General features: G+C 64.2%; 91 protein-coding genes and 3 pseudogenes. 37 read left to right on the forward strand and 57 right to left on the reverse strand.

Features of this window, described 5'->3' with window-relative positions; all coding sequences use genetic code 11:
• Positions 1 to 99: 99 nt before the first annotated feature.
• Positions 100 to 1,209, reverse strand: coding sequence for a beta-mannosidase (locus ACODSO_RS18415; RefSeq protein ID WP_068372684.1), 1,110 nt, complete (start codon positions 1,207 to 1,209; stop codon positions 100 to 102).
• A gap of 307 nt (positions 1,210 to 1,516) precedes the next feature.
• Between ACODSO_RS18415 and ACODSO_RS18420 the strand changes: the two genes are divergently transcribed.
• Genes ACODSO_RS18420 through ACODSO_RS18435 form a run of 4 tightly spaced genes read left to right on the forward strand, consistent with a single transcriptional unit; the run spans position 1,517 to position 8,059 of the window.
• Positions 1,517 to 3,457 carry a hypothetical protein gene (locus ACODSO_RS18420; RefSeq protein ID WP_156520300.1) on the forward strand — a complete coding sequence of 647 codons (1,941 nt, stop codon included), beginning with the start codon at positions 1,517 to 1,519 and terminating at the stop codon, positions 3,455 to 3,457.
• A complete protein-coding gene (locus ACODSO_RS18425; RefSeq protein ID WP_082897733.1) occupies positions 3,454 to 4,971 on the forward strand; it encodes a hypothetical protein in 1,518 nt (505 codons plus the stop codon). Before ACODSO_RS18420 ends, ACODSO_RS18425 begins: the two co-directional genes overlap by 4 nt.
• Positions 4,956 to 6,434, forward strand: a complete 1,479-nt coding sequence (locus ACODSO_RS18430) for a glycosyltransferase (protein WP_068372690.1) — start codon at positions 4,956 to 4,958, stop codon at positions 6,432 to 6,434. The genes ACODSO_RS18425 and ACODSO_RS18430 overlap by 16 nt, the downstream gene beginning before the upstream one ends.
• Positions 6,431 to 8,059 (forward strand): ArnT family glycosyltransferase, encoded by a 1,629-nt coding sequence (locus ACODSO_RS18435; RefSeq protein WP_489038223.1) that lies wholly within the window; start codon positions 6,431 to 6,433, stop codon positions 8,057 to 8,059. The genes ACODSO_RS18430 and ACODSO_RS18435 overlap by 4 nt, the downstream gene beginning before the upstream one ends.
• 13 nt (positions 8,060 to 8,072) lie before the next feature.
• Here ACODSO_RS18435 and ACODSO_RS18440 read toward each other — a convergent pair whose 3' ends face one another.
• Genes ACODSO_RS18440 through ACODSO_RS18450 form a run of 3 tightly spaced genes read right to left on the reverse strand, consistent with a single transcriptional unit; the run spans position 8,073 to position 13,045 of the window.
• Positions 8,073 to 8,411 (reverse strand): hypothetical protein, encoded by a 339-nt coding sequence (locus ACODSO_RS18440; RefSeq protein ID WP_489038225.1) that lies wholly within the window; start codon positions 8,409 to 8,411, stop codon positions 8,073 to 8,075.
• Between the two features lie 22 nt (positions 8,412 to 8,433).
• Positions 8,434 to 9,531: a Glu/Leu/Phe/Val family dehydrogenase gene (locus ACODSO_RS18445; protein ID WP_068372699.1), complete on the reverse strand. Its 1,098-nt coding sequence runs from the start codon at positions 9,529 to 9,531 to the stop codon at positions 8,434 to 8,436.
• A gap of 37 nt (positions 9,532 to 9,568) precedes the next feature.
• Positions 9,569 to 13,045, reverse strand: coding sequence for an indolepyruvate ferredoxin oxidoreductase family protein (locus ACODSO_RS18450; protein WP_489038227.1), 3,477 nt, complete (start codon positions 13,043 to 13,045; stop codon positions 9,569 to 9,571).
• Between the two features lie 152 nt (positions 13,046 to 13,197).
• Here ACODSO_RS18450 and ACODSO_RS18455 point away from each other — a divergent pair, with 152 nt between their 5' ends.
• The 6 genes from ACODSO_RS18455 (at position 13,198) to ACODSO_RS18480 (ending at position 19,122) form a co-directional block, all read left to right on the forward strand.
• Positions 13,198 to 13,701, forward strand: a complete 504-nt coding sequence (locus tag ACODSO_RS18455; RefSeq protein ID WP_068372704.1) for an Lrp/AsnC family transcriptional regulator — start codon at positions 13,198 to 13,200, stop codon at positions 13,699 to 13,701.
• 40 nt (positions 13,702 to 13,741) lie between these two features.
• On the forward strand, positions 13,742 to 15,268 hold the full coding sequence (locus tag ACODSO_RS18460) for a hypothetical protein (RefSeq protein WP_489038228.1): 1,527 nt from the start codon (positions 13,742 to 13,744) through the stop codon (positions 15,266 to 15,268).
• A 22-nt stretch (positions 15,269 to 15,290) separates the two neighbouring features.
• Entirely contained in the window at positions 15,291 to 16,643 is a 1,353-nt protein-coding gene (locus ACODSO_RS18465) for a hypothetical protein (RefSeq protein ID WP_489038229.1), read from the forward strand.
• Entirely contained in the window at positions 16,640 to 16,909 is a 270-nt protein-coding gene (locus tag ACODSO_RS18470; protein ID WP_489038230.1) for a hypothetical protein, read from the forward strand. The genes ACODSO_RS18465 and ACODSO_RS18470 overlap by 4 nt, the downstream gene beginning before the upstream one ends.
• Before the next feature lie 38 nt (positions 16,910 to 16,947).
• Positions 16,948 to 17,964, forward strand: a complete 1,017-nt coding sequence (locus ACODSO_RS18475; RefSeq protein ID WP_489038231.1) for a PQQ-binding-like beta-propeller repeat protein — start codon at positions 16,948 to 16,950, stop codon at positions 17,962 to 17,964.
• Positions 17,965 to 18,060: 96 nt separating this feature from the next.
• The gene (locus tag ACODSO_RS18480) at positions 18,061 to 19,122 is read left to right on the forward strand and encodes an ABC transporter substrate-binding protein (RefSeq protein WP_489038232.1); all 1,062 of its coding nucleotides are present in this window, start codon (positions 18,061 to 18,063) and stop codon (positions 19,120 to 19,122) included.
• Here the strand turns inward: ACODSO_RS18480 and ACODSO_RS18485 are convergent, their stop codons facing one another.
• Positions 19,123 to 20,331 carry an MFS transporter gene (locus ACODSO_RS18485; RefSeq protein ID WP_489038233.1) on the reverse strand — a complete coding sequence of 403 codons (1,209 nt, stop codon included), beginning with the start codon at positions 20,329 to 20,331 and terminating at the stop codon, positions 19,123 to 19,125.
• The gene (locus tag ACODSO_RS18490; RefSeq protein WP_489038303.1) at positions 20,324 to 21,667 is read right to left on the reverse strand and encodes an NAD(P)-binding domain-containing protein; all 1,344 of its coding nucleotides are present in this window, start codon (positions 21,665 to 21,667) and stop codon (positions 20,324 to 20,326) included. Before ACODSO_RS18490 ends, ACODSO_RS18485 begins: the two co-directional genes overlap by 8 nt.
• Positions 21,668 to 21,769: 102 nt before the next feature.
• Between ACODSO_RS18490 and ACODSO_RS18495 the strand changes: the two genes are divergently transcribed.
• Complete coding sequence (locus tag ACODSO_RS18495; protein WP_489038234.1) at positions 21,770 to 22,612, forward strand: helix-turn-helix domain-containing GNAT family N-acetyltransferase; 843 nt, start codon at positions 21,770 to 21,772, stop codon at positions 22,610 to 22,612.
• 17 nt (positions 22,613 to 22,629) lie between these two features.
• Here ACODSO_RS18495 and ACODSO_RS18500 read toward each other — a convergent pair whose 3' ends face one another.
• The 6 genes from ACODSO_RS18500 to ACODSO_RS18525 form a co-directional block, all read right to left on the reverse strand.
• Positions 22,630 to 23,673, reverse strand: a complete 1,044-nt coding sequence (locus ACODSO_RS18500; protein ID WP_489038235.1) for an ArsO family NAD(P)H-dependent flavin-containing monooxygenase — start codon at positions 23,671 to 23,673, stop codon at positions 22,630 to 22,632.
• Between the two features lie 105 nt (positions 23,674 to 23,778).
• Positions 23,779 to 24,186 carry an arsenate-mycothiol transferase ArsC gene (locus ACODSO_RS18505; RefSeq protein ID WP_489038236.1) on the reverse strand — a complete coding sequence of 136 codons (408 nt, stop codon included), beginning with the start codon at positions 24,184 to 24,186 and terminating at the stop codon, positions 23,779 to 23,781.
• Positions 24,183 to 24,599 carry an arsenate reductase ArsC gene (locus ACODSO_RS18510; RefSeq protein ID WP_489038237.1) on the reverse strand — a complete coding sequence of 139 codons (417 nt, stop codon included), beginning with the start codon at positions 24,597 to 24,599 and terminating at the stop codon, positions 24,183 to 24,185. The genes ACODSO_RS18505 and ACODSO_RS18510 overlap by 4 nt, the downstream gene beginning before the upstream one ends.
• A 24-nt stretch (positions 24,600 to 24,623) precedes the next feature.
• Positions 24,624 to 25,277, reverse strand: coding sequence for an arsenate reductase ArsC (locus ACODSO_RS18515; protein ID WP_489038238.1), 654 nt, complete (start codon positions 25,275 to 25,277; stop codon positions 24,624 to 24,626).
• Positions 25,277 to 26,377: an ACR3 family arsenite efflux transporter gene (arsB, locus tag ACODSO_RS18520; RefSeq protein ID WP_489038239.1), complete on the reverse strand. Its 1,101-nt coding sequence runs from the start codon at positions 26,375 to 26,377 to the stop codon at positions 25,277 to 25,279. Before arsB ends, ACODSO_RS18515 begins: the two co-directional genes overlap by 1 nt.
• Positions 26,374 to 26,763, reverse strand: a complete 390-nt coding sequence (locus tag ACODSO_RS18525; protein WP_489038240.1) for an ArsR/SmtB family transcription factor — start codon at positions 26,761 to 26,763, stop codon at positions 26,374 to 26,376. The genes arsB and ACODSO_RS18525 overlap by 4 nt, the downstream gene beginning before the upstream one ends.
• A 135-nt stretch (positions 26,764 to 26,898) precedes the next feature.
• Here ACODSO_RS18525 and ACODSO_RS18530 point away from each other — a divergent pair, with 135 nt between their 5' ends.
• Positions 26,899 to 27,390 (forward strand): DUF2231 domain-containing protein, encoded by a 492-nt coding sequence (locus tag ACODSO_RS18530; protein WP_489038241.1) that lies wholly within the window; start codon positions 26,899 to 26,901, stop codon positions 27,388 to 27,390.
• A gap of 30 nt (positions 27,391 to 27,420) precedes the next feature.
• Positions 27,421 to 28,140 carry a VIT1/CCC1 transporter family protein gene (locus tag ACODSO_RS18535; protein ID WP_489038242.1) on the forward strand — a complete coding sequence of 240 codons (720 nt, stop codon included), beginning with the start codon at positions 27,421 to 27,423 and terminating at the stop codon, positions 28,138 to 28,140.
• A 13-nt stretch (positions 28,141 to 28,153) separates the two neighbouring features.
• Here the strand turns inward: ACODSO_RS18535 and ACODSO_RS18540 are convergent, their stop codons facing one another.
• From ACODSO_RS18540 to ACODSO_RS18550, 3 genes are all read right to left on the reverse strand, one after another.
• A complete protein-coding gene (locus ACODSO_RS18540; RefSeq protein WP_489038243.1) occupies positions 28,154 to 29,035 on the reverse strand; it encodes a M56 family metallopeptidase in 882 nt (293 codons plus the stop codon).
• 2 nt (positions 29,036 to 29,037) lie between these two features.
• Positions 29,038 to 29,406 (reverse strand): BlaI/MecI/CopY family transcriptional regulator, encoded by a 369-nt coding sequence (locus ACODSO_RS18545; RefSeq protein ID WP_068372780.1) that lies wholly within the window; start codon positions 29,404 to 29,406, stop codon positions 29,038 to 29,040.
• Between the two features lie 79 nt (positions 29,407 to 29,485).
• Positions 29,486 to 30,292 (reverse strand): transglutaminase-like domain-containing protein, encoded by an 807-nt coding sequence (locus tag ACODSO_RS18550; RefSeq protein ID WP_489038245.1) that lies wholly within the window; start codon positions 30,290 to 30,292, stop codon positions 29,486 to 29,488.
• A gap of 287 nt (positions 30,293 to 30,579) precedes the next feature.
• On the opposite strand from ACODSO_RS18550, the gene ACODSO_RS18555 reads away from it, so the two are divergent.
• Positions 30,580 to 30,978, forward strand: coding sequence for a hypothetical protein (locus ACODSO_RS18555; protein ID WP_489038247.1), 399 nt, complete (start codon positions 30,580 to 30,582; stop codon positions 30,976 to 30,978).
• Between the two features lie 35 nt (positions 30,979 to 31,013).
• Here the strand turns inward: ACODSO_RS18555 and ACODSO_RS18560 are convergent, their stop codons facing one another.
• The 5 genes from ACODSO_RS18560 to ACODSO_RS18580 all read right to left on the reverse strand — a co-directional run bounded on the left by ACODSO_RS18560 (position 31,014) and on the right by ACODSO_RS18580 (position 33,545).
• Positions 31,014 to 31,220 (reverse strand): hypothetical protein, encoded by a 207-nt coding sequence (locus ACODSO_RS18560; protein WP_489038248.1) that lies wholly within the window; start codon positions 31,218 to 31,220, stop codon positions 31,014 to 31,016.
• A 16-nt stretch (positions 31,221 to 31,236) separates the two neighbouring features.
• Positions 31,237 to 31,500, reverse strand: coding sequence for a LapA family protein (locus tag ACODSO_RS18565; RefSeq protein ID WP_489038249.1), 264 nt, complete (start codon positions 31,498 to 31,500; stop codon positions 31,237 to 31,239).
• Between the two features lie 147 nt (positions 31,501 to 31,647).
• Positions 31,648 to 32,196: a GNAT family N-acetyltransferase gene (locus ACODSO_RS18570; RefSeq protein WP_489038250.1), complete on the reverse strand. Its 549-nt coding sequence runs from the start codon at positions 32,194 to 32,196 to the stop codon at positions 31,648 to 31,650.
• 163 nt (positions 32,197 to 32,359) lie between these two features.
• Complete coding sequence (locus ACODSO_RS18575; protein ID WP_489038251.1) at positions 32,360 to 32,740, reverse strand: STAS domain-containing protein; 381 nt, start codon at positions 32,738 to 32,740, stop codon at positions 32,360 to 32,362.
• 133 nt (positions 32,741 to 32,873) lie between these two features.
• The gene (locus ACODSO_RS18580) at positions 32,874 to 33,545 is read right to left on the reverse strand and encodes an SGNH/GDSL hydrolase family protein (protein WP_489038252.1); all 672 of its coding nucleotides are present in this window, start codon (positions 33,543 to 33,545) and stop codon (positions 32,874 to 32,876) included.
• 186 nt (positions 33,546 to 33,731) lie between these two features.
• Between ACODSO_RS18580 and ACODSO_RS18585 the strand changes: the two genes are divergently transcribed.
• Together ACODSO_RS18585 and ACODSO_RS18590 are read left to right on the forward strand one after the other, a co-directional pair.
• Positions 33,732 to 34,199: a hypothetical protein gene (locus tag ACODSO_RS18585; RefSeq protein WP_489038253.1), complete on the forward strand. Its 468-nt coding sequence runs from the start codon at positions 33,732 to 33,734 to the stop codon at positions 34,197 to 34,199.
• A gap of 220 nt (positions 34,200 to 34,419) precedes the next feature.
• Positions 34,420 to 34,674 (forward strand): hypothetical protein, encoded by a 255-nt coding sequence (locus tag ACODSO_RS18590; RefSeq protein ID WP_489038254.1) that lies wholly within the window; start codon positions 34,420 to 34,422, stop codon positions 34,672 to 34,674.
• On the opposite strand, the gene ACODSO_RS18595 is transcribed toward ACODSO_RS18590, so the two are convergent.
• Both ACODSO_RS18595 and ACODSO_RS18600 read right to left on the reverse strand, forming a co-directional pair.
• A complete protein-coding gene (locus ACODSO_RS18595) occupies positions 34,633 to 35,106 on the reverse strand; it encodes a hypothetical protein (protein WP_489038255.1) in 474 nt (157 codons plus the stop codon). The genes ACODSO_RS18590 and ACODSO_RS18595 overlap by 42 nt on opposite strands.
• Positions 35,103 to 35,576, reverse strand: a complete 474-nt coding sequence (locus tag ACODSO_RS18600; RefSeq protein WP_489038256.1) for a MarR family winged helix-turn-helix transcriptional regulator — start codon at positions 35,574 to 35,576, stop codon at positions 35,103 to 35,105. Before ACODSO_RS18600 ends, ACODSO_RS18595 begins: the two co-directional genes overlap by 4 nt.
• 63 nt (positions 35,577 to 35,639) lie before the next feature.
• Between ACODSO_RS18600 and ACODSO_RS18605 the strand changes: the two genes are divergently transcribed.
• Positions 35,640 to 36,554 (forward strand): NAD(P)/FAD-dependent oxidoreductase, encoded by a 915-nt coding sequence (locus ACODSO_RS18605; RefSeq protein ID WP_489038258.1) that lies wholly within the window; start codon positions 35,640 to 35,642, stop codon positions 36,552 to 36,554.
• On the opposite strand, the gene ACODSO_RS18610 is transcribed toward ACODSO_RS18605, so the two are convergent.
• Together ACODSO_RS18610 and ACODSO_RS18615 are read right to left on the reverse strand one after the other, a co-directional pair.
• Positions 36,548 to 37,276 (reverse strand): HD domain-containing protein, encoded by a 729-nt coding sequence (locus tag ACODSO_RS18610; RefSeq protein ID WP_489038259.1) that lies wholly within the window; start codon positions 37,274 to 37,276, stop codon positions 36,548 to 36,550. The genes ACODSO_RS18605 and ACODSO_RS18610 overlap by 7 nt on opposite strands.
• Positions 37,263 to 37,862: a TetR/AcrR family transcriptional regulator gene (locus ACODSO_RS18615; RefSeq protein ID WP_489038260.1), complete on the reverse strand. Its 600-nt coding sequence runs from the start codon at positions 37,860 to 37,862 to the stop codon at positions 37,263 to 37,265. Before ACODSO_RS18615 ends, ACODSO_RS18610 begins: the two co-directional genes overlap by 14 nt.
• A gap of 54 nt (positions 37,863 to 37,916) precedes the next feature.
• Between ACODSO_RS18615 and ACODSO_RS18620 the strand changes: the two genes are divergently transcribed.
• A complete protein-coding gene (locus ACODSO_RS18620; protein WP_489038261.1) occupies positions 37,917 to 38,333 on the forward strand; it encodes a PaaI family thioesterase in 417 nt (138 codons plus the stop codon).
• A gap of 25 nt (positions 38,334 to 38,358) precedes the next feature.
• Here ACODSO_RS18620 and ACODSO_RS18625 read toward each other — a convergent pair whose 3' ends face one another.
• Entirely contained in the window at positions 38,359 to 38,907 is a 549-nt protein-coding gene (locus ACODSO_RS18625) for a hypothetical protein (protein WP_489038262.1), read from the reverse strand.
• 118 nt (positions 38,908 to 39,025) lie between these two features.
• The gene (locus ACODSO_RS18630) at positions 39,026 to 39,640 is read right to left on the reverse strand and encodes a DUF5701 family protein (protein WP_489038263.1); all 615 of its coding nucleotides are present in this window, start codon (positions 39,638 to 39,640) and stop codon (positions 39,026 to 39,028) included.
• A 79-nt stretch (positions 39,641 to 39,719) separates the two neighbouring features.
• Between ACODSO_RS18630 and ACODSO_RS18635 the strand changes: the two genes are divergently transcribed.
• A complete protein-coding gene (locus ACODSO_RS18635; RefSeq protein WP_068372829.1) occupies positions 39,720 to 40,031 on the forward strand; it encodes a hypothetical protein in 312 nt (103 codons plus the stop codon).
• 3 nt (positions 40,032 to 40,034) lie between these two features.
• On the opposite strand, the gene ACODSO_RS18640 is transcribed toward ACODSO_RS18635, so the two are convergent.
• From ACODSO_RS18640 to ACODSO_RS18650, 3 genes are all read right to left on the reverse strand, one after another.
• Positions 40,035 to 40,304 carry a metal-sensitive transcriptional regulator gene (locus tag ACODSO_RS18640; protein ID WP_068372832.1) on the reverse strand — a complete coding sequence of 90 codons (270 nt, stop codon included), beginning with the start codon at positions 40,302 to 40,304 and terminating at the stop codon, positions 40,035 to 40,037.
• An 86-nt stretch (positions 40,305 to 40,390) separates the two neighbouring features.
• Entirely contained in the window at positions 40,391 to 40,801 is a 411-nt protein-coding gene (locus ACODSO_RS18645) for a DUF302 domain-containing protein (protein ID WP_489038264.1), read from the reverse strand.
• Positions 40,802 to 40,826: 25 nt separating this feature from the next.
• Positions 40,827 to 42,974 carry an MMPL family transporter gene (locus ACODSO_RS18650; protein ID WP_489038265.1) on the reverse strand — a complete coding sequence of 716 codons (2,148 nt, stop codon included), beginning with the start codon at positions 42,972 to 42,974 and terminating at the stop codon, positions 40,827 to 40,829.
• A gap of 228 nt (positions 42,975 to 43,202) precedes the next feature.
• Between ACODSO_RS18650 and ACODSO_RS18655 the strand changes: the two genes are divergently transcribed.
• On the forward strand, positions 43,203 to 43,706 hold the full coding sequence (locus ACODSO_RS18655; protein ID WP_489038266.1) for a CsbD family protein: 504 nt from the start codon (positions 43,203 to 43,205) through the stop codon (positions 43,704 to 43,706).
• A gap of 128 nt (positions 43,707 to 43,834) precedes the next feature.
• Positions 43,835 to 45,400, forward strand: coding sequence for an alanine/glycine:cation symporter family protein (locus ACODSO_RS18660; protein WP_489038267.1), 1,566 nt, complete (start codon positions 43,835 to 43,837; stop codon positions 45,398 to 45,400).
• Here ACODSO_RS18660 and nhaA read toward each other — a convergent pair.
• Positions 45,397 to 46,779 carry a Na+/H+ antiporter NhaA gene (gene nhaA / locus ACODSO_RS18665; protein WP_489038268.1) on the reverse strand — a complete coding sequence of 461 codons (1,383 nt, stop codon included), beginning with the start codon at positions 46,777 to 46,779 and terminating at the stop codon, positions 45,397 to 45,399. The two genes, ACODSO_RS18660 and nhaA, sit on opposite strands and share 4 nt — an antisense overlap.
• A 97-nt stretch (positions 46,780 to 46,876) precedes the next feature.
• Positions 46,877 to 47,374, reverse strand: coding sequence for an AMIN-like domain-containing (lipo)protein (locus ACODSO_RS18670; protein WP_489038269.1), 498 nt, complete (start codon positions 47,372 to 47,374; stop codon positions 46,877 to 46,879).
• 91 nt (positions 47,375 to 47,465) lie between these two features.
• Between ACODSO_RS18670 and ACODSO_RS18675 the strand changes: the two genes are divergently transcribed.
• From ACODSO_RS18675 to ACODSO_RS18685, 3 genes are all read left to right on the forward strand, one after another.
• Positions 47,466 to 48,842: an MFS transporter gene (locus ACODSO_RS18675; protein ID WP_068372850.1), complete on the forward strand. Its 1,377-nt coding sequence runs from the start codon at positions 47,466 to 47,468 to the stop codon at positions 48,840 to 48,842.
• A gap of 102 nt (positions 48,843 to 48,944) precedes the next feature.
• Positions 48,945 to 49,145 carry a hypothetical protein gene (locus tag ACODSO_RS18680; RefSeq protein ID WP_489038270.1) on the forward strand — a complete coding sequence of 67 codons (201 nt, stop codon included), beginning with the start codon at positions 48,945 to 48,947 and terminating at the stop codon, positions 49,143 to 49,145.
• A gap of 79 nt (positions 49,146 to 49,224) precedes the next feature.
• Positions 49,225 to 49,794, forward strand: coding sequence for a YdcF family protein (locus ACODSO_RS18685; protein ID WP_489038271.1), 570 nt, complete (start codon positions 49,225 to 49,227; stop codon positions 49,792 to 49,794).
• Here ACODSO_RS18685 and ACODSO_RS18690 read toward each other — a convergent pair.
• Together ACODSO_RS18690 and ACODSO_RS18695 are read right to left on the reverse strand one after the other, a co-directional pair.
• Positions 49,779 to 50,141, reverse strand: coding sequence for a CrcB family protein (locus ACODSO_RS18690; protein ID WP_489038272.1), 363 nt, complete (start codon positions 50,139 to 50,141; stop codon positions 49,779 to 49,781). The genes ACODSO_RS18685 and ACODSO_RS18690 overlap by 16 nt on opposite strands.
• A complete protein-coding gene (locus ACODSO_RS18695; protein ID WP_489038273.1) occupies positions 50,138 to 50,515 on the reverse strand; it encodes a CrcB family protein in 378 nt (125 codons plus the stop codon). The genes ACODSO_RS18690 and ACODSO_RS18695 overlap by 4 nt, the downstream gene beginning before the upstream one ends.
• A gap of 83 nt (positions 50,516 to 50,598) precedes the next feature.
• Between ACODSO_RS18695 and ACODSO_RS18700 the strand changes: the two genes are divergently transcribed.
• From ACODSO_RS18700 to ACODSO_RS18720, 5 genes and pseudogenes are all read left to right on the forward strand, one after another.
• The gene (locus ACODSO_RS18700; protein ID WP_489038274.1) at positions 50,599 to 50,979 is read left to right on the forward strand and encodes an STAS domain-containing protein; all 381 of its coding nucleotides are present in this window, start codon (positions 50,599 to 50,601) and stop codon (positions 50,977 to 50,979) included.
• 21 nt (positions 50,980 to 51,000) lie between these two features.
• Positions 51,001 to 51,471, forward strand: a complete 471-nt coding sequence (locus ACODSO_RS18705; protein ID WP_489038275.1) for an ATP-binding protein — start codon at positions 51,001 to 51,003, stop codon at positions 51,469 to 51,471.
• A gap of 98 nt (positions 51,472 to 51,569) precedes the next feature.
• Entirely contained in the window at positions 51,570 to 52,508 is a 939-nt protein-coding gene (locus tag ACODSO_RS18710; RefSeq protein ID WP_489038276.1) for a hypothetical protein, read from the forward strand.
• 201 nt (positions 52,509 to 52,709) lie between these two features.
• Positions 52,710 to 52,883, forward strand: a pseudogene (locus ACODSO_RS18715) (ABC transporter ATP-binding protein); the annotation flags it as partial.
• Between the two features lie 10 nt (positions 52,884 to 52,893).
• A complete protein-coding gene (locus ACODSO_RS18720; RefSeq protein WP_489038277.1) occupies positions 52,894 to 53,484 on the forward strand; it encodes an ATP-binding cassette domain-containing protein in 591 nt (196 codons plus the stop codon).
• 36 nt (positions 53,485 to 53,520) lie between these two features.
• Here the strand turns inward: ACODSO_RS18720 and ACODSO_RS18725 are convergent, their stop codons facing one another.
• The 5 genes from ACODSO_RS18725 to ACODSO_RS18745 all read right to left on the reverse strand — a co-directional run bounded on the left by ACODSO_RS18725 (position 53,521) and on the right by ACODSO_RS18745 (position 56,009).
• Positions 53,521 to 53,961, reverse strand: a complete 441-nt coding sequence (locus ACODSO_RS18725) for an SRPBCC family protein (RefSeq protein ID WP_068372866.1) — start codon at positions 53,959 to 53,961, stop codon at positions 53,521 to 53,523.
• A 51-nt stretch (positions 53,962 to 54,012) separates the two neighbouring features.
• Entirely contained in the window at positions 54,013 to 54,555 is a 543-nt protein-coding gene (locus ACODSO_RS18730; RefSeq protein WP_489038278.1) for a hypothetical protein, read from the reverse strand.
• Between the two features lie 114 nt (positions 54,556 to 54,669).
• Positions 54,670 to 55,071 (reverse strand): hypothetical protein, encoded by a 402-nt coding sequence (locus ACODSO_RS18735; RefSeq protein ID WP_489038279.1) that lies wholly within the window; start codon positions 55,069 to 55,071, stop codon positions 54,670 to 54,672.
• Between the two features lie 89 nt (positions 55,072 to 55,160).
• Positions 55,161 to 55,379 (reverse strand): hypothetical protein, encoded by a 219-nt coding sequence (locus tag ACODSO_RS18740; RefSeq protein ID WP_156520306.1) that lies wholly within the window; start codon positions 55,377 to 55,379, stop codon positions 55,161 to 55,163.
• Positions 55,380 to 55,505: 126 nt separating this feature from the next.
• A complete protein-coding gene (locus ACODSO_RS18745) occupies positions 55,506 to 56,009 on the reverse strand; it encodes an arsenate reductase/protein-tyrosine-phosphatase family protein (protein ID WP_489038280.1) in 504 nt (167 codons plus the stop codon).
• A 283-nt stretch (positions 56,010 to 56,292) separates the two neighbouring features.
• Here ACODSO_RS18745 and ACODSO_RS18750 point away from each other — a divergent pair, with 283 nt between their 5' ends.
• Entirely contained in the window at positions 56,293 to 57,654 is a 1,362-nt protein-coding gene (locus tag ACODSO_RS18750; RefSeq protein ID WP_489038281.1) for a DUF7159 family protein, read from the forward strand.
• 12 nt (positions 57,655 to 57,666) lie between these two features.
• Here ACODSO_RS18750 and ACODSO_RS18755 read toward each other — a convergent pair whose 3' ends face one another.
• The gene (locus ACODSO_RS18755) at positions 57,667 to 58,521 is read right to left on the reverse strand and encodes an endonuclease/exonuclease/phosphatase family protein (protein ID WP_489038282.1); all 855 of its coding nucleotides are present in this window, start codon (positions 58,519 to 58,521) and stop codon (positions 57,667 to 57,669) included.
• A gap of 455 nt (positions 58,522 to 58,976) precedes the next feature.
• Here ACODSO_RS18755 and ACODSO_RS18760 point away from each other — a divergent pair, with 455 nt between their 5' ends.
• Together ACODSO_RS18760 and ACODSO_RS18765 are read left to right on the forward strand one after the other, a co-directional pair.
• Positions 58,977 to 59,993, forward strand: a complete 1,017-nt coding sequence (locus ACODSO_RS18760; protein ID WP_489038304.1) for a DUF1839 family protein — start codon at positions 58,977 to 58,979, stop codon at positions 59,991 to 59,993.
• A 13-nt stretch (positions 59,994 to 60,006) separates the two neighbouring features.
• Positions 60,007 to 62,412, forward strand: a complete 2,406-nt coding sequence (locus tag ACODSO_RS18765) for a glycoside hydrolase family 2 protein (protein WP_489038283.1) — start codon at positions 60,007 to 60,009, stop codon at positions 62,410 to 62,412.
• Here the strand turns inward: ACODSO_RS18765 and ACODSO_RS18770 are convergent.
• The 12 genes from ACODSO_RS18770 to ACODSO_RS18825 all read right to left on the reverse strand — a co-directional run bounded on the left by ACODSO_RS18770 (position 62,409) and on the right by ACODSO_RS18825 (position 76,836).
• Positions 62,409 to 63,374 (reverse strand): glycosyltransferase family 2 protein, encoded by a 966-nt coding sequence (locus ACODSO_RS18770; RefSeq protein ID WP_489038284.1) that lies wholly within the window; start codon positions 63,372 to 63,374, stop codon positions 62,409 to 62,411. The genes ACODSO_RS18765 and ACODSO_RS18770 overlap by 4 nt on opposite strands.
• Complete coding sequence (locus ACODSO_RS18775; protein WP_489038285.1) at positions 63,371 to 64,219, reverse strand: glycosyltransferase family 2 protein; 849 nt, start codon at positions 64,217 to 64,219, stop codon at positions 63,371 to 63,373. The genes ACODSO_RS18770 and ACODSO_RS18775 overlap by 4 nt, the downstream gene beginning before the upstream one ends.
• A 221-nt stretch (positions 64,220 to 64,440) precedes the next feature.
• Positions 64,441 to 66,618 (reverse strand): hypothetical protein, encoded by a 2,178-nt coding sequence (locus ACODSO_RS18780; protein ID WP_489038286.1) that lies wholly within the window; start codon positions 66,616 to 66,618, stop codon positions 64,441 to 64,443.
• Positions 66,599 to 67,897, reverse strand: coding sequence for a glycosyltransferase family 2 protein (locus ACODSO_RS18785; RefSeq protein ID WP_489038287.1), 1,299 nt, complete (start codon positions 67,895 to 67,897; stop codon positions 66,599 to 66,601). The genes ACODSO_RS18780 and ACODSO_RS18785 overlap by 20 nt, the downstream gene beginning before the upstream one ends.
• Positions 67,898 to 67,935: 38 nt before the next feature.
• A complete protein-coding gene (locus tag ACODSO_RS18790; protein WP_489038288.1) occupies positions 67,936 to 68,925 on the reverse strand; it encodes a glycoside hydrolase family 16 protein in 990 nt (329 codons plus the stop codon).
• Positions 68,922 to 69,632, reverse strand: coding sequence for a DUF998 domain-containing protein (locus tag ACODSO_RS18795; protein WP_156520307.1), 711 nt, complete (start codon positions 69,630 to 69,632; stop codon positions 68,922 to 68,924). Before ACODSO_RS18795 ends, ACODSO_RS18790 begins: the two co-directional genes overlap by 4 nt.
• A gap of 12 nt (positions 69,633 to 69,644) precedes the next feature.
• Positions 69,645 to 70,949 carry a hypothetical protein gene (locus ACODSO_RS18800; protein WP_489038289.1) on the reverse strand — a complete coding sequence of 435 codons (1,305 nt, stop codon included), beginning with the start codon at positions 70,947 to 70,949 and terminating at the stop codon, positions 69,645 to 69,647.
• Complete coding sequence (locus ACODSO_RS18805) at positions 70,946 to 72,604, reverse strand: lipopolysaccharide biosynthesis protein (RefSeq protein ID WP_068372915.1); 1,659 nt, start codon at positions 72,602 to 72,604, stop codon at positions 70,946 to 70,948. Before ACODSO_RS18805 ends, ACODSO_RS18800 begins: the two co-directional genes overlap by 4 nt.
• Positions 72,601 to 74,415 carry a serine aminopeptidase domain-containing protein gene (locus tag ACODSO_RS18810; RefSeq protein WP_489038290.1) on the reverse strand — a complete coding sequence of 605 codons (1,815 nt, stop codon included), beginning with the start codon at positions 74,413 to 74,415 and terminating at the stop codon, positions 72,601 to 72,603. The genes ACODSO_RS18805 and ACODSO_RS18810 overlap by 4 nt, the downstream gene beginning before the upstream one ends.
• A 64-nt stretch (positions 74,416 to 74,479) precedes the next feature.
• Positions 74,480 to 75,421: an amino acid--[acyl-carrier-protein] ligase gene (locus ACODSO_RS18815; protein ID WP_489038292.1), complete on the reverse strand. Its 942-nt coding sequence runs from the start codon at positions 75,419 to 75,421 to the stop codon at positions 74,480 to 74,482.
• Positions 75,421 to 76,572 carry an acyl-CoA dehydrogenase family protein gene (locus ACODSO_RS18820; RefSeq protein ID WP_068372926.1) on the reverse strand — a complete coding sequence of 384 codons (1,152 nt, stop codon included), beginning with the start codon at positions 76,570 to 76,572 and terminating at the stop codon, positions 75,421 to 75,423. Before ACODSO_RS18820 ends, ACODSO_RS18815 begins: the two co-directional genes overlap by 1 nt.
• 6 nt (positions 76,573 to 76,578) lie before the next feature.
• Positions 76,579 to 76,836: an acyl carrier protein gene (locus ACODSO_RS18825; RefSeq protein WP_068372947.1), complete on the reverse strand. Its 258-nt coding sequence runs from the start codon at positions 76,834 to 76,836 to the stop codon at positions 76,579 to 76,581.
• 329 nt (positions 76,837 to 77,165) lie between these two features.
• On the opposite strand from ACODSO_RS18825, the gene ACODSO_RS18830 reads away from it, so the two are divergent.
• Both ACODSO_RS18830 and ACODSO_RS18835 read left to right on the forward strand, forming a co-directional pair.
• Positions 77,166 to 78,542, forward strand: coding sequence for an Hsp70 family protein (locus ACODSO_RS18830; protein ID WP_489038293.1), 1,377 nt, complete (start codon positions 77,166 to 77,168; stop codon positions 78,540 to 78,542).
• 109 nt (positions 78,543 to 78,651) lie between these two features.
• Positions 78,652 to 80,316: a DUF7159 family protein gene (locus ACODSO_RS18835; RefSeq protein ID WP_489038295.1), complete on the forward strand. Its 1,665-nt coding sequence runs from the start codon at positions 78,652 to 78,654 to the stop codon at positions 80,314 to 80,316.
• A 14-nt stretch (positions 80,317 to 80,330) separates the two neighbouring features.
• Here ACODSO_RS18835 and ACODSO_RS18840 read toward each other — a convergent pair.
• Positions 80,331 to 80,843, reverse strand: a pseudogene (locus ACODSO_RS18840) (Lrp/AsnC family transcriptional regulator); the annotation flags it as partial.
• A 113-nt stretch (positions 80,844 to 80,956) separates the two neighbouring features.
• On the opposite strand from ACODSO_RS18840, the gene ald reads away from it, so the two are divergent.
• On the forward strand, positions 80,957 to 82,039 hold the full coding sequence (gene ald, locus ACODSO_RS18845; RefSeq protein ID WP_489038296.1) for an alanine dehydrogenase: 1,083 nt from the start codon (positions 80,957 to 80,959) through the stop codon (positions 82,037 to 82,039).
• A gap of 8 nt (positions 82,040 to 82,047) precedes the next feature.
• Here the strand turns inward: ald and ACODSO_RS18850 are convergent, their stop codons facing one another.
• Both ACODSO_RS18850 and ACODSO_RS18855 read right to left on the reverse strand, forming a co-directional pair.
• Positions 82,048 to 83,334, reverse strand: a complete 1,287-nt coding sequence (locus ACODSO_RS18850) for a YibE/F family protein (RefSeq protein ID WP_489038297.1) — start codon at positions 83,332 to 83,334, stop codon at positions 82,048 to 82,050.
• A gap of 269 nt (positions 83,335 to 83,603) precedes the next feature.
• Complete coding sequence (locus tag ACODSO_RS18855; protein WP_489038298.1) at positions 83,604 to 84,857, reverse strand: pyridoxal phosphate-dependent aminotransferase; 1,254 nt, start codon at positions 84,855 to 84,857, stop codon at positions 83,604 to 83,606.
• A gap of 88 nt (positions 84,858 to 84,945) precedes the next feature.
• Here ACODSO_RS18855 and ACODSO_RS18860 point away from each other — a divergent pair, with 88 nt between their 5' ends.
• Entirely contained in the window at positions 84,946 to 85,653 is a 708-nt protein-coding gene (locus ACODSO_RS18860) for an SOS response-associated peptidase (RefSeq protein WP_489038299.1), read from the forward strand.
• Here ACODSO_RS18860 and ACODSO_RS18865 read toward each other — a convergent pair.
• Entirely contained in the window at positions 85,650 to 85,877 is a 228-nt protein-coding gene (locus tag ACODSO_RS18865) for a DUF3263 domain-containing protein (protein ID WP_489038300.1), read from the reverse strand. The genes ACODSO_RS18860 and ACODSO_RS18865 overlap by 4 nt on opposite strands.
• Positions 85,878 to 85,969: 92 nt before the next feature.
• Here ACODSO_RS18865 and ACODSO_RS18870 point away from each other — a divergent pair, with 92 nt between their 5' ends.
• Positions 85,970 to 87,883, forward strand: a complete 1,914-nt coding sequence (locus tag ACODSO_RS18870; RefSeq protein WP_489038301.1) for a dipeptidyl-peptidase 5 — start codon at positions 85,970 to 85,972, stop codon at positions 87,881 to 87,883.
• A 96-nt stretch (positions 87,884 to 87,979) separates the two neighbouring features.
• On the opposite strand, the gene ACODSO_RS18875 is transcribed toward ACODSO_RS18870, so the two are convergent.
• Positions 87,980 to 88,918 carry a hypothetical protein gene (locus ACODSO_RS18875; RefSeq protein WP_489038302.1) on the reverse strand — a complete coding sequence of 313 codons (939 nt, stop codon included), beginning with the start codon at positions 88,916 to 88,918 and terminating at the stop codon, positions 87,980 to 87,982.
• 225 nt (positions 88,919 to 89,143) lie between these two features.
• Positions 89,144 to 89,666: pseudogene (locus tag ACODSO_RS18880) on the reverse strand (Fe-S oxidoreductase); the annotation flags it as partial.

The raw sequence follows: 89,666 nt of genomic DNA on the forward strand, positions 1-89,666 counted from the left end.
TGTAGTCATCCACGCCCCCGCTGGCAATCCGGACGCCGAGTCCCCACTGCGGAGCCTCGGAGTCGTTGGGCAGAACGAACTCCCATGGGCGAGAAGAGGCTACGGCCCGAGCAGATCCCACAGTGGGTCGTCGTAGCCGATGTCGTAGGTGCATTCCGCCGGCCTCGGGTCGGGCACGAACGCCCACAGCAAAGCCCCCGCCGTACCCGCTTGCTTCTGACCGTCGATCTTCGTGGCGATGCTCGTCGCCCGGTCGTCGAGTTCGCCGCAGGACCCGGCCAGTTCGCCGATCTCGGCCACCAGCAACGGCTTTCCCACCTCGGCGGTCTGAGTGATCCGGCGGGCGAGGCCGTTCCACTGATCGCCGGGCAGTGGGACCCCATCGGCGCCGTAGTCGTGGTACTGGAGAACGTCGACGGCGGGAGATTCCGCCAGGTAGCGGTACTCGTCGCCCTGGCTCCCGCACTGTCCGCCGCCGGTCAGCCCGGCCGTGATCAGGGTGTCCGGATCGAGGGCGCGGACCTGAGCGCCCGCGGTGTCGAAGAAGGTGCGCAATACCTGTGCAGCGTCCGACGTGCACGTGCGGGTCGACCACGAACAACTCGCGTCGGCGCAGGTGCTGGTCTCAGGTTCACCCACCAGCTCCCACGCGGCGAGGGCAGGCGAACTCTTCCATCGGTCGACCGCCGTCGTCACCCAATCCTGGAAGCTGAGCACTGCACCTGCGGCGGGTGGGTTGGTCCAACCGTCGATGTACCACTGGCGGTCCTTGAACACGTCTCCCTCGCAGGCCCCGTCCTGGGGTGAAAGCACGGGAACGACGAGCTGACCGTGCGCCTCCGCCGCTGCGAACACCGCGTCCATCGGACCGAAATCGAGTGCACCGGTGAATCGATTGGTCGCCAACGCTTGGAATGCGTTGAACCGCGTCATGGAATGCGCCGGCAGCGACGAGAAATACGAGTTCAGGTCGACCATGGCACCGCATCCCGCATTGACCGACCAGTTCGTCGCCAGCTGATAGGCGTTGAATCCCGTCGGCCACCACGGTGAGCCGTCCAGTCTCAGGCCATCGGAGTCTGCGGTGACCCGGGCAGAGGATGCGGGGCTCGCCGGTTGTGCGATCGCCGGCGTCTGCGCCGTGAACACGAAAAGTACTGCGAGGGCGGTCATCGCAGCGCATCGACTCAACCGAGTGGTCCGGGGCATTCGACGATGCTAGTCAGCTGACACGCACAACGACAATCGGATCTCTTGCGCGAACAGCGAAGTGCATCAGTTGAATGATCGAACATGGGCGATATGGATAGTGGATAGCTGATAAACAATCTCCGTGACCGAATGTGCAGCAATGTAACTGGCGAGTAGTTTCTTTGCATTACCACGATAGCGCCATTTTCGGCTGCGCCAGTTACGTTTTCAAACCATAATGGTACTCGGCAGTATCAACACTCGAGGTCGGATTTCTATCATGTTCCGTAGTTCCCGCATGTCTTCATGGTGCGCACGTGTCGCCGTGACGACAGGTGTCCTTGCGCTCGCACTACTCCCGGGGACCCCTGCGTGGGGCCAGGAACCAGACGAGACGGAATCCACCGACACCGCGTCGGACGCGGTCATGACATTCCTCGACTTCGGCGGTCTCGGCTTGGGTAGATCGCTTCCGCTGTACGGGCTCGACGGATCGGCCCAGATAACGATTCCAGTTCCCACCGGAACTGTGCCATCGGAGTTGACCGGGACCGTTACCATCCCTGCGTGGCTCGACCGTGGTTGGCTCGACGTCGAATCCGCCGACCGCCCGATCGCCCGCATCGTCCTCGATACGAACGCATCGACGGTTCCGGTGTCGATTCCGCTGACCGCAGCCGCCGTCGTCGGCGGCACTGTGACGCTCGAGCTGTCCTCGACGCTGATCCCCGACGCCACCTACTGCCCCGACGTGCGCAACGACCCACTCCGACTCATCGACGCCTCCGTCGCGTACGCCGGCCTCCCCGCGATCCCACGGACCCTCGCCGACTTCCTGCCCCCGGTTCTCCGGCAGCTCACCGTGTTCGTTCCGTCCGAGCCAGACTCCGACGTCATCGCCGCAGCCCTGACGATGACGACGTCGGTGACCGACTACTACGGCGCGCAGACCGTGAACGTCGTCGTGCGGCCGGATTCCGAGCTGCAGGGCGCGGTCTCGGACGGGCCGTTCGAACGGTCGGTGGTTCTGTCCGAGAACAACGATGCGAGCGCCGAACTCGTCTTCCCACTCGACCAGGCTCCGCCGCGTCTGTTCGTCACCGGCTCCGGCGCCGAGCTCATCGACCAGGCGCGGCTCGTGACGAGCAACGTCGCAGAACTGGCGCTGTCGACGAAGGCATTCGCCGGAGCATCCGTACCTCCTGCCGTGCTCGCACCGAATTCGACCACGCTCGACGACCTCGGCATCGGTACCGTCACCGGAACCCGCACAGCCTCGATCCCGCTCGATCAGACACGTCTCGGTCGGTCGGTAGCGAACGTGTCGGTGCACCTGATCGGCACCTACACTCCGGGCTCCGGCTCCCTGACCGCAACGGTCGGCGGTGCGACCCTCGCGGCGTGGCCTGCGGACGACAGCGGCATTCTCGACCGGTGGATCGAGATTCCCAACGCGACGCTGGAGCGGATCACCACCCTCGACGTCACCGTCGAGCATCCCGCCGACAGCGCAGCCGCATGTGGCCGCACCGTCGTCTCCGAGGTGACGGTCGACGGTTCGAGCGTCGTCGAATCCTCCGGCTCGTCGACGTACGCGCCCCTGGGATTCGGTTCGCTACCACAGACATTGATGCCTCGCGTCGGTATCGCGCTGGCGGACAACACATTCGCCAACATCGTGCGTGCAGTCTCGATCGTCGACGGACTGCAGCGGATGTCGAGCAGGGCTCTCGACGTCAGCGTCATCTCGCTGGAGGACGCCCTGAACGGGACCGAACCGGCGATCGTCATCGCCCCCGACGGCGGGTTGCCGGATACCGTGACGCTACCGCTGTCGTCCACAGGCGCGACGACGTTCACGACGGTGTCTGCCCAGGGCTCGGAAACCGTGCTCACCCTCGATGCTGCACTGCCGTTCGCGAGCCTTCAAGTGGCAGCCGCCGAAGGTGACGCGGCGAAGCTGATTGCATCGTCCAACGGTGCGCCGGAGGAGCTGGACAGATTGCTGGGATGGCTCGACGCCGACCCGTCGCGATGGTACGGGCTCAGCGGTGACGTCTTGTTCGGTGCCGCGGGCTCCGATCCGTTGTCGTTGTCCAGCGCCGACCTCGCCGGCCCGGAAGCAGACGCCGCCGCCGATCCCGACGGTTCGAACGGGCTGCTCGTCGCGGGAATCGTCGCCGCCGTCGTGTTGGTGGTGATCGGACTCGCTGCAGCACTGATCGTCTGGATGCGCTCGCGTAGAAGTGACTCCCGCGCGCCATGACGACAGACGTCGACGTCCCCAAGGCCGGGAATACCGAATCGATAGTCCATCGGATCCTGTCCCTGCGGACGCGTCGACCCGTCAGCATCATCTTCTTCTACTGGGTAGTGCTGGTGATGTGCGTCGGTATCGCGACCTATCCGACCGGAAAGCGATTGGCGCAGGAAGCAGCCGACGGCGCGATCACGACCTACATCTTCGTCCTACCGTTCCTCGCAGCGGTGGCGGCGCAGGGGATCGCGCGTCGTCGAGCCGGGGAGCTGCCGATCCACGATCGGCAGACCGACATCATCGTCGGCGGTCTGGCGCTGCTGGCCGCGGTGGCGATCAAGGCGCTGTGGGTGCCGCGCTACGTCGAGCAGTATCAGCTCTCCCATCTCGACGTGCTCGCTGGCTTGGTGTTCTTCCTCGGTGCTGCCATTCTGCTGTTCGGGCTCCGGCCGGTCGGGCGATTCTGGTCGGTGTGGCTACTGCTACTTGCGTTGAGTCCGTTGGGGTATCGCATGGTGGCCATCACTGCGGGAGGTAGCCGATTCGCCTACGGTGCGGTACTCGTGTTGCTTGCCGGCCTGGCCGGGGCAATCGCTGTCGGTCGTACCTTTCGACGAGCATTGGCAGGCTTCGTCTGCACGGTCGCAACCGGATTCGTGATTCTCGCGGCGATGTTGGCGAAGTGGCCGAACCTGCACATCGCGTGGTTGCAGCTGATCCCGACGGTGGGTGCCACAGCGGTGGTCGGCATCGGGTTCTATCTCGCTGCGCGGCGCGGACAATCGCTGCGGCCGTTGTCGCGTCCTGTTGCTCCGGTGACGGCGAAGAGGTCGCTCAGCTCGGCCGTGACGGTCGTCGTGGCGTCGGTGATCCTGTTCGTGATCCCGATCCCGGCGCAGACGGTGATTTCGTCCACTCCGGGCCCGCCCGGGCCTGCGTCGGCGCCGCTCATCGTGCCCGACGGATGGACGCAGACCGGCACCGAGAACTTCGACTGGGTGAGGTCGTACTTCGGCCAGAAGTCGTCGCTGAATCGTCAGACCATGCGCGCCGACGAAGGAAACCCAGCGTGGGACCTGCAGTCGCGGCCGCGAACGGTCGTCGTCGATGTGCTGACGACGACGAACCGCGCGAGCCTGGGGGTGTACCCGGAGAGCACGCTGTACCGACTGAGCAACACCCGTAGCAGCGAGGCACTGCCGGTGAAACTGGGCCACGACGTCGTCGGTTCGCTGTACACCTCGGTCAGTGACGCGCTGCTCCTGACGTGGACGAAGCTGGTGTTCACCTGGGTGCGTGGCGAGTTCACGCAGCGGGTCACCGTCATCAGCGTCGACAATCACGATCCCGGCGCGGACTTTCCGCAGCCGATGCCGTCGATGGCGTCGAACCTCGGTACCTCGCTGGCGATCTTCCTGCGCGGCAACACCATTGCCACCGACGACGATCCCGACTACAAGGATCTGGGACTGCTGACGACGTTCGGGACCGCACTGGTCGCCGCGCAATGGGGTGCGAAGTGATTCCGCGCGTCGGGCAAGAGTCGGAGAGCTTTCGAGCCGCGGCGCTCGACGACGCCGTCAACGGGCTCGCTCGTCGTCATCCGCTTGCGTCGGCCGCCGTTGCATTCGTCCCCTGGCAGAAGCGCACCGCGCTGACGATCGCGGCGATCACCGTCGTATGCGCGGGTCTGGCGCCGTTGACGACTCTGTTGACGATCACCGTGCTGTGCACCATCGGCTACATCGCCATGATGGCGGACCGGCTACTGCTGTTCTCCCGGGGTCTCGACGCAAGTGCCATCGTCACCGTCACCGACGAAGAAGCGTGGGCGATTCCCGACGACGAATTGCCTCGGTACACCATCCTGGTGCCGGCGTACGACGAGCCGGAAGTAGTCGGCGATCTCATCGCGGCGATGAGCAGCCTCGACTACCCGGCAGAGAAACTGCAGGTCCTGCTGCTGCTCGAAGAGGACGACGACGTCACCATCGCCGCGGCGAAGGCCAGTGGCGTCAGCGACGTCGTCGACGTGGTGCTCGTTCCGGCCGGTGATCCACGGACCAAACCCAAGGCCTGCAATTACGGATTGCACTTCGCGACAGGGGAGATCATCACGATCTTCGACGCCGAGGATCAACCGGAACGCCTGCAGCTGCGCCGCGTCGTCGCGGCGTTCGCTCGGTTGCCCGAGACCGTGGCCTGTGTTCAGGCGAAGTTGGCTTTCCACAACGGTTCTCAGAACTTGCTGACCGGATGGTTCACCGCCGACTACGCGTTGTGGTTCGGCTATCTGCTGCCCGGGCTGATGCGGAGCACGTCGCCGATCCCGTTGGGCGGCACCTCGAATCATCTGCGCGCCGACGTCATCGAGGAGGTCGGCGCCTGGGACGGCTTCAACGTCACCGAGGATGCGGACCTCGGGGTGCGTATCGCAGCGTCCGGCTATTCGACTGCCGTCCTGGACTCGACCACACTCGAGGAAGCCAACAGCGACGCGATCAACTGGATCAGGCAGCGGTCCCGCTGGTACAAGGGCTACCTGCAGACCTGGTTGGTGCACATGCGTCGGCCTCGGGACACATTTCGTGCACTCGGCCTGGTTGGGACGTACCGGTTCACACTGTTGTTGGCGGGCACTCCGATCACCGCGTGCATCAACATGATCTTCTGGTTCGCCACTGCGGCATGGATACTCGGCCAACCCGCGTTGGTGGCGGCACTGTTTCCGCCGTACATCTACTACTTCTCCCTGGTATCGCTGATCATCGGCAACGTCGCGACCGTGTACATGTACCTCATCGCCAGCAGGGAGAGCGGGAACGCGTACCTGCTGGTCCCGAGCCTGACGATGCCGCTGTACTGGCTGATGATGAGCGTCGCAGCGATCAAGGGCTGCTGGCAGCTGCTGCGTAATCCGTCGTATTGGGAGAAGACGTTTCACGGCCTGTCGACGCCGACGCCCGATGCAGAGTCGGTGAAATGAGACTGTTTCTGGGTGCGTTCGCCGGATATTTCGCGGTCGGGCTGACGCTCAGCCTGCGGTTCGGCTACCTGCTCGGCGATGCGTTGTCGAGGACGTCGGCAGCACAGGCAGTGCTGTTGAGCCGGGATCCGCACGTATCGGCGATCGGGTTCATCTTCACGCCGTTGACCGCCCTGCTGCAGCTACCGCTGGTCGCGTTGTCGTCGTGGTGGTCGGCGATCACGCGGTGGAACATCTCCGGCATCGCGGTATCGGCGCTGTTCATGGCCGGTGCGACAGTGATGGTGCTGGGCATCTGCCGCGACCGCGGGCTCGTCGGATGGCACAGCGCCCTCATCACTGCCGTGTTCGCTCTCAACCCGATGATCGTGTTCTACGGCGCGAACGGGATGAGCGAGGCGGTGTTCCTGTTCTTCACGTGCTGGGCGGTGCGCCGGTTGCTTCGGTGGGTGCACACCGATGACGTACACGACTTGATCGTCGCCGGAATCGCTTTGGCGCTGGCCTATCTCACCCGATACGACGCCGTCGTCGCGATCGCCGGGGCGGCGTTCCTCGTTGCCGGTGTGACGCTTCTGCGTCGTGGCCGAGGCGAGTGGCGAGCGATGCGGCGTCAGGCCATTCTGGATGCAGTTCTCGTCGCCGGACCGGGATTCGTCGCGTTCCTGGTGTGGAGCGCGACGAGCTGGCTGATCACCGGTGAACTCCTGGCGCAGCTGTCCTCGAGCTACGGCAATTCGGCGATTCTCGAACAATCGGGCGGGTCGACGGGGACGCCGCTGGCCAACGCGGCGTTCGCGTTGGTCGCCGTCCTCGCAATGGGGCCGCTGCTTCCGCTGCTGCTGCCCGTCGGCGCAGTGCTCGCCAAGGCGCGCGGTGATCTGGAATTCCTCGTCGCCCCGGTTGTGTTCGGAGCGATTCTGGCGTTTCAGGCATTGACCTACATCAGTGGGTCGACGTTCGGTTTCCTGCGGTTCTACATTTGTGCGATTCCGTTGGCAGTCGTCATGGTCGTTCAACTCGCTCCGGCGCGGGGGAATCCGCGCACTCGTCGGCGCGGGGCGTTTGTCACGGTGCGTCCGGACAGGCCGTCGACCGCTCGTCCGGTCGTTGTGTTGTCGGTCGTGCTGTCCATGCTGGCTGTGCCGATCACGGGGTGGGCGATGCTGACGCCGTCGTTGTCCAGCCAGCAGTACGCGCTGAGGTACCTGCTGGATACGCACCCGGACGCCCGCGACGTCGATGCGGTGTCGGCGCGCAAGGTCATCGCATCGTTCTCCACCGAGCGGGAACTTGCGGCGTATCTCGACCGTATGGATCTACCGGAGGGGTCGATCCTCGTCGACACCGTCTACGGATTCGGCGTCCTCGCGGCGTCCGCTCACCCGAAGCGTTTCGTTGTGCCGTCCGACCAGGATTTCACGACGATCCTCAACGACCCCGCCGCAGCCGGCGTCGAATACCTCCTGACGGTGCCCAACAGTGGACGCGGTGAGTCCGACGCCCTCAACCGCCGGTACCCGACGGTCTACGACAACGGCGGCACGATCGCGACCCTCGAATTCGAAGTGCCCAATGTGGGCGCGGATCAGCCGGACTGGAGGATCTACCGAGTGCTGTCGTGATGTCGGCCAGAACTCAGGTGTCGAGCTGGACCTTCACGTGCACGCTGTCACCGTCCTTGTGGGCCACCGCTCGACCCGTCCGTGTGGTCCCGTCGAGCTCGATACGGATGGGACCGCCGTCTGGATAGAAGTTGCGCCACCACGACTTCTTGTCCGGCATGGCGACGCCGATGGTGACCTCGTCACCGCGGCGCTTGTATCCGACGGGGATGGTGAATTCCTTGCCGGACTTACGGCCCGTGTAGGTGATCTCGGTGAGCGCGCCCGAGATGTACTTGCCGATGATCGGGGCTTTGATCAAGGGCCGAACAAAGACGTTGAGACCATTGGATACACGCTGGAATGTGTTCACCGTCTGAATGGTGCCACGACCGTCAGCGTGCCGCCACCGTGCTCAAGCGTTCCCGAACGATGGCGTCGGCGGCCTGACCGGCCAGTATCCCCTGCTCGTGCTGTCGAGAGAGGATCCGTTCGACGGTGACTCCGATGTTCTTGACCTGAGCCTCGACCTCGCTGCGGGGAGTGTTCGAGATTTCCGCGGCGACCTGGATGAGGCCACCGCTGTTGGACACGAAGTCCGGAACCCAGACGACACGCTTGGCGCGCAGCGACTCTTCGACGCGTGAGACCGCGAGCTGATTGTTCGCCGCTCCACAGACTACGGCTGCGTTCAGTGTGCGCACGCTGAGGTCGGTGAGCGTGGCGCCCATCGCGCACGGTGCGTAGATGTCGATGTCCTTGTCGATGACCGTCTCGGCGATGGCGACACCCGGGAACGCGGTCTTCACTCGTTGCAGTGCAAGGGTATTGACGTCGCTGGCGGTGACCACGGCTCCCGCGTCGAGCAGCAGGGAGATGAGGTTGTACCCGACCTTTCCCGTCCCCTCGACGCCGACCCGGCGTCCGGTGAGATCCGTCGATCCCCATACCGACTTCGCTGCGGCAGTCATCGAATTGAAGACACCGAGGGCAGTCATCGGCGCACTGTCACCCGAGCCTCCTGCTGCCGGCGTCCGGGACACGACGTGCTCGGTCGACCGTCCGATGATGTCCATATCGTCGGAGGTCGTGCCGACGTCTCCCGCAGTGATGTAGCGCCCGTCGAGTGTCTCGACGAACCGGCCGTATGCCTCGAGCAGGGCCGGTGTCTTGTCCAGCGCCGGGTCTCCGATGAGAACTGCCTTACCTCCGCCGAGCCGCAACCCCGCCGCGGCAGCCTTGTACGTCATGCCGCGGGAGAGCCGGAGCGCATCGGTCAGTGCAGCCTGCTCGTCGCGGTAGGGGTAGAACCGCGTGCCACCCAACGCGGGACCGAGCGTCGTCGAGTGAATTCCGATGATCGCCTTCAAACCTGTTGCCTTGTCCTGGCAGAAGACAACCTGCTCGTGGGGTGAGTCGTCGGCGAAGTCGGGGCGGTCGAATACGCCGGAGTAGGTGTCGATGTCGACGTGGTGTTCGGCGGCGTGCGTCATGGATGTGCTCCTGTGCGTGGGTGAAGGGATGTCTTCTCTAGCGCAGTGTTACGGCGGGTGCCTCGACGCCGAGTCGCTTCAACGTCCCGAGGTAGGTGGAGATGTTTCGCAGCTTGACGTCCTCGTAACCGCGGACGATGTCGGCAGCTCGAGCGAATTCGACAGCGGTCGAGTAGTTCTCGGTCGACAGCGTCGATGCGAATTCGTGCACGGTCGCTATGTAGTGCGCCAGCAGTGTGCGCTCGATGCGCCGCACCTTCGCGTAACCGAACGGATCGAGCGGTGTTCCGCGAAGAACCCGACCACGCGCGAGAACCTTCAGCGCGACGTGGCTCTTCGGCCCCATCCCGATCTTCTTCTTCCGCCCGAGCGCCTTCAGTGCCGGTGGGTGCAGCTTGTAGGTCAGCTTCTCACCGCCGGGCACCTCGGCTGCCACCGAGTTCAGGAATGCCGGATCGGTCAGCATCCGTGCGACCTCGTACTCGTCCTTGTATGCCATCAGCTTGTGCAGGCCGTGCGCGACGGCGTCGGTGAACTCACGGCTTGTTCCTACGGAGCTGTCTGCATCCCACACGGTTTGGACGAGGGAAAGGTAGCGCCGAGTGATGGCCGTTCCCTGGTACGACATCAGCTGCGCGGACCGTCGTTCGACCGTGTCGAGAGTGTCGCCCTCGATCGTCAGATCGGTCAGCAGATGTGTCGGGACTACTGTGTCGCTGCGGATGGGAGCGACGTTCGACTCCACTGCGTCGGAGAAGGCCTTCGGTTCGGCTACTCGTGCGCGTCCCCAACGGAACGCGGCGATGTTCGCGGACACTGCAACCCCGTTGATCGTGATCGCCTCTTCGATCGACGCTGCCGAGACAGGAAGTCCACCAGCCTGATACGCGGCTCCCACGAGCAGGAAGTTCGCAGCTGCCGTGTTGCCGAACAGCATCTCCGATGCAGCCGACGCGTCGAACGAGTACATCGACTTGGAGACCGCCGCGAGCCTGCCGACGAGATCGTCTTCGGCCGGATACTGGACGGAGGAGTCGTACACCATGTCGCCTGTAGCGGTCCTGGTGGTCGAGGCAACCGTGACGGTGCGTTCGGCGCTCCCGTATCCGACGTTCTTCGCGTCGGCTGCGGTCAGGAGGTCGAACGCGAGCACGCAGTCGGCCGAGGACGGGCTGATGCGGTTCGACGATTCCCGAGCATCCGTGGCCAGGCGTAGATGCGAGGTGACCGGTCCTGCTTTCTGGCTCAGACCGATCTGGTCGAGGCCTTCCACATGCAGACCGAAACGCAGCGCCGCCATACCGAGAACCTGGTTGACGGTGACGATTCCGGTCCCGCCGATGCCGGCGAGGAAGATGTTGTGAATCCCGGTCAACTTCTCGCGCTTCGGTTCCGGCGCTGTCGGCGGATCGGGGACGGCCTTGCGTGCGGGCGAGGCGTTTTCGGGAATCTCCACCGTCACGAACGACGGGCATTCACCTTCCAAGCACGAGTAGTCGGTGTTGCAGGACGTCTGATCGATGGTGGTCTTGCGGCCGAATTCGGTGTCGATCGGCTGTACTGACAGGCAGTTGCTCTTGACTCCACAGTCACCGCAGCCTTCGCAGACCGCCTCGTTGATGACGACGCGTGTTCGACGCGCGGGCAGGGTGCCGCGCTTGCGTTTACGGCGGGCCTCGGCCGCACACTGCTGGTCGTAGATCAGCACGGTGACGCCGGGGACCTCGCGCAGGATCCGCTGCGCCTCGTCGAGGCGTTCACGCTCCCACAGAACCGTGCCCGGTGCGAGCTTTGCCTTGCGGTGCCGCTGCGGCTCGTCGGCGCAGATGATGATCCGACGGACGCCCTCCGAGGCGAGCTTGTGCGTCAACTCGGGGACGGTGAGACCGGCTTCGGCGTCCTGGGCGCCGGTCATCGCGACGGCCGAGTTGTAGAGGATCTTGTAGGTGATGTTCACCCCGGCCGCGATGCACGCCTGGACGGCCAGCTGACCGGAGTGGAAGAACGTTCCGTCGCCGACATTCTGGAAGATGTGGTCGATGTCGGTGAATGCAGCCTGACCGATCCACTGCGCACCCTCGCCGCCCATCTGGGTGAGGCCGGTGACCTGGGAATCGGTCCGCGAGGACATCGTGACGAGCGTGTGGCACCCGATTCCGCCGCCGGCCAACGATCCCTCCGGCACAGCCGTCGAACGATTGTGTGGGCATCCCGAGCAGAAGTACGGCGCCCGCTTGGCAGGCAGGACGGTGAGGTCGAGCACGGGAGGCGGAGGTTTCGGCAGCTCGGTGTACCCCTTCAGGACCCGGCGCAGGGGCCTGAGCAAGCGAGCCGCGGTGAGTTCTCCGTCCGCAGGCACGAGGGGCGCGCGCTCGGCGTCGTACTTGCCGACGATGCTCGGCGCGCTCGCCGTGCCGTACAGAGCTTCCTTGACCTGGGATTCGACGAAAGGCGTCTTGTCCTCGACGACGAGCACCGTGTCCAGACCGTCGGCGAACTGCTGGACCTTCTTCTCCCCGAGCGGGAACGGCATTCCGATGCGCATGACACGAATACCCAGCTCGAACAGCCGCTCGCTTCCGAGGCCGAGTTCATCGAGGGCTTGCCGGACGCTGTCGTACGCCGTCCCGACCGCGACGATGCCCAACTGCGCACGCGGCGGATCGATGTCGATGCTGTCGATGTTGTTGGCCTCGTTGAAGAGCCTCACCATTTCCCAACGCGGACCGTACATGTCGGCTTCGGCGAGAAGGCTCTCCGGCGGCGAAGCCATGATCCGCTGACGGTAGGTCCAGGGGCGGCCCTCCCATTCCAGCGTCGGGCTGACGATGGGGAAGTCGGCGAAGTCGGTGCTCATCGTCCACAGTCCGTCGGCGACGTCGGCGACGATCTTCATGGAGGACCAGCATCCCGACAGCCGCGACAATTCGACACCGAGAAGACCGAACGCGATCACCTCCTCGGCGTTGCGCGGGAAGAAGATCGGCATTCCCAATGCGGCAAGGGACTTTTCGCTGGCCGCGGGGACCGTCGACGATTTGGCGGCCGGGTCGTCGCCGACCAGTACCAGTGCTCCGCCCGACGGATGGGCGCCGTACATGGTGGCGTGGCGAAGTGAATCACTTGCTCGGTCGAGGCCGGGGCCTTTGCCGTACCAGACGCCGACGATTCCGTCGTGTGTGCGTTGGCCTTTCGGCAGTTCCATCTGGCTGCCCCATACCGACGTGGCCGCGAGCTCCTCGTTCATTCCTGGTACGAGTCGAACGTCGTGCTCGTCCTTCAGCTCGGGGATGCCGGCCAGAAGTCGGTCGAGTCCGGCGAGTGGACTGCCCTGATAGCCCGACACGAAGGTCGCCACGTTCCGGCCCGCACGGCGATCGCGTTCGTGTTGCTCGACCAGCTGTCGGGCAATGGCCTGCACGCCCGTCATCAAGACAGGTCCGGAGTCCGTTCGGTAGCGGTCGTCGAGGTCGACAGCGCTCGGCGCTACGCGTGTGTCGTCGATTTGGGTCATGAAGAGGCTCCACTTCAGTACACTTGCACGCGGTCGAGATGAACAAAACGTGGTGTAAGCGTGCATCGATTCGGCTCTTCAATCAAAGGAAAGCGCAACAACTGCACCATCGGTTCAGTTAGAGACGCCCGTCACGTCTGGAGTTGAAAACAATGCTCAGTATCGACCGGCTCGACATCGAGTTGCTCGGGGTTCTCTCACGCAACGCCCGCGTGGGAATCGTGGAGCTGGCGTCCGCGTTGGGCGTCGCTCGCAACACTGTGCAGGCCCGGTTGGCGCGCATGGTCGAGGCGCGCGTCCTGTCCGGATTCCGACCAGAACTGGACCTCACCGAAGTGGGGATCGCTGTCGAAGCGTTCATGGCGTTGGAGTTGGAGCAGGGCCGCATCCAGAAGGTCGTGAACGCTCTGACGTCGATGCCGGAAGTGCTCGAGATTCACGCGACGACGGGGCGTGAGGACCTTCTCGTTCGAGTAGCCACCGCGACGCAGGCCGACCTGCAAGCTCTCGCTCAGAGAGTGGTGTCTGTGCAGGGCGTGTCGCACTCGACGACGACGATCGCCCTGACCACCCCGCTGCGCTACCGGATACAACCGCTGCTCGAGCACCTCGGCAAGGAGGAGGGGTGGGGGCGTTCCACTCCCACCCCGCGCTGATCCCTCACCCCAGGAACGGACCTGTCGGTAGGCTTCGGGGATGGCGGAGACACCTTCGTGGATCGAACTGATGGGGCGGCATGCGGCGTCGGGGACCCACGGGCTGACGGCAACCGTGACGACGCGAGGTGACGGCGAGCCCAGGCAATGGCAGGTGTGGCGCTCGCGTAGCGACCAGTGGCGCGTCGAACAGGGCGGTGAGCCGGTCTATCTCTTCGACGGCACGTCGGCGGTGATGCGCCGAGACGGTCGAATGCATCGAACGCAGAGCGACTTCCACATGCCATTGCTCGGATCGCCCGGACCGATGGCTTTCGTCGGCGGGCAGTCTCTGCTCGAACGCATGTCTCAGAAGGTCGTTCCCTCGACGCCGCGACTCGCCTCCGAAGGTGGGCGTCGGGCATACGCCGTCGATCTCACGCGCGACGGTGGGTCCGAGGTGGCCGAGGTCGTGCTGGACGACGAGACCGGGGTACTTCTTCGCTTCACCGCCGACGCTGTCGACAGACTCGTCGTGACCGATCTCCAGCTCCGCGGCGATCTGCCGGACGACCTGTTCGTATGGGGCGGACCGGCCGAGGAGACGCCGCGGCCCGACCGCAACGAGGCACGGCGTCGGGCGCGGGAGGTGCCGTGGATCGCAGTGCTGGTCCAGATGGTGCACGGACCGAATCCCCCTGTGCGGGGCAAGATCCGGAGCGTGGGGGAGGACGGGACGGCCGAATCGTTCGGTCGGAATGTGGCGATCGGTCCGGTCGGTGACCTGTCGGTCTGGCGTGACGGCGCGCGTGTTCGCATCGAGCGGCCCGACGGCACGCCGGTCCTGATCAGCGACGGAACGCGGAGCTGGCGGTTCCGTGGCCGCGATGTACCTGTGCAGGAGCCTGTTGACCCACTGATGTTCCAGGGCAGCGGTACCGAATTGCTGGCGCGTCGACCCGCAGCGGAATGGGTCGGCGACGACTTCACCCAGCTGATCGGAACCGTCGAGATGACCCGTCGGCTCGGCCGGTCCGTCTACGAGTTCGATCTAGCTCCGCCTGCGCACAAGCCACACCCGCTGCACATGGTCGTGGACGCCGAGACAGGACTTGTTCTTCTGCAGGGGGTTCCGTCGAACGGCTCGGTCGACGAGTGGACCGAGTTCGAGATTCTCGACTCGCTCGACGATGAGCTCTTCACGTGGTCGGCGCCGTCGCAGTCGGCCGAGGAGCTCGTGCGACGACAGCGTGAAGAGGACGAGTCGGCTCGACGCGAACACTTGACCTGGTTCCGCGACAACGTCACCGCTGAGCCGTTGACCGTCGAAACGACGATCACACTCGAGGTGACCCACGTTCACGAAGTGGACTCCGAGACCGGTACGTTCAGCGCGAGCCTCGGCGATCACCGTTATTCCGGATCACTCTCCAGACGAGTGCATTCCGAGTACGTGTGGGCGCCGTACCCCGATGCCAGAACCTGGTCGAGCAACGGTTTCGACTGGGTGCTGGCGGTGCGCGGCGTCGAGCTGAGCGACAGCGCGTTCGCGGACCTGCGGCGTCGCATCGATCCGAGTACTAGCTAGACCACGGGGGTATTGTCGTTCGGTGCCCAGCCTGAGTCCTCGTCGAGCCGGCGCGTTGGCCGATGCGCTGACGATAGTGTCCATCGTCGCCCTCGGTATCGGTGTTGCGGCGGTGGTGGAACGTAGCCCGGCGCCCCATGAATCCCCTGAGTCCTCTCGTTTTGTCGTTGCGCCCACGACGGAAGCCCCTGCTGATTCGACCTACCGGACTGCGGAAGTGACCTTCCCGACGACTATCCCGGGCTGCGACGTCGTCGAACCACCGTCCGAGGGATCGGCGACATGGGGTCAGATCTCCACCAGCGCAGACGCGTACGACAATCCGCAGTACCCCTGGTACTCCGGACCTCGGTCGGTGATGATGACCGACGCGTTGAAGCAGGCGTTGCCCGAGGGCGTGGACATCCAATTCGGCAGTCATCGGGAGTCGTTGGTGTTCCAGCCGATCCCGCAGACCTCCGTCGAACCGGGACAGCCTGCCGTGCCGGGCTGGGCGTCGGCCTCTGCAGAGATGGGACGTGGTGACACCGTCGGTCTGCTGTCCGTGTCCGTGTCGGCAGGTACTCCGGTTCCGCCGTGTGTTGCAGGCTCGGTCCAGGAACGGACCACGTCTTCGGATGGAACGGTAACCGACGTCATCGAATCCTGGTACGAATACGGCACGGACAGAACGAATTTCCGCAGTGTGACTGCCTATGCTCCGGACGGATCGGAGATCGTCGCCACCGCATCCGACGCCGAGGGATTTCAATCGGTCGATGCAGGGAAGCGCGACACAGTGCTTACCGTCGAAGAACTGAAAGCTATTGTGGCGCTACCGGAGCTGCGAGTCACCGCGTCGGTGCCCGCGAACACTCCTGGGCCGATGGCAGGGTGCGACGAGATGGCGTACATGTCCGACGGACCCCCGATCGACGCTGATGCCGCGCAGAAATTGAACGACGCGCTGGCGGATGTCGATATCGACGAACAATTCGAACCAGGTCTGAACACGCTGAGACTCGCCGACTTCTGGACGGGAGTGGTGTGCACGCACGTCGACGTAGTCGGAACCGGTGCCGACATATCCATTTCCATCATGGGCGGGCAGGAACTGCCGACGGTGCCTGACATCTACGATCCGGCCTACGACAACCGCCCGCTGTCCACCGAAACCCTCGACGACGGTGCGGTTCTGCAGATCGACGAGATGCCCTACTCCTATTCGCCGGCGCCGCAGGAAGGGTCGACAGGCGGGCTGCGTCGCACCGTCACGGTGACGTACCCGTCGGGAACGCAGGTGGAGGTTCGCTCACACGCCGAACGTCCCGACGAGCCTCTTGGAGTGGACACGCTGCGGGCCATCGCCACCGCGGACGGATTGGACGTTCTGTGAACCCCTACCGAAGGCTGGCCGTCACTGCCGTGGTTGCGATCGTCAGCGTCGGCGCAGCAGTAGCGTTGGTGGCCACTGCACCCCTCGAGGACGCGGAGCCCGCGCGCTCGACCACGGTGTCGCCGGGTGCCGTCTGGACACTCGACGCCGCCGACGTGCTCGGCGCCGAGTTCGCGACGTTCGAAGACCCTGTCGGTGGACGGTTCGGTGAGGTGGCCGGAGGCGTCATCGACGCGGGTGATGTGCTCGTCGCCAAGGCCGCCTGATCAACCAGGAGTCGAGGGAATTCGAGCAATCGGAACTGGTGGGGTTCGATGCCTCGACCGGTGTCGTGCGGTGGACGGCGGCGGCGGACGAGATCGACAACTGCTCGTCGACGGTCATGGGTTCGATCGTGTTGTGCGTCAGTGGAAGTGATGTCGTGGCCATCGATGCTGCATCCGGGGAGGTGACGCGCTACCCCACCGGGTGGAACGTGTTCGGCGTGACCGCGGACGGCACCGATATCTACGTGGTCGAGGGTGAAGTCGACGGATACTCCGTCCGTATACATCGTGGGACTCTCGACGACTTAGACTCGAGGTGGTCACTCACCGTGGACGACACGTGGGTGGAGCCGACCAACCGGGTCGAGATCGTGACGATTGCACGCGGCAACGGAGTGGCCCAGTTCTCGTCGGGGACAGCACTGTTCGACATCGATACCGGTGAAATCGTCGACAACTTCGCGTCACCCGACTGCGTGCGTGGACGGTCCGAGCGGGGAGACGAGGTCTTCTTCGTGGTCGGTAGGCGTTGCTCCGACTTGTTCGTGTTTCGCTCGGACCTCGTCGACTCGACCGGCCGAACCATCGCCACGGTAGATGCCGAGCTGTATCAGCGGACCTCGGTCGATGCGCTGAACGCGCCGGAGGATCCGGTCATGTTCGGCGGCACCGCATTCGACCCGGTTTCGGGCCGAGAGCTCTGGGCGACGGACGACTACAACTTCACCAGTGATGTTGCGGTAGTCGACGGTGCGGTGATCGCCCCGTCCGTTCCGGCGCGGGATCTCCGCACGGGCGGGCAGTTGTGGTCAGCCGATGTCGAGCCCGTCCACGCTCTGCCGACCGCCGTCCATGGCGGCGCCGCGTACGTCGTGGACTGGCAGGAGATCCTCGCGATCGAACCAGCCACAGGTGCCCGTCGCGCATCCGTGTCCATCGAGGGCCTGCTGGGCAACACCGAGGGTAGGTCCGAGCAGGTGGCGCTCCAGGAAACCGGGGCAGGAGTACTGGTCGTCAACGAGACGAGGCTGAATCTCCTGTCTACCCGTGCCTGAGTCGTTGCAGTCTGCGACACCTTTCACGAATGGATAGGCTAGCCTAGCCTGCATTGGGACGCCGCCCGGCTCCCCACGATGCTCAAGGACTCGACAATGTCGGCTGCGGCCAGGATCTCCACCACGCTTCGCACCCTCACCATCGCGTCGATCGCACTCGTCGCCCTCGCCGGGTGCTCGGGGAGCACAGAACCGACTCAGTCTGCGGAAGCGATGGATTCGCTTCTTCCCGCCGCGGAAGGGACGACCGAATACCCGCTCACCCTGACCACCGCAGTGGGTGACGTCGTACTCGAGGACCGTCCCGAGCGCGTGGTCATGGCGAGTTCCTGGGACGCCGATTTGTTCGCGGCACTTGGTGTGACGCCGGTCGGTACCGATGCCCAGGTGGAGTTCTACCCGTGGGCGCAGGAGAAGATTCCGGGCCAGATCGAGACCGTCTGGCCAGTCAGCGACGACGCGTACCCGGCCGAGCAGGTCGCGAACACGTCGCCGGATCTCATCGTCGACACCCTCGCATCCGACGCCGAGACGGTTCAGCAGCTCAGTGACATCTCACCCGTTCTGGGCGCGCCGGCAGACAACCCGGACGATCCGCAATGGCAGGAACGACTTCTACTCCTCGGTGAGGCACTCGACCTCTCTGCCCGTGCACAACAGGTCATCGACGACTACGACGCCACCTTCGACGACGTTCGCGCCGAGCACCCCGAGTTTGCCGGGAAGACGGTGGACTACCTCGTGTTCTGGGGAGGGGGAGCTGGGACCGGATACTTGAACATCGCGGGCAGTGACCCCGAAGCGCTGCTGACTCGGATGGGCTTTGCTGCGAATTCCAACGCTGATAGCTTCCCCGACGAAACCATCAGCGACGAACTCCTCGACACACTCACCGGCGACGTGCTGGTGATCTCCAATCAAGCTTCCGATCAGGCCGAGTTCGACGCATGGTTCGCAAATCCGCTGATCGCACGTCTCCCCAGCGTGCAGAACGACCAAGCGATCGTGCTGAACCTGTCACCCGAACGGACGGTCACCTACAACGGCGAGCTGCAGGAGTTCACCGGCCACTTCGGTCGCGCATGGAACTTCGGTCCCCTCGCGCACGCCGAAATCGCAGATCTGCTGGTGCCCAAGCTCTCGGACAAGCTCAGCTGACTAGCTAGCGGCCGGCACACTCGCGGCCGACATTCCGGCGGCCACGATCGCCAGCACGCCGAGCACGATGTACGCACCCGAGTAGCTCGAAGTCCATGAAGCGAGCAGAGCGCCCACCCATGGTGCGAATGCCATCGTCACGATCACCGGTGCGGACATGACGCCGTTCAAGTGTCCGTACTCGGAGGGCCCCCACCTGTCGGTGATCGCGGTGGCTTGGACGAGAGTGAACACCCCGCGCGCGAGTCCGGCGCCGACGGCGATTGCGATGAGTCCAACCGTCGACGTCGCGATGCCCAGGAAGAAAGTGGTCACGGCGGTGGCAGCGATGATGCCGACGGTTCGCCCGCGAACTCCGGTGAACCGTTGCAGCGGCAGGTATCCAATGCGTCCGAGAACCTGGCCGAGGCCACCGAGCCCGAGTGCGGTGGCCGCGACGGCAGGTTCGGCGCCGTGCTCGAGCAGCAGTGGCACGAGGTTGAACACGCCTGCGAACGCGACGAATGCCGCCAGGCTCAGGGACGCGGTGAGCATGATGAACGGCCGACTGCGTACGATGTCGGACCGGTGCATCGCATCGTGATGTGGAGCGCTCACGTCTGGCCAGCGCCCCCGTAGTCCGAGGAGATGGCCCGGCACCGTGACAACGAGCAGCAGGACTGCGAGCACCAGATATGTTCGACGCCAATCGCTCTGATCCGACAGCAGAGCCGTCAGCGGCGCGAACACCGTGCTGGCCAACCCGGCAGCGAGGGTGAGGATCATCAGCGCGCGTACGCGGTCCGTTCCCCACCACCGCGTCAACGCTGCGAACGCAGGCGGATACAGCACTGCGCCCATCGCTGTCCCCGCGACTACCCACCCGAGATAGAACATCGCCAGGTTCTGTGATGTGGCAACGATCGCCAAGGCCGGCACTGCAACGACTGATCCGACGGTCATGACCCAGCGCGGTCCGTGTCGATCCAGGATCCGCCCGACCGGGATACCGACAACCGCCGCGACGAGTTGGCTCAACGAGAACGCCGCGACGATCGAGGTGGTCGACCAACCTGTGTCCGCAGAAATGGCAGGGGAGAGAACAGGAAACGCGTAGTACAGGATGCCCCAGCTGGTGATCTCGGTGAGGCACAGAATCGACAGGACCCGGCGTCGACCAGGATGTGCTTCCTCCTGCGTCGACGCCGGGTCGGTGACCGACTCAGTCACGGCTGGACGGTGCGCTGAGACTGATCAGCTCCGGTGCTGCCGGCGCGCCGCAGCATCCACCACTTCCGGCAGCATCGGCGTCGGGATCGTCGAAGAGTCCGGCACCACCGCAGACGCCGGTATCGGGAAGTGTCAGTTCGACTTTCCGCGCGCCGTCATGATCACCAGCGAGCTCGGCTGCAATACTGCGGACCTGTTCGTACCCGGTCATCGCCAGGAACGTCGGCGCACGGCCGTAGCTCTTCATCCCGACCAGGTAGAGACCGGGCTCCGGCTGGGTGAGTTCCTCGACGCCGTGTGGGTAGACGGTTCCGCAGGAGTGCATGTTCGGATCGATCAGCGCTGCAAGGAACTTCGGGGCCTGCAGCGTGGGATCGAGATCGAGGCGGACCTCGGAGAGCCATGACAGATCCGGTCGAAATCCGGTCAGTGCGACGACGCGGTCGACGCCGTCGATGCGGGCACCGGAATCGCTGACGAGGGTGAGCTGGTCACCGTCCGCAACGACTTCCTCGGTGCGGAATCCGGAGACCACGTTCAGGTAGCCGTCGTCGACGGCTTTCTTGGCCCGTAGACCGAGTGCGCCGCGTGCTGCGAGCTCGTCTGACTCACCGCCACCGAACACCGAGTCGGTGACGCCGCGCCGCACTGCCCAGGTGAGTCGTGTGCCTGGGTGCTCTGCTGCGAGCTCGGCGAACGTGATGATTGCGGTCAGCGCCGAATGCCCACTGCCGGCGATGACGATGTGCTTGCCTGCGAACTCGGATCGGATCGCATCGTCGGCGAGGTCGGGAACGCGGTAGTCGATGCGCTGGGCAGCATTGCGTTCTCCGATGGCCGGAAGTCCCTCGCTGCCGAGCGGGTTGGGGGACCCCCACGTGCCCGAGGCGTCGACGACGGCCCTCGCCAGGATGCGTTCCTCGCTGCCGTCACCGTGGCGAACGTGGACCGAGAGGGGTTCGGTGTCACGGCCGGCGTCGACGACGCGGTCGCGTCCGCGTCGCGCGACACCTACTACCTCGGAGTCGAATCGGACTGCGTCGCCGAGCACTGCAGCGAGAGGCGCGAGGTAGCTTTCGACCCATTCGCGGCCGGTGGCGTAGGTGTCCCCGTCGGGTGCGGTCCATCCGGTCGGCGTGAGCAGCCGCGCAGCGGCAGGGTCGACGACCTCGGACCACGGGGAGAACAGGCGGACGTGATTCCACTCCGCGACGGCGGATCCAGCACCAGCGCCGCGTTCGAGCACGACGACCTCGGAGCCGGTTTCGGTCAAATGTGCAGCGGCGGCGAGGCCGATCGGTCCGGCTCCGACCACTACTACCGGGTACTCGGTCATCTGTACTTCCCTTTCATCGATGGTCATCAATGTTCGCTGGTTCGACTATATCGATGGTCGTCGATGGTGGCAACCATCGATCGCTGTCGATACACTCGCGTCATGACCGCAGTTGCGCTTCCAGTCCAGGTCGAGCCACTAGCCGCCGATGATGCGGCGACGTACGCCCAGTGGTTTGCGTGCCTGGCCGAACCGATGCGCGTCCGGATTCTGCATCTCGTCGCCGGATCCCCATCGGGCATCGCCGTCGGCAAACTCGCCGACGCGCTCGACATCGGGCAGCCGACGGTGTCGCATCACCTTCGCAAGCTTGGCGACGTCGGCTTCGTGACCCTGGACAAGAGGGGCACGACGACGATCGTCTCGGTCAACCCGACGTGCTGCACCGGTCTCCCACACGCCGCGGATGCAGTCATGGGTCTGCTGACGCCCCGACCGTGCTGCCCGGCGGACCTTCCGGACGATGTGACGGTCCGCGCGATGACGGACTCCGACTGGGAGGCGGTGCGCCGGATCTACGCCGAGGGCATCGCTACCGGCGACGCGACGTTCGAGACCGACGTCCCCTCGCAGCAGGTGCTGGACGAAAAGTGGTCGGTCGGCCACCGCTGGGTCGCCGTAGTCGAGGAACAGGTCGTGGGATGGGCGACGTTGGCTCCCGTCTCGGACCGCGACTGCTACCGCGGGGTCGCGGAGAACTCGGTCTACGTAGGGGACGGGTTCCGCGGCCGCGGCGTGGGAAAGTCGCTGATACACAAGCAGGTCAACGAAGCCGATGCTGCTGGTTTGTGGACGCTGCAGACGTCGATCTTTCCCGAGAACCGCGCAAGCATCGCGCTGCATCATTCGTCGGGATATCGAACGGTCGGGATCCGTGAGCGTGTCGCCCAGCTCGACGGCGTCTGGCGTGACACCGTCATGCTCGAACGCCGCCGCGCGGACTGAACGCCGGCCCGACGGATTCACGACAGCGTCTCCGCGAGAGCAGACACTGCTGAACGTGCGGTCCTCCCCACCCCGATGAGCGTCGCGGACGCTGGGCCTGTCCAGTCGCCGTATCCCAGGAACACCATCGTCGGCTCGCCCTGAACGTGGTTGCCACTCAACGCTATCGTCGACGAATCGGTGGTCGGCAGATGCAGCTCGCGCAGGTGCCGCAGCGCCGAACGGAATCCGGTGCACCACACGATGGCGTCGAATTTCTCGGTTCCGTCCTCGCCGCGCACGCCGTCCGGAACGATCTCCGTGAACATGCGTCGGCTGTGCAGGACACCTCGCTCGCGTGCCTCTTTGACAGGCGGAACCATGACGATGTCGCCCAACCCGGCGACGCCACCGGAGTCGGCTGCGCCGGTTGCGAGCGCGCGGGCGCGATCACTGGCAACGTCGAACAGGACTCGCCCGTCGACATCGTCGGGGAGGAAACGTGGTTCGCGAGTGGTGAACCACACCGTGTCCGCGACGGTCGAAATCTCGGCAAGGATCTGTGCCGCGGAGTTGCCCCCACCGACGACGGCGACGCGTTGGCCCGTGAACTGTTCGGGGGAGCGGTAATCGGCAGCGTGCAACTGCACTCCGCCGAAGCTGCGCATTCCCGGATACGTCGGCCAGAATGGACGTGACCACGTTCCGGTGGCGTTGACGATTGCGTCCGCGTCGAATACCCCGTTGTCGGTTTCGACGCGATACCGATGACCGTCACCTCGTCGAACCGAGTCCACTCGTACCGGCCGGTGCACGGGAAGGTCGTACTTCTTCTCGTACGCGGTGAGGTAGTTCACGACGTGCGAGGCGGGCGGAAAGCCCTGCGGCCACGGCGGCATCGGCCATCCCGGCAGACGTGAGTACTCGGCGGGCGAGAACAGGTGCAGTGAGGGCCAGTAGTCCTGCCAGGAGCCGCCCGGTCGGGGCTGGTCGTCGAGGATGACGAAGTCCAACCCCGTCCGGCGCAGGTAGTACCCGGCGGCGAGGCCGGCCTGACCGCCACCGATGACGACCGTGGTCACGGCCGCACCGGGAGGCAAGAGTGAGCAGGAAGCCACACTTGCGCGGATTTCACGCGGGAACCCGCGTGATGTGGTCGCAAGTGTGGCTTCCTGCCCATTTTCCGATCACCGAGACAAGAGTGCGGCGAGGTCGTCGACTCTGGTGGCGATGTCGTCGCGAACAAGCCGCATGCGTTCGATGCCGTCGATACCACGCTCGGACGGCTCGTCGGTGTCCCAGTTCAGATACGTCGGACCGTCGACGGCGTCGAGCTTCGCTTCGCTGCCGAGGGTGATGACGTAGTCCATCCGAGCCAGTAGTTCGGGATCGATCGGCTTCGGCTGCTCGCCGGTGAGATCGACACCGACCTCGAGCAGAGATTCTGCGGACAACGCATTCACTGCACTGCCCGGCTTGGTGCCGGCCGAATGCACCTCGACGGTATCGCCTGCCGCTTTGCGCATCAGTCCGGCAGCCATCTGCGACTTGCCACCGTTCTTGACACAGACGAACAGTACGCTCGGCATGCTCATCGAGTGGGCACAGACTGCGACAGCTCGGCAATCAGGCTTTCGATGCGCGCTTTGATCTCGTCGCGGATCGGACGGACCGCCTCGACGCCCTTGCCGGCCGGATCGGGCAGAGCCCAGTCGCGGTAGCTCACGCCTGGGAAGACCGGGCATGCGTCGCCGCACCCCATGGTGATGACGACGTCGGAGGTTTCGACGGCTTCCGGGGTCAGGATCTTCGGAGACTGTGCCGAGATGTCGATACCTAGTTCGGCCATGGCCTCGACGGCGGCGGCGTTGATGGTATCTGCCGGTGCGCTACCGGCGGACCGGACCTCGATGGTGTCGCCGGCGAGGTGGCTCAAGAATCCGGCGGCCATCTGGGAACGGCCGGCGTTGTGGACGCAGACGAACAGAACACTGGGTGTATCGGACATCGAGAGGGCCCTTCTGTAGCGAGGTCAGGCAGAAACGGATGAGGTCAATTCGGTGAGAAGTTCGCTCACGCGGGCGTCGAGGTCGTCGCGGATGAGCCGCACTTCATCGAGCGACTTGCCGTCGGGGTCGGTCAGTTGCCAGTCCAGGTAGCGCTTGCCCGGGTAGACGGCGCACGCGTCGCCGCATCCCATCGACACCACGATGTCCGCTGCGGCGACAACATCGTCGGTCAACGGCTTGGGAAATTCGCCGCCCAAGTCGATGCCCATTTCGGTCATGGCTTCGACCACGATCGGATTGATCTCGTGCGTTGGCGAAGATCCGGCCGATCGTACGTGTACCCGGCCTTGTGCCCGGTGGTTGAGCAAGCCTGCGGCCATCTGTGATCGCCCGGCGTTGTGCACGCAGATGAAGAGCACCTCGGGTACGAGCTTCGGTGCGTCACACTGAGATTGAGCAAGTGCGGTGAGACGATCGGCGGCGAATTTACCTGCAAGCGTCGTTAGGTGTGTATGAATCTTAGAGGTCCGCCGCAGTGACGTGTAGGACTCGAATACATACCGTTCTACGGTTTGCATCGAAAAGATACCTTCGTATTCGGCAGCCAATCTCTCGGCGGTGCGGGAGAGTACGGCCTGTGGCATGAGCAATTCGGGTTGCGAGCGGTGTTCGGACATCAGGACTCCTTTGTCGCTGTAGTCGCGGATCGAGTGGGGGTGAAGCGTTTACGGAGAGCCAGGGACACATAGACCAAGCCCACGAGCACTGGCACTTCGATAAGTGGTCCGACGACACCCGCGAGTGCTTGGCCGGATGTTGCGCCGTAGGTAGCGATCGCGACGGCGATGGCGAGTTCGAAGTTGTTGCCCGCGGCTGTGAATGCGAGCGTCGTGGTGCGCTCGTAGCCCAGGCCCATCGCGGCGCCGAGGGCATATCCGCCGCCCCACATCACCGCGAAGTAGACCAGAAGCGGGAGTGCGATGCGGACGACATCCAGCGGCTGCGAAGTGATCTGATCACCCTGCAGTGCAAAGAGAATGACGATGGTGAACAGCAGACCGTAGAGCGCCCACGGACCGATCTTCGGGATGAACTTCGATTCGTACCACTCACGCCCCTTGGCACGCTCACCGAAGTAGCGTGAGGCGAACCCGGCGATCAGAGGGATGCCGAGAAAGATCAGAACCGACTTCGCGATCTGCCAGGGTGAGGCCTCGATGGTGGTCTGTTCGAGTCCGAGCCAGCCGGGCAGGACGGACAGGTAGAACCATCCGAGCACGGCGAACATGAATACCTGGAACACCGAGTTGATTGCGACCAGTACGGCTGCCGCTTCACGATCTCCACACGCCAGGTCGTTCCAGATGATGACCATGGCGATGCAGCGGGCCAGACCCACGATGATCAGTCCGGTTCGGTATTCGGGTAGATCGGGGAGGAAGAGCCACGCGAGTGCGAACATCAGCGCCGGGCCGAGAACCCAGTTCAGAACCAGGGATCCGATCAGAAGTCGTTTGTCGCCGGTGACGGTGTCGAGTCGGTCGTAGCGGACCTTCGCCAACACCGGGTACATCATGATCAGCAGCCCGATGGCGATCGGCAGTGAGACTCCGTCGATCGAGACGGCCGACAGCGCGTCGTTCATTCCTGGGATCAGTTTCCCCAACAGGATGCCGACGACCATGGCGACGCCGATCCAGACCGGGAGGAACCTGTCGAGAGTAGAGAGCTTGCCGACAACGGCCGGGTGGTCGGAGGTGTTTGCCGTGGTGCTCACGCGGTCACCAGCGCAGAATCGTCTGTGGTTGGGTCGGCGGCAGCCAGAACCGACGACAACTGTTGCAGGGCTGCGGGAATGACCCAGTAGTAGACCCAGGTACCGCGCCGTTCGCAATCCAGAAGTCCGGCCTCGCGGAGAACCTTGAGGTGATGAGAGATGGTGGGCTGCGAGAGGTCGAACGAATCGGAGATATCGCAGACACACGCTTCGCCGCCTGAGTGGCTGGCGACAATGCTGAGCAGTCGGAGTCGGACCGGATCTCCCAATGCCTTGAACATCCGGGCGAGGTCGCCTGCCCAATCGGTGGTCAAGGGTTCGCGGATCAAGGGTGAGCAGCATTCACCGCTGGTGACGTCCTCGACTGCGAGGCTCTGTTTCGACATGCGTCTATATTGACAGCCGCCTAATCATGGGTCAAGCGAACGCCACGTGAACTGCACCTGGCTCGAAATCTGGACACGGCGGAATTAACTACTACAATCGCTGTAGTAACAACGTCAAGACGTCGGGAGATTCGCGTGTCGGTTGTCAATGGATTGCCAGCTCACATCTTGCTCGTCCACTTCATCGTGGTGCTTGCGCCACTGACGGCGATCCTTGCTCTCGGCGCGAGCGTGTGGCCCGCGATACGCCGACGGCTCGTCTGGCTGATCGCTGCGCTTGCTGTCATCACATTGGTCTTGACTCCGTTGACCACCGAAGCCGGTGAGTGGTTGGAGGAGCGCGTTCCGGAGACAGGAGCCGTCGAAACACACGCCGAGCTCGGCGACTCGATGCTGTTCTTCGCGTTGGGCCTGGTCGTGGTCGCCGCGTTGCTCGTCGTGCTGCATGTTCGCGAGGGTCGTGGGACGGGATCCGTACGGTGGCAGTCGATCGCGGTCGTCGTCGTCACGGTTGTGGTGGCCGCCGCGACGATCGTGCAGGTGATTCGGATCGGAGAATCCGGCGCGCGTGCGGCGTGGGAGAACACGGTGAGCACTGCACCGGCGGAGGATGGTTCGGATGAGTAGCGGCGCCGTAGCAGAGCGAAGAAGCTGACCATGTCGGACGTCGTACCAGGCGGTCACGCCTCGGAACCGCACTCGGACATCGGTGGTCGGCTGAATTGGCTTCGCGCAGGAGTTCTCGGTGCGAATGACGGCATCGTGTCCATCGCCGGCCTGGTGGTCGGCGTGGCGGCTGCGACGACGGAACGCGGCCCTGTTCTCACTGCGGGTGTCGCCGGGCTTGTCGCCGGCGCCGTGTCGATGGCGCTCGGTGAGTACGTCTCGGTGAGCACCCAACGTGACACCGAGCGGTCGCTTCTGGTCAAGGAGCGGCGAGAGCTCGACGAGGAGCCGGAACAGGAATTGGCCGAACTCGCCGCCCTGTACCAAGACAAAGGTCTGTCGGCGGAGACCGCCAGAATCGTCGCCGAGGAATTGACCGCGCACGATCCGTTCGCTGCACACGTGGACATCGAACTGGGTATCGATCCGGATGCGTTGACCAGTCCGTGGCAGGCCGCAGTATCGTCAGCGGTTTCCTTCGTCACCGGTGCGATGCTTCCGCTTCTCGCGATTCTGTTGCTTCCCGCGTCCAGCCGGATACCGGTCACCTTCGTCGTGGTTCTGTTGGCGCTCGCGATGACCGGAACCATCAGCGCCACGTTGGGTGGAGCTCCTCGTCGACCGGCGGTGACGCGGATAATGTTCGGCGGAGCGTTAGCGATGATCGTGACGTATGGAATCGGCCAGTTGGCGGGCGTCGCAGGGGTGTGAAGGTCCGCGCTCGTCAGCGGAACACCGACGTGGCATTCTCGCCCGCTTCCGGTGCGACCACGTCCTGGGCCACATCGAACAGGGCCACGGAGATCACCGAGAACGAGAGAATCAGTACCAGAGCCATGGCAACAGTCAGGCGTCGCTGCGGGGCCGGGGGAGGTCCGTTCAGTGCGCGGACGCGACGGACCACATCGCCCCCGGTGCTGGCGAGAGTAGTTGTCCGCCGGGCGGAATGCGTGCGGAGCAATGCAGTCCTGGCGACAGCGGACATCGTTGCCGGCCGGCCGTGAACGGCGGCGGTCTCGTCGGCGTGACGCTCGGCAGCGTGACGAATCTGGTGGACGACCGGGCGCAGCAGCGGATCGAACTGTGCTGCGATCTCTCCCATCTGCGTCCAGAAGCTGTGCCGAAATCGAATGTGAGCTCGTTCGTGCTCGATCACCGCGTCGAGTTCGCTCGTGGACAGCGCGTCGGCGAGCGCTGTCGTGATCACAACTGCACTTCCTCCGGACGGTACCGCGAAGGCGTCCGGCTCGGCCGAATCAACGATCACGGTGCCGCCTCGAGTTTCGGCCTCCGCACCGAATCGTGCCGCCGTTCGCGCGCTCACCCATATCCGACGCCCATGTGCCGCAACCACTGCCAACCGCCACGCGACCCAACCGAGTATGACGACGCCCAGTGTGATCGAAAGGCCGTCCTCCGACGCGAGCAGTACTGCAGCCACTGCAACCATCGACGCAGCAATGGAGAAGGCGGTGATCATCGACAGAATCGGAAAGACGATCACCGACGCCTGCGGTGTGAAATCGCGGTCGATCCGACCGCAGTACACGCGAAGTGCGACGGAGAGCACCCACGGTAGAGCTGCGACGGTCAGAAGCAGCGTCATGCTCAGTCTTTCGCCGACTCAGGTGACAGCAACGCACGCAGCAGCGTTTCGTCCTCGGGATCCAGCGCCGCAACGAAGTTGGCCAGTACATCCGCCCGCTCAGCTCGGGTGTCCAGTTCCGTTCGCATCCGCATCGCGGCCCGAAGTGCTGGTAGCTCGTCGACCGGGGCTCGAAGTGCGTAAACGTAGGACCGTCCGCGCCGCTCGCGGTCGACCAGCCTCTTGCCGTGCAGTCGACCCAACGCAGTCATGACGGTTGTGTGCGCGAGATCTGCCCCCAGAAGTTCACGGGCCTCGGACACCGATAGCTCCCGGTGCTCGCCGAGCAGCTGAAGAATCGACTCCTCCAACTGTCCGGAACCTCTGCGCACTGGTGTCACCCTTACTCGTCGTCGTCGATCCAGGATATGCCACGCCTGAACCCGAGCGACGATTCTGGTGCCGAGCAGATCAGGTCAGGGTGACGAGTTCGGTGATGTCGTCTTTCGGGAGATCGCCGTCGACCACTGCGGTGACGACCGAGCTGTTCAAGGTGATTGCGCCCTTGTGGTTGTCGAGGAATGCGGTGTCCGCCGCATCCCGCCCGGTTGCGATGCGGACCAGCGTCGAGCGCGGAGCCAGGCAGGTGGCGTCGACGACCCGCCATACTCCACCGACGAAAGCCTCGGCTACGGCGTGGAAGTCCATCGGATCGCAGCCCGGTGCGTATACCGCGACCAGACGCGCCGGCACGTTGACCGCCCGTAGCATCGCGACGACCAGATGGGAGTAGTCGCGGCAGACGCCGGCCCCGGCGAGAAGAGTATCGGTAGCGCCATCGATCGGATCACTGCTACCCGGAACGTAGTTCAGCCGTGCACCGACCCACGACGAGATTCGCTCGAGCAGCTCCTCGGAGTCTGCGTAGGCGCCGAATTCGGTCGCTGCGAAACCGTAGAACTTGTCGGCCTCGGCGTAGCGGCTGGGGCGCAGGTACAGCGACATGTCGTAGTCCGTCACGGGAGCGGGCGTCGTGTTTCCGATGACGGTGGCGTCGTACGCGACCTGAAGATTGCCCACGCCGGCGGGGAAGACGTGGATGCGATTGCCGTGGGCGCCACTGACCTCTTTGGGCGTGATCGGCTGTCCGTCGAGCTCGAAGGTGAGTGACTCGGTCACCGTCGTGCCGGGGTGGGGCGCGATGGCGATCTGGAATTCGAGGGTTGTGGCGTCGGTGATGTCGACATCGAGTCGCGCTGATACGTCGCGTTTGAGCACTGGTTCTCCGTATGTCGGGGCTGAGTGTTATCAGCTCGAGGAAACGAACTGGCGGTATTTACCCTGCCCGATCCTCCTGCAACCAACGATTGCGTCACAGTATTTCGCTCGCTGTTCGGGCAGGATGAGCTGGTTTCGTACTGACAAGTTGGTTTGCGTCGTCTAACTTGAGTTCAGGCGGGGCGACGCTGTGAGAGGGGTTCGATGGTCGGCATGTTCTCGGACGCGGTACCTAGTGCGTTCGCGCGACGGTGCGATCGACGAGACGCCGCAGTAATGGCGAGGGCGTGAAGAAGCTCGCCACCGCTGCCGTGCTCCTGCTGCTGGGCTCGGGAGGTTTGTTCAACGGAATTGCGCTGGTCTCAGATCCTCAGGGTGGCACGCTGGGGCTCAGCGTCGACATGCTCCCGGCCTGGCATACCTGGGACTACCGCTATGCGGGCGCATTCGTATTGTTCGCGCTCGGGATTGCGCCGCTCGTGTGTGCTGCGGCAGTGATCGTGGACGTCGCCGGTTCTCGAATGTTCGCCGGTGTGGTCGGGGCGGTGGCTGTCGGATGGGCAGTGTGGCAGTGGGCGGTCCTGGACGTCTGGGCACCGCGCGCGTTCCTGGGATTGGTCGTGATCGGTGCCGTCCTCGCGTTGGGCGCCATCGATTCGGTCCGTCATCGTTCTGAGAATCGGTGAGTGCGTGACCGCGTCACGCACTCACCGGACAGTCTCTACTTCGTGTCTTTTCCTGCGGCCTTGTCGACGCGACGCTGGGCGAACGTGCCGCCCTTCTTCAGAGCCTTGGAGATGAAGTTCGGTTTGCCCGAACGCTTTTCGATCGCAAGACCGCTCAGAACGAGGAGTCGCGCCAAAATGGGAAGCGCAATCGCGACGAACAGGTATCGGTAGAGGTATTTACGCGCTAGCAACGGGAGCATGGTGGTCCTATTCGAGTCAGCGGACCGCGCGGCGGACGCGCAGCGCCGCAGTGACGGCCAGAGTGATGATCGATCCGACCGCTGCCGCACCCAGTAGCCACACGCCCTGCGCCAGATCGAAGTTCCACCCGATGAAGTTGATGCGCGTGTGCACGGTGTTCTGGAGAACGAAGATCACCAGGGCGACGATCAGCACGAGTGCGATCACCAGTGAGAACTTCGTGAAGAAGCCGCCGCTGCGACGTCGTGCGGGGGTGGTTGTGGAATCGGTGGAGGTCATCAGGGGTCCTAGTCTGCATGTGATTGGAAGTTGCAGATACTTAGTCGGTTTCGGATCGCGAAAGCAAACGCCGACGGCTGTGTGATCTGAATCACACCAACTTTCGGAGCGATCGACTATTTGGGTCACTCAGAGTGACTCGAGTGGTCATTCGGTCACTTCACGACGCAAGATCGCATACAGAAAAGTGTCCGACCAGGCGTCCTTGTTCCACCAATCCTCGATGAAGTGGCCTTCTCGACGCATGCCTACGCGTTCGGCGAGCCGCGCGGACGCGGCATTTCTGGCGTCCATCTGCGCGATCGCCCGGTGCACCCTCCGCAGGGAGAACACTGTCTCGATGAGAGCGGTGACGGCCTCGGTTGCGTAACCTCGGCCAGCGTAGGCGGGCGAAAATGTCCAGCCCAGTTCGACGGTGTGGTCGGTGTCGTTCACGAAATGCGCGCTGACGTTTCCGATGATCCGACCATCGAGGGTCGCGACGACATTGAGATCGCCGTCGTCGAGATCGAAACGCTTACTGCGAATTTCCACGTTCTCGCGCGCATCGGACTCGGTCCACGGTTCGTGCAGTAGGTAGCCGCAGACATCGTGGTCGCCGTAGTACTCGAGTAGCTGCGCCTCGTCGCCTATCCGATAGTGACGAAGGATGAGTCGAGGCGTCACGATCGAGAACTCAGTCGACGGAGTATCCACGCGGACACTCTATCGACGCTCTGCGGGGCTCAGTCGGAACTGCCGCCGGGGGGACGCGTTTCGAGGAACATTTGAAGGAACGACGATGCCTGAGGTTTGGACTCGGACGTATGTCGGGGCGTCTCCGTCGTCTGCTCTGATTCGGGGTGATCTGACCTGCTCATCATGAAGTCCACTCTCTCGACCGACTGTCGACAATCAGCACGCCCGCGCCGAGCACGTCGAGGATCATCCGAACCGGACGTGTCGGCGCGAAGATACGAACACGCGAATCCGTCGCCGATGCTGCGTCGATCACGGCATTCGCGGCGCCGGAGTACATGAACGACACCGCGGACAGATCGACCAACACGTCGGCGCCACTGCTGAGGAGATCCTCGAGTTTTCCGGTCAGTTCTGGTCGAGCGGTCATATCCAGGTCGCCCGACACTCGCAGTACAGCGTACGAGGTCGAGTAGGACTCGACCTCGACCGAGTATCGAGGAGCTTCGCCGACGGATTGTGCGGCGGCGTCGACGGACAAGGGGTTGGCTGCAGTGATCATCTCTTCTGCCCTTCGCGTCGTATTTCGTGCCTGTACAAACTCTGACAGGGAAAGATCTCGTGTCCGTTTCGAGTTTCGTCACGGTAAGGCATCTAGCGAGTAACAGATCAGTAACGCCGAGCTGTGAGCGCTGTCAGCGCAAGCCGGCGGCGACGACGACCTGCTCGGCCATCGACCGCGCGGAGTCCGCGGTCGGATGAACGCCGTCGAACGTCGCGCCCGGTGTCCTCAGCGTCGACGCGAAGTCGGCAAGTGGGAGGCCGCGTTCGGCGGCAAGGTTTCGGATGGCGATGTTCAACCGGTCGTCCGGCGCCGACCTCGACGGTGGCACGGTGGCGAGTACGACGGTGTCGACGCCTCGGGCCTGGTCCAGGATCGATCGAAGATTCGCGATGGTCTCTGCCAGAGGTACCCCGCGTGCCTGATCGTTGGTTCCACCGTTGACGACGAGCACATCAGGCTCGGCGGCGAGCGCCTCGTCCATGCGAGCCGCGATCTGTGCGGTGGTCTCGCCTGTGGCGCCTGCGTTGCGTCCGTCGGCGGCGGCCGAACCGCCCCCGCACACGAGGTGGGAGTACCACGAGGTATCGCCGTGAATACCCCAGTCGACGACGGAATTGCCCTCGGCGATCGAGTCTCCGAGTGCAACGAGCCGTGGTCCGTCGCTGCTCGCGCTCCACCCGAAGCACTCGGCATTCCAGAGATACAGAACGGGCGTTTTCAGCGGGCCGAGCACTAGTCCGGCGACCACCACGAGGATCATTCCGGCGACGAGCAGCAGGCGGTAACGCCGAGTCTTCACCACGCGAATATTGTGCCGTACCGACTTCTTCCGGTCGGCTACCGAGGTGCGGGTGGGATTCCGCCCCCGCCCCCCGAGCTGCCGGTGGACGGCAGTGGACCGGGAATGATCTGTAGTCCCGGAGGCGCGCAGTAGGTGTGATCGCACAGGTCGAAGGTGCGCCCGCCGAGGCCGGGTACGGCATCGGGGTTGACGAAGATCAGGCCGTCCGGCGACGTGCACGAAATCGGTCCACAGGTTGTGCCCAACGGGAATCCGCGCCAGTCCACCGGATTCGGCGGTGGACTGGGTTCGGAGGGCGCCGACGGTTCGGTCGGCGTGATCGCGCAGTCGGCGCACACCGTCGGACCTGACGGGTCGACGATGGCCGGTTCGACGAACGTTGTCGGCGGCTCGAAGGCCGGCGGTGGTGGGGCCGAGGCAACAACGGTCGGCGGCACGAGCGGAGGTGTTTCCGAACTGGTGGTAGCCGGTGATGCAGACGTTGTCGTCGTAGACGGCGCGGGAGCTGCGTCCTCGGAACCGGCGGTGCATCCTGCGAGTGCAATGGCACTGACAACGGTCAGCAACAGAGCTGCTGCCGGACGGTTCGGCATATCCCTCCATGACTCTCTGGGCAGTGCTGGGCGTGTTCGGGATCCGAACTCAGCGGTCTGATTACGGTACCCGATGTAGGGCCGTGGGTCGCGGCCTCGGATCGTGCCGATCGCCGGCTCGCGCACGACGGTACGGACCGAATCGACGGCACGAACCGAATTATCCGATCGCACAGTCGATTTATCGATCGAAACCCGTGGGTTCGTCGTGTTCGGTAGGGCCGTTCAGGATCGACCCACTGGATCACGCACGCGCGTGCGGTGAGTGAGAACGGTTGGTCATGCGAGGTCTGAAAGTCACACTGTCGGTGTTCGGTCTGGTCGCAGGTGTCGCCGTCGGCTGGTTATTGCTCGTGGCTATGTCGCAGCCGGTGCGCGTGAACTACGCGTACGTGGTCGGACGGTACAACTCCGGATTCTGGTGGTCCGTCCGCGAATATCTCCCGTTTGCCGTGCCGGTGGTGGGCGCACTCGTCGGGTGGATCGTGGCCACGCTACTCGTTCGCGCTGGATGGCGCATGACGCGTGAGCACTGATACCAGCGGACGCCGCCACATCAGCAGCAGGACCCATACGATCAGACCGATGTACAGCACGTAGGGCGTCGTGAACACCAGTTGTTCTGCGGTCGTCAACTCGGGAATCATCGAGGGTTCGTCGTATCGTCTTGGTGCAGAGTTGAATTCGTCCACAGTGACGAGCATCATCCATGCACCGAAGGCGAGGAGTACGGCAAAGCCGACGGTGGTGAACCAGCGACCGGCACGTGTGTCCAACGCGGTGGAAGCAACGAGTACGACGACGGCTCCCGGAAGCGTCAGGATCAACCCGAAGGCGCCGACGACGTTCCAAGTGACGACGACATCGCCGACGCTACTCCACCAGGGGGCCAATGCGAATGCGCTGATCAGGGTCGCCGCAAGCCATGCGAGAGGCGCGCAGGCGACCGTCCGAACGCGGCGTCTCATCGGAACGCCTTCGCGAGCAGCTCGAGCGCAGTGACGACGTATTCTCGGTCCTTGCCGAGGCGTTCGAGAATTGCTGCGTGCGAGGCCAACTCCCGTGGGAAGATGTCGTCGACGAGGTGTTCGCCGTGCGCGGTGAGGTGGACGGATGCGGACCGCTTGTCTGCAGGGTCCTGCTCGCGAACGATGATCCCCCTTTCCTCGAGCCGCGACAGCGTCTTGCTGACGCCCGCTCGGGACATGCCGAGGCGCTCGGCCAGTCGGATCGCGGTCACCGATTCTGCTTGATATCGCAGTGGCACAAGCAGTTCGACATCAGCGTGTGACAGCGGAGATTGTGCGTAGACGTCGTCGACCGCTCGGCCCACGCCCTCGCTGATTTCTTTGATCAGCGCGACGATCGTCATCGGCGACGTGTCGAGGCCGGGGTTGTGGATGCGCCACGATTCGATCGTTTTCGCCCTGAGCGTCATGCGCATCCCCTTTGTTAACCAGTTAACAATTTGCTACCGTCACTCTACTCGACGAAGAGGGGGATGACAGTGGAGTGCGACAGCGTGATCATCGGCGGGGGCGCCGCGGGGTTGAGTGCAGCGCTCGTGTTGTCACGTGCCGGCCGCAGGGTCCTTCTCGTGGACTCGGGAAGTCCGCGGAACGCGAAAGCCCAACACCTGCACGGATTTCTGTCCCGCGACGGGATGGCTGCTTCGGAGTTGCTCGACGTAGGCAGGCGCGAAGTGCTCGGATACGGAACGGAGATCGTGGAGGCGCGCGTCGAATCCATATCGAAGGATCTGACAGTCCACTGCGGCAACGGAATCGACGTGTCAGCGCGAGCAGTACTGGTGGCCACCGGTCTGCGTGACGAACTGCCTCCCATCACCGGACTGACCGAACTGTGGGGACGGAAGGTCCTGCACTGTCCCTACTGTCACGGCTACGAGGTGCGCGAGAGCGCGCTCGGCGTGATCGGCGGCGAGAATCGGCCGTTCAGCGTTCATCAGGCATCGCTGGTTCGGCAGTGGTCGGAAGACGTCGTGTTCTTCCCGGGCATCATCGAACTCGAACCCGAGGAACGCAGGAGGTTTCAGGCGCTGGGGGTCTACATCGCCGAAGGCGCAGTGCAGGCAGTCGACGACGACGGCGACGGAGTGTCGGTGGTGCTCGAGAGCGGCACGGCGATCCATCGGTCGGCCGTCTTCGTCGGACCGCGGTTCCTTCCACGGCACGAGCTCTTGGTCGAACTGGGTTGTGCGCGTGGCAATTCCGGATGGATCGAGACGGACGCTGCAGGAGCGACGAGCGTCCCGGGTGTCTGGGCGGCCGGCAACGTCGCGGACTCGCCTGCACAGATCATCGACGCGGCGAGCGCGGGATCGCGTGCTGCCATCGCGATCAATCATTACCTGCTCGAGCGGGATATCGCCGCGGCGGTGAGTGCGCGCTACTGATGCGCGCCCCGGTCGAGGGGGTTCAGTGAGATCGCAAGCCTCATCCCGGACTGCCACAGCGCCGCTGCTGTCGAGCGCGGCCGTAGTTGCGCCTCGATGCGCATTGCCGTCGTGAATTCGGCAGCGAAACTGCTTCGTGAAAAACGCAATTCGACGTCGTCGAGAAATGCTGCGTCGAGTTCGTGTGCGCGTAGGCCAACGACGTCCAGATGAGCGGCGTCGTGAAGCAGTGCGGCCTCGGGTCCCGCATCGAGTGGAGTCTTCACGTCCATATGTCGGGCAATGGCTGTGTACACGCAGTGGCCACTTTCCGCGGAACCCCCGTGTGCGGTCACGAACTCGCGCGCATGTTCGGCGCCGAGTACAGCGAAGCAACCTATGCGATCGTCCACCGGGGCGCCAAGGCGAATGTCGTGCAAGAGGGCTGCGACATAGAGGTTCTCGGGATCGAACGACCGACCGTCGACCATGGCGAGGGCGTTGCCGAACTCCCAGCACCGGAGGCTGTGGGCGAGCACGGCAGGAGTCAGGGTCTCCTCCGCCTCCTGTAGAGCGTCGCGGCACAGTCCGGAATCCGGTGGTGCCGGCCGGGTACCTGAAAAGCGCGGACTACTCGGCGCTGTGATCCCGCGCAGTAGGCGAGGCATGGCGATCGTCTGAACGGCAAGGGCGTCGCCGATCACGCGCAGCTGTCCCAGCCGCGTCAATTCACCTGTGCGCATGGGAGTCCTCCGTGATGTGGCCTTGTAGATCGCCTCTGGTGACGGCCAGCATGGCGTCGAGTGTCTTCTCGTCGACGACTCCGCGCTGACGAAGAGACACCGCCCCGTTCACCGCGGCCCACGTGGTGAGTACGAGAACACGGGGATCGGTATCGCATCCGGACGCGGTGATGTCCCGCGTGACTGTCTCGACCAACGCCTGCAGCGCTGCGTCGATTCGAGGCTTCGCGAGCGCGACCAGTTCGGATTCGGTCGTTGCGACGTCGTACAGGCTGAGTAGTCGCAACGCCAGGGGATTCTTCCGGTGGAAGGTCACGTACCGGTCGAAGGCGTCGACGATGGACGTCGAGCCTTTCATCTCGTCCACGTGGGTCGTGGTGGTGTGCCAGGCGAGGGCGGCGTACACGTCCGCTTTGCCGCCCGCGAAGTTGGCGTAGATGGAGCTGACGGCGACATCTGCTGTACCGGCGAGCATCTCGATCGTCGTACTGCGGTACCCGTGCTCGAGAAAAAGTGATCGGGCAGCGTCGAGCACCGCCGTATGTGTCCGGCGCTTTCGTCTGTCGGTGGGGGTTTCCAACATCATGAATTTATCGTAGTCTGATTCCGATAGCAGAATCAACTTCCGATAGGGGTGGAGATGAATCCCAAGACCGGGTCAGATGCGATGACGGTGTTTCTGCCGCAATCGCCGTTCGTGCAACACCTGGGAATCGAGCTGATCGATATCTCGGAGGGACACGCCAGGCTGCGGATGCCGTTCAAGGACGACCTGATCACGGTTGGCGACATGGTGCACGGGGGCGCGCTTGCCGGGTGTATCGACATCGGCATCATGGCCGCCGCGTGGGCAGGCGAGCGCGTGCCCGAGCAGTTGCGCGGTGTCACGATATCGATGGCGGTCGAGTTCGTCGAACCGGCGTTCGCGGAGAGCATCGACATCGTCGGAAGGCGTGTCCGTGCTGGTCGCAGCCTGAGCACCTGCGCAGTCGACATTGTCGCCACGAGCTCGGAGCGGCTGATCGCGACGGGATTGGGGACCTATCGGATGGGTTGACTCCCTGGGGGCGGAGCGCCACTGGTTACCCGCCCGGCTGAACCTGCGGATCTTGCTGTGGGATCTCCTGCAACTGCGGATCCTGCGGTTGCTGCTGCTGCATCTGCTTGGCGAACTCACAGTTCGACTTCGCGTACGTATCGATCCGAGTGCTGGCTTCGCTTGCGGCGGTAAAGCTTTCGGCGTCGATACTGGCTTCGGTCTTCTGCTGGTACTCCTCGAACGTCGAGGACTCGGTCACGAGGTCGGTCACCTGGGCGCTGGCGTCGCGCACCGTGGTGAGATCGGCTGCGATGTCCGCGTCAGCGGATTCGATCGCAGGGTCGTAGTGCTCGGAGAGCCCGTCGCCGTACTTCTTCAGCACAGCCTGCATTCCCGGCCAGTCGGCGGGGTCGATCGCGGCGGACGACTGCGACTCCATCTCGAAATTCGAGATGTCCTCCAGCTGAGTGCAGATATCCCCGCCACCGTTCGCATCTGCGCCGCCGTCCGAACCATCGTCCGACCCGCAACCGGCGAGCCCCACGGTGAGAGCTGCAGCGATGACGACGATCGAGCGACGCGGGAACTTCATACGGGTACTTCTCCAGACTTCGGGCGGGTAGGACGCCCTCCACAGTCACAGTTACGCGACGCGTTGTCGAGTTGGTGGTGCGAACGTTGGAAATTATCACCAGTCGCTTCGCGGCAAATTACGTCCGGTGGGCGGCGGACGCGAACCCGAGCCAGGTGTGCCTGTTGCCGGCCCAGCACCAACCGACCTTCGGGGCGTTGCGATTGTTTTTTCCGTCTCGTCCGGTTCCGTTGCTGATCCATACCGCGGGAGTCCGTGTGTCGAGGGTTCCGTTCGGTTTGCGTAGCCGTGACCCGATCGTCATGAAGCAATGCCCCCGTTCGAGCACCTCGGGTACCTGGAGCAGCCAGTGCATGCCCTCGAGCAGAGTCAGCGGTGTGCGGCCGGCAGCGAGAATGGCGGGAAGAGCCTCGTCGGGGCTCCAGTTCTCCATCTCGTCGCCACGTCTCGGGCCGTGGACCAGGTATGCCGGACCCGCCGGGATTGTCAGCGACTCGATCGGAGTGAACCGGGCGACGTCCGGCATGTCGGAGACGACGAATCCGCGCTTGCCCGACGATGCGAGCATCGGTGCAAGCGCGGACGGATCGACGCCACTCAGGACGAGGAGCGAATCATCCGTGGCATCGGAGACTGCGTCGTGGAGCTCCGCGTCGGTGATGCCGGCGAGCGAATGAACGCCGAGTTCGATCAGTCTTTCGGCCTGTTTACCCAATGGAGGAAGCGCATACATGGTGAACCACCTTTCGTCACCGTACAGTGTACGCTTCAGCCGGATTGAGTCCTGCGGAATTCGAACGTATGGTCGAACGGTGAGGGTCAACGGATCGAGCGGCGGAGTGGATCCCCGCCGTCGTCCGTTCAAGGTGCTGACCCCTGCAGTGAAGGTCCTGATCGACCTGTCCATCCTCTATCCGCAGCCTCCGCATCACAGCGGCACGTTCACCGCCGAGGGTTTCGACGTCCGCACCGTCGTGCCGGGCGACCTCACCGAGTGGTCCATGACCGTCGACGGCGATTGGATCGGCCGCGTCACCTATCAGCTCACCTCGAAGGATCGCTGTGAAACGGTGACGCACTGGGTTCCGAGTCGCGTGCTCAAGCCCCTGACCTCGAGGCGCTGACCCTCACGCCAGGGCGAGGAACAGTTTCTCGAGCTCTGCTTCGGTCATGGGCTCCTTGTTGTCGGCTGCTTCGCCCGTCATGCACTCGCGGAGGCCGGTGGCGACGATCTTGAACCCGGCTTTGTCGAGCGCGCGGGAGACGGCTGCGAGCTGCGTGACGACGTCCTTGCAGTCGCGGCCGTTCTCGATCATCCCGATCACGCCGGCGAGTTGGCCGTGCGCACGTCGCAGGCGGTTGAGTACCAATGCGATGCTGTCTTCGTCGCCGATCATGTCGGTCTCCTTGGTGATAGATGGTGCCGGTAGTGTCAGGGTACCCCCGGGGGCATAGAACGGGTAGCAGCTTCAGGCCTCGGGGCTCAGGCCTGTGCGCCACCGAGTGCATCGATGGCCGCCTGAAGCTTGACGGTTGCCTCTGCCGCGACGTCGGACAGACCGGGTTCGTCGGTCACCTCGACCATGATCGCCGGGTTCATTGCCTCGACGATCACCGAGCCCGGGGTGGTGGTGTCGGCGCGGACGACGACGTTGCACGGCAGCAGTAGTCCGATCTGCGGCATCACGCCGACTGCGCGGTGCGCGAGGTTCGGGTTGCAGGCGCCGAGGATCAGGTACTTCTCCATGTCCTCGTCGAGCTTGGCTTTCAAGGTGGCCTGCATGTCGATTTCGGTCAGTACCCCGAACCCTTGCTCGGACAATGCCGCTTTGGTGCTCCGAACTGCGGCGTCGAAGTCGGTGTCGGCGAGTGTGGTCGTCAGTGCGATGTTCATCGTGTCTCCTGTATTGGCGAAATGGTCAGTGCGAGAAACTAATCGAGGGCAATACCTTGCGAAGCCATGTCGGTGACCACCACGCGCCGTGTCCGGTCAAACGCAGCAGCACCGGAAGCAGAATCAGTCTGATCAGTAGGGCATCGAGCAGGACCGCAACACCGAGGATAATTCCCATCTCCTTCGGCGGAAGCGGATCCGAGAGCGCGAAGGTGAAGAACACCGCAACCATCACCGCGGCGGCGGCGAAGATAACGCGTCCGGAATGGGCGAGTCCGTCCACCTGGGCTGTCTTGGGGTCACCGGAGTGTTCGTAGTGTTCTTTGGCTGTGGCGAGAAGGAAGACGGTGTAGTCCATGGCGATGGCGAAGATCATGGCGAAGAAGAACACCGGCCCCCAGCCGTCGAGGAAGCCCTGCGGGGTGAATCCGAGCAGCGAGGATCCGTGCCCGTCCTGGAAGATCAGTTTCGCGACGCCGAACGCTGCAGCGGTGGACAGCAGGCTGACGATGGTTCCCAGGAGTGCGATCAGTGGCGCTTGCAGTGCGACGAGCAGGAGTACGAAACCGAGGACGAGGATGATGCCGATCACGATCGGCAGGTAGTCGTTCAGGGCCTGCTGTAGATCGAGGTTCTCTGCGGGAGCGCCTCCGACGAGTGCCGACTCCGGCAGTTCCGTGCGCAGATCCTGCAGGATGGTGCCCATCGATTCATCGGACGGGTCCACTGCTGGAATTGCCTGCAGCAGTGAGTATTCGGATCCGTCGAGTGCTTGTTGGGGTGGGGTGACCATCGAAATTCCGTCGACGGTGCTCGCAGTCGCGGCGGTGGATTCGGCGTCGGCGGTGGGGACGATGATCTGCAATGCGCCAGGCGCGCCGTCGCCGAACTGTGCTTGGACCAGTTCGTATCCTTGGCGCACGGGTGCGTCCTCGGGTACGACGGTGATGGAGGGCATGGCCACTTTCAGTCCGAGGACCGGAAGTGCCAGCGCGATCAGGATTCCCACCGAGACGACGGCGAATGGCCACGGATGTTTGTGCAGCAGTTCACCCCAGGCGGCGAACTTCGGCGAACGATGGTGTTGACGCTTGGCGTAGGGCAGCGATGCGGCGTTGACCTTCGGTCCGAGTGCACCGAGGGCTGCCGGTAACAGTGTCATGGTGGCGACCAGTACGAAAGTGACTGCCATCATGATGCCGATGGCCATCGTTCGTACTGCCGGTGCCGGGACGAGTAGCACCGCCGACAGGCTGACCAGGACGGTCAGGCCGGACAGGACGACGGCTTTGCCTGCGGTGTCCATGGTTTCGGCGACCGCAGCCCGTGGATCGGCGTTGCGTAGAGCGTCACGGAAGCGGGCGACGATGAACAGTGCGTAGTCGATACCCAGTGCGAGGGCGAACATCATCGCGAAGTTCATCGCCCATACCGAGATCGGTGTCACCTCGTTGAGTAGAACGAGTCCGCCGGCGGAGGCGACGAGTCCGGCCACGGTCAGCAGTAGGGGTAGGCCTGCGGCGACGAGTGAGCCGAAGGCCAGGACCATGATCGCCAATGTCAAGGGCCAGGAGAACAGTTCGGCCTGGATCATGGCGTCGTGGTTGGCGACGTTGAAGTCGGACCACAGTGCCGACGATCCGGTCGGGTAGACCTCGATTACGTCGGTGGACAGGGCGGTCAGCTCGCCCTTGACGTCGTCGACGGCCTTGACCATCTCGTCGGTGCTCGCGTTGGCACCGGCGATGAGAATTCCAGTGTGCGAGTCGGGGCTGATCGTCATACCCGGTTGCGGCATCACGATCTCCCCGAAACGCGGGTCCCCGTCGAAGACCGCTGCGACGTCGGTGAGTGTCTGCTGCACGGCTGTGTCGTCGATCGAGGCCGTATCGGAGTGCACCACGACCTGAACGGCGGCAGAGGAGTTACCGCCGAAGTGTTGCTGTGCCAGTTCGCGGACCTGGACGGATTCGGATCCGTTGGCCTGCCAGCCGGCCCCGGCGAGCGAGGTGAACACCGTCGGTGCGGCCGATCCGAGGGCGATCAGCGCGAGCAGCCACACCCCGAACACCCACCTGCGGTGGGTGACCATCGCGGCTCCTGCGCGCCCGAGCACGCCGGGCGAGGTGACGCGTGGTTCTTCGGTATCCAGAAGGGCGTCGGGCAGGGGCATTGGTCTCCTTATGCGGGTGGGGGTATCGGAACGAGCGCTCGACGTCCCTTCAGAAGTGAAGGGCGTGTGTCGACACACCATGGCACATACCGTGGGGGGTATGCAAGTACCCCCTGGGGTATAGGAGCGGAAGTATGGCGCACATCACGTGGACTGGGCGTGCACCTGCCACGCCGGCATACGACCAACTAGGTACACGCGATTACATCGAATTGAAAGGAAGTCGACATGGCTGACTTCGTGGACAAGGCGCAGCACAAGGCCGAGGAGCTCACCGGCCAAGCGAAAGAAAAGGTCGGCGACGCCACCGGCAACGACAACCTACGCGGCGACGGCGCGGCCGATCAGGTGAAGGCCAAAGCCCGCCAGGTGGGGGACACTCTGTCCGACGGCATCGACGCACTCCAGGAGAAGTCGTCCGACGCAGTGGACACTGCGAGCGATGCCGCGGGAGCCCTCGCGGACAAGGCCACCACAGCGACGTCGAGGGCGGCGGACTCCATCACCGATCTGGCGGATTCGGCGGCCAAGAAGGCTCGTGAAGCCGACGTCGACGTGAGCTCCATCGTCGATACATCCACCTCGCCGCGCGTGCTTGCTGCTGCCGCGCTCGCAGGGGTCGGACTCGTCGCGCTCGTGCTGTACCGGCGTAGCCGTCGGCAGAACGTCCCGCAGGTCGTCGCACAGACGCGGCGTGCTGCGAAGAAGCTGGCTCAGTCCCCACGTCGTTGACGATCGACCCTCCGGCCGGCGCGCAGGTGTTTCCTCAGTGGCCTCCCGATAGTCAACACTGAGTAAAACATCGCCCGAGAGTGGGCAAACCGGTGCGGCGCCGGTCTCCGTTGGGGTTGGATCGACGGATGAGTTTCAACCCCCCGTCCACAGACCATCTCGCTGCGGACGGGGGGACTATCAGCTCGATCGAGACTGCGATCAACAACGCGTTCGATCCCATCTCCGCGGCCGTGACGAACTTCGTCTTCTACTCCGTGAACATCGCGGGCGCTGACATACCCCTCATCGTCCTGTGGCTGATCGTCGGCGCCGTCATATTCACGGTCTCCTTCAAGTTCATTCAGTTCCGCGGGGTCAAACGCGCATTGATCCTGGTGAGCGGCAAGGAGGACGAACCCGATGCGCCCGGAGAGGTCAGTCACTTCCGAGCCCTCACCGCGGCAGTGTCGGGAACGGTCGGCCTGGGCAACATCGCCGGCGTCGCAGTGGCCGTCACGCTCGGCGGCCCGGGTGCCACGCTGTGGATGATCCTCGCCGGTCTTCTCGGAATGGCGTCGAAATTCGTCGAATGCACCCTCGGCGTGAAATTCCGTGACGTCAACGAGGACGGCACCGTGTCGGGCGGGCCGATGAAGTACCTCACCAAAGGCCTCGCCGATCGTGGACTAGCCAAGCTCGGCAAGATCATGGCTGTCTTCTACGCCATCATCATCACGTTCTTCGCGATCAGCGGCGGCAACATGTTCCAAGCCAATCAGACCTTCGCGCAGGTTCGGTCCGTCACCGGAGGCGACGATGGGCTTCTCGGTTCCGACGGCGCCAAGGCCATCTTCGGTATCGGAATCGCACTGATCATCGGCCTGGTCATCATCGGCGGGATGAAGTCGATCTCGGCTGTCACCGCGAAGCTGGTTCCGTCGATGGCGATCGTCTATATCGTCGCGTGCGCCGTCGTCATCGGCGTCAATTTCCAATCGGTACCGTCGGCGTTCGTGGCGATCTTCGAGGGTGCCTTCTCGCCCGAAGGTGTCGCGGGCGGCGTTCTGGGCGTCATGATCATCGGGTTTCAGCGCGCAGCGTTCTCCAACGAAGCCGGTTTGGGCTCTGCCGCGATCGCGCACTCCGCGGTCAAGACTCGGCACCCTGTGACCGAGGGCTTCGTCGCAATGCTGGAGCCGTTCATCGACACCGTCGTGATCTGCACCGCAACGGCGTTGACCATCGTCATCGCGAACACCCAGACCTGGCAGGACCAACGAGAAATCGTCGCCGAGACCGGTGAACTGCCTGCCGGCGGCGTGACACTCACCTCGGACGCCTTCGAGACGGTGCTGCCGTGGTTCCCGTACGTCCTGACGGTTGCTGTTGCACTGTTTGCACTGTCCACTGCAATCACCTGGGCGTACTACGGACAGCAGGCGTGGACATCACTGTTCGGCCGCAGCCCACTCTCACGCAACTTCTTCAACCTGATGTTCTGCACGTTCACCGTCATCGGCACCGTCCTCTCGCTCGGATCGGTGCTCGACTTCGCCGATGCGACGCTGTTCCTGCTCGCGCTCGTCAACATCACCGGCCTCTACCTACTGCTCCCGGTGGTCAAGCGTGAACTGGCCGACTACATGGCGACCCGTCCAGGAAAGCACGATCCTGACAAGGTGGTGCGTTCGGCGAAAGACGATCTGGTCTAGGCCTTCTCGTCCCGCGTGCCTTGGTAGATGTCGGGGATGCCGTCGTGGTCGTCGTCGCGGGTCTCTTCTTCGTGGATCGCGCGGTATGCCTTGTTGCGGCTGCGCAGGATCACTGCGGCGAGCGACGCGGCGACGATCGAACCGGTGAGCACGCCGACCTTGACGTGGTCGTCACGCTGGGTTCCTTCGCCGAACGCGAGGTCACCGATCAGCAACGAGACAGTGAATCCGATGCCGGCGAGCATCGCCACACCGAAGACGTCCAGCCATTTCAAACCGGCGTCGAGAGTTGCTCGGGTGAACCGGGAGACGAGGTAGGTGGTGCCGAAGATGCCGATGGCTTTACCGACCACGAGTCCGGCGATGATGCCGATGGCAATGGGGTCCGATAGAGCACTGCGTAGACCGGAGAATCCGCCGACGGTCACGCCTGCCGCGCAGAATGCGAACAGCGGCACGGCAATTCCGGACGAAATGGGCCGGATCTTGTGTTCGAAGTGTTCCGCCAGCCCAGGTCCGGCGTCGGGTCCGCCTGCGGCCTGACTGCGGAGAACGGGTACCGCGAAGCCGAGAAGCACGCCGGCAACGGTGGCGTGGACTCCGGACTCGTGCATCAGGATCCAGGTGGCCGCAGCGAGTGGCAGCAGGATCCACCACGAGCGAACGCGCTTCTGCACTGCGAATGCGAACAGCGCCAACGGAATCAATGTCAATCCGAGCGCAATGAAGTTGATGTCGTCGGTGTAGAAGATCGCGATGACCGTGACGGCCAGAAGGTCGTCGACCACGGCCAGTGTCAGCAAGAACGTTCGCAGCGCCAGGGGGAGGTGGGTACTGATGACTGCGAGAACGGCGACCGCGAAGGCGATATCGGTGGCGGTGGGGATTGCCCACCCCAGCAGTGCGCCGTCGCCGGTCCTGAGGTTGATGATGACGAAAATTAGTGCGGGAACTGCCATTCCGCCCACAGCGGCAGCGATCGGCAGGGCGGCTCGCGCGGGATCGCGAAGGTCGCCTGCAACGAATTCGCGTTTCAGTTCGAGTCCGACGACGAAGAAGAAGATGGCGAGCAGGCCATCGGCGGCCCACGTTGACAGTGTGAGGTCCAGATGAAGGGCCGACGGTCCGACGCGGGTGCTCATCAGGGAGTTGTAGGCCTCGTCCCACGGCGAATTGGCCCAGATCAGCGCGACGAGGGTGGCCGCGAGCAGCAAGGCGCCACCGACGGTTTCCTTGCGGAGGATCTGCCCGATTCGGTCTGCTTCGGACCATGAACCGCGGGAGAACAGTGGTAGGCGGGTCTTGGGATTGGTCACTGGGTGAGTGGCCTTTCGTGTGCGTACGGCGGAGCTGCAGCACACCTGAGGAACGGAAAGCATGTGCGCAGCACTAAGTTGTTGCCGACCAGACTTCCCGGCGCACCGCGTACCAGTCTACCGGGTCGTCGGGGGCTGCGCGCGCTCGGCTGTTCTCGGCTTACGGCACCGCTATCACCAGTGTCGGCGAGTTCGGCTGGACGGTAACCGTGAAGTCGGGTCGATTCGCGGACGTGCCGAGGAACGACTGCGTGACTCCGTCGGACGGCTCGACGGTCTGTACCGAGACGATGCCGGTGCTCGCCGAGTTCGATTGCACCTGGCGAACGGTCGAACCCGACGCCGGTGCGGGTGCCGAGATGAGGTCCAGCTGCAGAATCGACGAACCCGGCACGTCGAGCACGTCGCTACTCGACATCACCGCGGCCTCGTCGACGTAGTGGCCGACGTAGTTGACGACGCCGTCGCCGAAGAACGTGACCATGACCCGCCCGTCCTCGAGTCGGACGTCGGAGATACCGAAATCAGCCGGTTCCTCGGTAGTAGTCGTCGGTGGTGGAGTGCCGAAGGTGACCGACCCCGACACGAAGCGGACGCTCTGCGTCGTGGACGTGACGGTCGATTCGCCGGCCGTTTCCGGTTCGCCGGTGCTGTGCACCCTGCCGACACGAGTGCGGCACTCGCCGGTAGGGCCACCCCGGTTCGCATGGAGAGGACACTATAGGGGCATTCGGTGAGAGGATGCGTCGGTGAAAACCGGTGAACAGATCGTGCAGGAGCTTCCCTGGAAATGGGGGGTGCAGGGCCGGATCTTCGTCATCGGCGGTCTCGGCTTCATGTTCGACGCCTGGGACGTGACTCTCAACGGGTTCCTGACGCCCCTGCTCGGTTCCTACTGGGACCTGTCGCAGACCGAGCGTGGGCTCGTCGCAACCGGGAATCTCATCGGCATGGCCGTCGGAGCCGTCGTGTGGGGGACCATCGCCGACCGGATGGGGCGCAAGCGCGCGTTCGCCATCACCCTGTTGATCTTTGCGCTGTTCTCGGTACTCGGCGCGTTCTCGCCCAACTTCGAGATCTTCGTTCTGCTCCGATTCTGTGCAGGCTTCGGACTCGGCGGATGCATTCCCGTCGACTACGCACTGGTCAGCGAATTCTCGCCGCGTCGAATACGCGGGAAAGTGTTGTCCGCCATGGACGGTTGGTGGCCCATCGGAGCCACGATCTGTGGCGTCGTCGCAACAGCGCTGGTACCGATCGACGGCGACGTCCGCTGGCGAATCATGTTGCTGTTCATGATTCTGCCTGCGCTACTACTGTTCTGGGTGCGCCGAGGGATCCCCGAATCGCCGATGTATTTGGCCGCCGTCGGGCGTGAGGAGGAGGCTCGGACCGTCATCGACGATCTTGTTGCGCGCACCGGTGCCGACGTGCAGCAGTACTCCATCACCGCCGAACCTCCCGCGAAGCGGACAGCTCTGTCCGGTGTGAAAGCGGTGTGGAGCTACAGCCCGAGGATCACGTCGGCATCCTGGTTGCTGTTCGTCTCGATCATGCTGCTGTACTACGCGGCCCTGAGTTGGATGCCGTCGATCCTCCGTCGCGAAGGGTACGACGACTTCGCCGCATTCGCGGGAACGACGCTGATGACTGCGGTCGGCATCCTCGGCGTCGCGGTGTCCGCGTACCTCGTGGAGGTCGTCGGCAGGAAATGGGTCATCGGCATCTCCGGGCCGATCGCGGGTGCTGCGCTGGTGCTGTTCGCGGTCATGCTCGACGTCGGATCAGCGGTGCTCGTCTGGCTGGCGGTGTTCGGGTTCGTCATTCAAATCGCGATCCCGGTGCTGTATTGCTACGTCTCCGAGCTGTACCCGACGCCGCTGCGGGCGTCGGGGTTCGGCTATGCCTCCTCCGTCAGTCGTATCGCGACAGGTTTTGCGCCGCTGCTCTTCGGCTCGGTGATGTGGCCGATCCTCGGTCTTCCGCTCACTTTCGCGATCGTCACGGCGTTCGTCGTCCTGGCGGTGCTGTGGATGGCGTACGCAGCGCCCGAGACCAAGGGCAGGGAACTGGACACGTTGACCGAGGATCGACAAACCTCTGGGTCGGGGCCCGTGAGTGGATAGTTGATTTCGCTGTGGTGTCACCGCACGGGGTTTCGACTGCAGCAGATGGGGTATTCGCCCGTTTCGCGGTAGCCGAGACACGGCTACGTTAGGGGGCAAACCATGCGCTTCGTCACTCTCATCATCGTCGTCTGGCTCGCCATCGGTGCTTTCGCGGTGTTCCAGCGCGGATACTTCGACAGCGCGCCGGAGAACTGCGCCGGTGTCGGAACCATCGCGTTGACAGTGGTCGCCGGACCACTCAATTACGCGGGCGTCAACCCCGAGGTCACCGACTGCGAGCTGCCGCAGCCGAGCGAATAACTGCGGGACGTGTTCGGGTCAGGCGGTGACCTTCGTCGCCGCCCGAGCACGTTCGCTGCGGCGTGCCTACGCTTGACGGGTGATCCGTCGGAACCTCCTCGTAGTGCTGGCCATCGTCATGCCGGTACTGATGGTGTCGGTGGTCGGAGTCGGCGGCTACCTGACGTTCACGAAGGCGAAGACCGATCCGATCGGGCGCGCCGACGCCATCATCGTTCTCGGTGGTGAACACGATGGCCGCGAGGCGTACGGCATCGAACTCGCGGAACAGGGCGTGGCGGACACAGTCGTGCTGTCCAATCCGTACGGCAAATCGGACGCCGTCATGAAGAAGTACTGCGGGGTGCAGACCGACACGTACAGCGTGCTGTGCGAGAAGCCAGTTCCCAGCACGACGCGTGGTGAGGCGATATTCACCCAGAAACTTGCTCAGGAGCGAGGGTGGGACCACGTCGTAGTCGTGAGTTGGCGCTACCACCTGCCCAGGGCGCAGTACATCTTCGGGCAGTGTTTCGGCGGCGAGGTATCGATGCAGGCCGTGCCTCGGGCGTACGACTTCTCCCTCGTCCATTGGGAATACACCTACCTGTATCAGCTGGCAGGGTTCGCGAAGGCCGCGGTGCAGGGCGATTGTCAGAATTTGCGGTAGAGCGTAAGTCCCGAGCTGTACAGCAGGAAACCGAACATCGTGCAGGCGACCCCGCCGATCACTGCGGCGGCCAGGAAAAGCAGCCCGCTTCGGTAGCGCCGCTCGCGGAATCGAAGCACCGTCAACAGTGCGATCGACGTCATTGGGGCGAGCGACCCGAGAAAGCCGGCGCACACAAGTCCGACGAACCACTGCGGTGGCGTTGCGGCAGTCGCGAATCCCAGAAGCGTGCACGTCACGATCGTCAGGACCAGGATGCGCTTGGGGTCGCTGACAGCTCGGGTGAGGTGGTGATGGAGCAGCGCGGCCGACGCCCCACCCACCGCGACGAGGAGGAGGACTGTCATCGAGTTCGCTGCACCGGACGAGTGACGAGCGCGCCTGCAGCGAGCGCAGCGACGGCGATTACGGGGGTCACGACGATGTAGACCACGGAGTTCCATGCGCCGTCGTGGGTGATGCCCTGCAGTGCGTAGAAGCTGAACGTGGTGAAGCCGCAGGCGAGGCCCATTACCCCCGCCCGGGGGATCGGTGCCGGCCGGCCGGACAGATAGCCGAGAGCACTGCCCAGGAGTAGGCATCCGACCACATTGATGCCGAACGTGTTGATCAACAACCACTTCGGTGTGTCTCGCCACTGCCAGATCTCGTACCGCACCACCGCGCCGACCGCACCCCCGACTGCGACCGTCGCACTCTCGGTCAGACGGGTGGGGGCCACATGACAGACCCTATCCTCAGTCGACGGGGGGCAGCACGATCTGCCGGGGCAGATCACAGTCGGCCTCGGGTATGTTGTCACCTGTGACGCTAGACGAGTCAGGGCTCGGCCCTCAGCATTTCGACGTGGCAGTGGAGTGGCGCGACGATGTCGTGATCGTGACGGTGTCAGGAGAACTCGACCTGGCCACGGCGCCGCAGCTGTCGGAGTCGATGAAGTTGGTGCTGGACAAGGCCCCGTCGGCAGTTGTCATCGACCTGTCCCACGTCGGCTTTCTGGCCTCGGCTGGAATGTCGCTCCTTGCCTCCACTCATCAACAGCTCGACGATTCGACGGGATTTGCGGTCGTGGCGGACGGGCCGTCCACCGGTCGACCATTGACTCTCGTGGGTCTGCACGAGGTTTTCGGCATCTTCGCCACTGTCGCCGAGGCGCTGTCCGCGCTCGGTGCGGGTAATTCCTGAGCTTTCGGGTATGACGTGGTCATGATGGCAATTGCATTCGGCGGAGAAGACGCCGTGGCTGCTGCCGCCCGACCCCACGCCGAAACAGTTCACGAGGACGTCATGCACCTGATATTCGATGGCGAATCTGCTGTCGCGGAGCGCGCCTCGTCTCTCAGAGTGGAGCTCGGTCACTGGCTCACCGGGCTGCAGGTAGCACCAGACCGGGTGTACGACGTAGTGCTCGCAACCTATGAGGCGCTGGCCAACGCCGTCGAGCATGCCTATGTGTCCGATCACGGGCCAGGCACCCTCGACTTGTTCGCGAATTACGTGTCGGCGACCGGACGGATCGAAGTGACGATTCGCGACCGCGGGGAGTGGTCCGTACACGAACCTGACTCGACTCGCGGGCGAGGCGTCCCGTTGATGCGCGCGCTCGCCGATTCGACCTCGGTCACCTCGGACGACGAGGGAACGACCGTTCGGCTGGTCTGGAACGCGCCTGCTTGACTGCTTTCCCAAAGGCCGGACAGTGTCCTTTGTGAGAGAGCACAATGCAGTCATCAGCGGCGCTCTGCACACCCGGGGCGTCGGGGGTGGAGGCTCAGATGGACACACCACAGGTTCCCGGGTCGGTGGTCGCGGGGCGATTCCGATTGTTCACCCGTCGACCGTCCGCTCCGTGGGTTCAGCAATGGGATGCCCGCGAACTGGACACAGGGCGCGAGATGACGCTGACGCTTGTTGACGTCGACGTGATCAGATCCAGAGATCCGTCCGCGGATGCCGTTCGCAAATTCAGAGGAGCAGTCCGGGCCACTGCCCGCGGTGACGTGCGGACCTTCGACTTCGCCCCCTTCATCGTGGTCGTCGGTGAGTCCGGTTCGGAACCCGAGTTGTTCGATCCGGTGCAGGCCGGGGCGAGAAGCCCATCCCCGCAGAACCGCTCCGTCGTTACCTTCGTCGCCGCATCGGCTGTACTTGTCGCCGTCTTCGGCATCGGTGGCTGGATGCTCACCACCCGGATGTTCGGCGGAGATTACGGTGACGTGCGGAACGTCGTCGCGATCCCGGCCATTCCCACGGCGGACATCTCGCCGACACTCTCTGCCGAACCGATACTGCCGGCCGGGGCGCAGGTGTGGTCAGCCGTGCGTGCGCCCGACAATGCGGACGAGGCAGTATTGGCCGTCGACGCCGACCCGGTCACCTCCTGGTCCACCGACCTCTATCGAGAGCCCTTCGGTGACCCCGGCAACGGTATCGGTGTTCTCGTCTCCTTCGCACAACCCACCGACCTGGGCGCAGTCTGGGTTGCGACGCCGAATCCGGGAGCAGTCGTCGAGATCAGGACTCCGCCGGAAGAGAACGGGACGTTGGCATCGACCCGTGTCCTCGGTTCCGGCGTTTTGGGCATCGGAAGGATCGACATCGTCGTCGACGCTCCCGACGGCCTGACCGGGGTTCTGGTGTGGGTCGGCGAGCTGGCTCCGGTCGGAACCCAATTCGGCGCCGAGTTCGGCGAGATCGGCTTCACTCGGAAATAGAAGTTCTTATCGGCGCCGAGTCCTGGTGCTCGACGAACTCCCGACATCGGTGCTTCACTATCGAGCATGGGTGAACCGGACAAAGCGATTTCGCTGCCCAATCTGCGGGTGCTGTGGGTCTTCGTTCGGCCACACCGGCGGACACTGATCTTCGGCATGCTGCTCGGACTCGTCGGCACCGGCGCTTCGCTCGCGACGCCGATGGTCACCAAGTCTGTCCTCGACGGTCTCGGGTCGGGGCAATCCTTCGGTGGTGCAGTAGCCCTGCTCGTGGTGCTTCTCGTCATCGGATCCGCTGTTCTCTACGTTCAGTGGATCATGCTCGGGACGCTCGCGGAGCGAATCGTTCTCGACGCCCGAAAGTCGATGGTGAGCAGTTACTTTCGTGCCACTGTCGGCAGCCTCGCGACGCGGCCGACCGGGGAGTTGGTCACCGTACGCAGACCTGTCCAACGACGATGTCCGCAGCGCGCTCGCCTACGCCGAACAGGAGACACCCACAATCCCAGGGACTGTCCGAGAGAATCTTCTGTTCACACATCCCGATGCATCGGAAGCCGACATCTGGCGGGCATTGGACTCGGTGCATCTCGGTCGAAGCGTGCGGGAGTTACCGGACGGGCTTGATACCGATCTCGTCGGGTCCACCGTATCCGGCGGTCAACGTCAGCGAATTGCGTTGGCGAGGGCGATCGTTCGAAGTCCGCAGGTGCTGCTGCTCGACGAGGCGACCGCGCAGGTGGACGGCAGGACCGAGGCCGCGATCCACGACGTCATCCGGTCCATCGCGTCGACCCGGGCCGTCGTGACCATCGCGCACCGGCTGTCCACCGTGCTGGATGCCGACACGATCCTGGTGATGGAGGACGGCCGGATTCGGGCCAGGGGGACCCACGCGGAGCTGCTGCAGTCGGATTCGCTGTACCGGGAGTTGGTCGAGGCGTTGCGGATCGGGGATTCCGCGGGTGTCCGGTGACTCCGTCGCAGTGGGGGATGAGGGACGGAGCCGCGCTCACAACGCGCTGAGCTCCCTCCGCAACGTTGATTCGGTGTGCCGAATAGCCTGGCCGACAACCGGTTCGACGAGCGCGCCCAGTGCTCGGCCGGCGAGCCCGCCCGGGAAGTTGTAGGCGAAGTCGACGTCCAACCTCGTCCCACCATCCGGTGTGTCCGCGAACGACCATGTCGAGACCGTCGAGAAACCTTCGACCGAGGACAGTGTCAGTGATCGACCCTCGATCCACTCGGTAACGCGAAGTGTGGAACGGAGCGTCTTCGGACCGATCTGCATTTCGGCGGCGTAGAGGGCGTCGAGGCCGTGGTCGATGTCGCCGATGGGTTCGAACGATCGGACGCCGAACATCCAATTGGGCACAGACCGGTAGTCGTCGACGTACGCGAACGCACGCGAACGTGGGACGTCGGCGACGGCGGAGTGTTCGATGACGGGCATGGCGTCCGATAGTACATGTAACCGATGCCGTCACATATATTTAGCCTTGTCTCAGTTGCGGACCGACGCCGTGGTCGACGCGAACGCAGGGCCGGCGAGGAACCAGATCCCGAGAATCAGGCCGAGTGGAGCGATGTTGCCCACGAGTGCCGCAGACTGCTCGCCCGACGCGACCGTGAATGCGAGCACGAGTAGCACGAGCGCAGCGATGCCACACGCCACGACGGCCCGGAACCAGTCTTCCCACAGGTAGCGGCGGTACTCGACGGTGTCCTTCGTGATCTTCACAGGTGCCGGACCGCCGAAGAATCTGCGGGCAACCCGCACGTCCACCCAGCGAATCAGTGCGGGACCGAAGCCGACGCTGAAGCCGAGGTAGTACGCCGCGAGGTGGTGGACCCCGCCGACGGGCGTTCCGCTGGCCAGATCGAACGCGACCGCGATGATCAGCACGACGTCCAGAACCGGCACCGATGCCAGGATCCACGTCGCCGCTCGACGCCTGCGCAGGACGTACCGCACGAGTAGACCGATCGCTATCAGTACCCAGAAACCGAGCTCACACAGGACAATGACGGTTGCGACGGCGTTCATCTGTGCATGTTCGCGCGAGATGCGCGGCTCGCACATCGGCCGACCGGGCGAGAGGAGGGTCCTCCCTTAGGAGGACCGGCGGCCGGGCCAGTACAGGGGCCGAGAGGAACCGGGTCAGCGCGTCGTCGACGTCGGAGTCTCGGAGCTGTCGTCCCCTGCTCCCTGCTCGTCGGATTCTGCAGGCTCGTCGGACGCTGTGGACTCTTCCGTGGTCGTCCGTCCGCGCGGAGGTCTGGTGGTCGATTCGTTCGACTCCGACGATGTCGTGGTCACTGTAGAGGTGGTCGGCTTCGGTGTAGTCGGCGTCGCAACCCGCCAGGTCGGCGACGGAGGAACGGTGATCACCGAGGAACTCGTGGCAGTGACTGCGACGCTGAGGTCCGAGCGCAACGCCGGCGGCTGCACCTTGTCGCCTCCGTCGTCGAAGGCGCCGCCGAGGGCGCCTATCGTCAGTCCAGCTACAACAGCGACTCCGGCGATTGCCACCGTCGAAATCGCGATGACTTTGTCGCGCATCGTTGTTCGGCCTTGTTCTCGAGGTGCCGCGTCGGCTTCTGCGGCGCTGTTGCGAGAACGTTACCGTAGACCGCGCGGTGTTCGCTCAGCTAAGCAACCGCATCCTGCGTCGACGCGCCTCGTCCGCCGCCGAAACGGTGCTCCCAAACATCGCCCACGAGGCGGTGGCCCTGCCATCGTCGTCCATCGAGTGTCTTGCGCAGTTCGGTAGTCTGCCGTACTGCCCATGTCATGGCTTTGCTGTCGGTGGGCAACTCGGCTTCGGCGAGTAGTTCGTCGTCGTCGGTTCGCAACTGATACTTCGGCATGCGGCACATCATGCATGACAGCGCGCGAATTGTCTTGTGCGACAGTGATACGGACCGACTTCGTCACCGTTATCACCACTGCAGCGCTCGGTCTGTCGTTCGATCGCGGTACAAACGGGCGGAACGTCAGAGTAGGTGCAGGATCCTGGGCACGGCGTCGGCGATCTGCTGGCCGATCTGCTCGTACACCTCCAGCTCACGCCGGTACGGATCGTCGATGTCCAACGCGGCGACCGTGTGCCGTGAGCGCGCATCGGCGATCTCGGCGATCGTCCGCGCTCCGGATGCCTCGGCGAGGGCGACGGCTTCGAGGAGAGTGAACGTCGTGCGGAGTTTGCGCGGTGCGACTGCCAGCACGGCATCACGGTGACGAGCTGTCATCGTCAGGATGAGATCGGCCTCGTCGGCGATTCTGGGGGTGATGCGACGCGCGACGAACCCGTCGGAATCGCCGCCCAGTTGATGCAGGACGGTCGCGGCGTCGGGATCCATCTGGTGTCCGGTCAGACCGTGCGTGCCCGCGCTGGACGACGTCAACTCCTGCCCACGTTCGCGCGCGTAGGCCACGGTCAGCCGTTCGGCCGTGGGTGAGCGGCAGATATTCCCGGTACAGACGAAGAGGACGTGCACGCGGGCCAGACTAGTGGGTGGCAAAATCTCGGCGGCAACCTGACGCGATCCCGGTGTCGAACCGACAACTATCGGTCCTTCTTACCGTCAAGGGCCCACAAACCGGGCCGACGTCGTGTGGACGCGTAACAAGCGGACCGGAGGCATCCTGAACTAGCGGAAAAGCAACTGTGATCGCATTTGGGCAGCGCTCACGCTACAGTGATGCCGAGCGGGGGCTTCGAGATTGGATCGTTACACATCCTGTCGGCGAGTCCCTTCGCACGTCCAAGTGAGGCAGGTCATGACTGAGGTTCTCGGTGTGTCGGTGGGGGCCAGTGCTGTCCGTATGGCACGTCCCGACCTTCGCCTGCACACATCCGGCGAGCGTGAACTCGACTTTCGCCACGACACCGTCGACACCCAGCGAGATCGAGCAGAAGAACTCGCAGCCGAAACCATCGGCGTCGTTCTTGCGCAGAACTACGGCGATCGTGGTGTCGAGGCCACCGGTGTTGCCTATCGAGACCAACAGCAGTTCGGTGACATCCAGCAAGCCATGTCGGTGCAGCGTCTCCACAACTACCGATTGGTACCCGAGGCGCGTGCGGCCTTGGCGTATCTCGAAGCGTCCGGCGAGATCGGTGATTTCGGAACGATCGCACTCTACGATCTGGGTAGCTCGGGTCTGACCATCAGTGTCGTCGATCGCGCCACCGGCAACGTCCTTCTCGCCGAGCGCACCACGGACATCAGCGGGTCGGACTTCGACCGGCTCATCTGCGACAACCAGCTTGCCAAGCAGGGTGTCGCGCTTCAGAATTCGGTCGGTGTGGAGGAGTTCACCACTCGGTGCCGCATCGCGAAGGAACAGCTGTCGACGTCGGGCGCAGTGTGCCTGCCGGGCGAGAGCGGTGTGATCCTCATTTCCCGCGAATCGTTCGAAGCTCTCGTGACTGTCCCGATCGAGTACTCGGCGCGGCTCGTCCGTGACGTGATCACCCGGTCGCCGCAGCGCGTGGATGCACTGTTCCTCATCGGCGGCGGAGCTCGGATTCCGCTCGTCGAAGCGATCCTGCGTTCCTGGACGGGCCTGCCTGTCGTCACTCCCGCCGAGCCGGAATCGGTGGCCGCCAAGGGCGCTGCGCTTCTCGCTACCCCGGTTCGCGACGCTCCGGCCGTCACGCCGCCGTCGGTTCTCCGCGACGGGCCGGCGACACCCTCCGGGGCGCGGGCGTTGAGCGGCGCGCCGGAGTGGCTCAGCCCCGAACCGGTCGATCGCTCGGTGACCTCGAAGCGCAAGATCAGGGGCGCGGCTCTCGTTGCCGGTGGACTTGCTGCCGTTGCAGCGCTGGGTCTGACGCTCGGCTACGGCGGTTCCGAGGACCCCACCAGTGCTCCTGCCGACAGCGAGCAGCCGCTGACGACGGCTCCGCCGACGACCTCGCGCACGACGACCACGACGCTCCCGCCGACCACCACCGTGGAGGCTCCTGCCCCGGCACCGGCTCCTGTCGAGACCTACGAGGCCCCGGTGTACGAAAGGCCTGCTCCGGAGCCCGCGCCCGCTCCGGCTCCGCCTCCATTGATTCCGGGTCTGCCCGACTTCCAATTGCCGCAGATCCAGCTGCCGCCGCCACCGGTGTTCGAGCTACCTCGGTTCTGACCAGACGCTCGCTCAGGCTGCCGGTAACCGCAGGTGCGCAACGACGCCCAGGTGGTCTGAATTCGGAATCGATACCGGGTTCACCTCGATGGCGTCGACGTCGTCGCTGGCCACCACGTGATCGAGCCGGGCGAGCGGACCGGACGACGGGAATGTCCGGAACAGGCCTGCGCCCGACGCATCGGCGGCGTCGATGAACCCGTTCTCGGTCAATCGGCGGAATTGACGGTGGTCGCCGGTTGCATTGAAGTCTCCTGCGACGAGGACCGTCCCGGGGTAGGAGTCCATGAGCCTGCGCATGTGCGCGAGGTCCTCGGCCCATTGGACGGTGTGGCGCGGAGTTGCCGGCGACATCGCATGGAACGACACCACAGTCAGGTCGACGCCGTCGACGACAGTGTTCGCCTGTACCGGAACGAATCCGAAGTCGGCGAGTGGCTCGCCGTCGGTGAGCGGCGTCCGGCTCCACAGCCCGGTGCCGTCGGCGACAGGAAGCGCGGCGGTGAAGCTGTACGGCAGCACATCCTCGATCCCCGCGGCGGTGAGGTCTGTTTCCTCGCTCGGGGTCAGCTCCTGTACGGCGAGGAAGTCTGCGTCACTGCTCCTGACTTCGTCGACGATGGCTGCCGCGTCGGCGTCGCCGTGCGCCGCATTGATGGTCAGGACCGTGATCTGGGCGCCGGACGCGGTGTGCTGCTCCGCGATGAATCCAGGAATCTGAATCGCGGCAAGTACGACGGTGAACACGAGGGCCACTGCGACGCCGAGCCGAGACTTCGCGACCGCGAAGAGTGCTACCGCCAACGCCGCCGGGAGTGCAGCGAAAGGCATGCCGACGAGTAGAGCAACGAGTGTGATTTGCGTCACGCCGTACTGTCTGGCGACCAGCATTCCGGCCAAGGCCAACAAGAGTGCAGAACCAACCGCAATGGCTGTTCCGCGAATGACGCGTCGCAATTGTGGTCGCCTCCGGTGCTTCGAGCCGCAAGCGGCATTCGGTCGATAATCCATTGTCTAGACTCCACATATGCCCAGCTCAGTCGCTATCTGCAAGTGTGGCCACCTGCAAACCGCACATCAGCATTACCGTCGGGGAAGCGACTGTTCTCTATGTGAATGCCCTCGATACCGACGTCCGTTCCTGTCGATCCTGACCAGGCGGGTAAATCGTTAGCCGAAGTATCTCCTAACGAGCATACCGGCCGAAATTGTGCGATAAACAAACCGATTGGTTAGAATCAGCTGTTGAATCAAGGCAATGCGGGCAATTCGGCGTGGGGACCGTGAGCTTGTGATCCGGCGAGAGGCACACAGCGATGAACATGTCGATCGGCTCGACCATCACCCAGGGGAACCAACAAGCCCCGGGGACCAGTGAAGAGCGCCTACTGGCGTTGCGCCCGGCGGAATACCAGCCACACACGATCCACGCACACGATCGGGTATGGACCGAGACCAACTGCTACGTGGATCTGTGGATCGAACTTCTTCATTCTCTCGGGGCGGATCCGGTGCCCGCGCTCGCGTTCGTACTGAGTGCCGGCTGCGATGGCAGGCAGTGGGACTTCGTCAAGATGCAATCCGAGGACCTGCGCACTTTGTACGGAATCGACGTCGGTGAGATGAACGTCTGGCGCCCGGTTCTCGCGCACGTGCGCGAAGGACTGTCCGACGGTGTTCTGCTGACGGTGGAGGTCGACGGCTTCTGGCTTCCCGACACTGCGGGCACCAGCTACCGCAACCAGCACACCAAGACCACGATCGTGCCGAACTCGGTCGACGAGGCCGAGAAGGTCCTCGGCTATTTCCACAATCGGGGCTATTTCGAGCTGTCCGGCGCCGACTTCGACGGAGTGTTCAACCTCGCCCCCGAGCCGTACGAGGAAGTACTCCTCCCGTACATCGAACAGATTCGGCTCGGGCGACACACCATCGCGGACGGCGTCGGGGAGCGAGATCTGGCGGTGGCCCGCGCGCACCTGTCGCGACGAGCCCCGGGGAATCCCGTCGACCGGCTCGCTCAGCGCATCGTCGCCGACATTCCCCTCGTGCAAGCGTCCGGACCCGACGCGTTTCACCTGTGGTCCTTCGGGCTGCTGCGGCAGTGCGGCGCGACGGCCGAACTCGCGGCAGATCTGGTCGGGTATCTCGCCGGACGTGGCGCGGACGGCATCGAAAACGCGGTCCCGCACTTTCTTCAGGTTGCGCAAGGTGCAAAGGCCGTCCAATTCCGGATGGCCCGCGCCTCTCGCGGTCGCGCAGTATCGCTCGACGAGCCGCTCGCGGACATGGCGACCAATTGGTCAGCGGCGATGAACATCGTGTCGGCTGCCCTGTGACATCCTGCTCTTCGTGAGTACGGACTACCTCGACGGCGTCGAATGGCGGCTCACTGCGACCCCTGCCGGCGCGTGCAGTCATCCCGACGAACTCCCCGCGGATGCTCGGTGGCAGCCTGCCCAAGTACCGGGCACTGTCGTTGCGTCCGTCGGTGACCTGCAGCCGGATTCGCTGGATTGGTGGTTTCTGGCGTCGGTGGAGGCACCCGAGGGTATCGCCACGACGCTGACCTTCGGAGGAATCGCTACGCGAGCGACCATCTGGATCGGCGGCGTCGAATCAGCGCGGACTCGCTCGATGTTCGTGCCGGTGTCGCTCGACCTCGAGGCGGGGTCCGGGGTCGTACATATCGCGGTGCGCGTCGAGTCGATGGACGCGCATCTGAAGAAGAGACGGCCACGCGGACGGTGGCGTTCGTCGCTCGTGGCTCAACAGGGGCTGCGGCACGAACGCACCACCCTCCTGGGGCGGGCGCCGGTGTACGGTCCGCTGCCGCCCGTCATCGGTCTGTGGCGTCCCGTCGAACTCCGCCAGCGTACGACGGTGCGTAACATTCGGATGCACGCGGCCGTCCAGGGCACCGACGGGACCGTCCGAGTGCGAGCCGATCTAGGGGCACCTGCGGAATCCGTCGTAGTGCGGGTCGGTACCGAGAGAATCTCGATCCCCTCGAATACCGACACGATCGACGCCTCGGTGGTCGTTCCCGATGTGTCGTTGTGGTGGCCGCACACCCACGGCGAGCCGACGCTGTACCCGTGGGAACTCGAGGTCGACGGTAGCGTCGTCGGGTCGGGCACGCTCGGGTTCCGATCCGTGCACCTCGACCGAACGGATCGCGCGGTGACGCTGACCGTCAACGGAATCCGAACCTTCGCGCGCGGCGGATGCTGGGTGCCGCCGGATCCGGTGCGGATGTGGGTGGATTCGGACCGCATGCGGGTCGAGCTGGAGCGGGTACGCGCTGCCGGACACAACATGGTGCGAGTTGTCGGCACGTTGGTGTACGAGCAGCGCGAATTCTGGTCTCTCTGTGCCGAATTGGGGATCCTGGTCTGGCAGGACGTCATGGTGGCGACGTTCGACCCGCCCGAAGACGAGGACTTCGTCGAGATGTTCGAGCAGGAGTTGGCAGTGCTGACCGGTCTCGTCGGTGGCAACCCCGCCTTGGCGGTCGTCAGCGGCGGAAGCGAGACGCAACAGCAGCCGACGATGCTGGGTGTTCCGTTCGATGGGCAGTACATGTCGTTGTTGGAGAGGATGATTCCGGAGTTCGTCGAGTCCGAACTACCCGGCACCCCGTACGTCACCTCCAGTCCGTCGTCGACGACCGGGGAGCTGCACACCCATGTCGGAGACGGAATCGCGCACTACTTCGGGGTAGGTGGCTATCTGCGGCCACTGTCCGATGTACGCACGGCGCGGGTGCGATTCGCCGCGGAATGCCTGGCATTTTCGATTCCGCCGGAACGGCGTTCGGTGGAGAGGATGTTCGGATCGGCCACTGTTGCCGGCCACCACCCGGACTGGAAGGCTGCGGTGCCGCGCGACCGTGGATCGTCCTGGGACTTCGAGGATGTGCGCGATCACTACGTCCGTGACATCTTCGGGGTGGATCCGCATCTCGTGCGCCGCGACGATGCCGAGTTGTATCTGGACTACGGTCGCGCTGCCGTGTGCGAGGCGGTGTCGGCGTCGTACATGCACTGGCGGAGAACGGACTCCGAGTGCACCGGTGCGTTGGTGCTCACCCTTCGTGACCTCGTGCCCGGAGCGGGCTGGGGGTTGATCGACTCGGCGGGAATACCGAAAGCGCCGTGGTACAGCCTCGCTCGCCTCAGCAGCCCAGTCGCGGTCTTCCTTGTCGACGACGGTCTCGACGGCCTGACCGTGGAGCTGGTCGACGACACCGCCGAAACCGTGCACGGAACGCTGAGGGTGACGCTGCACGGGCCGACCGGCGCTGCCGGTGAACCGTACGAATGTCGAATCGAGCTGGGTCCGCATAGTTCTCGGCGGATATCGGTGGACCGGGTAATCGGCTCGTTCACCGACGCCAATCACGCATACCGTTTCGGGACGCAGACGTACGCGGCGGTCTCGGTGGACGTCATGGATCCCTCGGGTACCACTCTTGCGCAGGCGGTCCACCTCGTCGGCGCCCGGCATGCCCGCCAGAACGACATCGGACTCGAAGCTCACGCGCAACCCGTCGACGACGGTGTGTGGTCACTGACCGTGTCGACCCAGTGGGCAGCGCAGTACGTGTGCATCGACGTGGACGGTCTCGAGGTCAGCGACTCGTGGTTCCACCTCGCACCCGGCTGCCGGCGTGTACTGACGGTGACGGGGGACAAGGCACAGGTGACGGGCCATGTGCGCGCACTCAACTCGGTCAAGCGCGCGCAGATCGGTTAGCCCGAGATGCGGCTGAGGCGACCGCGGGCATAGCCGAATCCCGCAGCACCGACACTGGCCACGACAGCGACAGCACCCCAGGCGCGGACCGGATTGCCACGCGCCGCCGCTGACGTTTCACGGCCGACGGCCCGAGGCAGGATCTTCGCGGTGTACGCCCGCTCGGACGACAGTGCGTCCTCCGACCCGATCAGGCGCGCGATGGCGGCTTTGGACACACCCTCGGCGTAGCTCCGCGACAGCAGATACCTGGGCCGAGTCCGGTCTGCGCTGACCGTGTGGTCGACGACGATCGCCGGATCGAAGACGATCTCGGCACCGGGATGATTCTGCCGGAGCCGGATGCACAACTCGGTTTCTTCGCACCCGAGCGGAATGCGCCCGATGCGCCCGATCCCGGATACGAAGCCACCGAGGGCAATGATCGGCTCGCGACGGAACGACATGTTCGCGCCCATCAGGTTGCGTACGGCTGAAGTGGTCGTGGGCTGCCCCCTGTACGTACAGCCCACGATCCAGTCCAGTTCGCCCGGCTGCCCTGCCACCGCAGTGGGAAGGAAAGCGGGACGCGTGTCGGGCCATACCGGATGCGCCGAACCACCTACCGCGTACACGGCCGGATCGTCGTAGTGCGCGAGAAGTGACGACAGCCAATCCTCGGATCTCGGTGTGGCGTCATCGTCGAGAAATACGACGATCTCGCCGGTTGCTTTGTCGAGCGAGGTGTTGCGCGCGCCGGACAATCCGCGCGGATGCGTGTTCTCGACGACGGTGACGGTGGAGCCCCGCGGTAGGAATTCGATTCGGGCACGCGACAGCAATTCGTCGTTGTGATCGATGACCACGAGCAATTCGGTTGCCGGGGTCGACTGTCGCAGAACTGCATTCACAGCGGAACTGAGATCGTCCCAGCGATCGAGTGTGTACGCGCAGATGACTACCGAGGAAGTCGGGCTGTTCACGCCGACTTTTCTTGCCACGTGATCTCGTCGAGAACCTCGAACGCCTCGAACTCGAGATCCATGTCGGTACGGGCAGCGTTGGTGCGGCGATCAGGGCGCGGAATCGACTGCTTGGACAGCTTGCGCGCCCGCAACCGCTCCGTGAACAAGGTGCGAAGGACACGGAAGCCGTCGGAGAACGTGCGCAGGTTGCTCTGGCCGTAGATACGAGCGAGTTCGACGCTCGGAACTTCCTGGATACGAACCCCGGATTCCGCGAAGCGGCAGTTGATGATGGTCTCGATTTCGAATCCGTCGCCCCACAGCATCTCGTCCTCGCGGCCCTGCTGATCCACTGGCGGGAGATCGAGGACCGGCACCAGATCGCGCCAGAATGCGTTGTAGCCGTAGCAGAGGTCCGAGAACCTCGTGCCGAAGAGAGTGTTGGCGACGAGATGCAGTCCGCCGTTGCCTGCACGACGAAGAGGCGTGATGTCGTGGCTTCCGCCGCCGTCGGTGAAACGACTGCCCTTGGCGAAGTCGGCCCCGGCGAGCAGTGCGTCGACGAAACGCGGGATCTCGTCGGCGTCAGCGGACCCGTCGGCGTCGAACATGACGATGATGTCGCCGGTGGCGGCCTCGAAACCGCATGCGAGCGCGTTGCCCTTGCCCTTGCGGGTCTGCTTGATGATGCGAATGTCTCCGCGAATCTCGCGGGCGGCGTCGATGGTTCCGTCGATGGATCCGCCGTCGACCAGGACCAGTTCGTAGTCGTGGGACAGTAGCGGAAGAACGTGGCGCAGGTTGGCGGCCTCGTTCAGAGTGGGGATGACGATGCTGATGCGCGGGTTATGGGAGTTCGACATATCCATTCCAGACGGGTTGAGGGCAGTGTGTGACCGACTGATCTCAGAAAGCCTGTGTCGCGACCCCCGGCGGATCCACAGAAGCAACCTGCGCCCTGATTCAGCGACACGATTGCGTTTTCATCGACTGCGTCTAACCTTAAAAGAAGCTATGAGTTTGTCAAGTCACGATTAAACAAACTAAGTGATTGTTTGGAGACGTGCGTCATACCGCGGGTCGGTCAGCCCACAGCGCGTTCGAACACGATCGTGTCCGAGTCCTGGTAGTCCACTGACCAGGCAGGATTCGACCTCAACCACCGCTCGAAGGTGTCCGCAGCGCCGTCCTGGATGAACCCGTAGTACTTCATCGCTTCCAAGGATTGTCTGGTCAGGATCACGTACGACGGTGTGTCGCGCTGTGACGCTTCCCATTCGAACGCGGTCAGCTGCTCGACGGTCGGGAACGCCAACATGTATTCGGGGCCGTAGTAGTTCAGTGGCGCATCGAACATCACGTTGGCTTCGGCTTGTTCGACATATTTTGCGGTCGATCTGATGGGATAGCCCGCCGGATACAACATCGTGAACTGTGATCCCGCGGGAGCACTCTCGACGAGAGCTTGGGTGTGCTCGATCTGAGACCGATTCTCGATGACGAGAGGCCACAGGCCGAAGTAGCCCTGCAGCCCGAACGTCGCGGCAACGACGCTGCCCAGGAATACACACGCGACCGCTGCGCGCGCTCCGAACCTGCGCACAGTGCTGCGAGCGGCACCGGCGTTCGCGTCGAGCAGGGCCAGCAGCATCGGCGCGATCAGCAGCACACAACCGGGAATGGCGTAGAGGTACACCCGGAAGATTGCTTCACCGCCGTAACTCTGGCCGGCGAGCAGGCCGATCGACCCGAAGGCCATCACCATCGGTGCCCAGAACGTCTTCTTGGTGCGCCACGCGTACACGATCGACACCATGGCAAGGCCGAACACCCCGGCCGACAATGCTCGACAGATCAGCGACGTCACCTGTTTGCCGAGGATGCCGGGAGCCTGCACGTTGCTGGCCGCGTTCTCGACGGGGTCGAACCCCGACAGCAGCCCGTACGGGGCGACGATGTCCAGTCGAGGCACGAGGTAACCCACGAGGATCAGCGCCAGCGGGAACATCAACCACCACGGTTTCGCACGACCGGTCACCAGCAGAACTCCGGTGACCGCGAACAGCCAGTACGGCGTCAGTTGGTGACTCGGCACCAGCGCCGCGAACGGGATGATAGCCAGGAAACCGGCAACCCGAAGCTGCGTCGATGCCAGCAGCAGGACGAGAAATCCGACGGCGAGCACGAATCCGAGCGCTTGCGGGGCGTAGTAGTCCTGCCCGACCCAGTTGACCAGTTCTGCCAGCATGGCTGCCATCACGGCGACCCGGGGCCTCAGCTTCAGCACACGAGCGAGGCCGTAGACGAACAGCGCGATCAGTACGTGGACGAGTGGCGCGAAAACGTGTGCCAGCGACAGGATGCCGAATCCGGTGACCTGGCCGAACCACGCGGTGAGGATGAAGAAGCTCGGCCACTGGGCATAGATGTCGATTCCGTTGGGCGGCAACGCCCCGAACGAAAGAATGTACTCGGTAACCGCGATGTGCTTGTACGTCCACTCGTACACCGGTGCGCTCGTGACGAAGGTGACGGTCAGGCGCTGCACCAGAATCGCAACGGCGATCGCCGCGACGGCGGTGCGAAGTTGGTGTCGGCGGATCGCGATCAAGAACGCCGCCACGACCAAAGCCATGCAGATCACCAGGATGGGCCCAGTTCCTGCAGGCAGTAGTCCGAACTGGGAGTACCCAGCTTTCTCCAGGCCAGGAAGCGACGGGAGCCACAGCACGACTGCCAGCGCGAGCATCAGTCCGGCGACATTGCGCCGCAAGTACTCCCGGTCCCACAGCGTGGTCAGGGCGGCCCTGCATCGATCGGACAGATGGCGTCGCGAGAAGGTGTGGAGCGCCCAGCTACGCCACCCACGTAGATCGGGCCACTCGTCCTTTCGGCGGTACCAGAGCAGTGAGGATCCGAGCCCGGCAAGTGCGACGACGGTGGTGATCCACCGTGGCGACCACTGGTATCCCCACATCGCGGCGGTCGTCACGAGTGTGACGAGCGCCAGGCTCAGCACCGGCAGCGCTGCGATGCGCGCCCGCGGCGGGACGTAGACCCACGTCAGGATCGCCGATCCTGGACCGGCGAACACCATGACTGCGAGCAGGATTGCCCGCAGCGCCGCGGGCAGGGGCAGCATCGCCAGCATTGCCGTCGTCGATGCAAGTACTGCGACGTCGGCGTAGCGCACCTGAGGTCGCGTGGCGGGCGACGCCGCAACGACCGTGGGCGCCGAAAAGTCAGTCGAGGACAGGCTCACGGCCGACCTCCAGAAGCGGTCGACGGCGGCGGCCCTCTCGGCGGCTACGGCGCAGCGCACCCGGGCCTTTCGCGATGGACAGCAATTCCATCCTGCCGATGCCCTCGGGTAGATCGGCGGCGAGATCGTCGGGCGGGGACGCCACCTTGCTCATCTTTGCCGACAGTCGGATCGCGCTGCCCAGCCTCCGTACGGCCACCCGTGCAGCGAGCGTCGCTGCGCGGCGGTCGGTCGCGACGGTCGTCAGCCACGCACCGAGGCCGAGCCCGTAGCCGCGAGCCTGCACCGCAAGGGCGTCGGAATCCGCTCGGTGACGATGCCACACGATGGCAGCGGGCTCGTAGACGAGTTTGTCGCCTGCCATCAGCACACGGAAGAACATGTCGAGGTCTTCGCCGCCGTTGGTGGGGGAGCCGACGCCGAGGGCTTCGTCGAAACCGCCCAGATCGAACATGCGGCTGCGTCGGACCGCGAAGTTCGCGCCGGTTCCATACATTCCCACCTGGAACGGGAACAGTGGAACATCGGTGGGTGGATTCGCGAGATCGTAGATGCGAGGCGTCACCGAACTGGCCCAGCCGACGCGGCGATCGAAGTACGCCTGCGCATGCGTGCGGATCTCGCCGCTGGGAACGATGCCCGACACACACGTCACTCGAACGTCCCGGTCGAATCCGCGGGCGATGCTCGACAGCCACTTGGCGTCCACCGCGACATCGTCGTCGGTGAATGCGACGATCGAATGCCGCGCCGCCCGCAGACCGGTGTTCCGAGCTCTCGACAGTCCCGCGACCGGTTCGGACACCACGCGCACACGCGGATCGTTCAGCGCGCGGACGTACGTCTGCGTCGCATCGGTCGGCGACGCGTTGTCGACGACCACCACTTCGAAGTCGGGATATTCGACGGCGAGTACGGAAGCCAGCGCGCCGCGCAGGTGATCGATGCGGTCGCGCGTGCAGATGACGACCGTGATCGGCGGCTGAGCTGCACTGCGTGTAGGGCCAGGACCCGGATCTGCGACGTCGAGCGCGCGGACGGCATCGACCAGTTCCCCGGTGTCGAGGCCGTGCGCGCCGATCGGCAGCTCCACGAAGCCGAGCGGATCGATCCCGCGTCGCACGAGCAGGCGAGCACGGGTGTACCCGTCAGCGCAGGCGAGGGCCAGTGTGTCCGGCATCTCGGCCTCGATGTCGACGTCGCCGATCCAGACGGCGCCGGTCCATTCGGGTGGCTGCGAACTGGTCAGTGCAGGCTCGAGTTCGGCTGGCTTCGACACTTGGGGTAGGTCCTTTCGGGTGGAGCACGAGGGGAAGATCAGTCGGTTCGGTAGCGAACCCAGTCGACGGACATGGTCGCGGGGAACTTCGTCTCCGCTGTCGTCGGCCCCGGCCAATCGCCTGCGACCGCCACGTTGAACAGAAGGTAGAACGGCTTGTCGAACACCCAGTATTCGGAACCGCCGGTCAGATCGTCGGGTGTGATCGTCTTCAGGACCTTGTCGTCCATGCCCGTGACGATCTTGTTCGGGGATCGCTCGACCCAGAAGACGTGATAGTCGTCGGACAGCAGAACGGGCGCGTATCCGGCCGCCTGAACCTTCTGGCTCGTCAAGCTGTCGGCCTGCGGAGCGTGAATCCCGGTGTGGTAGTTGTCCGCATCGTTGAGCGTCTCGATGACGTCGATCTCACCCGAGAGCGGCCACCCCACCGAATCGATGTCGGAGCCGAGAAGCCAGAACGCAGGATGCAGCCCAGCGCCCGCCGGCATCTTGATGCGTGCTTCGACTCGGCCGTACGTGAACTCGAATTTGCCCCTCGTCGTCACACGTGCCGAGGTGTACCCGTCGGCGGTCCGCAGTGCCGAGATCGACATGTTTCCCGATCCGTCCTGGAACGAGTTCGCCGAAGAATCGGTGTAGTTCTGCTTTTCGTTGTTGCCCCAGCCGGTCTGCCCGGTGTCGTAACTCCACTTGTCCGAGTCGAGTTCGGTTCCACCAGCGCCGTCGAACTGGTCGTACACGGTGAAGCCGCCGACTGTGCCGTCGTTCACGACCTTCGACGCGGTGAGATCTTCGGGCGTGGGCCACAACTGCTGGTATGCGACGAACCCGGACACCGCACAGGTGGCCGTGACGACCGCAATGCTCAGTAGCCGTGGCCACAACTTCGGCTTGGTCGGCGGGGTGAGACCGGGTGGGGTGGGGTGGGGTGGGGCGAGCCCTGGTGAGGGCAGCCGTGACACCTCGACGGTGTGAGGCGTGTTGCTCGCTCCGCCGCTGCCGACGAAGTCCTGGCGATGCGTCATCGTCGGCGGTCGTCGTTCGTGGCGCCGGCACGTGCTGCGACCCGACGCGCGGTGTTGCGGTGGGCAAAGGCCAGCACCACGGTTGCGACGAGAATGCTGTAGACCGCGATCCGTTCGACTGCGCCGATGCCGATCCCGAAGTGGTGTCCGCTGATGAAGAACAATGCGGCAGCCAATGCGATGCCGCCGAGTGCGGTGACGGTGATCTTGGACGTGCGATCGAGTGTCCGATGGCCTCCGGCGACGATGATCCCGAGCGATCCGACGATGAGAACGACCATCGCACCGAAAGAGTGGATCTGGTAGTTCAGGCCCTGGTTCACCGTTCCGGCCACGATGCCACCGAGCCCCGCGACGGACAACAGCACTCCGCCCCGAACGTCGAGGACGCCGGTGATCATCCATGCCAGGGCTGCGACGACGAGTGCAGCGTTGAACAGTGCGATCGAGAAGTTCATCAGGACATACAGTTTGCTGCAGGGCCAGTTGCCGGCCGGTCCGCAGAACGCGACACCGAGTTCACTGACGAAGTTCGTCCGGTAGCTGTAAAGCCCCCGCCACGTCGCGGACACGACGAATTCCAGCACGACGAGTTGAATCACCGACACGCCTGCCCAGAAACCGACCCGGGACCACCAGGACGCGTCGGGCCCGGTGGCCGTCTTGCCGCGTATCGCCGCCCGCACCTGCTGCAGTTGGGTACTCAAGAGAACAAACTCCTATGCGCTGAGAAGAGCGACGGGATCTTTCATCGCGAGGTCCATTGCGGACTGCACGATGTCACGATCGAAGAAATTGTCGTGGAACGACGCGGACGCGTGGAACGTATCGCGGAGATGCATCGACGTGACGACGATGGTTTCCGGAAAACTGGGCTCGCTGAGTGGGTAGAACGAGCGCCTGCTCGGATCGTCCGTCCACGCGATCGATTCGAGCTGGCGGAGGCGGCCGACGTCGGAGAAGGTCAGATTCGCGCAGGCTGACGACGGGGCCGAATCAGTAGCGATCACCGGGAGAGACGCTCGGGTCCGCAAGTACATCAACGCGCTGAGTGCCCCCGCGGCCAGCGGACGGCCCTTGTCTATCGCATGAGTGACATGACGGTGAACGTCGGTGGCATTCGTGAGATCGACTCCGTCGAAGTCGATGCCGACGGCGAAGTTACCGAGGACGACGCCGCCGGTGCCACGGAGGTAGCGCCGGCAGTCGAACAGGAACGCCGCCGAGTTCGACGTCGCGATGCCGCGCGCGCGGAACGCCGACGCAACGGCTGCGCTCAGGATCGAGGTGACCGACACGTCGGGAAGGTTGTCGTCGCGCCATGCGCGCAGTGCCTTCGTCGCGCCGGCAGACGATGTGGCCGCAACGACGGCCGGGGATCGGGTCCACGGGATTCGATGCCCGTCCGTCGGTTCGGCGGCAGTCGATTGGAGGGCAGTGGATTGGAGGGCAGTGGATTGGAGGGCAGGGGACTGGCCGGCATGTGGTGCCTTGCGAAACTTGCCGTACAGAACGTCGAAGACCTTCATCGGATTGTGAACCATCCAGCTGGCCAGCGCGCGTGGCAGCGGACAGCGGACGGTGCGCGCGGTGGCCCACGCAGGGAGATCGGGCGACTCCGCGGGATCGGCGAGGAAGGCCAACAGTTCGATGGGCAACACAGCGTCGCTCAACCCGTGCGACAGATCCAGCAGTAGGTACTCGCCCGCCAGTCGTGCGCGTACCGGAACCTCGGTCGAGGCGGAGCGAGACAGTTCGGCGAGCCGGTCGCCGACGTCGTAGCCGGTGGCCGGGGCGATCTCGGTGACGTCCTCGCACACCATGTCAGGTCGGTAGTCCCACTTGCGTGACGTCGAATCCACGCGCAGACCGAGGCGAGCGGCCGGACCGGCGGATGCCAGCCGGCCGAGGCGTTCCTTGATGCGAGCGAGCCCGCCGAAGTCGGCCGGGCCGAGTACGCAGATGATTCGGGCCTCGGATCGCAGCATGTCGATGGCGCTGGCTGTGTACTTCACTGGGCTCATGGCGTACCTCTTCCCGGTGCCGGATTTCGATAGGGGCTGTGCAAGCGGGCTGTTCCCGGACGCCGCGGCGATGTACGAATGTGGTGCGAACCTGCTGTGCTGTACTCACGCGTGCGGCCGTTCTGGTACTCGCCCTGCCCCGTCGCGGGTGGACCGTTGCGTCCGACCGGAGGCGGCGGTCCGGGAGGGACCGCGTCGTCGGATGGGGGCGTGCCTCCGCGCTGGGAGAGTTCGCGGATCCACCGGATCAGCGGAACGATCAAGACGACGGCACCGAATGCCTCGGCCGCGAGGTACGCCCAACCGACCGCAGCGATGCCGAGCGAGTCCGACAGCGCCAGCGAGCCGACGATGATGATCGACGTGGCCACCACCTGGACCACCACTGCGAGGCGCATCCGACGCTGGACGCGCGCGAGGCCGTCGTAGAGAGATCCGATGACCGACAGCGGGATCGTCAGTGCTGCCAGGTGGACGATGATCGTTCCGTGTTCGCGGTACTCCTGGCCGACGATGCCGAGACCGATGGGCGCGAGGAAGGCGAGGAAGAACGAGCCGCCCAGCGCCACGACACACACCATCGACATGAATCGCTTGGTCAAGCGTCCGAACTGCTCTGGGTTGGCCGCCACCTCGGCGACGAACGGACCGACCAGAACGCTGATGAGGATGTACAGCGCGCTCACGATGGACCAGGTCAGCGAGAAGTATGCGTTGTCCTCGGCGCCGAGGGTCGCGACGACGATCATCGGGACAAGCAGCGGGGCGAGGGATCCGAGCGCGGTGATGCCGTAGGCGGAACCGAAGTAGGACCACAGTTCCCGTTTCGGGGGCAGGTCAGGGGCGACGTGGTACCGCGGCTCGGTGCGTAGATTTCGCAGTATCGACCGCAGCAGGATGACCGACGCGATGAGGGCCGGAATGGCCCAGGCCGCAATGATCGAGGTACTGCGTGCGGTGGTGAAGAGGGCGAGGAGCAGCACGAACTTCACGACCGCGTGGAAGACGTTCTTGCCCGCGGCCCAGCGCGCCACTCCAAGGCCGGAGGACGTCTGGTCCTGCAGCGCGAACACCGACAGAACTGCGACGAACGCCGGGAAGGACACGATTTCGGTCGTGGTGGTGAACATTTCGTCCACGGGCGCGACGAGGAGAAAACCGAAGCCGAGGATGAAGGCGAAGACGGTGACCGTCAGATAACCCCGGATGACGAACGACCGGGCCAACCATCCGGAGATCGGCAGGAAGCGCTCGAACATCGAACCGAGACTCAGGTTCGAGAGCGTGGACAACATGACCGCGGAGGTGATGACGGCGGACGCGCTCCCCACCTCGGCGACCGGATACAGACGCCCGGCGGTGGCCCAGAACAGCAGACCGAGACCGCCGGTGATGACGGTCGAGAGCATCATGGCGAGCGAGTTGAGGGCAAGGTTTCGGTCGGAGCTCTTGGTATCGGCCGAGGCCTCCTGCTCGGGCGGGAGATCCGACGAAACCCGTTCGCTGACGTACGGGTTCTCGGCTTGGATCTGCTGGATCGGCATCGTGTGCGACATGAGACCCATGTCCCAGTGCACCGGTTCGATTCGATACCACTCCAGCCGTTCCAGGTTGTGATGCTGCGGAGGCGCGACCTTGGGCGCGCGATGCTTCACAGAGGGGTCCAATCCACTGGTACCGGCGGTGCAGGCGCGCTGATCTCCACGTCGAATGCATCCGACACCGCTCGGAGAAGTTCACCGCGGACCGTCTCGCGAAGATCGCGTCCGTAGAGCGAGTGGTCGCCACCTGCGTAGGACTTCACGACGGCCGGAGACGTCGACTGTGTCTTCCTCCTGCGCGTCGCCCGCGTCCCACGAAGGCGGTTCATGCCTTCCGGCCCACGATTGGCGATGAACCATGCGGTGTCCGTCGGCGAAAGAAGAACAGTAGTACGGACGTTCTTCGCTTCCAGCTTGCGCAGCGAGATCTCGGGGACCTGGATGAGTCCGCGCGTACCCAGCCAGAACCACAGCGGATACGGCATCGACGACTGCAGGCTGTTCTTCACCGCGACACCGATATCGTGCAGACGGTCGAGTGCTGTGCTGGCGAGGCCGGTGTCCTCGTTGTGCATCGATGCACGCTTGACGAATTCGAGCCGGCGAGTCGTCCAGTCGAGGGTGTTCAACAGCACCGCGGAGTTGACGCCGATTTCCCGCGCAGCGTAACTCGAATACCAAGAGCCCGAGCACATTCCGGATACCATCACGTTGTGAGGCGACGTGCCCGCAGCGTGAACCGCGGCAAGCGCGTCCTCGTTGCCCTCGTCGCTGTAGAGCCTGGTGATCTCGTCGTCCTCGACCACGCCACTCTCCCCGGTGCCGCGTCGATCGAACCGGAGAGTGGAAACACCGTGCATTGCAAGCGTTCTCGACAGTTCCACCCAACTACGGACAGGGCCGACGCGGTGCTCGTTGGCGGTCGGGTAGAACACGACGGTTGGTCCCGCCGGAATGCACCGCGGTGACGTGGTTCTGATGCCGAACAGCCGTGTCGGCCCGAGCAGTTCCACTGTTTCCGTGACGGCGTCGTCGCCGTCTCCTGTCACCGCGGTGTTTCGGAGCGGGACGTGCACGTCCGTCGTGACGCCGTCGAAGCAGTTGCCGACCCACTTGGCGAGGTGCGTGATGTCCTCGGTCGGAAGCACCACCTCGAAATCGCTCGGTTCGAGAAACAGTTCGTGCTTGGACAGGGTGTGTTCTTCGGCGTTCTGGTTCTTCACGACGGTTCTGATCGGCTTTGCATCACCGCGTTCAGGTCTCGTCGCGACGAGAACCGGACACCCGACCGGCGGTAGTTTCGTGGCGTCCAGTGCCCCGAACGCCGGCACGGCATCGGGGTGAAGAACAGCGCCGATGATGGACACCCGGGGATCCTTTTCGGAATCCTGGGTGACACTGACCGAGTACAACGCCCGTTGCTCGTGGAGGTACGAGCGTCCACGCACGACCGGATCCCACAGTGCGAGACCGGTGAGCTGCCCGTTCCGTTCCGCGACCGACGTCGCCAGCAGCGCGCCGGCGCGAAGACCGACCAGGGCTACCTCCTGCGGCCCGCAGCGTCGAACGAACTGCACCGCAGTGTCGATGCTGGCCTGCCAGCGTTCGACGGCACCAGCCTCGTCCTGTGCGCCGTGTGAGTCTCCGGTTCCCGAATAATCGAATCGAAGGACGAGAAGTCCTGTTGCACAGAGCTTTTGTGCAAGCAAAGCCAGGCCTCGGTACGAGTCGACCTGTTCTTTCCCCAGCGGCGGACACAGCACGACGGCGCCGCGCGCCCGCCCGCCCGCCGGTACGTGCACGGTCCCGAGCAGGCTCGACGACTCCGCACCGAACCACGTCGAATGCTTTCCCGCGGCTGTGGACGGGGCAGTGTGGGACGCGCTCGTGTCCGTGTTCCGCACAGCGGTGTCTCGACTGCTCACTGGAATTGGTCCTTGTCGTATCGACGGGGTGGTGCGGGGATTGCCCGGGCTATCTGCCTGCGCTCTATCCGACCGCGAGTGAGGCCGGCCAGCGACGGCGATCGAGACCGTGAGTGCGCAACATCGCCAACGCGATTCGCTCCATGCCGAATCCGACGCACGCGCTGTGCGCGGGCTCGCCGTCGGCTGTCCTGATATCGAAGGTGTGACCGAAGTGGTCGCGATGGCAGTTGCACGAGACGACTGCGGTGCCGTCGTCGAGATCTCCGTAGAGCTTGACGACCAGTTCTGTCTTCAGGTTTTCGTTGCGTTGGTTCGCTGCGAGCATCCGGCCGGCGCGCCCGAAGAACGGGTCGTTCGCGATGACCGCTTCGGCTTCGAGTCCCAGATCGGCGAGAACCTGCAGACCGCGGCCCACCCACCGCTCGCGGTGTGCGATTGCTTCGTCGGGTGTTCCGACTCGAACGTACTCGTGCATCCGAAATGCCTGCATGCGAGCAGGATCCACGGCCGGTTCGTGCCGGAAGCAGTATCCGTAGATGTCGAGCAGACGACCCTCGTCGGGCAGGGTGCCGGTCATCATCGAGTACGACGGGTGGCATGCTGCCGACACCAACATCGTGCCGGCGGACTCCAGATGGTGATCCCAGTCCTTGCCCTCGGAACGATCGGCCAGCAACGCCGCGTGGGCCTTGTTGTCGCCGTCGAACGTGTTGATCGCGCCCGTCAGGTTGGGGAACGAGGCGATGTAGTCGGTGCGTTCGAATGCCTCCCGTGGAAAGACAGGAGGGAAGCGAAACCTCGGTGCCGAGTAGCCGTGCTCTGCGGCACCGGCTGCCTTGACGTGGTCGTCGATGGTGTCGATGATGTCCTCGAACTCGCCGGAGCGTCCGTAGAGCCCTTCGACCGAGCTCGGGACGAGTAAGCCCGCTTCCACCAGTTCGTCACGGAAAAGTGAACGGGCGGTGTCGAGTTCGCTGACGATGATGTCCTGCGTCGCGGTCATTACTTCCCCTTGTAGACGAGCGCCAGTTGGGAATTGTGTCCGAGGATTCGTTCGTTGCTGACCATGATGGCCGACCCGTGAGCGTCTCGGAGGTGACGGCCGACGCTGAGATCACCGTCCTGCCGGTAGCCGGATATGCCGCAGATCTGCAGGGCCTTTCCGACGATGTCGATGACGAGCGTCGACGCCGTCACCTTCACATTGTTGATCTTGACGGCGAACCCGATGGCACCGAGTTCGGCAGGGGAGTCGGCGATGGCCTCGAATTTGGCCGCGGCACCGAATACGGTATCGACCAACTGCTCGTGGACGACGTAGAGCTCCGCGAGTCGCAACGCGGCAGGCGGCGTTTCGCCGGGGGTGCGGCTCGCGGACTTACGCACCGACTTTCGAGCTTTGGCGACCGCGGCGTCGGCGATGCCGAGCCACGCCGAACCCCACAGGACGTGCGCCGCGGGCAGCATCGTCTGCGAGGAGATGTCACCGTAGTTGTCCCCGAGGATGTTCGACGTCGTCGCCGTTGCTTCGAGTTGGAACCCAGGGCTGCAGGTTCCGCGGAAGCCGAGCGTGTCCCATTCGCCGATCTTGCGAAGCTCGACGTTCGGCTTCTCGCATACGACGAGAACCTGATCGCTCGGCGGGCTGTCCTGCGAACGCCGTGCCGTGGCAAGTACGAATTGTGCGTACTCGCCGTAGGAAATGACCGGAGCGGTCTTGGAGAGCGTGATTCGCTCGCCGTCGTATTCAACGGCGCAGCTGCTGGTGCGTACGTCGCCACCGATGTTGATCTCGGTTGTCGCGGATGCGACGAGGGGCTGCTCAGCGGCAATACGTCTCAGCAGCGACTCCATGGCGTCGGACTTGCCGTGTCGGACGATGCTGAGGACCTGAGACTGATGCATCACGAAGATCATGGCCGAGGATGCGCACTCGGCGCCGAGAGCACGCGCGGTGGTTGCGAGTTCGGTCAGAGATTGTCCACCGCCGCCGAACTCGACGGGAATACCCGCAGCGAGCAGCCCTGCTCTGCGCATTGCGTCGACCGACTCGGCCGGGAAGCGTGCGTCACGGTCGACTGCGTCTGCATGCTCACGCAGGATGGCGAGGACCTCGGACACAGCGAGTGTGTCGGTGTCGTAGACGGTGGTCACCGGCGATCAGTCCGTCAGCTGTGCGAGAGCGGCGGCAATGGCATCGACACTGCCGAACGTGGACTTCTGCAGCATGGTGTCCGGGAACTCGACGTCGAACTCGTCCTCCAGCGCGATCATGACGTTGACGCTGGCATGGGAAGTGAGGCCGTTGTCGTAGAGGTCCGCGCTGGAATCGAGGTCAGCGGCCGATACCGGCAGCTTTCCGAACTTGTCCAGAACGTCCCGAACTCGTGCGACATCTTCAGAGTTGAGCGTCTCCATGCGAACCTCCACCGAATCTCGTTGATACCGAGACCGGTCGGCCTCGATCGCGACCGTGGGTCGAAGGCTACGACCGTTCGACACCCAGCAGTCTCCCCAGACCCACCCAAACAATATCTTAGATTGTTTTATCGCGTTACCACGAGAGTGTAGTTTGCTGATGCAATCTTTTACAGGCTTTGTGTTCACCTGGGTGTATGCGCCCAGGGGGTGTGTCGAACGACGCACTACTCACCCGTCGACGGTCGAGTGGGGCAAGTTGAACAGCCGATCGCCAGTAGAGTGATGAACAGGTCGGGGTTCGAAACAGTCGAAGGAATTTCTAGCCGATGGGTGGAGTCTGCGGCGTGGCCGTGGAGTCGGACGCCGTCCGCATCTCGTACTTTCGGGACGGGCAACGTGTCGAGGACTCGATTGATGCCGAAGGAGCCAGTTGGCACCTGAACGGCAAGCTTGTCGACTGCGGACCGTTCGACGACGTCGTGCTCACCGGTCGAGACGTCGATGCGGTCGAGTCGCTACTTGCCTCGCTGGACACCGGCGAGACCTCCACGATTCGTATGGTCGGCGAGGGTGCCGCGTTGCTCGCGTACGCCCGTTCCGTCGATGTTCTGGCCGATGCACGCGCACTTCTCGTACTCGACCTCGGTCGGTACGGCACGTCGGCGTTCACCCTCGACGTCGCAGCAGGACAGGTCACGCGGTCCGCTCGGCGCGCTGCACTGTCAGGCGAGGTGCTCGACGACGTCGTCGAACGCCTCGTCATGAGCAAGGGCATTCTTCCCCCTGCACAAGGCATCGACGCCGAACGCGAGTACCGCGCGTTCTTCCGTGAACTGAAGGAACTGATCTCCAGTTCGGCGGGCGTCCGTGCTCCGGGCAACGGCCCGATGCTGCTCACGCGCGAAGAATTCGAAGAGGCCGTTACTTCGACGCTCCTGCAGACTCTCGCCTGGGCGGCTCCCGACGAACCCGACGCCGTCCTCCTCATCGGCGGACAAGCGCGGATCCCGCTGGTCAAGGCCCTCGTCGAGCAGGAGTGGACGGTTCCGCTCGTCCTGCCCGACTCACCCAACTCCGTCATCGTCGAAGGCGCGGCACTCGAAGCACAGCCGTCGGCGCCGCACCTCGATCTCGACGGCGTGCTCGAGGAGCAGGAGCAGTACCTCGGCGGTGAACCACTGCAGGCCCAGTACGACGACATGGTTCTCACCGTCGATGCGGACGAGGACCTGGAGCCTCCGACGACGCCTCTGCGGGTCGTCGCGCCCGCTCCGGACGCGGTGGCACCGGCGCCGGCGCCCGCACGCCCTGCTGCCGCTCCTGCTTCCGGTCGATCGCCGTCTCGCCGTCGTATCAGCTGGTCGGTGCGCGATGCTGCTGGGCTGGTCGGGGTCGGGGCCGTCGTGCTCCTGGTGTGGGCCGTGGTCTTCCTTCGCGGCGATACCCCGCCACCGCCTGGGATCGGTGTCGAGCCTGTCGGTGGTACGACGAGCGACATCTCGGTAGCCGAAGGTGTGCCGCCCGCCGAGGTGCCTGCGATTCCGGCCCCCGCTCTCCCGCCCCCGCCGGCCGATCCCGAGGGGATTTCCGGCGAGGTGAACAGTGAGGACATCACGCCCGAGACCGATGGCACCGAACTCGACGACGAGCAATTCGCCGAAGTCGGTTTCGGCTCCGGAACCGGGCTGGACGTCGGGAATTGACGGTCGGGCGCGGAAGGGCCACGGCACACCGCGCCTGAACTACCGGTAGCGTGGCGGGTCGGGCGGACTTCCGCGTCCGTCCGCAGACTGTTCGAGTGAGGCAGGAACGATGACCGTGTTGCTGGGGGTGTCCATGGGCGCCCACGCCGTACGTATGGCGCTGCCGCGCAACGGAACGGCCGTCGCATCCCTCATGTCGTCCGCTCGCGTGCTCGAGGCTCCCCAACAGCTGTTCTTTCGGAATCAGGTCATCGACACCGTCGACGACGACGTGGAGTATCTCGCGGCCGAGTCGATCAGTGCGGTCGCGGCCGAGACCGAACGGCAGATGGCGACCGGCGTTGCGTATCGAGACGCGCATCAAGCCGACACCCTGCACAGAGCGCTCGAACATCAGCATCTGCAGAACTACCGCCTCGTCAACGAGGTCGAAGCGGTCGTCGAATACCTGATCGCGAGCGGCGAAGCCGCCGGATACTCGACGGTCGCGTTGTACGACCTCGGTAGTTCCGGTCTCAACGTCAGCGTCGTCGACCTCGCTGCTCGCCGGGTAATCGTCACCCGTCGCAGCACCGAGTTCAGTGGGGACCAGTTCGACGCGATTCTGCGCGACAATCAGCTCGACCGTCTGGGCAAGCCGAGCGATGCGCCCGACATCGACCTGTTCACCCGTCGCTGCCGGGTGGCCAAGGAACGGCTGTCCGGAAACGATGCGGTGTGTCTGCCGGACGAGAGCGGAATGATCCTCCTGTCTCGTGACAGCTACGAGACGTTGATCGCCGACGAGGTCGATCGGTCGATCGAGTTCGCGCGCGATGTGCTGATCGGTGCCCACGTCCCCATCGACGCGGTCGTCCTGGTCGGCGGCGGCTCGCGAATTCCATTGGTCCGCAAGCGCGTCGGAGCGTCGCTCGACCTGCCCGCGCTGACCCCCAACGAGCCCGAGTCCGTCGCGGCCCGCGGTGCCGCGCTGTCGGCCAGACCGGCCGAGGGCAGAGTGGCTGACCGCGCGGGCCCGGCGGTTGCAGCCACGGTCGGTAACGGAACCAGTGATCGGTCGGCTCTGGTATCGCCGAGGCCGACGGACGCGACGCCGACCATCTCCATCTCGCGTGACAGTCTCCCGACTGCGCTGCCGCCGCTCGTGAGCGCATCTGCTGCGGCGGTCGGCTCATCGGAACGCACTGCCTCGCTTCCTCCCGTGCCTCCTCCTTCGACTCCGCCTCGTTCGACGCCCCCTCTTTCGGAGCCCCAGACCGAATCGCCAGAGCAGCCCGCCTCTGCCTCCCATTTCGCTCTGCAGAACGTGTACTGGTTGGACGCGGACTACGAGGACGACGACGGTGAGACCATCGCCGAGCACACGCGTCGTCGGGTGCGTGCCTGGTCGATCGTCGGAGTTGCCGCAGCGGCGATCATCGCGGTGTCCGGCTTTCTGTTGTTGCGGCCGAGCGGCACACCGACCGTCGTCGACACCGCAGTGACCGATGCTCCTGCACCGAGCGTGGCCGCCACGACGCCACCGGCATCGGCGGTTCCGAGTGCGCCGGTGGTGCCGGTCGCTCCGCCGGCCCCCGAGACGACAGCGGCTGTGGTGCCGGTCGAACCCGAGCCGACGGTGGATTCACCGACCACCGCGGAGCAGACCACCCAGGAAGCGCCCGCGCCGACTCAGCAAGCGCCGGCGCCTGCTCCTGAGCCGCCTCCGTTGATCCCCGGTCTGCCCGACTTCACGTTGCCGACGATCCCGCCACTGTTCCCGCCTGCGCCTTGAGCTCCGGAACGCGACGCGCTGTTTCGAGGGCGAACGTGCTCGAAGATCAGAATCGTCTCTGTCGCGGAGACCGCAGGATGTGCGCTCAAATTGTCGACGACGAAATTTCGTAGCGCTGCAGTGTCCACCGTCGCGATCTGAACGAGGAAGTCGTCGGCGCCGGCGATGAAGTAGATGTTCTGCACTTCCTCGAGCGCGGCGATCTGTGTGCCGAACTCGCTGATTCGTTTCCGGGCGTCGGCTTGGAGTCGCACGGAGATCATGGCCTGGATGCCTTGCCCGAGCGCCTCGGGGTCGATTTCTGCATGAAAGCCGCGAATGACACCTCGTTCGACAAGTGATCGGACGCGTCCCAGCGCGGTCGACGGTGCTATCCCAGCCGCGGCGGCGAGCGCGTTGTTGGGAATTCGGGCGTCCCGGCGAAGTTCGTCGATCAAGATGTGGTCGATGTGGTCGAGCTGGACGTGCCGAACATCATTCGACGGGCGGGTGCTGTTGCGTCCCGGAGATGAACTATTGACCGTCATCGACCGAGCTTACAGAATTTTATTCACATCTGTTGTCGGTTTTCTGCATTTAATTCATAGTTGTGACAATCCCTCGAACAGGCAATTCCGCCGAACCGCATAGGAGTCACATCATGAAGATCGGAATTCCCCGCGAGATCAAGAACCACGAATACCGGGTGGCCATCACACCGGCAGGCGTGCACGAATTGGTCTCGCGTGGACACGAAGTCATCATCGAAACCGAAGCGGGTTCGGGATCGTCGTTCTCCGATACCGACTACAAAGCAGCGGGTGCGCAGATCATCACTTTCGCCGACGAGGTCTGGGAGGCCGCGGATCTGTTGCTGAAGGTCAAGGAACCGATCGCCGAGGAGTACTCCCGACTCCGCACAGGCCAGGTTCTGTTCACCTACCTGCACCTCGCTGCGTCGAAGCCGTGCACCGATGCACTGTTGGCGTCGGGTACCACCTCGATCGCCTACGAGACCGTCACCGGACGCGACGGGTCGCTGCCGCTGCTGGCGCCGATGAGCGAGGTCGCCGGGCGGCTCGCCCCGCAGGCCGGGGCGTACCACATGATGGCAAGCGGGGGCGGCCGCGGAGTTCTCATGGGCGGCGTCCCCGGAGTGCGGCCGGCGAATGTCGTCGTCATCGGCGCAGGCGTCTCGGGACGCAATGCCGTCGCGATCGCCCACGGCATGCACGCCGATGTCACCGTGCTCGATCTCAATGTCGCTGCGTTGCGGTCCATCGACGATCAATACCGGGGCAGCGTCAAGACCGTCGTCTCCAACGCGTTGGAGCTGGAACAGGCCGTGCTGGCTGCCGACATGGTCATCGGTGCAGTGCTGGTGCCCGGCGCCAAGGCGCCGAAGTTGATCTCCAACAGCCTCGTTCAGCGGATGAAGCCGGGTTCGGTGCTCGTCGACATCGCCATCGATCAGGGTGGATGCTTCGAGGATTCGGTCCCGACGACGCACGCCGACCCGACCTACCGCGTCCACGAGTCCGTCTTCTACTGTGTCGCCAACATGCCCGGCGCGGTTCCGCGTACGTCGACGTACGCGTTGACGAATGCGACGCTGCCGTATGTGGTCGCGCTTGCGGACCAGGGCTGGGAAGCGGCATGCGAAGCCGATCCCGGCCTGAAGAACGGCCTCAGTACCCATGCGGGCGTGTTGCTCTCGGAGTCGGTCGCGGCTGCGTTCGCCTGAGAAGCGGGTTACCGAGAATGCCGGCCCGACTTCTTCGGGGCCGGCATTGCCGGGGCGGTTCCTGGTCCGACGCCACCGGGGCGCGCGAGCAGTGCGGCGATTCCCGTCGTCAACGGGACCGACAGGGCCAACGCGATCCCGCCGACGGACGAGCGCACGATTTCGATCGCCACGGCGTCACCGGTGAGGACGTCCTGGATCGATCGTCCTGCGACGCTGAAGAGCAACAACAGTGGAAGTGCGCCGCCCGCATAGGCAAGGACAAGGGTGTAGACGGTGCTGGCGATATGGTCCCGGCCGACCCTCATCGCCGACGAGAATATCTGCCGTCGGGTCGCCGTTGCGTCGGCCGACGCGATCTCGAACGCGGCCGACGCCTGGGTGATGGTGACGTCGTTGAGGACGCCGAGTGAACCGATGATGAAGCCTGCCAGCAGCAGGCCCGTGATGCTCACCTGCTGTATGTAGGCCTGCACGTTGGTGTTCTGTTCCTCGGACAGTCCGGTCAGATGCGTCATACGGATTGCCACGTAGGACAGCACGGCGGCCAGCGCCATCGATGTGAGAGTGCCGAGGAGGGCAGAACTCGTGCGCAGATTGATCCCGTGCGCCAGATAGAGCACCCCGTACAGAATGATCGAACCGGCGACGAGAGCCACCGGTATCGCGGGTTGTCCGTCGAGTAGCGCGGGCAGCATGAATCCGACGAGTACGCCGAACGCGATGATCAGCCCGAGCAGTGCTCGGAAACCGCGCCATCTGGCCACGATGCAGATCACGAGTGCGAAGACTCCGACGATGATGGCGAGCGGGAGTCCTCGGGCGAAGTCGTTGAACGAGTACTGCGTGGTGCCTTCCGCGTCGGTCTGGCGAACCAGGCGAACACTTTCCCCCGTGCGAATGTCGGGTTGTCCTGGCCCGGGCACAATCTCGATCAGGGTTCGGGTTCCGGCGTTCGGCCCGGAGTCGATCGTCACGATGCTGCGCTGGCACTCGTAGCCGCCACCGACAGGCGGCGTCGGGCTACCGGTGAACACTCGGCCCGCCGATCCGCTGCCGCATGCACCGATGTCCTGGGAGACCACGGTTCCGGCTTCTGTCTCGACGGATCCGCCTCCGGAGGTCTGAAACGGAAGTGGGACCTCGATGCTCTGCTGGCTCGGCCACAGCGCGACAGCGCCTGCGATCACGGCAATTCCGATGGCGACGAGCAGTCCGATGACGATCCGCGCTGCAACGGGCCCGAGTGGCGCTGGTGCGTTGCTGTGTCCGTGTCCATGACCGTGTGACTCCACGGTGCAAGGCTAGTGGCTAGCGATTTCGGCAGGGACGCGTGTGGAGCTCGGTGGCGGGGAGCAGGGGGGGCGTCCCCCGCCACCTTCCTGATCGCCCCGGGGGGGTGGGGTACGACCAGTGCTCGGGCACACAAGGTGCCATGGCCAATCTACAGACGATCTGGCGAAAGTGGTGCGTCGGCGCGATGTTTTTTAGATCACTTTTCAACCACTTTCCCTACTTGCCGGTCAGTTCACCGTATGAACCGGCCGGGCACGTGAGGAAATTTCTACTGCGAGTACGACGACAGGAAGTTCCCGAATCGTTCGATGGCTACCGCGAGATCCCGTGCCCACGGCAGCGTCACGATGCGCAGATGGTCGTGTCCGGGCCAGTTGAAGCCGGTGCCTTGGACCACGAGAATCTTCTCCTGCAGCAGCAGATCCTGGACGAGCTTCTCGTCGTCGTAGATCTCGTGTACTTCCGGATCGAGGCGAGGGAACGCGTACAGCGCACCACGCGGCTTCACGCAGGACACGCCGGGGATCGCGTTCAGCTTCTCCCACGCGACATCGCGCTGTTCGAGCAGTCGGCCGCCGGGCAGGATCAGATCCTCGATGCTCTGGTGGCCGCCGAGTGCCACCTGGATTGCGTGCTGCGCGGGGACGTTGGGGCACAGTCGCGTCGAGGCAAGCAGGTCGATGCCTTCGAGGAAGCCAGCCGCATGTTCTTTCGGGCCGGTGATGGCGAGCCAACCGGAGCGGTAGCCCGCCACGCGATAGGCCTTGGACAGGCCGTTGTACGTCAGGCACAGAAGATCGGGAGCGAGGCTGGCCAACGACGTGTGTTCGGCGTCGTCGTACAGGATCCGGTCGTAGATTTCGTCGGCCAGCAGAAGAAGCTGATACTTACGAGCCAGGTCGACGATGCCCTGCAGCACTTCCCTCGAATACACCGCGCCAGTCGGGTTGTTGGGATTGATCACCAGCAACGCGACGGTCTTCGGCGTGATCTTCGATTCGATGTCGGCGAGATCGGGGTTCCATCCGTTCTCCTCGTCGCACATGTAGTGCACGGCCTTGCCGCCCGACAGCGTCGTCATCGCCGTCCACAACGGGTAGTCCGGTGCCGGAATTAGTACCTCGTCACCGTCGTCGAGAAGCGCCTGCATCGTCATCGTGATGAGCTCGGAGACACCATTGCCCAGGTAGATGTCGTCGACGTCGAGCTCGGGAAATCCAGGTTCCAGCTCGTACCGGGTGACGATGGCGCGTCGAGCGGACAGGATGCCCTTGGACTCGGAGTAGCCCTGCGCGTACGGCAGCGCGGCGATCATGTCCCGGACGATCACATCGGGTGCCTCGAAGCCGAACGGGGCCGGATTGCCGATGTTCAGCTTGAGGATTCGGTGGCCCTCCGCTTCCAGCCGCGCGGCGTGGGCGTGCACCGGCCCACGGATTTCGTACAGCACGTTCTGCAGCTTGGTCGACTGCTGCAGGGGGCGGTGTTGACGCGTCTGGTGGATCGTCTGCGGATGGCTCACCCTCCCATCGTGCCAGGTGCGACCTCTGAACCGCGAGGCATATTCCGCCTGGTGCTACTTGTCGGTAGTGGGTGCAACAATCGTGGGCATGTGCGGACGGTATGCGAGTACGCAAAGCGACAGCGATCTACGTGCGGTGTTCGACATCGCAGAGACGGTCGGCGACGAGATTCCACCTGCCTACAACGTGGCGCCGACGCAGACGGTGAGGACGGTCCTCGAACGAGCGCCGAAAGACGAACCCGAGGCCGACGCCGTGCGCCAACTTCGGTCGGTGCGGTGGGGACTGATCCCGTCCTGGGCGAAGGACCCGAAGATCGGCAGTCGAATGATCAACGCACGCTCGGAGACCATCACCGAGAAGCCGTCGTTCAAGAAGGCGGCGGCACGAAGGCGGTGCATCGTTCCGGCAGACGGATACTACGAGTGGGAGAAGCGGGACGGCCAGAAGGTTCCGTACTTTCTGCACTCCGACGGTGTTCTCGCAATGGCGGGGTTGTACGAACTGTGGCGTGACCCGTCGAAGTCCGAGGACGACCCAGATCGATGGGTGTGGTCCGTGACGGTGTTGACGTCTCCGGCCGCCGATGCGCTCGGGCACATTCACGATCGGTCCCCAGTGGTCCTGCCGAAGGACCTGCGATCCGATTGGCTGAATCCGTCGATCACCTCACTCGAGTCCGTCCAGGAGATGCTTGCGGCGATTCCCGAGCCACGGCTGGTGCCGTACGAGGTCAGTACGGCAGTCAACAGCGTGAGAAACGATGGGCCCGAGCTGCTGACGCCCGTCGGCTAGTGAAGCCGGCGCATGCAGATCGCGTGCATCTGTCCCCGTGTCTGCTCGTCCAGTGATGCTCCGGCCTGCCCGTCGAGCAGTGCGCGCAGTCTCTCGAAGTAGGACCGAGCGGACAGACCGAATTCGACGTAGATGTCCTCATCGCTTCCGCCGCCGTACCGCCACCAAGCCTGACCGAACGCAAGGATGGCCTGATCGAGGTTGTTCGGTACCGTGTCGCGCATTCCTACCCCCAGATGATGTTCTCTCCCTCAATCTTCAGCCACATACTCTCTCCTGCCGGTGAACGTTGCGTTACGACCTTTACGCTGATCGCATGACTCGTGCAGCGTTGCCTTTCGGATCCTGGCCGTCACCGATCTCCGCTGCGGACCTGTCTGCGAGCGGGCACCCGGTGGAGGGCGGCCGGTACGTACGGGACCAGATCTGGTGGGCGGAGATGCGGCCGAGCGAGAACGGGCGGACAACTATCTGTCGACAGGCCGGGGACGCGGTCGAGGTGCTGCTGCCCGAGCCGTTCAACGCCCGGACCCGCGTTCACGAGTACGGAGGCGGCGCGTGGACGGTCACCGAGGACGCACGAATCGTTTTCGCGGAGTTCTCCGATCAGCGTGTGTACGTCACGAGAGCAGGTGAGAAACCGGTCCCATTGACCCCGGCGCCCGAGGTGGCGTCGTCGGTCAGATACGGGGAGCTGTCGATCGTCGGCGATGAGGTTCTCGCTGTTCGGGAGAGACACGACGGCGCCGACGTCACCCGCGACATCTGCATGATCGCTCTCGACGGCTCAGGCGTGCGCTCACTGGTATCGGGATCCGATTTCCTGGCGTATCCGCGGCTGTCTCCCGACGGTTCGACGCTGGCGTGGATCGCCTGGAACCACCCGCAGATGCCATGGGATGGAACGGAACTCCGCGTCGCCGACCTCGCGACCGGTGAGTGGAAGACCGTACTGGGAAGCTCCGAGAAATCGATCCTGCAACCGGAATGGATCGACGAGAACTCGCTGTACGTCATCAGCGATCGCACCGGTTGGTGGAGCATCTACCGCACCGACACCGGGGGTTCTTCGAGTCCGCTGTACGAGTGCGAGGCCGACTTCGGTGCGCCGTTGTGGCAGCTCGGCGCTCGGTGGTACTCGGTGTTGGACGACGGAAAACTTCTGACAGTGCGCACATTCGGCGTCGATACGCTTGCCGTGTTGGATCCGGAGACAGGTTCGCTGGACGACATCGACCTCGGCGGGTTGACGTCCGTGTCACTGGGTGGGCGAAACCGAGACTCGGTGCTGCTCAAGGCGGGTGGAGCGCAGAGTCCCAGTGGCCTTCGGTTGCTCGACCTCTCGACGGGGGAACACAGCCTGGTGCGCTCCGGCCTCGAGACCGTTCCCGACGCCGACTACCTGCCGCTCGGTGAGCCGATGACCTTCCAGGGCGCGGAGCGTGAGGTGCATGCCATCGCATACGCCCCCCGCAGTCCCGAATACCAAGGGATGGAAGGCGAATTGCCGCCGTACGTGGCATTCGTCCACGGCGGTCCGACAGCGCACGTCGCACCCGCGCTCAATCCGGTGTTCGCGTACTTCACCAGCCGCGGCATCGGCGTCGTCGACGTCAACTACGGCGGATCGAGTGGCTACGGTCGCGAGTACCGAAACAGGCTTCGCGGTCAGTGGGGGATCGTCGACGTCGAGGACACCATCGCCGCGGTACAGGGGTTGGCCGACGCCGGGTTGGCGGACCCGACCCGTCTGGCGATCGAAGGCGGATCCGCCGGTGGCTGGACCGTTCTGGCTGCGTTGACGTCCTCGGATGTATTTGCTTGCGGAGCATCCTATTACGGTGTTGCTGAGCTGGAGCTGTTCGTCGCCGAGACGCACGACTTCGAGTCCCGCTACATCGACGGGTTGATCGGACCGCTTCCGGAGGCCATCGATCTGTATCGCACTCGGGCGCCGGTCAACAACGTCGACGGACTCTCGTGCCCGGTGTTGCTGCTGCAGGGGCTGTCCGATCCGATCGTTCCACCCTCTCAAGCCGAACGATTCCGTGATGCGATGGTGAAGAAGGGTATTCCGCACGCCTACTTGGCCTACGAGGGTGAGTCGCACGGCTTCCGGAAGCTCGAGACGCAGGTGAACGCACGCGAATCCGAACTGTCGTTCTACGGTCAGGTGCTCGGCTTCACACCGCCGGGAATCCCCGAGCTGCAGCTGTGGCGGCCTGAGTAGTTTTGGGGAGCTGGGGGAGCTTGGACCCTTTTTGCGAAGCTTGGACCTCTGCTCGGACGTGAGCGGAGGTCCACGCTATGCAAAAACGGTGCTAGCTCAGCTGATCGATCCTGTCGGCGGAGGTGATTGCGCTGCACGGATGGCCGCGGCTCGGATCAGACGTTCGATTCGATCGGGATTGTCGAGGTCCGCCCAGGTCAGCCGAACCACCTGCCTTCCGGTCGCGCGGATGCGATCCTCGCGCACCTTCTCCTTCCAGACCACGTCCGACGGTGTTTCTCCCTCGGGAATCAGACGCCCGTACTTGATGCGTCCATCGAACTCCACCACCGTGTGGATGCCGTCCAGATAGAAGTCGATGCGCGCGAATACTCCGTCTGCATCCGCGAGTCGAACCTGCAATCGCGGCGTGTAGCCCAACTCGTGTAGAACGACGCGGCAGCGGGACTCTCCGACGCTTTCCGATTTCCCGTCCATGAACTCCGCGACTCGACGAGCCTTGCGGTTCGACGGGTGTGTTGGGCACGAATCGAGCACTGCGGCAACCTGTTCGGGAGTGACGTTCCTGAGGCGAGCCGCCAGATCTGCCACGCAGACCGCATTCTCGAACGACAAGGATCGTGCGACGTCGGCGATGGTGCGCGCCAGAGTTGTGACGGGAATGCCGTCGATGCAGGTGACGTCGGATTTGGAGTACGGCGCCGCATGCACGACGCGCAGTGAGTTGCTTCGTGCGCCACCGCTTCTGTTGCGAGTGATGTGTACCCGACCTAGATCCGCGACGGACACATCGAGACCATGAAACGCTGCGGCGCTGACGTGGCTGAGGATCGCATCCCCAGCGGTCGACGCGTCCATCACGGCCTCTGCAATCACCCGGTGCTTGTCCAGGGGAGACAGGGAATCGAACTCGCTTCTGCTGACGTACCTTCCGGGGCGCAGCCGACGCCACGTCCTCGTGCGGCAGAAACGCTGCAGTTCGGAGTCGGTTACCCCACGTGTGAGTGCGTCGGATCGGGAGACGATGTGTGCCATGAGCGAATAGTGGCGACCGGTGAGCGGCTGGACAAGACCCGATCCTCGACATGTGGATAGAGCCTGCGGCTGTGGATAACTCCGGGTTGTGCGCAGAATTCGGGGTGCTCGGCGGAATCGGTGTGGTATCGGATCCGGGTTCGTGAAGCTAGCACCCTTTCTAACGACCAAGCACCCCTGCTCTGACGTGAACAGGGGTGCTTGGTTCGCAAAAACGGTGCTAGCTCACTTCTTTCGGCCCGGAACCTTGGTGCCCGGACGGAATCCGAGACCGCCAGGCTTCGCTGGAGGCGGCGTTGGCTCGTCACCGGTCGGCGCTGAACCGTTGTCGGAGCTGTCCGAGTCCGCAGACGGTGTCTCAGCTGGTGCCTCGGTCGGAGTCTCCTGAGCGGCCGGTGGTTCGACCGCTGGAGCTGGTGTCTCGGCCGGAGTCTCCTCGGTTGCTGGAGCCTTGGCCGCTGGAGCCTCGGACTGTGCAGCCTCCGGAGCGGCAGGCTTGCCCGGAGTCCGCGCGCCCGGCTTCTTGAATCCGGACTTGACTGCCAGGCCCTTGGGCTTGACGGTCGGCTTCGACTCCTCGGCCGGCGCTTCGGATGCTGGCGCCTCCGAAGCCGAAGGAGCTGGCGCCTCCGAAGCTGGTGCCTCGGGTGCTGCAGTCTCGGCAGCCTTGGGAGCAGGGTTGCCCGGTGCTTTCGCGCCCGGCTTCTTGAATCCGGACTTGACTGCCAGGCCCTTGGGCTTGACGGTC

The sequence above is a fragment of the Rhodococcus sp. FG69 genome (assembly GCF_057808915.1).

What these genes read in the sequence shown, in the direction of transcription:
- ACODSO_RS18415 (WP_068372684.1), bottom strand. Translation starts at nt 1,209, where the DNA reads ATGCCCCGGACCACTCGGTTGAGTCGATGCGCTGCGATGACCGCCCTC.
- ACODSO_RS18815 (WP_489038292.1), bottom strand. Translation starts at nt 75,421, where the DNA reads ATGACCGCGACGCAGGACATCATCGTCAGCGAACTCGACACCGCCCGT.
- ACODSO_RS18830 (WP_489038293.1), top strand. Translation starts at nt 77,166, where the DNA reads ATGGGTGGAGTCTGCGGCGTGGCCGTGGAGTCGGACGCCGTCCGCATC.
- ACODSO_RS18450 (WP_489038227.1), bottom strand. Translation starts at nt 13,045, where the DNA reads ATGACCCAAATCGACGACACACGCGTAGCGCCGAGCGCTGTCGACCTC.
- ACODSO_RS18490 (WP_489038303.1), bottom strand. Translation starts at nt 21,667, where the DNA reads ATGACCGAGTACCCGGTAGTAGTGGTCGGAGCCGGACCGATCGGCCTC.
- ACODSO_RS18705 (WP_489038275.1), top strand. Translation starts at nt 51,001, where the DNA reads ATGATGGCAATTGCATTCGGCGGAGAAGACGCCGTGGCTGCTGCCGCC.
- ACODSO_RS18525 (WP_489038240.1), bottom strand. Translation starts at nt 26,763, where the DNA reads ATGTCGAAACAGAGCCTCGCAGTCGAGGACGTCACCAGCGGTGAATGC.
- ACODSO_RS18610 (WP_489038259.1), bottom strand. Translation starts at nt 37,276, where the DNA reads ATGCGCACAGGTGAATTGACGCGGCTGGGACAGCTGCGCGTGATCGGC.
- ACODSO_RS18650 (WP_489038265.1), bottom strand. Translation starts at nt 42,974, where the DNA reads ATGCCCCTGCCCGACGCCCTTCTGGATACCGAAGAACCACGCGTCACC.
- ACODSO_RS18730 (WP_489038278.1), bottom strand. Translation starts at nt 54,555, where the DNA reads ATGAACGCCGTCGCAACCGTCATTGTCCTGTGTGAGCTCGGTTTCTGG.
- ACODSO_RS18620 (WP_489038261.1), top strand. Translation starts at nt 37,917, where the DNA reads ATGAATCCCAAGACCGGGTCAGATGCGATGACGGTGTTTCTGCCGCAA.
- ACODSO_RS18575 (WP_489038251.1), bottom strand. Translation starts at nt 32,740, where the DNA reads ATGATCACTGCAGCCAACCCCTTGTCCGTCGACGCCGCCGCACAATCC.
- ACODSO_RS18660 (WP_489038267.1), top strand. Translation starts at nt 43,835, where the DNA reads ATGAGTTTCAACCCCCCGTCCACAGACCATCTCGCTGCGGACGGGGGG.
- ACODSO_RS18865 (WP_489038300.1), bottom strand. Translation starts at nt 85,877, where the DNA reads ATGCGCGACACGGTACCGAACAACCTCGATCAGGCCATCCTTGCGTTC.
- ACODSO_RS18690 (WP_489038272.1), bottom strand. Translation starts at nt 50,141, where the DNA reads ATGACAGTCCTCCTCCTCGTCGCGGTGGGTGGGGCGTCGGCCGCGCTG.
- nhaA (WP_489038268.1), bottom strand. Translation starts at nt 46,779, where the DNA reads ATGCTTTCCGTTCCTCAGGTGTGCTGCAGCTCCGCCGTACGCACACGA.
- ACODSO_RS18535 (WP_489038242.1), top strand. Translation starts at nt 27,421, where the DNA reads ATGTCGGACGTCGTACCAGGCGGTCACGCCTCGGAACCGCACTCGGAC.
- ACODSO_RS18505 (WP_489038236.1), bottom strand. Translation starts at nt 24,186, where the DNA reads ATGAGCATGCCGAGCGTACTGTTCGTCTGTGTCAAGAACGGTGGCAAG.
- ACODSO_RS18725 (WP_068372866.1), bottom strand. Translation starts at nt 53,961, where the DNA reads ATGCCCGTCATCGAACACTCCGCCGTCGCCGACGTCCCACGTTCGCGT.
- ACODSO_RS18870 (WP_489038301.1), top strand. Translation starts at nt 85,970, where the DNA reads ATGACTCGTGCAGCGTTGCCTTTCGGATCCTGGCCGTCACCGATCTCC.
- ACODSO_RS18480 (WP_489038232.1), top strand. Translation starts at nt 18,061, where the DNA reads ATGTCGGCTGCGGCCAGGATCTCCACCACGCTTCGCACCCTCACCATC.
- ACODSO_RS18800 (WP_489038289.1), bottom strand. Translation starts at nt 70,949, where the DNA reads ATGAGCCCAGTGAAGTACACAGCCAGCGCCATCGACATGCTGCGATCC.
- ACODSO_RS18625 (WP_489038262.1), bottom strand. Translation starts at nt 38,907, where the DNA reads ATGAAGTTCCCGCGTCGCTCGATCGTCGTCATCGCTGCAGCTCTCACC.
- ACODSO_RS18590 (WP_489038254.1), top strand. Translation starts at nt 34,420, where the DNA reads ATGCGAGGTCTGAAAGTCACACTGTCGGTGTTCGGTCTGGTCGCAGGT.
- ACODSO_RS18630 (WP_489038263.1), bottom strand. Translation starts at nt 39,640, where the DNA reads ATGTATGCGCTTCCTCCATTGGGTAAACAGGCCGAAAGACTGATCGAA.
- ald (WP_489038296.1), top strand. Translation starts at nt 80,957, where the DNA reads ATGAAGATCGGAATTCCCCGCGAGATCAAGAACCACGAATACCGGGTG.
- ACODSO_RS18430 (WP_068372690.1), top strand. Translation starts at nt 4,956, where the DNA reads ATGGGGTGCGAAGTGATTCCGCGCGTCGGGCAAGAGTCGGAGAGCTTT.
- ACODSO_RS18740 (WP_156520306.1), bottom strand. Translation starts at nt 55,379, where the DNA reads ATGCCGAAGTATCAGTTGCGAACCGACGACGACGAACTACTCGCCGAA.
- ACODSO_RS18655 (WP_489038266.1), top strand. Translation starts at nt 43,203, where the DNA reads ATGGCTGACTTCGTGGACAAGGCGCAGCACAAGGCCGAGGAGCTCACC.
- ACODSO_RS18455 (WP_068372704.1), top strand. Translation starts at nt 13,198, where the DNA reads ATGCTCAGTATCGACCGGCTCGACATCGAGTTGCTCGGGGTTCTCTCA.
- ACODSO_RS18860 (WP_489038299.1), top strand. Translation starts at nt 84,946, where the DNA reads ATGTGCGGACGGTATGCGAGTACGCAAAGCGACAGCGATCTACGTGCG.
- ACODSO_RS18540 (WP_489038243.1), bottom strand. Translation starts at nt 29,035, where the DNA reads ATGACGCTGCTTCTGACCGTCGCAGCTCTACCGTGGGTGCTCTCCGTC.
- ACODSO_RS18825 (WP_068372947.1), bottom strand. Translation starts at nt 76,836, where the DNA reads ATGGAGACGCTCAACTCTGAAGATGTCGCACGAGTTCGGGACGTTCTG.
- ACODSO_RS18775 (WP_489038285.1), bottom strand. Translation starts at nt 64,219, where the DNA reads ATGTCGAACTCCCATAACCCGCGCATCAGCATCGTCATCCCCACTCTG.
- ACODSO_RS18645 (WP_489038264.1), bottom strand. Translation starts at nt 40,801, where the DNA reads ATGAACATCGCACTGACGACCACACTCGCCGACACCGACTTCGACGCC.
- ACODSO_RS18425 (WP_082897733.1), top strand. Translation starts at nt 3,454, where the DNA reads ATGACGACAGACGTCGACGTCCCCAAGGCCGGGAATACCGAATCGATA.
- ACODSO_RS18615 (WP_489038260.1), bottom strand. Translation starts at nt 37,862, where the DNA reads ATGATGTTGGAAACCCCCACCGACAGACGAAAGCGCCGGACACATACG.
- ACODSO_RS18495 (WP_489038234.1), top strand. Translation starts at nt 21,770, where the DNA reads ATGACCGCAGTTGCGCTTCCAGTCCAGGTCGAGCCACTAGCCGCCGAT.
- ACODSO_RS18790 (WP_489038288.1), bottom strand. Translation starts at nt 68,925, where the DNA reads ATGACGCATCGCCAGGACTTCGTCGGCAGCGGCGGAGCGAGCAACACG.
- ACODSO_RS18595 (WP_489038255.1), bottom strand. Translation starts at nt 35,106, where the DNA reads ATGAGACGCCGCGTTCGGACGGTCGCCTGCGCGCCTCTCGCATGGCTT.
- ACODSO_RS18875 (WP_489038302.1), bottom strand. Translation starts at nt 88,918, where the DNA reads ATGGCACACATCGTCTCCCGATCCGACGCACTCACACGTGGGGTAACC.
- ACODSO_RS18750 (WP_489038281.1), top strand. Translation starts at nt 56,293, where the DNA reads ATGACTGAGGTTCTCGGTGTGTCGGTGGGGGCCAGTGCTGTCCGTATG.
- ACODSO_RS18640 (WP_068372832.1), bottom strand. Translation starts at nt 40,304, where the DNA reads ATGATCGGCGACGAAGACAGCATCGCATTGGTACTCAACCGCCTGCGA.
- ACODSO_RS18560 (WP_489038248.1), bottom strand. Translation starts at nt 31,220, where the DNA reads ATGCTCCCGTTGCTAGCGCGTAAATACCTCTACCGATACCTGTTCGTC.
- ACODSO_RS18710 (WP_489038276.1), top strand. Translation starts at nt 51,570, where the DNA reads ATGGACACACCACAGGTTCCCGGGTCGGTGGTCGCGGGGCGATTCCGA.
- ACODSO_RS18735 (WP_489038279.1), bottom strand. Translation starts at nt 55,071, where the DNA reads ATGCGCGACAAAGTCATCGCGATTTCGACGGTGGCAATCGCCGGAGTC.
- ACODSO_RS18435 (WP_489038223.1), top strand. Translation starts at nt 6,431, where the DNA reads ATGAGACTGTTTCTGGGTGCGTTCGCCGGATATTTCGCGGTCGGGCTG.
- ACODSO_RS18835 (WP_489038295.1), top strand. Translation starts at nt 78,652, where the DNA reads ATGACCGTGTTGCTGGGGGTGTCCATGGGCGCCCACGCCGTACGTATG.
- ACODSO_RS18565 (WP_489038249.1), bottom strand. Translation starts at nt 31,500, where the DNA reads ATGACCTCCACCGATTCCACAACCACCCCCGCACGACGTCGCAGCGGC.
- ACODSO_RS18460 (WP_489038228.1), top strand. Translation starts at nt 13,742, where the DNA reads ATGGCGGAGACACCTTCGTGGATCGAACTGATGGGGCGGCATGCGGCG.
- ACODSO_RS18600 (WP_489038256.1), bottom strand. Translation starts at nt 35,576, where the DNA reads ATGACGCTCAGGGCGAAAACGATCGAATCGTGGCGCATCCACAACCCC.
- ACODSO_RS18605 (WP_489038258.1), top strand. Translation starts at nt 35,640, where the DNA reads ATGACAGTGGAGTGCGACAGCGTGATCATCGGCGGGGGCGCCGCGGGG.
- ACODSO_RS18760 (WP_489038304.1), top strand. Translation starts at nt 58,977, where the DNA reads ATGTCGATCGGCTCGACCATCACCCAGGGGAACCAACAAGCCCCGGGG.
- ACODSO_RS18680 (WP_489038270.1), top strand. Translation starts at nt 48,945, where the DNA reads ATGCGCTTCGTCACTCTCATCATCGTCGTCTGGCTCGCCATCGGTGCT.
- ACODSO_RS18510 (WP_489038237.1), bottom strand. Translation starts at nt 24,599, where the DNA reads ATGTCCGATACACCCAGTGTTCTGTTCGTCTGCGTCCACAACGCCGGC.
- ACODSO_RS18515 (WP_489038238.1), bottom strand. Translation starts at nt 25,277, where the DNA reads ATGTCCGAACACCGCTCGCAACCCGAATTGCTCATGCCACAGGCCGTA.
- ACODSO_RS18445 (WP_068372699.1), bottom strand. Translation starts at nt 9,531, where the DNA reads ATGACGCACGCCGCCGAACACCACGTCGACATCGACACCTACTCCGGC.